Origin of the sequence: Kitasatospora sp. NPDC085464 (assembly GCF_044541955.1) — a bacterium.
Classification (GTDB): domain Bacteria; phylum Actinomycetota; class Actinomycetes; order Streptomycetales; family Streptomycetaceae; genus Kitasatospora.
On the sequence record NZ_JBITTM010000044.1, the window covers coordinates 1 to 82,888 of the forward strand.

At 74.5% G+C, this 82,888-nt stretch carries 52 protein-coding genes; 11 read left to right on the forward strand and 41 right to left on the reverse strand.

The genetic code is table 11. The features are described from left to right. From ACIGG8_RS32445 to ACIGG8_RS32465, 5 genes are all read right to left on the reverse strand, one after another. Nucleotides 1-1,643: condensation domain-containing protein (locus ACIGG8_RS32445; protein ID WP_396552256.1), on the reverse strand; the 1,643-nt coding region annotated here is incomplete at its 3' end. 94 nt (nt 1,644-1,737) lie between these two features. Next, complete coding sequence (locus tag ACIGG8_RS32450; RefSeq protein WP_350526564.1) at nt 1,738-2,010, reverse strand: acyl carrier protein; 273 nt, start codon at nt 2,008-2,010, stop codon at nt 1,738-1,740. Between the two features lie 77 nt (nt 2,011-2,087). After that, nucleotides 2,088-2,969 (reverse strand): hypothetical protein, encoded by an 882-nt coding sequence (locus ACIGG8_RS32455; protein ID WP_396552257.1) that lies wholly within the window; start codon nt 2,967-2,969, stop codon nt 2,088-2,090. Then, nucleotides 2,966-4,876 carry an acyl-CoA dehydrogenase family protein gene (locus ACIGG8_RS32460; protein WP_396552258.1) on the reverse strand — a complete coding sequence of 637 codons (1,911 nt, stop codon included), beginning with the start codon at nt 4,874-4,876 and terminating at the stop codon, nt 2,966-2,968. The genes ACIGG8_RS32455 and ACIGG8_RS32460 overlap by 4 nt, the downstream gene beginning before the upstream one ends. Next, nucleotides 4,873-6,672 carry a fatty acyl-AMP ligase gene (locus ACIGG8_RS32465; protein ID WP_396552259.1) on the reverse strand — a complete coding sequence of 600 codons (1,800 nt, stop codon included), beginning with the start codon at nt 6,670-6,672 and terminating at the stop codon, nt 4,873-4,875. The genes ACIGG8_RS32460 and ACIGG8_RS32465 overlap by 4 nt, the downstream gene beginning before the upstream one ends. Nucleotides 6,673-7,107: 435 nt before the next feature. Here ACIGG8_RS32465 and ACIGG8_RS32470 point away from each other — a divergent pair, with 435 nt between their 5' ends. The 4 genes from ACIGG8_RS32470 (at nt 7,108) to ACIGG8_RS32485 (ending at nt 10,615) form a co-directional block, all read left to right on the forward strand. Further along, nucleotides 7,108-7,512 carry a cobalamin-dependent protein gene (locus tag ACIGG8_RS32470; RefSeq protein ID WP_350526560.1) on the forward strand — a complete coding sequence of 135 codons (405 nt, stop codon included), beginning with the start codon at nt 7,108-7,110 and terminating at the stop codon, nt 7,510-7,512. After that, nucleotides 7,509-8,765 (forward strand): methylaspartate mutase, encoded by a 1,257-nt coding sequence (locus ACIGG8_RS32475; RefSeq protein ID WP_396552260.1) that lies wholly within the window; start codon nt 7,509-7,511, stop codon nt 8,763-8,765. Before ACIGG8_RS32470 ends, ACIGG8_RS32475 begins: the two co-directional genes overlap by 4 nt. Then, nucleotides 8,762-9,589 carry an ABC transporter permease gene (locus tag ACIGG8_RS32480; protein WP_396552261.1) on the forward strand — a complete coding sequence of 276 codons (828 nt, stop codon included), beginning with the start codon at nt 8,762-8,764 and terminating at the stop codon, nt 9,587-9,589. Before ACIGG8_RS32475 ends, ACIGG8_RS32480 begins: the two co-directional genes overlap by 4 nt. A gap of 78 nt (nt 9,590-9,667) precedes the next feature. Beyond that, a complete protein-coding gene (locus ACIGG8_RS32485) occupies nt 9,668-10,615 on the forward strand; it encodes a TauD/TfdA family dioxygenase (protein ID WP_396552262.1) in 948 nt (315 codons plus the stop codon). Nucleotides 10,616-10,700: 85 nt separating this feature from the next. On the opposite strand, the gene ACIGG8_RS32490 is transcribed toward ACIGG8_RS32485, so the two are convergent. From ACIGG8_RS32490 to ACIGG8_RS32520, 7 genes are all read right to left on the reverse strand, one after another. Next, a complete protein-coding gene (locus ACIGG8_RS32490) occupies nt 10,701-11,678 on the reverse strand; it encodes a kinase (protein WP_396552263.1) in 978 nt (325 codons plus the stop codon). Further along, the gene (locus ACIGG8_RS32495; RefSeq protein ID WP_396552264.1) at nt 11,675-15,010 is read right to left on the reverse strand and encodes an amino acid adenylation domain-containing protein; all 3,336 of its coding nucleotides are present in this window, start codon (nt 15,008-15,010) and stop codon (nt 11,675-11,677) included. The genes ACIGG8_RS32490 and ACIGG8_RS32495 overlap by 4 nt, the downstream gene beginning before the upstream one ends. Then, a complete protein-coding gene (gene argH / locus ACIGG8_RS32500) occupies nt 15,007-17,865 on the reverse strand; it encodes an argininosuccinate lyase (protein WP_396552265.1) in 2,859 nt (952 codons plus the stop codon). Before argH ends, ACIGG8_RS32495 begins: the two co-directional genes overlap by 4 nt. Continuing rightward, nucleotides 17,862-18,932, reverse strand: a complete 1,071-nt coding sequence (locus ACIGG8_RS32505) for a cysteine synthase family protein (protein ID WP_396552266.1) — start codon at nt 18,930-18,932, stop codon at nt 17,862-17,864. The genes argH and ACIGG8_RS32505 overlap by 4 nt, the downstream gene beginning before the upstream one ends. 158 nt (nt 18,933-19,090) lie before the next feature. Beyond that, complete coding sequence (locus ACIGG8_RS32510; RefSeq protein ID WP_350526551.1) at nt 19,091-20,074, reverse strand: ATP-binding cassette domain-containing protein; 984 nt, start codon at nt 20,072-20,074, stop codon at nt 19,091-19,093. A gap of 106 nt (nt 20,075-20,180) precedes the next feature. Continuing rightward, a complete protein-coding gene (locus ACIGG8_RS32515) occupies nt 20,181-20,915 on the reverse strand; it encodes a LuxR family transcriptional regulator (protein ID WP_350526550.1) in 735 nt (244 codons plus the stop codon). 429 nt (nt 20,916-21,344) lie between these two features. Further along, nucleotides 21,345-22,058: a sugar phosphate nucleotidyltransferase gene (locus ACIGG8_RS32520; RefSeq protein ID WP_350526549.1), complete on the reverse strand. Its 714-nt coding sequence runs from the start codon at nt 22,056-22,058 to the stop codon at nt 21,345-21,347. 112 nt (nt 22,059-22,170) lie between these two features. Here ACIGG8_RS32520 and ACIGG8_RS32525 point away from each other — a divergent pair, with 112 nt between their 5' ends. Further along, nucleotides 22,171-23,145, forward strand: coding sequence for a hypothetical protein (locus ACIGG8_RS32525; RefSeq protein WP_396552299.1), 975 nt, complete (start codon nt 22,171-22,173; stop codon nt 23,143-23,145). 58 nt (nt 23,146-23,203) lie between these two features. Here the strand turns inward: ACIGG8_RS32525 and ACIGG8_RS32530 are convergent, their stop codons facing one another. Beyond that, nucleotides 23,204-23,605, reverse strand: coding sequence for a Rieske 2Fe-2S domain-containing protein (locus ACIGG8_RS32530; RefSeq protein WP_396552267.1), 402 nt, complete (start codon nt 23,603-23,605; stop codon nt 23,204-23,206). Continuing rightward, entirely contained in the window at nt 23,602-24,462 is an 861-nt protein-coding gene (locus ACIGG8_RS32535; RefSeq protein ID WP_396552268.1) for an iron-containing redox enzyme family protein, read from the reverse strand. Before ACIGG8_RS32535 ends, ACIGG8_RS32530 begins: the two co-directional genes overlap by 4 nt. A 140-nt stretch (nt 24,463-24,602) precedes the next feature. On the opposite strand from ACIGG8_RS32535, the gene ACIGG8_RS32540 reads away from it, so the two are divergent. Beyond that, nucleotides 24,603-25,388: a thioesterase II family protein gene (locus ACIGG8_RS32540; RefSeq protein WP_396552269.1), complete on the forward strand. Its 786-nt coding sequence runs from the start codon at nt 24,603-24,605 to the stop codon at nt 25,386-25,388. 17 nt (nt 25,389-25,405) lie between these two features. On the opposite strand, the gene ACIGG8_RS32545 is transcribed toward ACIGG8_RS32540, so the two are convergent. From ACIGG8_RS32545 to ACIGG8_RS32670, 26 genes are all read right to left on the reverse strand, one after another. Then, nucleotides 25,406-28,570, reverse strand: a complete 3,165-nt coding sequence (locus tag ACIGG8_RS32545) for an amino acid adenylation domain-containing protein (protein ID WP_396552270.1) — start codon at nt 28,568-28,570, stop codon at nt 25,406-25,408. Continuing rightward, entirely contained in the window at nt 28,567-29,610 is a 1,044-nt protein-coding gene (locus ACIGG8_RS32550; protein WP_396552271.1) for an alcohol dehydrogenase family protein, read from the reverse strand. The genes ACIGG8_RS32545 and ACIGG8_RS32550 overlap by 4 nt, the downstream gene beginning before the upstream one ends. Further along, nucleotides 29,607-30,485, reverse strand: a complete 879-nt coding sequence (locus tag ACIGG8_RS32555; protein ID WP_396552272.1) for an amidohydrolase family protein — start codon at nt 30,483-30,485, stop codon at nt 29,607-29,609. Before ACIGG8_RS32555 ends, ACIGG8_RS32550 begins: the two co-directional genes overlap by 4 nt. Beyond that, a complete protein-coding gene (locus ACIGG8_RS32560) occupies nt 30,482-32,368 on the reverse strand; it encodes a beta-galactosidase trimerization domain-containing protein (protein WP_396552273.1) in 1,887 nt (628 codons plus the stop codon). The genes ACIGG8_RS32555 and ACIGG8_RS32560 overlap by 4 nt, the downstream gene beginning before the upstream one ends. Beyond that, nucleotides 32,365-33,528, reverse strand: coding sequence for a DegT/DnrJ/EryC1/StrS family aminotransferase (locus ACIGG8_RS32565; protein ID WP_396552274.1), 1,164 nt, complete (start codon nt 33,526-33,528; stop codon nt 32,365-32,367). Before ACIGG8_RS32565 ends, ACIGG8_RS32560 begins: the two co-directional genes overlap by 4 nt. A gap of 167 nt (nt 33,529-33,695) precedes the next feature. After that, a complete protein-coding gene (locus tag ACIGG8_RS32570) occupies nt 33,696-34,775 on the reverse strand; it encodes a glycosyltransferase family 4 protein (protein ID WP_396552275.1) in 1,080 nt (359 codons plus the stop codon). Continuing rightward, on the reverse strand, nt 34,772-35,752 hold the full coding sequence (locus tag ACIGG8_RS32575; RefSeq protein WP_350523427.1) for an NAD-dependent epimerase/dehydratase family protein: 981 nt from the start codon (nt 35,750-35,752) through the stop codon (nt 34,772-34,774). The genes ACIGG8_RS32570 and ACIGG8_RS32575 overlap by 4 nt, the downstream gene beginning before the upstream one ends. Next, nucleotides 35,745-37,034 (reverse strand): nucleotide sugar dehydrogenase, encoded by a 1,290-nt coding sequence (locus tag ACIGG8_RS32580; RefSeq protein ID WP_396552276.1) that lies wholly within the window; start codon nt 37,032-37,034, stop codon nt 35,745-35,747. Before ACIGG8_RS32580 ends, ACIGG8_RS32575 begins: the two co-directional genes overlap by 8 nt. A 42-nt stretch (nt 37,035-37,076) precedes the next feature. Next, nucleotides 37,077-38,237 carry a hypothetical protein gene (locus ACIGG8_RS32585; RefSeq protein WP_350523429.1) on the reverse strand — a complete coding sequence of 387 codons (1,161 nt, stop codon included), beginning with the start codon at nt 38,235-38,237 and terminating at the stop codon, nt 37,077-37,079. A 140-nt stretch (nt 38,238-38,377) separates the two neighbouring features. Beyond that, nucleotides 38,378-39,919, reverse strand: a complete 1,542-nt coding sequence (locus tag ACIGG8_RS32590; RefSeq protein WP_396552277.1) for an amino acid adenylation domain-containing protein — start codon at nt 39,917-39,919, stop codon at nt 38,378-38,380. Beyond that, entirely contained in the window at nt 39,900-42,698 is a 2,799-nt protein-coding gene (gene uvrA, locus ACIGG8_RS32595) for an excinuclease ABC subunit UvrA (protein WP_396552278.1), read from the reverse strand. Before uvrA ends, ACIGG8_RS32590 begins: the two co-directional genes overlap by 20 nt. A 28-nt stretch (nt 42,699-42,726) precedes the next feature. Then, the gene (locus ACIGG8_RS32600) at nt 42,727-45,306 is read right to left on the reverse strand and encodes a condensation domain-containing protein (RefSeq protein ID WP_396552279.1); all 2,580 of its coding nucleotides are present in this window, start codon (nt 45,304-45,306) and stop codon (nt 42,727-42,729) included. A gap of 4 nt (nt 45,307-45,310) precedes the next feature. Further along, complete coding sequence (locus tag ACIGG8_RS32605; RefSeq protein WP_396552280.1) at nt 45,311-48,778, reverse strand: amino acid adenylation domain-containing protein; 3,468 nt, start codon at nt 48,776-48,778, stop codon at nt 45,311-45,313. 15 nt (nt 48,779-48,793) lie between these two features. Continuing rightward, nucleotides 48,794-51,295 (reverse strand): lantibiotic dehydratase, encoded by a 2,502-nt coding sequence (locus ACIGG8_RS32610; RefSeq protein ID WP_396552281.1) that lies wholly within the window; start codon nt 51,293-51,295, stop codon nt 48,794-48,796. Next, entirely contained in the window at nt 51,292-55,044 is a 3,753-nt protein-coding gene (locus ACIGG8_RS32615) for a condensation domain-containing protein (protein ID WP_396552282.1), read from the reverse strand. Before ACIGG8_RS32615 ends, ACIGG8_RS32610 begins: the two co-directional genes overlap by 4 nt. After that, entirely contained in the window at nt 55,041-56,597 is a 1,557-nt protein-coding gene (locus ACIGG8_RS32620) for a class I adenylate-forming enzyme family protein (RefSeq protein WP_396552283.1), read from the reverse strand. The genes ACIGG8_RS32615 and ACIGG8_RS32620 overlap by 4 nt, the downstream gene beginning before the upstream one ends. Beyond that, the gene (locus tag ACIGG8_RS32625) at nt 56,581-58,404 is read right to left on the reverse strand and encodes an ABC transporter ATP-binding protein (RefSeq protein ID WP_396552284.1); all 1,824 of its coding nucleotides are present in this window, start codon (nt 58,402-58,404) and stop codon (nt 56,581-56,583) included. The genes ACIGG8_RS32620 and ACIGG8_RS32625 overlap by 17 nt, the downstream gene beginning before the upstream one ends. Next, the gene (locus ACIGG8_RS32630; protein ID WP_396552285.1) at nt 58,404-60,206 is read right to left on the reverse strand and encodes an ABC transporter ATP-binding protein; all 1,803 of its coding nucleotides are present in this window, start codon (nt 60,204-60,206) and stop codon (nt 58,404-58,406) included. Before ACIGG8_RS32630 ends, ACIGG8_RS32625 begins: the two co-directional genes overlap by 1 nt. After that, entirely contained in the window at nt 60,203-64,732 is a 4,530-nt protein-coding gene (locus ACIGG8_RS32635; RefSeq protein ID WP_396552286.1) for an amino acid adenylation domain-containing protein, read from the reverse strand. Before ACIGG8_RS32635 ends, ACIGG8_RS32630 begins: the two co-directional genes overlap by 4 nt. Continuing rightward, on the reverse strand, nt 64,729-67,266 hold the full coding sequence (locus ACIGG8_RS32640) for a condensation domain-containing protein (protein ID WP_396552287.1): 2,538 nt from the start codon (nt 67,264-67,266) through the stop codon (nt 64,729-64,731). Before ACIGG8_RS32640 ends, ACIGG8_RS32635 begins: the two co-directional genes overlap by 4 nt. A 1-nt stretch (nt 67,267) precedes the next feature. Next, a complete protein-coding gene (locus tag ACIGG8_RS32645) occupies nt 67,268-69,157 on the reverse strand; it encodes an amino acid adenylation domain-containing protein (protein WP_350523441.1) in 1,890 nt (629 codons plus the stop codon). A 43-nt stretch (nt 69,158-69,200) separates the two neighbouring features. After that, on the reverse strand, nt 69,201-71,060 hold the full coding sequence (gene asnB / locus ACIGG8_RS32650) for an asparagine synthase (glutamine-hydrolyzing) (RefSeq protein WP_396552288.1): 1,860 nt from the start codon (nt 71,058-71,060) through the stop codon (nt 69,201-69,203). A 1-nt stretch (nt 71,061) separates the two neighbouring features. Next, entirely contained in the window at nt 71,062-72,546 is a 1,485-nt protein-coding gene (locus ACIGG8_RS32655; RefSeq protein WP_396552289.1) for a condensation domain-containing protein, read from the reverse strand. Continuing rightward, entirely contained in the window at nt 72,536-73,957 is a 1,422-nt protein-coding gene (locus tag ACIGG8_RS32660) for a condensation domain-containing protein (RefSeq protein WP_396552290.1), read from the reverse strand. The genes ACIGG8_RS32655 and ACIGG8_RS32660 overlap by 11 nt, the downstream gene beginning before the upstream one ends. Next, complete coding sequence (locus tag ACIGG8_RS32665) at nt 73,957-74,910, reverse strand: fatty acid desaturase family protein (RefSeq protein ID WP_396552291.1); 954 nt, start codon at nt 74,908-74,910, stop codon at nt 73,957-73,959. The genes ACIGG8_RS32660 and ACIGG8_RS32665 overlap by 1 nt, the downstream gene beginning before the upstream one ends. A gap of 279 nt (nt 74,911-75,189) precedes the next feature. Further along, nucleotides 75,190-75,510 carry a phosphopantetheine-binding protein gene (locus tag ACIGG8_RS32670; protein WP_396552292.1) on the reverse strand — a complete coding sequence of 107 codons (321 nt, stop codon included), beginning with the start codon at nt 75,508-75,510 and terminating at the stop codon, nt 75,190-75,192. Nucleotides 75,511-76,076: 566 nt separating this feature from the next. Between ACIGG8_RS32670 and ACIGG8_RS32675 the strand changes: the two genes are divergently transcribed. Continuing rightward, complete coding sequence (locus ACIGG8_RS32675) at nt 76,077-76,769, forward strand: aspartate/glutamate racemase family protein (RefSeq protein WP_396552293.1); 693 nt, start codon at nt 76,077-76,079, stop codon at nt 76,767-76,769. Nucleotides 76,770-76,798: 29 nt separating this feature from the next. On the opposite strand, the gene ACIGG8_RS32680 is transcribed toward ACIGG8_RS32675, so the two are convergent. After that, the gene (locus tag ACIGG8_RS32680; protein ID WP_396552294.1) at nt 76,799-77,680 is read right to left on the reverse strand and encodes a polysaccharide deacetylase; all 882 of its coding nucleotides are present in this window, start codon (nt 77,678-77,680) and stop codon (nt 76,799-76,801) included. 95 nt (nt 77,681-77,775) lie between these two features. Here ACIGG8_RS32680 and ACIGG8_RS32685 point away from each other — a divergent pair, with 95 nt between their 5' ends. From ACIGG8_RS32685 to ACIGG8_RS32700, 4 genes are read left to right on the forward strand one after another with little or no spacing between them, the layout of a single operon-like run. Further along, on the forward strand, nt 77,776-78,021 hold the full coding sequence (locus ACIGG8_RS32685) for an MbtH family protein (protein ID WP_396552295.1): 246 nt from the start codon (nt 77,776-77,778) through the stop codon (nt 78,019-78,021). After that, nucleotides 78,018-79,421, forward strand: a complete 1,404-nt coding sequence (locus ACIGG8_RS32690) for an aldehyde dehydrogenase family protein (RefSeq protein ID WP_396552296.1) — start codon at nt 78,018-78,020, stop codon at nt 79,419-79,421. Before ACIGG8_RS32685 ends, ACIGG8_RS32690 begins: the two co-directional genes overlap by 4 nt. Nucleotides 79,422-79,449: 28 nt before the next feature. Continuing rightward, nucleotides 79,450-82,152, forward strand: coding sequence for a penicillin acylase family protein (locus tag ACIGG8_RS32695; protein WP_396552297.1), 2,703 nt, complete (start codon nt 79,450-79,452; stop codon nt 82,150-82,152). 5 nt (nt 82,153-82,157) lie between these two features. Next, on the forward strand, nt 82,158-82,751 hold the full coding sequence (locus ACIGG8_RS32700) for a hypothetical protein (protein ID WP_396552298.1): 594 nt from the start codon (nt 82,158-82,160) through the stop codon (nt 82,749-82,751). Nucleotides 82,752-82,888 lie beyond the last annotated feature (137 nt).

An 82,888-nucleotide genomic window follows, 5' to 3' on the forward strand; every position in this document is an offset into this window, starting at 1 on the left:
GGCACATACGCACCACCCGCCTTCACCACACCCAACAGCGCCACCACCAACTCCACCGACCGCGGCAGCACCACCCCCACGAACGACTCCGCACCGACCCCCCGCCCGATCAACCATCGAGCCACCCGGTTCGACCACGCATCCAACTCCCGATACGTCAACGACCGCCCACCCGCGACCACCGCCACCGCATCCGGCGTCCGCTCCACCTGCTCACCGAACAACACCGGCAACGACACATCACGGACAACCCGCGACTCACCGTTCCACCCCACCAACACCCGCTCACGCTCACCCGCCACGAACACATCCACCCGGTCCACGAGGACCGACGGGTCCGCGACGACCTGCTCCAGTACCCGGACCAGCCGGTCCTGGTGGGCGGTCAGTTCGTCCTCCCGGTAGAGGGCCGGGTCCGCGTCGAACTCCAGGCGGATCCCGCCGCGCGACGTCGCGCTGCCGTAGAAGTTGACCTTCAGGTCGTTCACCGGCCCGGTGGACAGCGGGTGGACCGTGGCGGGGCTGTCTCCGAAGACCGGCTCGCCGGCGAAGGCCATCACGTTGACCGTCGGGCCGAGCCGGGCCTGGCGGCCGCCGGACAGGCCCAGTTCCCGGACGAGGTCCTCACCGCGGAACCGCTGGTGGCGGATCACGTCCGCCAGCGAGCGGGCGACGTCGGCGGTCAGGTCGGCGAAGGTGCGGTCCGGCGCGGGGGTCAGCCGGATGGGCAGGACGTTGACCATCGCGCTCGGCGTGGTCAGCCCGGTGCGGCCGGTGCGGCCCGCGAGGGGGAGCGCGAAGGTGAAGTCCGTCCGGCCCGTCATCCGCTGGTAGAGGACCGCGGTGGCGGCGATCGCCAGGGCGGGCCACGGCACGCCCGACCGCTCGGCGAGGGCGGCGAGCCGGGCCACCAGGTCCGGGTCCAGGGTCCGGACGCGGCGCAGGCTGCTGTGGGTGCTGCCGGCCGAACGGTCGGCGAGGGTGATCGGGTCCGGCACCTCCGTGAAGCGGTCCAGCCAGTACGCGCGGTCCTGCCGCCGCCGGCGCGAGTCCGGGTAGGAGGCCTCGTCGGCGACCACCCGGTCCAGCGTCGCGAAGGGGGACGCCGGGGGCTCCTGCCCGGCCAGCAGGGCGGTGTAGAGGGCCGCGACGCGGTCCGTGTAGACCGACTGGCCGAAGCCGTCGAGCACCGCGTGGTGGTAGCGGTGCACGTAGAACGAGCGGTCGTCGGCGAGCCTGAGCAGGGTCTGGACGCTGAGCGGGCCGCGGCCGAGGTCGAACGGCCGGGCCATCTCCCCCGCCATCCAGCGGTGCGCCTCGGCCTCCGGGTCCGGGGTGTCCCGCAGGTCGACCACGCGCAGCGGCCGCTCCTCGGCGTGCGTGACCAGCTGGTGGAGCCGCGGTTCGCCGTCCGGCTCGTGGTCCGGGCCGGTGTCCTCGACGAAGTGGGAGCGCAGGGCCTCCGTCTCCTCGACGCCCCGGCGCACGGCCTGCGCGAGCACGTCGACGTCGACCGGACCGTCGATCTCGTAGTAGCCGCCGCAGTTGTAGAGGGGGCTGTCCGGCTGCAGTTGCTGGGCGACCCAGATGCCCAGCTGGGCGGCGGTGACGGGTCGACGGAGCGTACGGGCGTCGTCGGACATGGACGAGCGGTCCTCTCGGATCTGCGGGGTGGCGGACTGCGGGCGTGGCGGGGACGCGTGGGGCGGGACGGGAGCCGGCGTGGGCGTCGGAGGGTCAGGCCTCCCGGGCCAGTTCCTCGATGAGGGCCGCGCTGAGGGCGTCGATGGTGGGGTTGTCCCACATGACGGTCGGGTCGAGGGAGATGTCGAGGTGGTCCTCCAGCTCGGCGGCGACCGAGAGGACGTACAGCGAGTCGAGGCCGTAGTCGGAGAGCCTCGCGGCGGGGTCGACGGTGTCCGCGGGCCGCTCCAGGTGGGCGGCCACGCAGTCGACCAGCCAGGTGCGCAGGCTCTCGACGGTGTGGGTGTCGGTACCGGTGTCGGTCATCGGGCTCTCCTCGGTGGCAGTGGTCGGGGGACGGTGGGGACGATGGGTCGGGTCCCGTCAGGGCCGGTCAGGGCGGGTCAGGGCCGGTCGGGAAGGGCGCGCCGGGCCAGGTCGAAGGACCGGCCGCCCTCGTAGCGGTCCACGAGCTCCGCGTACAGCTGCTCGTGCACCGGGCCGGTCGGCTGCGCGGCCCGTCGGACCCGGCCGGTCAGCCCGCGCCCCGGGGCCGCGGCGAGCAGCTGCGGGTCGCAGAGGGCGGCGACCGCGGGGTCGGCGAGCAGCTCGGTGAGCGGGACCGGGGCCGCGTCGGCCTCCGGCGTCCGTCGGCCCGCCTCGAACAGCGCGCGCTGGGTCTCGGACAGCAGCAGCTGGAACGCGGCGTGCTCGCCCACGCGGATGTAGAAGCGCGACCCCATCACCACCGAGAGGCGGTCCAGCGCGCCCTGGAGGATGCGCGGTCCGAGCACCGCCAGGGCGTGCGCGGGGGTGCCGTGCTGCGCGGGCCCGGCCGCCGCCTCGCGCACGGCGAGCGTGGCCAGCACGTCGCAGAGCAGGAGGTCGGCGAAGGCGCCGGAGAGCAGCGAGCGCAGGGACGGCAGGTCGATCGCCGCGGCCCCGTAGAGCCGGCGGGCCCGCAGGTGCCGCAGGGTGATCCGCAGGGCGGAGTCGAGGGCTCCGACGCCGGCACCGACGGCGAGGGCCTCGGTGAGGCCCCCGGCCCCGGCGACCGTCGCGGGCGGCAGCGCGGCCACGGCGGGCGACCGGCGGTGGACGGCCCGCAGCGCGTGCAGCACCGGCTCGGGGTCGCCGTCCGGGACCTCCCAGGCGTCCCCGTCCGGGCGCCGGCCGGCCTCCGCGGCAGCGACGACGGCCTGGAAGCCGTACGGGTTCGCCGGGTCGAAGGGGTCGCCGAGGCGCTGTTCCAGGGCGTCCGCGAGGGCTGCGGTGGTGGTGTTCACGAGGCCTCCGCCTTCCGGGGTCCGACGGGCGCGCGGTGCTCCGGGGCGTCCGGGTGGCCCGGGGTGTCCGGGTGGCCCGGGCCGTTCAGGGCGTCGGGCTGTTCCAGCAGGGAGAGGAAGGTGCCGGGCGGGCAGGCGAGCAGGTCGTCGGCGAGGTGGTCCAGCACCTCGGCCTCGGCGTCCTCGACGGGTTCGCCGAGGTCGGTCAGCGCCGTGACGAGGCAGCCGCGCAGCCAGGTGTCCGGCACCGCTCCGACGCCGCTCCCGGTCCCGCGCAGCCAGAGGTGCAGGGCGCTCGCCGCCGCGAAGCACAGCTCGTAGCGCTCGGCGAGGTCGAAGGCCTCGGCCGGGACGGCCCGGGGGGCGAACCGGACCGCCGCCATCGCCTCGTGGAGGCGGTCGGTGGCGTCGAGGAGGCGCTCGGCGAGCGCGAGCACCGAGCGCAGCCCGTCGGACGTGCCGGACGCCGACGACGTGTCGGACGTGCCGGTCGTCGCACCCGCCGGCTCCGCCGCGACCCGCTCGCGCAGTTCCGCGACGGCCCCCGGCAGTCCGGCCACGACGGAGCAGCCGCCGGTGGACAGCAGGCTGAGCGAGGCCGGCCGGAAGGGCCTCGGCGGGGTGTGCGGGTCGGTGGCCTCGGCGAGGCCGTCCGCGTCCACGCGGCCCTTGCGGTAGCCGCGGGCGATGCGCACGAACTGCTCGATCAGCGCGTTGCGGTTGACGAGGCTGCTGCCGTCGAAGATCCCGATGATGCGGTGGTCCCGCTCCGCCTTGGCGAACAGGGCGTGCGGGTCTCCGGCGCCGAGCAGCCCGTGCGGGCCGAGGAGGTGCAGCAGCCGGGCGATCACCGCGTCGGTCCGGGCCGGGACGTGGGCCTTGGCGACGGCGGAGATCACGCTCATCTCGCCGGTGAGGGAGTGCAGGGAGCGCACCGCGACCAGGCCGGTGGCTTCGGCGAGGAGCAGACCGGCGGCGGCCTCGCCCAGTTCGCGCCGGACGTGCGGCTGCCGCGCGAGCGCCGCGCCCTGCTCCCCGGGGGCGAGCGGGGCGCCGCCGGGCCGGTGCGCGGCGGCGAAGTCCGCGGCCAGGCGCAGGGCGTGGTCCCCCGCGCCGAGCGACATGGCGGCGCAGCAGGTCCGGGTGATGTGCAGGGCCTTGACGATGATCTCGACGCCCTGGCCGGGCGCGCCGATCAGCGCGTCCGCGGGCAGCAGGGCCCGGTGGAAGGCGATTCCGCTGATGTCGGCGCCGCGGATGCCGTAGGTGGGCACCTTGGGCAGGGCGGTGTGCGCGCCGGGTGCCAGCCGGGCCTTGTCGACCAGGAAGAGGCTGAAGCCGCGCGGCCCGCCCGCCTCGTCGGTGCGGGCGAGCACGGTCACCAGGCCGGCCCGGGTGACGTTGTTGATCAGCCATTTCTCGCCGTCCAGCAACCAGCCGCCGTCGGGCGCGGGACGCGCGACGACCTCGCCGGCGAGCAGGTCGCTGCCGTGGTGGCGTTCGGTCAGCGCGCAGGAGACCACCTCGGCGGCGGTGATCCGCCGGCCGAGCCGCCGGGCGGGTCCGGCGTCGCCGGCGATCCAGGTGGGCACGGCGCCGAGGTAGGTCTTGCCGTGGGCGGCGGCGACGGTGAGGTCGATCCGTGAGACGGCGCGCAGCAGCCGCATCACGACGCCGAAGTCGTCGAGGGCGCCGCCGTGTTCGGCGGGCACGTAGTAGCGGGGCAGGCCGGCCTCGTCGAGGGCCCGGCAGGCGTCGGCGGGGAAGGCGTCGGCCTCGTCCAGGGCGGCCAGCCCGGCCGGGTCGAAGGGCTGTCCGGGGCCGGTGAGTTCGTGCAGCAGCCGGGTGAGCCGCGCCACCGGGTCGGTGGCGGCGGGGCTCCGGGCGGGGGGCGCCGCGGCGGTCATGCGCCGGCCTTCCCGGCGGCGACGGCGGGCGCGGGGGCGCCGGTGACCGGGCGGAGGAGGTTCTCCTGGTAGTCCGCGTAGGTGGGTTCGAGGGCGCCGGCCCGGAACAGCTCGCGCATCGCCGAGCGCTGGACCTTGCCGCTGGTGGTGCGGCGCACCCCGCCGGGGCGCAGCAGCAGGACGGCCCCGACGGGCGCGCCGAACTCGCGGGCGACGGTCAGCCGCATCTCGGCGGCGAGCCGGCGCAGCAGCTCCTCCTCCTTGATGCCGCGCACCTCGTGGGTGACGACGAGGACGTCCTCGCGCTGCGGGCCGTCGCCGGGAACGGCGAAGCAGGCGCCGACGAGGCTGCCCAGTTCGGGCTGCTGGACGCGGAGTTCCTGCTCGATGTCCTGCGGGTAGAGGTTGCGGCCGCGCAGGTTGAGCACGTCCTTGAGCCGGCCGGTGACGTACAGCTCGCCGTCGTACAGGGTGCCGAGGTCGCCGGTGCGCAGGTAGCCGGTGTCGCCGTCGTCGGTGGTCGCGCGGAACTCGGCGGCGTTGGTGGCCTCGCGGTTCCAGTAGCCGTGGCCGATGACGGGGCCGCGGAGCCAGATCTCGCCGACGCCGCCCTCGGGCAGGACGCGGTGGGTGCCGGGGTCGACGATCCGGATCTCGGCGCCGGTGACGGGCCCGCAGCCGGCCACGGCGCGGCCGGGCGCGCCGTCGGCCACCGGGCGGAACTCGTGGTTCTCCAGCAGGTCCGGGTCGATGTGGCGCACGACGGGGCGGCCGTCGAGCGCGCCGGAGACGAAGAGGGTGGCTTCGGCCATGCCGTAGCAGGGGCTCAGGGTGGTGGGCTGCAGCCCGTACGGGGCGAAGCGCTGCTGGAAGGCGTCCAGGACGGCGGGGCGGACCGGCTCGGAGCCGTCGACGGCGTACTTCCAGCGGGACAGGTCCAGGCCCTCGGCCTGGGCGTCGGTGATCCGCCGGACGCACAGCTCGTACGCGAAGTCGGGTGCGGCGCTGGTGTGGATCCCGAAGCGGTCGATCATGTGCAGCCAGAGGTGGGGCCGCTTGAGGAAGGTGGACGGGCTCATCAGGACGGTCCCGGCGCCGCGCAGCAGCGACGGCAGGATGATGCCCATCAGCCCCATGTCGTGGAAGTGCGGGATCCAGCCGCCGAACGGGGTGTGCTCGTCGAGCCCGAACCGGTCGATGATGGTGGAGCTGTTCTGCAGCAGGTTGCCGTGGGTGATGACGACGCCCTTGGGGTCGCCGGTGGAGCCGGAGGTGTACTGCAGCACGGCGACGGTGTCGTGCGTGGCGGGCGGCATCGTCCAGCCGTCCGGGCCCGGTCCGGCGCCGTCGTCGGTGACCAGCAGGGCGAGGTCGTCGATCCCCTCCTCGGTGATCCAGTCCTCGACGTCGCCGCTGGTGGCGGTGTCGGTCAGGACCGCCACGGCCCCGGCGTCGGCGGCGATCCGCACGACGCGGTGGCGCTCGTGGCGGTAGCGGCCGGGCAGCGAGGCGGGGACGGCGACGGCGCCGGCGTAGAGGCAGCCGAGGAAGGCGGTCAGGAAGGCCGGCCCGGCGGGGTAGAGCAGCACGGCCCGCTCGCCCGGGACGATGCCGGCGGCGCGCAGCCGCACGGCGATCTCGCGGGCCTGCCGGTCCAGTTCCGCGTACGTCAGCCGGATCGCCCCGTCCTCCCGGAGCGGATCGCTCACGAATGTCAGCGCGTCCTTCTCCGGAATGTTCTCCGCATGCCCGACGAGCACTGCGGTGACACTGGGGGCGGTGACGATTTCCGCCATGTGGATGCCTGCCCTTCGCCTTCGCTCCTGGAATTCCTGCCGCGCCGGTCCGGCACCGCAGCTTCTTTCTAGCGACGCCCCGGCGGGCCGCGGAAGGCGGCTGACAGCAAACTGCAGGACGGGATGGGCAGGCGCCCGGCGACGGGGGCCTTTCCTGCACCGCGGGCCCCGTCGGGGGCCTCCGGCCCTCCGGTACCGGCCAGTCGGGACCCGGTCCGGGGGCCCTGACGGGCAGTAGAGTCGAGGCACCGTCAGCGCGCGGCCGTCAGCGCGAGGCCGCCTTTCCCGACCGCTGGCATCGGACTCCCCCCTTTCCGCCGAGTGATCGGCGTACCGGTCCTGGCGCCGGAACACGCCGGTTCTCCCGAGACCGGAACTCCCATGAATTCGACACCTGGACCCATGAATTCCTCACCTGGTACCGAATCCCCTTCCGTGCTGCTGACCGGCACCTCATCCGACGCCCACACCTGGAATCTCGTCTACCTCCAGCTCGTCCTGGAGGAAATCGGCCACACCGTGGCGAACCTGGGCCCGTGCCCGCCGGACGACCTGGTGGTGCGCTCCTGCCTGGAGCTGCAGCCGGGGCTCGTGGTGGTCAGCAGCGTCAACGGCCACGGCTTCAACGACGGCCTGCGGCTGATCCGGGCGCTGCGGGCGCAGCCCGAACTGGCCTCGACCACCGTCGTCATCGGCGGCAAGCTCGTCACCGACGGCCTGCGCAACGTCGGCATGATCCGCCGGCTCACGGCGGCCGGCTACGACCGGGTCTTCGACGACGGGGAACTGCCCGCGTTCCGCGCCCTGGCCGCCCGGACGCCGTACCGAGCCGTGTCGTGACCCCGCCGTCGTTCGGCGGCTTCGTGGCCCGCGCGCACGCGCGCGGCGAGCTCGTGGTGCAGCCGCGGATGGGCTTCAGCGATCCGCGGCTGATGCGCGAGGGGCTGGAGCGGACCAGGGCGGCCGAGGCCGTCACGGTCGGCACCCTGACCCTGGACAGCTACACCCGGGTCAACGACCTGGCGGCGGCCCGGCTGGCCGTCGCCGAGGGCGTCCCGCTCAACGGCTACCCGATCTGCACCCACGCCCCCGCCGTGTCGCACACGGTGCTGGACGGCGTCCACGGCACCGGGTTCCCGGTGCAGGTGCGGCACGGCTCGGCGCGGCCGCAGCACATCGTGGCCGCCCTGCTCGCCCTGGGGCTCGACGCCACCGAGGGCGGCCCGGTCTCGTACTGCCTGCCGTACAGCCGCACCCCGCTGAGCGAGGCGGTGGCCGCCTGGCGGACCGTCTGCGGCATGCTCGCCCGGGCGGGGACCGACGACCGGGTGCCGCACCTGGAGAGCTTCGGCGGCTGCATGCTCGGGCAGTTGTGCCCGCCGTCGGTGCTGGTGGCGCTGAGCGTCCTGGAGGGCGTGTTCTTCGCCCGGCACGGCCTGCGCAGCGTCTCCCTGAGCTACGCCCAGCAGACCAGTCCGGAGCAGGACCGGGAGGCGGTGGCTGCCCTGGACGCGCTGGCCGGCGAGCTGCTGCCGGGCGTCGACCGGCACCTGGTCGTCTACGCCTACATGGGGGTGTACCCGGCCTCCCGGACCGGCGCGCTGCGGCTGCTGGAGGCCGCGGCGCGGCTGGCGGTCGAGTCGGGTGCGGCCCGGCTCATCGTCAAGACCGCCGCCGAGGCGCACCGCATCCCCACCATCGCCGACAACGTGGAGGCGCTGGAGACCGCCGCTCGGGCGGCGCGCACCGCCGTCCGGCCGGCGGCCGGGGCCGGGCCCGGCGTGGACTCCGAGGTGTACGCGGAGGCCCGCGCGCTGGTCCACACCGTGCTGGCGCTGCACGACGACGTCGGCGAGGCGCTGCTGCTGGCCTTCCGGCGCGGCCTGCTCGACATCCCGTTCTGCCTGCACCCCGACAACGCGGGGCGGACCAGGAGCTTCATCGACACCGACGGGCGGCTGCGCTGGTCGGACACCGGGCGGCTGCCGCTGGCCCGTACGGCCGTGGCCGGTGCCCGGAAGCTGACCTCCGCCGACCTGCTGACCGCGCTGACCCGGGTCCAGCGCACCTACGACCCAGGAGGCACCCGATGACCGCCACCACCCCGCTGCCGGAACGCCCCGCCGCGACGCTCTGGCAGGGCAGCAGCGTGCCCGCGCAGCTGCTGATCCTCACCGGCCGTTCGATCCGGGCGCACCTGGCGCACCGCCGGGCGGTGGTCCTGAGCATGCTCCAGCCGGTGTTCATGCTGCTGCTGCTCAGTCAGGTCTTCGGCAGCATCGTCGACCGCGGCCACCTGCCGGCGCGGGTCGGCTACCTGGACTACCTGCTGCCGGCGCTCCTGGTGACCACCGGGATCGGTCCCGCGGTGGCCTCGGGCATCGGACTGGTCCGGGACATGGACAACGGCGCGGTGGCCCGGCTGCGGACACTGCCGATCCACGCGCCGCTGCTGCTGATCGCCCGCAGCCTCGCCGATCTGCTGCGCACCGCCGTGCAGTTGGTGATCCTGCTGGTGGTCGCCGTCGTGGTGCTGGACGCCGATCCGGCCGGCGGTCCGCTCGGGCTGCTGGCCGCCCTGCTGCTGACCTGTGCGGTGGTGTGGGCGATGACCTGGATCTTCCTCGCCCTGGCCGCGTGGCTGCGCAACGCGGAGGCCATGCAGAGCGCGGGCTACCTGGTGACGTTCCCGCTGATGTTCGCGTCCAGCGCGTTCGTGCCGGCGGACCGGCTGCCGGGCTGGCTCCAGCTGCTGGCGAGGCTCAACCCGCTGTCGTACGCGATGGACGCGAGCCGGGCGCTCGCCCTCGACCTGCCGCTGGGCACCCGGGTGTGGGCCGCCCTGGGCACCAGCGTGCTCGTCGCGGCGGTCGGGTCGGCCGCCGCCGTCCGGGCGTTCCGCCGCCCGGTGGCCTGACCCCGCGACGACTCCTCCCCTCGGACCGGACGTCCTCCCGTAACGGACGTCCCCGGACCTCCACGAAACGGAGCAACCATGACCGAACTGCGATCACGGCCGCTGGTCCGCCTGGACGCGGCGCCCGACCCGGGCACCGACGCCGAGGCCTGGACGGCGCGCCACCGCGCGGAGATCCGCGGGCTGGCGGCCGAGCACGGCGCCGTCCTGGTCCGCGGACTGGACCTGGCGGGCCGGGACCGGGCCGCCGCCGTCGTGGCCGGGGTCCTCGGCGAGGGCCTGGTCGAACGCGAGGGGTTCGCCCCGCGCGACCCGTACCCGGCCCCCGGCGTGTACTCCTCCTCGCACTGGCCGGCCGACCAGCCCATGTGCATGCACCACGAGATGAGCTACGCGGCCCGGGCCCCGCGCCTGCTGGCCTTCGCCTGCGTCACCCCGCCGACGAGCGGCGGGGTGACGGCGCTCGCGGACGCCCGGCTGGTCCTGGAGGACCTGCCGGCCGGCCTGGTCGAGCGGTTCGAACGGCACGGCTGGCGGCTGACCCGGCACTACAACCCGTTCGTCGGCATCGGCTGGCAGGACGCGTTCGGCAGCACGGACCGCGCCGAGGTGGACCGCTACTGCGCGGCCGACGGCATCGAGACGCACTGGGACTCCGACGGGGCCCTGCGCACCGTGCAGACCCGGCCCGCGGTGCTCGCCCACCCCGACACCGGCGAGCGCTGCTGGTTCAACCAGATCGCCTTCCTCAACGAGTGGACGATGGCCCCCGAGGTGCGGGAGTTCCTGGTCGCCGAGTTCGGCCCCGAGGGGCTGCCGTTCAACACCTTCCACGGCGACGGGACACCGCTGGACGCCGCCACGGTGGACTCGATCAACGAGGTCTACGAGCGCCACACGGTGCGCGAGCCCTGGCAGCGGGGCGACCTGCTGGTGGTCGACAACGTCCGTACGGCGCACAGCCGCGAGCCGTACCGGGGCGAGCGGGAGATCGTCGTCGGGCTGGGCGAGCCGTTCCGTCCCTGAGCCGCCACCGCCGGCCCGCACGAAAGGAGCGGGGCCGCACCCGGGTGTTCCGGGTGCGGCCCCGCTCCGTCGTGCGGGCCGGCGGTCAGTCGAAGCTCAGCGTGCGGTACACGGTGACGTTGCCGACCAGGTCCTGGCAGGCCTGGGCGGCCGCGGCGAGCTGCGCCGGGCAGTCCGGCGAGGCCGTGTCGAGCAGGATGCCGAGGGTGGTGCCGCTGTGGCCGACCACCACGCCCAGGCCCCCCACCTCGCGGCAGATGCCGATCATCCCCTCCAGCGACCACTTGTGGCGCAGCACCTGGTTCATCCGGGCGCTGGCGGTCGCGACCCGCCCGACCTCGGCGAGGTCCCGGCGGGCGACGGCCCCGGTGATCCGGTCCAGCAGCCGCACGTACTCCCGTTTGTCGGCCGCGGTGAACGGCTTGGGGATGGCATTGAAGGAGACCGTGTCCACCGCGCCGCCCTCGTCGCCGCTGACCACCGCCATCGACGGCAGCGACCCCAGCCGGGCGCGCAGCCGCACGGTGCGGTGGTGGAAGGCCACGATCGAGGGGTAGAGCACGCCGTCGGTCGGTTCGATCCGGGCGAGGTAGGACTCGATGCGGCGCGGCGGCATGGCCTCGTCCAGGGCGTTGGCCACGGCGCGGGCGGTGGCCACCAGGTCCGCCGAGGAGCTGGCCAGGCCCTTGCCCTCGGGCAGGGTGCTGTGGATCTTCAGCAGCCCGCCGGCCGGCCGCCCGGCGTCCTCCATGATCATCGCGGTGAGGCGCAGGGCCTTCTTCTTGTGCGGCGGCCAGACCCGGAGCACGTCGGAGTCCGGGTCCGGCTCGAACCTGGCCATCGCCCAGCGGGCGACCGGCAGGGTGACCAGGAAGTCCCCGTCCTCCTCGGGCAGGACGCCCTGGAGCAGCTCGCCGAAGGTGCCGAAGGCGGTGCTCACCCCGGTGCTCACCCCGGTGCTCACCCCGGTTCCGGTCCCGCTGCCCGCCCCGGTGCCGATCCCGGCGCCCGGCCGGACGGTGGCCGCCCGACCGGGCGCCGGGGTGATGATCTCGGCCGTCACCTGGCCTCCTCCTCGTCCCACTGCCCGGTCCGCCGGCCGGCCCGCCGCACCACGTCGGCGGTCTCCCCCGGTCGGGTGCTGATGAAGTAGTGCCCGCCCCTGGCGAGTTCGCGCAGCTCGACCCGGTCGGAGACCGCCTTCCAGTCGCCGTGGGCGGCCTCGAAGCCGGCCGTGGAGGCGTCGTCCCGGGCGACCACGACGTCCACCGGCGCGTCCAGCCGGTAGCGCGCGCCGTCCTCCCGCAGCCGGATCAGCTGGCGGTTGGCGGTCAGGACGTCGTGCCGGTAGGCCCGGCCCACCACGTCGGCCCGCTCCGGCTTGAGCGCGTCCAGCTCCACGTAGGCGTTGTCGGCGCGCAGTTGGGCCAGCAGGGCCTGGTTGTCGGCGGCGGACACCTCGGCCATCTCGGCGCGCAGCTCCTCCGTCCCGGCCAGCAGGAGGGCGCCGACGAAGACCCGCTCGACCGGCCGGCCGGCCTCCTCCAGGAGGCGGGCCGTCTCCAGCGCCGCCGCGGCGCCCGCGCAGTGCCCCCAGATCAGGACCGGCGTGGTGATCCGCTCGATGATCTCGTCCCGGACCCGCCGGGCGAGCTCCGGGACGTCCGGCAGCTCCCCGTCCGTGCCCTCGCCGGCCGCGTCGGGGCCGCCGGGGAAGTCGTGCCCGGGGAGCTCCACCGCCTCGACGGCGAAGCCGTCCCGCTCCAGCTCCGCGGCCAGCGAACGGAAGTTGACGGCGTTGCCGCCCGCGTACGGGAAGCAGACCAGGGTGTGGTGCGGGGCGCGGGCGGCCGACAGCGGCTGCAGCAGGCCGGTGACCGCCGGGGCGGTGTCGCCGCGGCCCCGGGCGTCCAGGGCGGCGGCCAGGTCGGCGAGGACGGGACGCCCGACGAGGTCCTTCAGGGACAGCGCGCGGTCCAGGTGGACCAGCAGCCGCACCGCGGCCAGCGACGTGCCGCCGAGGTCGAAGAAGCTGTCGGCCCGTCCGATCCGCTCCAGCGGTACGCCGAGCACCTCGGCCCACAGCATGGCCAGGCGCTGCTCGGAGGGGGTGCTGGGGGCCGCGTAGGGGGCGCCGCCGTGGCCCAGGGTCCCGGCGATCCGGACCAGGCCCTTCTTGTCGATCTTGCCGTTCTCGGTCAGCGGCAGCCGCTCCACCTGGTGGAAGTAGGTGGGCACCATGTAGTCGGGCAGCAGGGTGGCCAGGAAGTCGCGGACGCGCTCGGCCGGCAGGTCCTCCTCGCCCGCGAAGAACGCGACGAGGTTGCGCAGGTCGCCGGCGCCCCCGTCGATGACGACGGCGGCCTCCCGCACGCCGGGCATCGCCAGCAGCTTGTTCTCGATCTCGCCGATCTCGATCCGGAAGCCGCGGATCTTGACCTGCTCGTCCCGTCGGCCCAGGTACTCGATCCGCCCCTCGGGCAGCCAGCGGCCGAAGTCACCGGTCCGGTACATCCGGGTGTTGGGGCGGAACGGGTCGGGGACGAACGCCTGCCGGGTGCGCTCCTCGTCGTTGATGTAGCCGCGCCCGACGCACACGCCGGAGAAGGCGATCTCGCCGGGCGAGCCGAGCGGCACCAGGGCCAGGTTCTCGTCGAGCACGTACGTGTTGACGTTGCGCAGCGAGCGGCCGACCGTCACGAAGTCCCGGTCGGGCAGCCCCCGCAGCACCTCGTGCATGGTGTCGTCGGAGACCTCGGTGGCGCCGTAGGCGTTGACCAGGCTGATCCCCGGGTAGGCGGCGAACCAGCGCTGGACGAGCTCGTACTTGAGCGCCTCCCCGGTGACCGAGACGGTGCGCAGCCGGCCGAGCGGGCGCGGGTGCTGGGCCAGGTGGGTCAGCAGCACCTCCAGGTAGGACGGCACGATCTGGATCACCGTGACGCGCCCGTCGGCGATCTCGTCGAGGAAGCCCGCGACGTCGAGCTGGGTGTCGGTGTCCACGATCCGCACGGTGCCGCCGACCATCAGCGGGGCGGCGAACTGCCACAGGGAGATGTCGAAGCACTGCGAGGCGGTCTGGGTGACGACCTCGTCGGCACCGCCGGCCAGCCCCATGTCCTCGATCTTCATGAAGAGGTGGTTCAGCATGCCCGCGTGCTCGCACACCGCGCCCTTGGGGGCGCCCGTCGAGCCGGAGGTGAAGTAGATGTACGCCGCCTGCCCGGGCGTCACCGTGACCCCGGTCGGGGCCTCGGAGAGGTCGGGGCGGGTGCGGATCTCCGGCACCGACAGGGCCACCGGCGGCTGTGCGACGGCCGCGGACGCCTCCCGGGCCAGGGTCTCGCTGCCCGGCCCGGTCAGCACGAACCGGCACTCACTGCGCTCGAACTGGGTCGCCACCCGGTCCACCGGGAAGTCGGGGCGGACGGGCAGGTAGACGCCGCCGGCCTTGAACACGCCGAGGGCGGCGGCGAGCCAGTCCAGGGTGCGGTCCATGACGACGGCGACCACGTCCTCGGCGGCGGCGCCGGCCCCGACCAGGGCGTGCGCGACCCGGTTGGCCCGCTCGTCCAGCTCCCGGTAGGTCCAGCGCTCCCCCGCGTGCTCGGCCGCGACGGCGTCGGGCACGGCCCGCACCCGCTCCTCGAAGAGGTCCACGAAGGTGCGGTCGGGCAGCTCGGCGCGCGGCCCGGCCAGGCCGTAGAGCTGCTTCTCGACCTCGCGGTCCGAGAGCAGGCTCTGCCGGTCGTGCCGCTCGCCGGGGCCGGCCGCCAGGTTGGCCAGCGCCACCAGGTGGTAGCCGGCCAGGCGCTGGGCGTGGCCCGCGTCGAGCGCGGCACGGTCGTACCGCAGGCGCAGCGTGAGGCCGGTCCCGTCGCGGTGCCAGGCCACGCCCAGCACGGCGCCGTCGGCGAGCGCGGCGGCCGGGGTGTCGGCCTGCCCGGGTGCGGTGCCGTCGGCGGCGGCCGGGGCGGGCGCGGTGCCGTCGGCCGCGAGGCCCGACAGGTCCAGGACCACCTCCGGGCGGCCCCCGGGCTCGGCCCCCGCGTCGGTCGCGGGCCCGGCCGGGGCGGCGGCCGTCCGCGCCACCAGCTCCGCCCAGGTGGAGTTCTCGACGGCCAGGCGCAGCGGCCGGACCGTTCCCGCGCCGCCCGGCGGCAGGTGACCGACGAGCAGCGCGCGCTCGGCCGCCACGGTCGCGAGCACCCGGGCGTGGGCGGCGGTCAGCAGGGCGGGCAGATCGGCCCCCAGCTCGGCGGCCCGGAGTTCCAGGGTGCGGGTGAGGTCCTCGGCGATCCGGGTGTCGTGGACCGCGCCGCCCTCCTCCCGGGCGGTCGGCGCGGTCCACCGGGGAACCCTGGTGAACGCCTGGTTGTCCGCGTGCTCCGTCATCGGCCCCCGACTCCTCGTCCAAGCGTCGCCGGCTCCGCCAGCTCGATCCTGATCAGCCGCGCGGCGGTCACCGCGCGCTGTGCTGCCTCGTCCGCGTCCGTTCCGGTGGCGACCACGCAGGCCAGCCGGTCCTGGAACGAGTGCGTGATCCGTACCGTCCGGCCCTCGGCGGTGCCGGACGTCACCGCCACCACGCCGGGCGCCGCCACGGCGTCCGGGAGTCCGCCGACCCGGGCGACCACGCCCTCGCGGTCGGCGGGCAGGAAGCGGATCGCCGCGTGTCCGGCGCCGCCGGCGGAGGGGCCGGCGGGCAGCCCGGCCACCCGGGCGATCACCGCGTCCACCAGGTCGGTGCCGAGCGCGGCCCGCACGGCGACCGGGATCATCCCGCCGGCCAGCCGCGGGTTGACCTCGATCACCACCGGTCCGGCGTCGGTCAGCCGCAGTTCGGTGTGGGCCGCGCCCCAGCCGAGGCCGAGCGCGGCGAGGGCCCGCCGCGCGGTGTCGCCGAGGGCGGCGGCGGTCGCGTCGGGCACCGGTGCGGGCACGTCGTGCCCGGTCTCCACGAAGTACGGCTCGGCGCCGGTGTGCTTGGCGACGACGGTCACCACGGTGTCGTCGAAGGTCTCGACGGAGAACTCCGGCCCATGCACGGCCGCCTCGACCAGGATCCGGGCCGCGACCGGCGCGCCGCGCTCGTCGGTGGCCCGGGCCAGCAGTTCCGCGGCCCAGGCCCGGACCTCGGCGCCGTCCCGGCAGAGCCGGACGCCGACCGAACCGGAGCCGCTGACCGGCTTGAGGACGACGGGGTGGCCGATCGCGTCGGCCGCCCGTACCGCCTCGGACACCTCGGTCACGGCGGCGAAGGCGGGCACCGCCACGCCGGCGGCCGCGAGCGCGGTCCGCTGGTGCTCCTTGTCGCGGCAGCGGGCGATGGCGTCGCCGTCGGCCGCGGGCAGCCCGAGCTTGCGCGCGGTGCGCGCGGCGGGCGCGACGAAGTACTCGGAGCTGGACGCGATGCCCGCCAACCCGGCGGCGCCCTCGGCGAGTTCGGCGCAGCAGGCGAGGACGGCGTCCGGGTCCCCGGTGTCCAGCACCCGGGTGGGGATGCGGTCCTCGGCCGCGTAGGGGTACCGGTCCGGGTCCCGGGTCAGCAGGACCGGGCGCAGTCCCCTGGCTCGGGCCGCCGCGCAGAACTCGCGTCCGGTCCCTGTGGTGTTGCTCTCCAGGAGCGCGAACCACGGCCCGTCGGGCCGCCGTTCGTCCGCGCCGTCGTGCTGTCCTGCCGTCGCGCTCACGGCGCACTCTCCGTTCCGTCTCTCCGTTCCGTCTCCGTCAGCGTTTGCGTCTGCGTCCGCGTCTGCGCCTGCGTCCGTGTCCGCTGCTGCTGCGCGGGTCGCGGGGGCCGGCGGGCCGGTCAGTGCCGCCACCGCCTCCGCCAGCCGCAGCTCGCCCTGCGCGGTCCGGGCCCGCTGGGCGGCGAGCCGGTCGCAGTGCCCGGACAGCCGCTCCCGCAGCACCCGCACCGTCCGGTCGCACTCGCCCGGGCCGCCGCCGCGGTCGTGGTCGTCCACCACCTCGCGCAGCGTGGGGAGTTCGGCCGAGTCGGCGCCCGTACCGTCGGGCAGGCGGATCGCGGCCAGTTCGGTCGCCCCGGCCTCGACGGCCTCCCGCACCGCCTCGCCGACGACGTGGTGCGCGGTGCGGAAGGGCACGCCCCGGGCCACCAGCCGGTTGGCGATCACGGTCGCGGTGACGAAGCCCTCCCGGGCCCGCTCCGCCATCCGCGCCGGGACGGGCCGGGCGCCGCCCACCAGGGCCTGGCCGAGCAGCACCGAGTCCAGGACGGCGGCGAGCGCCGGCCACCCCGCGGCGACCGCCTCGGTGCCCACCTCGATGGAGTTGGTGAAGGGCGTCGACTTCATCGCGGAGGCCGCCGCCGTCCACGCGCCGACCGCCAGCCCGGCCTTGGCCTTGACGTGCTCCAGCAGGAAGGCGTTGCGCTTCTGCGGCATCGCGGAGCTGCCGCCGACCAGCCGCTCCGGGAACTCGACGAAGCCGAACTCCTGGGTGCTCCACAGCTGGAGGTCGGTGGCCAGCCGGCTGAGCGTCAGCGCGGCCGAGGCGGCCGCCGCGACCGCGCGCAGCATGGTGTCGCGGGCGGCCACGGCGTCGGTGGCGTGCAGCGGGCCGTCCGCGAAGCCCAGCAGCTCGGCGGTGCGGGCCGGGTCGATGGGCAGGTCGGTGCCGGCCACCGCCCCGGCGCCCAGCGGGCACCGGTCCAGCTGGTCGAGGACCTGCTGCAGGGACTCGACGTCCCGGTCGAGCGCGGTCGCGATCCCCGCCAGGTAGTAGCCGTAGCTGACCGGCATCGCGGGCTGGAAGTGGGTGTAGACCGGCATGACCACGCCGCGGTGGGCGCGGGCCCGGGCCAGCAGGACCGCCTGGAGCCGCAGCAACTCGCCGATCAGCGCGGTCAGTTCGGCGCGCAGCCGCAGGGCGGTGATGGTGGCCTTGATGTCGTTGCGGGAGCGGCCGGTGTGCAGCTTCCCGCCCACCTCCGAGCCGAGTTCGGCCACCAGGTGGCCCTCGTACATCAGGTAGAGGCCGCGCGGGGCCGGCAGGTCGTACAGCTCGCGGAAGCCGTCGGCGCGCAGCGCGGTGATCCGGCGCAGCAGGGCGGCCGCCGCGTCGCGCGGCAGCAGTCCGCTCTCGGTGAGCATCACGACGTGCGCCAGGTCCACGGTGCTGGTGGCGCCCAGTTCCTGGCGGATGTCCGCCGGCCCCGACTCGCCGTACACCACGCGCCTGGTCCGCGCGCCGAGGGTCCGGGTGAGGCGTCCGGTGACGGTCACGACAGGGCCCGCTCGGGCAGCGGGCGGTCGGTGCGGGCGACGGTCCCGGGCACCTCGTCGTAGGCGCGGCGGGCCCAGTCGAAGCGGCTCCAGCCCGGCCCGGCCTCGGCGGGGGACTCGACGGTGACCGGCTCGACCGGCGGGGCGTCCAGGAGCAGGCCGTTGTCGGCGAGCCAGCTGTCGTCGTACACGGTCGCCTGGTAGCGGTACCCCTCGTCGGGCAGCATCACCACGCACAGCCGGTCCGGGTGGCGCTCGGCCCACCACCGGGCGACGAGGTGGGCGGCGCCGCTCGTCGGGCCCTGGAAGAGCGCGTGCCGGGCGTGCAGGGCCCGGGTCTGCGCGTACGCCTCGGCCGCGTCGCACCAGTGGATCTCGTCGAAGACGCCGTGGTCGAGGTTGGCCGGCCACAGGCTGTTGCCCAGTCCGCGCAGGCCGCGCGGCCCGTCGGGCTGGCCGAAGAGCACGCTGCGGTGGCTGTCGACGCCGATCGCCAGGGTCTGCGGGGTGTGCTCGCGCAGGCCGCGGACGGTGCCGCACATCGAACCGCCGGAGCCGACCGGCCCGACGACGCAGTCGACGTCCCCGAGGGTGCGGTGCAGCATCTCGGCGACCACCCCGTACGAGCGGGGGTTGTCGGGGTTGCTGTACTGCTCGGGGCAGAAGGACTCGGGCAGTTCGGCGCGGATCTCGGCCAGGCGGCGCAGCCGGGCCTCCTGGTAGCCGCCGACGGGTGCGGGGTCCCGGCAGATCTCGACCCGGGCGCCGAGGTCGGTCAGCCTGCGGTACAGGTTGGGGTCGATCGCCGGGTCGCTGACCAGGATCAGCTCACGCTCCATCAGGGCGCACTGCATCGCCAGGGCGAGGCCGAAGGTGCCCGAGGTGGTCTCGACGACGGGACCGTCGCCGAGTTCACCGCGCTGTTCGGCCCGCTGGAGGATGTAGTGGGCCGGCAGCAGCTTCATCAGGGTGAAGACGGCGCCGTACAGGTTGGGACCGAGCCGGACGAGGCGCGGGATCATCTGTGCTTCGGTGATCGAGTGGTACGGCGCGGTGGTCACCGTCATGGGAGCTCCCAGGGGATTCGGTGGGGACCGGCGTGCCCGGTCCGGCATCCCGGGGCGGGCCGACGAGGACAGGGGTTGGGTGTGCGAGCCGGTAGAGGATCCACAGGTTCACGGGTTCGGCCTCCCGGTCGGCGCGGCCCGCGGCCGGGAGCCGGCCATCAGGAGGGGACCGGGACGCCGGTCCGGGGGTCGGCCCGGTCGGGCAGCGGCGCGGCGCCTTCGGCCAGGGCCAGGTAGACGTCGTCGAGGGTCGGCTCGGTCAGCGAGATCCCGGTGATGCCCAGGTCGGCCTCGTCCAGGGCGCGGACGACCACGGCCAGTGCGGTGGACTCGCCGACGGGCACGACGACCGCGCCGTCCGCCTCGCCCGCGCGGGCCTCCAGGCCGGCCCGGCGCAGCGCGTCGAGCGCGGCGGCCGCCCGGGCCGGTTCGGCGAGCTGCGCCCGGACGGTGCTGCCGCCCAGCCGGCCCTTGAGTTCGGCGACGGTGCCGTCGGCGATGGTCCGGCCCTGGCCGAGCACGATGACCCGGTCGGCCAGCTGCTCGGCCTCTTCGAGGTACTGGGTGGTCAGCAGCACGGTGGTGCCCTCGGCGACGCAGGCGCGCACCAGGTCCCACAGGCCGCCGCGGCTGACCGGGTCGAGCCCGGTGGTGGGCTCGTCGAGGAAGAGCACCTGCGGGTGGCCGACGAAGCTGCTGGCGAGGTCGAGGCGGCGGCGCATCCCGCCCGAGTACGTCCCCGCCGTCCGGTCCGCCGCGCCGGTGAGGCTGAAGGTGTCCAGCAGTTCGTCCGCCCGGGCCCGGGCCTCGGCCCGGCTCGCGCCGAGCAGCCGGGCGACGAGCACCAGGTTCTCCCGGCCGGACAGGCTCTCGTCCACGGCGGCGAACTGACCGGTCAGCCCGATCCGGCGGCGGACCTCACGGGCCTCCCGCACCACGTCGTACCCGGCGACCCTGGCCGTGCCCGAACTGGGGGGCAGGGCCGTGGACAGAATGCTGACGAGCGTGCTCTTGCCGGCTCCGTTGTGCCCGAGCAGGCAGAGCACCTGCCCTTTCGCTATCCCGAAACTGACTCCGCCGAGCGCCTGCGTGCTGCCGAAGGACCGGCTCACGTCTATCGCTTCGATCATCACGCTGTTCACCGGATGTCATTCCTCGCAGAGAGCGGGCGGGTACGGATCGGGGGGCACCAGAATTCGTACATTCCTCGGCCTTTCCGCGGCAAGGAGCGCTACAGCAAGCTGCCATTCATCCGGCGGCCCGGGTGGGGTGGTGTTCGGCGGTCGCCGGCGGCAGCAGGCCGAGTTCCATCGCGCGGGCGCCGGCCTGGAATCGCGAGTTCGCGCCGAGTTCGCGGGTGATCTCGGCGACGTTCCTCCGGTAGGTGCGCACGGACATGCCGAGTTCCCGGGCGGCGACCTCGTCGGTGCGTCCGGAGCTGAGTGCGAGCAGGATCCGCCGGGCCATGGCGCTGCGGGTGCGGTCGCTCAGCCGCCGGTGGTCGGCGAGCGGGGCGCTGCCGTTCCAGGAGGTCATGAACAGGGTGCGCAGGTTGCGCAGGACGGCCGGGGCCCGCATCAGGACCGCCTCCCGGGACGGCCCGGCGGCGCGCGACCAGACCACGCTCACCAGGCCGTCGGCGAGCACCATGTCCTGCAACGCCGCGCCCACCAGGCGGACTTCGACGCCCGCGGCATACTTGTCCAGCCGTTCGAGGAGCAGCCGGTTCTCCAGCAGGCCGACCCCGGCGAGCAGCCGGACGTCCACCCCGCGCGCCGCGGCGCGGCCCAGGCAGGAGACGAGCCGGGTGATCTCCTCGTCGTGGTGCCCCGAGAGCACCACGGCGAGGGAGCGGGTGGCCGAAGCGACCAGGTGCTCCGCGGTCTCCGTGCCCTCCTCCGGCCCCAGCGCGGTCAGCAGCCGTCCTTCGCTGCGGTGCCGGTCGACCGCGAACTCGACGAGCCGGCGGGCCTCCAGCAGCATGCTCTCGATTTCCCCGCTGGACGGTTTTCTCGCCGCCTGCTCGGACGGCGGAATCGGCCCGGCGGGCACGGTGATGACGGCGGACGGATCATTGACAGGCGTACTCGTCACATTTCCCCCTGATGCTTGACTCGCAACGTCCGTTCAGGAGGGCATGAGGCCCGGCCGGTCATGGCAAACGCAACGCGGCCGCCTTCGAGGCACGGCAACCGCCGAGAGCCCCCGTTCTCTCCATGGACTTCACCCTAGGAGCCGCTGTTCGAGCCGGTCAAACAGTTGCACGCCAAAGCAAATGCACCACCTCGCGGGCGCTTTCGGCGAATTCCGCGCACCCGGCCGGCGCGAACGGGAACGCCGCGCCGCCCGTGGATCCGTCGGGCGGCGCGGCGTGCGGTTCGGGGAGGATTGCGGTCCGGGGGACGGGCGGGGTCAGCGGCTGCCGAGCAGCAGGTCGCGGTGGGTGGTGAACTCGGTGTTCGCCCGGTCGTAGTCCTCGGGGCGGCCGATGTCCATCCAGTAGCCGTCGAACTCGTAGGTGGCCGGGCGGGTGTCGCGCTCCAGCAGGTCCAGGACGAGCTCGTCGAAGCCGAGCGGCAGACCGGGCGTGTAGCCCTCCAGCGTCGCGCGGCTCAGGCCGTACACGCCCATGGACACCTGGTAGGCCAGGCTCGGCTTCTCCCGGAAGCCGGTGATCCGGCCGTCGTCCGTGGTGAGCACGCCGAAGTCGATGTTCACCTGGCGGTTGTGGGTGGCGACGGTCAGCGGGGCGCCGGACGTCCGGTGCCGCTCCAGGACCGCCGCGTAGTCCAGCGAGGTGAGGATGTCGCCGTTCATCACCAGGAAGTGCTCGGGGAGCCGGTCCCGCATCATGACCAGCGGACCGAGGGTGCCCAGCGGGCTGTCCTCCACCGCGTACTCGACCTCCAGGCCCCACTGGGTGCCGTCGCCGACGTAGGCGCGGATGATGTGGCCGAGGTGTCCGATCGCGAGGGTGACCCGGGTGAAGCCGGCCGCCGAGAGCTGGCGCATCACGATCTCCAGGATCGCGTGCTGGTCGCCGATCGGGACCAGGGGCTTCGGCAGCGCGGTGGTGTAGGGCCGCAGCCGGACGCCCTTGCCGCCGGCCATGATGAAAGCGTGCATGATCGAGTCCCTTCCGCTGGGGTGGTGTGCTTCGTGCCGAGTGGTGGAGGTCAGCCGCGGGTGCCTAAGGTGAGCGGGAACGTGCTGTCAAGTTCCATGTGATGAGGTCGTGTTGTTCCCCTACATCGGCTCCGGCCCGTACTGCTTCTCCAACTCGCTCGCCATGGCGCTGGGTCCGGGCGCGCCCGGCACGCCGGTGCTGGAGGTGCTGACCGGGTCACCGTTCGGCTTCCAGCTGATCGACGGGGTGCTGCCCTTCTTCGATCCCTTCGGCTGGGACCCGGAGCAGGGCCTGGACGCGGCGATCGGCCTGCTCGGCTGGGAGTGCCGGCGCAGTGACGGCGACGACCCCGAGGAGGCCGAGGCGCGGCTGCGCGCGGCCGTCGCCGAGGGCCCGGCGCTGGCCGGTCCGCTGGACATGGGCCTGCTGCTCCAGCAGCCCGGCTCCGGTGAGGCGATCGGCGCCGACCACTACGTGCTGGTGGTGGCGGTCGACGGGGACACCGTGGTCTTCCACGACCCGCACGGCCACCCCTGGGCGACCCTGCCGGTGCCGGCCTTCCTGGCCGCCTGGCAGGCGGAGAAGATCGACTACGTGGAGCGGCCGTTCGTGCTGCGCACCGGCTTCACCCGGGTCCGGGAGACCACCGTGGCCGAGGCCCTGCGGGCCTCGCTGCCGCACGCCGTGGAGCTGCTGCGGGGCCGCAGCACCGGCGCCGCCGACATGCCGCCGGGTTCGCTCGGCACCGCGGCCGGCCTGGAGCGGCTGGCCGAGCAGGTGGCCGAGGGCCTGGACCCGGACATCCGCCAGGTGATGGAGAAGTTCTCGGTCCGGGCCGGTGCCCGTCGGCTGTCGGACGCCTCCACCGCCCTGGCGGGGATCGGCTTCCGCATCGCGGCCGAGGTGCTGGGCCGGCAGGCCCGGATCCTCGGCGGGCTCCAGTACCCGCTGGTCGTCCAGGACGACGCCGCCGTGATCGCGGGCCTGCGCGCGCTGGCGCCGACCTACGAGGAGCTGCGGGCCGCCCTGGTCGCCGAACTGGCCGAGCACGACGGCCGCCCCGCCGCCGCGGTCGCCGCGGGCTGAGCCGGCCGCCCGGCCCGGCGGACCGGCCACCGGCCGGTCCGCCGCCGCGCGGCCGGGGTCAGTCCGCCGCATCGAGCCGGCCCTCCAGGCGGCGTAGCTCGGACTCCGGGGGCACCGGTGCGCCCTCGGGCAGTTCCGCGAGGATCCGCAGCGCGGCGCAGGCCGGGCCGGCGACCCGGCGCCCGCCGTCCCGGAGGTCGAAGGCGGAGTGGTGGAGCGGGCAGCGGATCAGCATCCGGTCGGCGTCCAGGTGGCCGTAGCGCATCAGGCCCTTGCGGTGCGGGCAGGCGGCGTCGGTGATCAGCCGCCGGCCGCCCGCCTCGACGAGGATCAGCCGCTCGCTGACCTGCTGGACCCGGGGGTCCTGCGCGGCCTCCCGGTCCGGCCGGTCCGCCACCGCGTCCGCGGTGATCGGCGTGTCCGGGGTGTCCGGGGTGTCGTCGGTGACGGTCACGGTCATGCGCGTCCCGCCTCCCGGGCCAGGGCGATCGCCGTCTCGGTCGCGTCGCCGACGATGGCGCTGGTCAGCTCGACGCCGGCCCACACCTTGGCGAGGTCCAGGCCCTGCGCCGTCTGCGTCTCCCGGATCGCCACCCGCATCTGCTTGCTGTGGTAGGTGTCGATGTAGAGGTGCTCGGTGTAGTACTTCCCCGACTTCAGGCCGAGCCGCCGGGCGGCCTGCGCGAAGCTGCGGAAGCCGTACAGCACGCTGGCCTCGAAGTAGGCGTAGCCGCCGAGGAAGTACTCCGGGGTGTCCGCCCGCGAGGCCAGCCAGTGGAACATGTTGACGTAGGCGTGGCTCTGCGGGCTGGAGCCGGCCCGGTACGCCTCCACCTCGGTGGGCAGGTCGAGTTCGCGCAGCAGCTCGCGGTACAGCTCCGAGTGCGCCTGGTCGTCGTTGCCGCAGCCGAGTTCGTCCACCATCACGCGGAAGACGGCCATGCCGGCCTTGTAGGGCAGCCGCGGGACCACCGGCAGCAGGTTGAGCGACTCGGTGAGCCCGTCCATCGCGAACTCCGAGACCACCACCCGGAACTGGTCGATCGTCGCCTCCTCGGCGAGGAAGCGGTGGCTGTCGGAGGCCACCGCGCCCTCCCGGGCCAGGAAGCCGGACAGCTCCCGCAGGAGTTCGGTGTGCGAGGCGAACCCGGGGGCGGTACGGCGGTGGCCCTCGGCGATCGCCCCGATCCAGCGCTCCTCCATCCCGACCATCTCCTGGTACTCGGCCGCCGTCGGGACGCTCGTGTAGAGGTCGTACAGGCGCTTCTGGTCGATCACCGTGCAGGGTGTCGGGTTGTCGGTCAGGGCCGTGGTCATGCGGTGCTCCAGGTCGGCTCGGGGCGAAGGTCACCGGTCGGCGGGACGTCGCCGGTTGGTAGGGTGACGCCGTTGATCAAGTGGCCGGCCGTCCTCCCGCCCACCGGGGGCTGCGGGACGCGGGCCGGAACGGGGCGGTCATGGTCGTGGCACGGCGTCCGAAGGTGGACAACTCCGATCCCTGGCTGCGGCGCTATCCGGTCGACGGCGCCCGGGTGCGGCTGGTGTGCTTCCCGCACGCGGGCGGCTCCGCGACCAGCTACCTGGACTGGCCGCGGCAACTGCCGGACGGCGTCGAGGTGCTGGCCGTGCAGTACCCGGGACGGCAGAACCGGATAGCCGAGCCCTGCTTCGAGTCGCTGCCGGAGCTGGCCGACGCCGCGACGCGGGCCCTCAAGGCCCACACCGGCCTGCCGCTGGTGCTGTTCGGGCACAGCATGGGCTCGGCGGTCGCCTACGAGACCGCCCGCAACCTGCAGCGGGACGGCGGGCAGCGGGTGGCGCGGCTGCTGGTGTCGGGCCGCGGCGCACCGCACGTGGGCTACGGCGGCCGGCGCCGGCCCGGCCTGGACGACGCCTCGCTGATCGCCGTGGTCCGGGCGCTGTCCGGCAGCGACGCCGACGTCTACGAGCACCCGGACATGCGGGACCTGCTGATGCCGTCGCTGCGCGCCGACTACACGATGCTGGACCGCTACCAGCCGGCCGCGCCCACCGAGCTGCTGGACGTGCCGGTCACCGTGTTCGGCGGGCAGCAGGACCCGGCCTGCCCGGTGGCCGAGCTGGACAGCTGGGCCGAGGTCACGAACGCCGGGCACGAGGTGCTGACGTACCCCGGCGGCCACTTCTACCTGCGCGAGCACGAGCGGGCGCTGCTGGCCGAGGTGGCCCGCCGGCTGCCCGGCGCGGACGGCCCGCAGGCCTGACGGCGGCGCGGTGCGGCTCATCCGGCACCCACCCGGTGGCCGGGGTCGGCCACGACCCGCTCCAGCAGGGCGAGGTAGCCGTCCGCGAAGTCCCGGGCGGCGTCCGGGCCGAGCCGGTGGAGGTCGTGCTCCAGCCGGCCGGTGAGGCCGCCCGCGCCGTCCTCGTCCAGCGCGAGGCTGAGGTCGAACTTCGCGGTGCCGGTGTCGCAGGGCACCACCGTGGTGACCGTCCCCGGCAGTTCGGGCCCCCGGGCGGGGGTGCTGCCGAAGGTGAACATCAGCTGGAAGAACAGGCTGTGCCCGCGGCCGCGGGCGGGCCGCAGCTCCTCCACGACCCGCTCGAAGGGCACGTCCTGGTGGGCCAGCGCCTCGCCCACGGTCCGGCGCACCCGGGCGAGCAGGTCGCGGAAGGAGCGCTGCGGCTCCAGCTCGGTCCGCAGGCACAGGGTGTTGACGAACATCCCGACGACGCCGTCCAGTTCGGGCCGGTCCCGGCCCGAGGTGAGGGTGCCGACGACCAGGTCGCGGGCGCCCGAGGCGCGGTGGACCTGCTCCTGGAAGGCACTCAGCAGGACCATGAACAGGGTGGCCCGCTCGGCGCCGGCGAGCTCCCGCAGCCGGGCGGTGAGCGGTGCGGGCACCGCGAAGGTGTGCACCGCGCCGCGGCCGGGGGCGGGCGCCGAAGCGTCCGCGGCCACCGGCAGCCGGGTGGTCTCCGGGGCGCCGGCGAGCTGCTTGCGCCAGTACGCCAGCTGCGCGTCCCAGCCCTGCTCGGCGGCCTGCCGGCGCTGCTCGCGGGCCCAGTCCCGGTACTCCGGGGCGGGGGCCGGCAGGTCGGCGTCGGTGCCGGCCGCCGCGGCCGCGTGCAGCGGGCCCAGCTCGTCGAACAGGACCTCCATCGAGCGGCCGTCGAAGACGATGTGGTGCAGGACCAGGACCAGCAGGTGGTCCTCGGCCGCGCGGCGGACCAGGGTGGCCCGCAGCAGCGGGCCCCGGGTCAGGTCGAACGGCTCGCGGACCAGCCCGGCCACCGCTCCGGCCACCGCCTCCTCGTCGCGGCCGGTCAGGTCCAGCAGCGGGAGGTCCGGCCGGTACGGGTCCCGCAGGACCTGCACGGGCAGGCTGTCCTCGGTGGCGAACACGGTGCGCAGGGCGCCGTGCCGGGCGACCAGACCGCCGAGCGCCGTGTGCAGCGCCGCCCGGTCCAGCGGTCCGGCGATCCGCAGCACCACCGGCTCGTTGAACCGGGGTGAGCCGGGGGCGAGCTTGTGCAGCAGCCACATCTGCTGCTGGGCGTAGGAGGTCGGGGCGGGCCCGGCAGGTTCCGCGCCGGCCGCACCGGGTGCGGCGGCCGTCCCGGCCGGCGGGACGGCGCGTTCGAGTTCCGCCGCGAGCGCGGCCACCGTGGGCGCCTGGAACAGGGTGCGCTGGCGGACGTCCGCGCCGAGCCGGGCGCGGCAGGCCGCGGCCAGCCGCACGGCGGTCAGCGAGTCGCCGCCGAGTTCGAAGAAGTCGTCGTCCACGGCGATCGGTGCCGTGCCGAGGACCTCCTCCCAGACCTCGGTGAGCTCGGCCTCCAGCGGGGTCCGCGGCGCGGTCGCGCCGGCGTCCGACCGGCCGGAGGCGAGGTCGAGCTGCAGGATGCGCAGCGCGCGCCGGTCCACCTTGCCGTTGGCGTTCAGCGGCAGTCCGTCCAGGGCGGCGAACCGGGCCGGCACCAGGGCCGGCGGCAGCACCTCGCGCAGCCGGGCGCGCAGGGCCCGGACCTGCGGGGCCCCCGTCCACACCACGCAGGCGACGAGCTGCTCGGCGCCGGTGTCGTCGGGCCGGGCGAGCACGGCGCTCTCCAGGACGCCGGGGAACTGGCCGATGGCGTTCTCGACCTCGCCGGGCTCGATCCGGATGCCGCGGATGTTGAGCTGGTAGTCGATCCGGCCGAGGAACTCCAGGGCGCCGCCGGGCAGTCGGCGGGCCAGGTCGCGGGTGCGGTACATCCGGCCGCCGGGCCGGTCGGTGAAGGGGTCGGGCAGGAACCGGTCGGCGGTCAGGGCGGGCAGGCCGAGGTAGCCGCGCGACACCCCGGGGCCGCCGAGGTACAGCTCCCCCGGGTCGCCGTCGGGCACCGGCCGCATCCGCTCGTCGAGGACGTGGGCGTGGACCCCGGGCAGCGGGGTGCCGATGGGCAGCCGGTCCCAGCCGCGGATCTCCTGCGGCCCGGCCGCGGTCTCGTGCAGCAGCTGGGAGACGGTGGCCTCGGTGGCGCCGTACTCCTGGACCAGGCGGACCCCGGTGGCGCACCAGTCGGCCACCCGGTCGACGGCGACGGGTTCGCTGCCGACGACGAGCAGCCGCAGCGAGGGCGGGGCGACCGGCCCCTGCCCGCGGTCGAGCTCGCGCAGCCACTCGTACCAGTAGGACGGGGTCAGCTGGAGCACCGAGACGCGTTCGCGCTCGATCAGGGCGAGCAGCCGGGCGCTGTCGGCGAGTTCCTCGGCCGGGTCCATGACCAGGCAGGCGCCGGCGGCCCAGGTGGACAGGACCTCCTCGGCCGCCACCGAGAAGCCGATGGAGGCGAACTGCAGGACCCGGTCGGCCGGGGTCAGCTCCAGCCGGTCGGCGATGCCGAGGGCCAGCGCGGCCAGCGCGGCCTGGCCCAGCGGGACGCCCTTGGGGCGGCCGGTGGAGCCGGAGGTGTACGCGATCCAGCCCAGGTGCTCGGGGTGGAGTCCGGGCTCGGCCGGGCCCTGGCCGGCCTCCTCGGCCGGGTCCTCGGCGGGCCCGTCGACCAGCAGGACGCGGGCGGTGTGCCCGGGGAGCCGGTCGGCGAGGCCCGCGGTGGTGAGCAGGACCGGGGCGCCGACGTCGCCGAGGACGAAGGCGAGCCGCTCGGCCGGGTACCCCGGGTCCAGCGGCACGCAGGCGCCGCCGGCCTTCAGGACGGCGAGCAGGGCGACGGCGAGCTCCACCGAGCGGTGCAGGTGGATGCCGACCGGGACGTCCGGGCCGACGCCCGCGCCGCGCAGCCGGCGGGCCAGCAGCCCGGCCCGCCGGTCCAGTTCGCGGTAGCCGAGCCGGGCGCCGCCGCAGTCGAGGGCGGGGGCGTCGGGCGTGCGGCGGACCCGTTCCGCCAGCAGGGCGGGGAGGGTGGCCGGCCCGTCCGCGGGGAGGTGGAGGGGGTTCACGGGACGAGGACCACCTTCGTGGCGCGGCCGGCGTCGAACAGCTCGAAGCCCTCCACGGCCTCGGCGAGCGGGAGCCGGTGGGAGATCAGGAACGTCGGGTCGATGCGTCCGGTGCGGATCAGCCGCATCAGCCCGTCGCGGGAGCTGATCGGGTCCCCGACGGCGAACCGGAGGGTGAGTTCCTTGCCGAAGGCGAGGCCGGTGGGCATCGGCATGGCCTCCGAGGCGTGCGCGCCCACGGCGCACACGGTGCCCAGCGGCCGGACGATCTCCAGCGCGCTGCGCAGGGAGGCGTCCACGCCGACGGCCTCCAGGGCGACGTCGGCTCCGCGCCCGTCGGTCAGCGCGCGGACCCGCTCGGCGAGGTCGTCGCCGGTGTCCAGCGGCACCGCGCCCTGGGCCGCGGCGGCCGCCCGCCGGCTCTCGGCCGGGTCGATCGCCAGGACCTGTGCCGCGCCCATCAGTTGGGCGGCCTTGAGGGCCATCAGGCCGACCGGGCCGCAGCCGACCACGGCGACCACGTCGCCGGGCCGGATCCCGGCGCGGTCGGCGGCGGCGTAGCCGGTGGCGAGGATGTCCCCGACGAACAGGGCCTGTTCGTCGGAGACCTCGTCGGGGATCGCGGACAGCACGGTGTCGGCGAACGGGACCCGGACGTACTCGGCGTGGCCGCCGGCCACCGCGGTGCTGCCGACCACGGTGTCGTAGCCGAACAGGCCGACCTCGGCGCACTGGTAGTGCCAGCCGCGCAGGCAGTACCAGCAGCCGCCGCAGGCGATCACGTCGGAGGCCACCACGCGGTCGCCCGGGCGGAAGCCGCGCACCGCGGGGCCGGTCTCCTCGACCACGCCGGTGAACTCGTGGCCGGTGACGGTGCCGGGGGTGAAGCCGGGGATCTCACCGCGGTAGGGGTGCAGGTCGGTGCCGCAGACGGCGGACCGGACCACCCGGACGAGGGCGTCGCCCGGGGCGGTCAGGGTGGGGACGGGGGCGTCGACGACCCGTACGTCGTAGGGGGCGTGCCATTGCAGGGTCTTCACAGGAGCCCCCTCTTGGTCTCGGCGAGGAGCCCGGCCGCCGCGCCGCCCATCAGGGAGGCGTGTTCGGCCGGGGTGAGTGCGGTGCCGTCGGGCCACAGCGAGTCGTCGGTGGCGAGTTCGCGCATCCGGGACACCGAGTCGGTCATGGTGCAGAAGGGGTGGTCGGTCCCCCACAGCAGGCGGTCCAGGACGCCGAGGGCGCGGGCCCTGGCCAGGGCGGCGGCGACCGTGGCGGCGGGCCGGTACCAGCTGAAGATGGACAGGTCCGCGTACACCCGGGGGTGGCGGGACATCAGGTCCAGCGCGGTGTCGGTCCAGGGGGTGCCGAGGTGGGCGAGGATCAGCCGCAGGCCCGGGAAGTCGCCGGCGACCCGGTCGAGCAGCCGCGGGGAGAAGTACCGCGGGTCGGCCTTCTTCGCCGGGGTGTAGCCGGTGTGCACGAGGACCGGGACGTCCAGTTCCTGGGCGACCTCGTAGACGTCGTTCCAGAGCGGGTCCGCGGGTGACATCCGCAGGTAGCAGGGGGCGGTCTTGAGCCCGGACAGCCCCAGCTCGGTGACGGCGTGCCGGAGTTCGGCCGCGGCGCCGGGCGTGCCGGCGTCGACCGAGGCGAAGCCGGTGAACCGGTCGGGGTGGCGGGCGCAGATGTCGGCGACGAACTCGTTGGGGACCTTGAACCCCTCGATCCGACGGACGTCGAAGGCGAGGAGGAAGGCCCGGTCCACACCGGCCTCGTCCATGTGGGCGAGCAGCGCGGTCTCGGGCGCGGTCAGGGCCTCCGGCGGCATGCCGGTGGTGGCCATCATCTCCTCGGCGAAGGAGGCGGTGTAGTGCCGGTAGTACTCGCCGGCGTGGACATGGGCGTCGATGATCACGCGCCGGCCCTCCGTCCTTCCGTCCAGGTGGCCAGGTGCACGGCCTTGGGTCCGAGGTCCAGCAGTTCGGCCCGGCCGTCGTGGTGCAGGGTGGTGCGGACCGGGCGGGGGGCATGGTTGATCACCAGCGCGCACCGCTCGTCCCCGCGGCCCAGGACGCCGACCTCGACCTCGGGGCTGTCGACGGTGGGCCCGGTGACGAGCTCGTCGGTGAGGCCCTCGGCTGCGGCGACGTCGGCGTAGAGCCGGTGCCAGGACGCCTCGTCCAGCCGGTGCGGGGCGTTGAGCTGCTGCTCGAACGGGGCGTTGAGGTGGTACGCGACGCCCCGGCCGTAGCGGTGGCGGGTGAGCGCGGGCGAGCCGTCGGGGAAGGCGGCGAGCACGGTGGCGGTCGTCGCGGCGAGCACCGGGAGCTGGCCGGCCTCCCGCACCAGCGGGTAGCGGGTGCCCTGCCAGGTGAAGGAGTCGGCGTCCTCGACCCGCAGGGTGAAGTCGGTGATGCGGATGCCGAACAGCTCCTCCCCGCCGAAGCCGTGCAGCAGGTCGCCGCCGGTGTACAGCAGGACGCCGCCCGCCTCGACGTAGTCGGCCAGCGCCCGCTGGCCGTCGAGGGTGATGTGGCGGACGGAAGGGCAGATCAGCAGCCGGTGGCCACCGGGGGTGCCGGGCGCGACCGGCGGGCCTGCGGTGAACTCGTAGGGCAGGTGGGCTCGTTGCAGCAGCTGGGCGGCGTAGAAGCCGGCCGCCGCGTCGGAGCCGCCGGAGGCGAGGTAGCCGGCGTCGCCCTCCTCCCGGTGCTCGGGCAGGTGGACGCCGACGGGCGCCGGCAGCGGCCGGAACCCGGCCAGTTCGCCGGTCGCCCGGCCGGCGAACTCCCGGAAGGCCGCCATGGCCGGCTTGGGCGTGCCGTCGGCGCGCAGCAGGCCGACGAACCGCTCGTTGGGGCGCAGCGCGTACGGCTTGGCCTCGGTGGTGAAGTCCTGCCAGCACCAGACGATGACCCCGCAGGCCCCGGCGGCGAGCGCGGCGTGGGCGGCGACCCGCAGGTAGTCCCGGGCGGTCTCCTCGTCGCAGCCGTAGCTGCCGAGTTCGTCGACCAGCACCGGCCGGTGCTCCCGGCCGCGGCGGACCAGGTAGGGCACCAGGGCGCCGGCCTTGGGGGCGGCGACGGACTCCACGTGGAACGGGCTCCACACCGGGAACCCGTGCAGGCCCACCAGGTCGAGCGGCTCGGCGTGTTCCGGCCGGAAGGCGTGCGTGCCGGTGACCGCGGACGCCTCGTTGGCCTGCAGCACCAGCGCCCCGGGGTGGGCCTCGCGGACGGCGTCGGCGAGCAGGCCCCACCAGCGGCGGACCCCCTCGGGGCCGAGCGCGCCGGAGGCGGCCTGGTCGACGTGGATGACCTCGTCGCCGAGGTCGTACGCGAGGACGTCGGCGGACCCGCCCAGGGCCGTGACGACGTGCCGGACGAAGCCGAGCTGGCGCTCGGTCATCCCGGGGTCGTGCCAGAGGTCCCGGCCGGCCCGCCAGGGCGGGTCGAAGCGCTGCCCGTTCATCCAGATGGTGAGCAGCGAGGGCAGGCACTGCAGGCCGTGCCGGGCGGCAAGGGAGCCGAAGGTGCGCAGCCGCTCGGTGGCCACCGGGTCGTAGACGCCGGGCTCCGGTTCGAAGTCGGCCCAGAACACGAAGAAGCGGACGGTGTTGAAGCCGAGTTCGGCCATCCGGGCGAAGTCGGCGTCGAGGCGCTCCGGGTCCCAGTCCCGCCAGTAGTCGCAACCGGCGGGCGAGGGGTGGTAGTTGAAGCCGACGCTGAAGTACGGCGCGCCGTCCCGCCGGAACCCCCCGTCGACGAGGGTGTAGCGGTGGGCGGGGTTCGGGGTCACGCGCCGGCCCCGGGGGCGTCGGCGAGGGCGTCCCGGAGGGCCTGGACCACCAGGTCGGTGTCGTCGTCGGTCATGTCGACGTGCAGCGGCAGCGACAGTTGACGGTCCATCACCTCCTCGGTGACCGGGAGGTCGCCCTCGCGGTGGCCGAAGCGCTCCCGGTAGGCGGTGAAGAGGTGGGTGGGCGGGTAGTGCACCCCGCTCTGGACGCCGGCCCCGCGCAGCGCGTCCTGGATCGCGCCGCGGGCGTCGCCGTCCGGCAGCAGCACCGCGAAGAGGTGGTGCGCGGCCAGCTCGGCGGGCCGGTCGTGGAAGGGCAGGCCGAGGCCCTCGGTGCCGGCGAGGCCCTTGAGGTAGCGGGTGACGATCTCCTGGCGGCGGACCTGGCGCTGCGGCAGGTCGGCCAGCTGGACGAGTCCGATCGCGCTGCCGAGCTCGGTGGGGCGGTAGTTGAGGCCGAAGGAGTCGACGTCGTACAGCGAGGGGCCGCCGCGGTGGCGGTCCTGGGCGCTGACGGTGAGCGCGTGCGAGCGCAGCCGGCGGATCCGTTCGCGCACCTCGGGGTCGCGGGCGACCACCATGCCGCCCTCGCCGGTGGCGAGGTTCTTGGTGGCGAAGAAGCTGTAGCAGCCGATGTCGCCGACGGTGCCCAGCACGCCGTGCGCGGAGCGGGTCGCGGGGGCGTGCGCGGAGTCCTCGACGAGGGCCACGCCGTGCTTGCGGGCCAGGGCGGCGAGCGCGGGCAGGTCGGCCGCGTGTCCGCCGTAGTGCATGGCGACGATCGCCTTGGTCCGGGGGGTGATGCGGGCGGCGACGTCGGCGGGGTCGACGCACAGGTCGTCCGGGCCGGTGATGTCGGCGAAGACCGGGGTGGCACCGCACAGGGTGACCACGGCGGCCGCGGAGACGAAGCTCAGCGACGGGAGGACGACCTCGTCGCCGGGGCCCAGGTCCAGGGCGAGGAAGGCCAGGTGCAGGGCGGCCGTGCCGTTGCTGACCGCGACCGCGTCCTCGATGCCCGCCGTCCGGGCGAAGGCCTCCTCGAACTCACGGGTCACGGGCCCGTTGGACAGCCAGCCGGAGCGCATCACCGCGGCCACGGCGTCGGACTCGGCGTCGCCGAGCCGGGGCCGGTACAGGTTTACCTTCCAGTCGGACATCTCTATCCACCATCCCCCCGCGCGCCGGTGGTGCGCGGTGTTCGTTCGGGTGCCGCGTGCGTGTGCATCGGGCACGGTGCGGTGGTGCCGGCGGTGGGCCGCTCGGCAGCACGCGCGGGTCGTCCCCCGGGGCCCCCGCCGTTCGGGCGGGATCCGGAGGGGACGGCCTAAGGGGTGCCGGCCGGGCCGGCGGTGCGTGCGGTGAGCCGGTCGTAGACGGCCTGGTACCGGTCGGTCACCGCGTCCCAGCTGAGTTCGCGCTCGGTGCGGGTCCGGCCGGCCGCCCCGAGGGCCGCCGCCTCGGCGGGGTCGGCGAGCAGTCGGACCACGGCCGCCGCGACGGCGTCCGGGTCGGGCTCGCACAGCAGTCCGTCCACGCCGTGCCGGACGACCTCCTCGCCGCCGTCGAAGGTGACGGAGACGACCGGCTTCCCGTTGACCCAGGCCTCGACGAAGACCAGCGGGAAGACGTCCACGGTGGACGGCAGGCAGAACACGTCGCAGGCGGCGAGGGCGTCGGCCTTCTCGTCCTCCTCGACCATGCCGAGGTCGAGGATCCGCGGGTCGCGGTGGGCGGCGAAGACCTCCGCGCAGTCCTCGTCCCAGTCGGGGCCGGCGAACACGAACCGGGCCCCGGGGTGGTCCGCCCACACCTTGCGGGCGGCCTGGAGCAGCAGGTGGTAGCCCTTGCTGCGCATCTTGCGGCCGAGGAAGAGGACCATCGGCCCGTCGATGCCGTGGCGGGCCCGGAAGGCCGCGCCGTCGGGCTCGGCGGCGCTCAACTGCGGACCCTGGCCGTTGAGGTGCAGGGCCGTCGGGTCGACGCCGGCCTCGACGAACAGCCGGCGCTCCGCCTCGGTGAGCACGAAGACGGCGTCCGCCTGCCGGGCGACGTCCAGGACGGCCTCCCGGTCCTGCCACACGCCGGCGGCCGAGGCCGGGGTGAACACGAACGGGACGTCCCAGTCGCGGGCGAGGCGCAGCGCGGCCTGCGGGTAGTCCGGCCAGACGCTGTCGAAGGCGTGCACCACGTCGGGCCGCTCGGCGGGCGGGGCCGAGGCCGGCAGCACACCGACCTCGACTCCGGCGCCGGTCATCCACCGGGCCGACTCCTCGTCCATGCTGCTGCAGTACAGCCCGACCCGGTGGCCGCGCCGGGCCAGCGACTCGGCGAGGTTCTGGGCCATCGCCTCGGCGCCGGCGCGGGCCGGGAAGTAGCCGCGGTGGACGATGCGCACGTGGGTCATGACTGCTGCTTCCGAGCGGCCCGGTCGCGGGCGTACCACTCGTAGGTGCGGCGGACGCCCTCGCGCAGGTCGGTCTTCGGCTCGTAGCCGGTGAGCGAGCGCAGCAGCGAGATGTCCGGGACGCGGCGCTCCGGCGAGAGCGGCGGGGCGGGGTGGACGTCGAGGGCCGGGTGCCGGTCGACGACGTCGAAGACCACCTTGGCGAGGTCGTCGATGCGGATCTCCTCGCGGTCGTTGCCGACGTTGACCAGGAGGGTGTCCCCGGTGGGCAGGGCGGTCAGCGCGGCGATGGCCTCGACGGCGTCCTCGACGTAGCAGAACGCCCGGAACTGGTCGGCGCCGTAGATCTCGAACGGGTCGGCGCCGCCGAGCAGCCGCTCGATGAACTGCGGGATGACGTGCTCGTACCCCATGCGCGGCCCGTACACGTTGTGGAAGCGCACCATGCGCAGCGGGAAGCCGTACGCCTGGGCGTAGTTGCGGCACAGCAGCTCGCCGGCGATCTTGCTGAAGCCGTACGAGGAGCGGGCCACCGTCGGGTCCGAGACGACGAGCTGCACGTCCTCGGGGGTCGGCACCGGTGCCACGCCGGCGGTGACGCTGCCCGCGTACGCCTCGCTGGAGGAGGCGAAGCAGAGGGTGGCACCGTCCAGCTCCTTGAACCAGTCCAGCACGTGGATGGTGGAGAGCAGGTTGGTGCGCAGCACGCGCTGCGGCTCCTGGTTGGAGTAGACGACGCCGACGACGGCGGCGAGGTGGTACACCTCGTCGAAGTCGCGGGGCAGGTCCGCGGGCAGCGGGAGGGTCAGGTCGTGGGTGAACACCGTGACCTTGGAGCGGAGTTCGTCGAGCTCGTCGTCCTGGCGGCCGCGGCTGAAGTCGTCGACGACGGTGACGTCGTGCTCGTCGGCCAGCCGGCGGGCCAGGTGCATGCCGATGAATCCGGCACCGCCCGTGATCAGGATCTTCTTACGCATGGCCGAGCCTCATAACGTTGGACGTGGCGGGGAGGATGCGCCAGGTGTCGTAGACCACCGCGGGCGGCGCCATGGTGGCCACCAGCGCGTCGATGTCCTGGTCGCGGTAGGAGAGGTGGTTGTTCAGGATGACGACGGCGTGGGTGCCCTCGAAGCCCTCGGCGAGGTCCACCGGGCGCACGCCGAGTGCGGCGATGCGCTCGTCCGGGACGGCGAAGTCGTGGCCGACGATCTCGCCGACGCGGCCGCGCAGCACGTCGAGCAGGCCCTCGTAGGCGGAGCCGCGCAGGTCGTCGGTCTCGGGCTGGCCCTTGTAGGCGAAGCCGGAGACCAGCACCCGGGCGGTGGCCGGGTCGCAGCCCTGCTCCCACAGGGCGGCCAGCACGCGCTCGCCGATCCGGCGCGGCAGGGACTCGTTGAGCTGCCGGGCCGCGGCGATCATGCCGGGGGTGTGGCCGTGCGGCTTGAGCGCGTGCATCAGCAGGTACGGGTCCTTGGTGAGGCAGCTGCCGCCGACGAAGCCGGGCAGGCTCAGGTCGGGCCGCGGGTAACCGAAGTTGGCGCTCTTGATCAGCTCCACCGCGTCGAGGCCGAGCTTCTCGGCCATCAGCGCCACCTCGTTGCCGTACCCGTAGATCAGGTCGGTGTGGCAGTTGCAGATCAGCTTGATCATCTCGGCGGCCTCGACCGAGGAGACCGGCACCACGGTGGGCGTCTGCGAGGCGAACAGCTCGGTGGCGCGGCGCACGGCCTCGTCGTTGATGCCGCCGACGATCTGCGGCAGCGACAGCAGCTCGTCCAACGCCTTGCCCTGGATGGTCCGTTCGGGGCAGAAGGCGACCAGCGGCTGCGCCACCTTGCGCTGCAGCACGGGCAGCACCAGGTTGCGGGTGGTGCCGACCGGCACGGTGCTGCGGACGATCACCAGGGTGTTCTCGTCGATCCCGTCGGCGATGGTCTCCACCGCCGCCTGCAGGTGGCGCAGGTTGGGCTCGGTGCCGTCGACCTCGATCGGGGTGCCCACGCAGATGATGACCACCGGCGGGAGGGCGCCGGCCCCCAGCTCGGAGGTGACCTTCAGCCGGGTGCCGACGGCGTCCCGGAAGACCTCCTCGACGCCGGGCTCCGCGAGCTGGAGCACGCCCGCGTCGAGGTCCTCGGCGACCTTCTTGTTGTACTCGTAGCCCAGGACGCTCTTGCCGGTCTTCAGCAGGGCCGCGGTGAGCGTGACACCGACGTATCCCAGACCGACGACGCAGACGTCGTAGTCGGCGTTGGACATGGTTGACTCCATCACTTCCCCTTCGAGTTGGAACGGGTCACATCACGCGGCCGACGGGTCGCCGGCGGCGGCCCCGACGACCCAGAAGGTCTTCTCCGGCTTTCCGCCCAGCTGGCGCTTCTGGTCGTCGAGGCCCTTGACCTCGGAACCGCCGGCGTCCACCTCGCGGATGCCCTGCGCCCACATGAGCCGGAACACGGTCAGCCAGACGTACTGGGGAATGGCGGTGAATCCGGTACTGTCCTTGAAGAGCCCGGTCAGCCGCTCCCGGAAACGCATGGTCATGGTGCAGTAGAGGGCGGCCCGCTGCTCGCCGATCCGCTCCCCCGCGAAGAACATGGCGGGGAATTTCTCGCCGTCCTCGGTGACGATGTTGCCGAGGTACGAGAAGTAGTCCCGCTCGTTGTCGCCGCCCGGCTTCACGCGGACGATGGCGAGGTAGTCCTCGGGGGTGGAACCGACGACGGTGCCCTGTTCGCGGCGCGCCTGGAAATAGCTCTCGACGACGCCGCGGGCGCTCTCCTTCTCGGGCCCGGAGTAGTGGTAGGGCTCGATCTGGAAGGAGAGGTGCGGGTTGCGCTCCAGGAAGTTCTCGAAGCGCCGGTAGGCCATCTTGTTCTTGTTCTTGTACTTCCGCCGCTCCTCGCCGGCCAGCTTGGCGACCTGGAGCGTCCCGTCCTCGGCCTGGTCGAAGACCTCGTCCAGGTAGTAGACCCGGTTCGGGTAGGTCTCGTCCTCCTCCGGGGCACCGAGGTGCCAGGGGTCGGTGTCGATCCCGGTGAACCCGGCGCCCAGGAAGGCGTCGCGGTCCTCGGCCGACAGGTGCCGGACGTACACCGACTCCCGGGCCAGGCCGGCCGCGCGGACGGTGGCGATGAACTCCCGGACCGCCTCGATCCGGGTCGGGCCCTTCGGGGCGACGATGTGGAGGTGCTTGGCGACGTGCCCCTCCTTGCTGAAGTACCCGACCCCGAAGATGTTGGTCCCGTCGTGGTAGACGAGCCCGTTCGGGTACTTACTGCTGGCGCCGCGGAGATTGTATCCGTTCGCGTAGAGCATGAGGCCGATGTGGCCCATGGCGAACGATCCGTCCTTGTACTTCTGGATGATGTCGAAGGATTCCTCGACCGGGGTGATCCGCGGCCCGAAAATCTCCCTCAGACGGTCCTCGAATTGGTCCCGTTCGATCGCGAGAAGGCGCACAGGTATTCAACCTCCAACAGGCTCTGGAATGAATTCCCAGAAGCCCTGGTCAGTATGCGGCGAGCTTATCGTGTCCGGCTCGTGCAAGAAAGATGGGAATTGGAATTCCGGATGTTCCGCGGAATTTCTGCTCCGCGCGGTCACCGGCCGGGCAGCACCTCGGCCCGGGAGCGGCGCAGGGCCGGCGCGGGAAGCGCCTTGCGGTCGAGCTTGCCGATGGGGGTGAGCGGCAGTGCGTCCAGGGTGACGAACTGACCGGGCACCATGTGCTCCGGCAGGCTGTGCCTGAGGTGGTCCCGCAGCTGCTCCCCGGTCGGCGCGGAGGCGTCCGCCGGGGCCGTGTACGCCACCAGGCGGGGGCCGCCGGGAAGATCGTCACGGAGTACTACCGCAGCCTGTACGACACCGGGGCACGATGTCAACGCCTCTTCGATCTCACCGAGTTCGACCCGGAAGCCACGCACCTTGACCTGCGCGTCGAGCCGCCCGAAGTAGTCCAGCAGGCCGCTCTCCGGACGCCGGCGCACGCTGTCCCCGGTCCGGTACATCCGGGCGCCCGGCTCGCCGGAGAACGGGTCCGGAAGGAACCGTTCGGCCGTCAGCCCGGGACGGCCCTGGTAGCCGCGGGTGACCTGGGCGCCGCCGACGAACAGCTCGCCGGAGGTCCCGTCGGGCACCGGCCGCAGGTCCTCGTCCAGCACGTAGGCGTGCACGGCGGGCAACGGCGTGCCGATGGAGACCAGTTCGTCGTCCCAGTCCAGCAGGGTGGCGGCGGCCGACACGGTGGCCTCGGTCGGCCCGTAGATGTTGAACACCCGGGTCACCCCGCGCGCCCGCAGCTCGGCGAGCAGGGCCCTGGGCATCGCCTCGCCGCCGGTGAGGACGGCCTTGACGCGCGGTGGCGGGCCGCCCAGGGCGACCATCTGGGCCAGCGCGGACGGCACCGCGCACACCGCGTCCCCGGTCACCCAGCCGTCCGGCTCGACCAGCGAGAACACGTCCTGGGCCAGCATCACGTGGCCGCCCGCGTGGAGCGGGGCGAAGATGTCGCACACCGAGAAGTCGAAGGACGTGGGGCAGGTCGCCACCATGGTGACCTCGGCGACCGGCCCCAGCAGGGCCACCGCGGCGGCGACGAACTCGCTCATCGCCGCCCGGGGCACCAGCACGCCCTTGGGGCGGCCGGTGGAGCCCGAGGTGTAGATCACGTAGGCGAGTTGGTCGCCGATCAGCGGCGGGGCGTCGGCCGGCGGGGTCTCCGGCCCGTCGGGGCCGCCCCGCACCAGCTCCTCCAGGACGAGTTCGGGGCCGCCGTACGCCAGCGTGCCGGCGTGCCGCCGCTCGGCCAGCACCGCCGCGGCGCCCGAGTCGTCGAGCATGTAGCCGATCCGGTCCTGCGGGTAGGCCGGGTCCAGCGGGACGTAGGCGGCGCCCGCCTTGAGCACGCCCACCAGGCCGGCGAGCATCTCGGGCGTGCGGCCGGCGAGCACGGCGACCCGGCTCTCCGCCCCGATGCCGAGGGCCCGCAGGTGCCCGGCGACCCGGTCGGCCGCGGCCCCCAGTTCGCCGTACGTCCAGGTCCGCCCCTCGCCGGTGACGGCGGGCCGCCCCGGCTCGCGGACCACCCACCGCTCGAACGCGGCGACGACGTCGATGACCGGTTCAGCGCTCGGTGCCGGCACTGTGTCCTCCTCTGCTCGACATGACGTGAAGCTGGCGGGCCAGATAGGGCGCCAGCGCGCTCTTCGGGTGGGCGGCCACCTGCTCCGGCGGCCCGGCGGCGACCAGTTCGCCGCCGTTCTCGCCGCCGCCCGGGCCCAGGTCGACGATCCAGTCGCAGGCCGCCGCGAACTCGACGCTGTGCTCGATGACCACCGCGGTGTTGCCCAGGTCCACCAGGTCGTGGACGACCCCGAGCAGCACCTCCACGTCGGAGAAGTGCAGTCCGGTGGTCGGCTCGTCGATCAGGTAGAGCGTCCGGCCGTCGTCGCGGCGCATCAACTCGCGCGACAGCTTCAGGCGTTGGGCCTCGCCGCCGCTGAGGGTGGTGGTGTCCTGGCCGAGCCTGAGGTAGCCGAGCCCCACCTGGCAGAGCATCCGCAGCGGGTGGGCGACGGCCGGGATGTCCCCGAACGCCTCCAGCGCCTCGGCGACCTCCAGGTCCAGGGTCTGGGCGATGTCCCGCCCCCGGTAGGCGACTTCGAGCACCCGCGGGTGGTAGCGGCGCCCGTCGCAGGAGGGGCAGCGCACCGAGAAGTCCGCCAGGAAGAGCATCTCGATCCGGATGGTGCCCTTGCCCGCGCAGCGGTCGCAGCGCCCGCCCTTCTCGGTGTTGAAGCTGAACATCGCCGTGGACCAGCGGCGGCGGACCGCCTCCTCGGTCTTCGCGAAGAGCTTGCGGATCTCGTCGAAGATGCCCACGTAGGTGGCCGGCGTGGACCGGGAGGAGGCGCCGATGGACTCCTGGGTGACGGTGACCACCCGGCTGAACCGCTCCCAGCCGGCCAGCTCGGTGAACGGCCCGGTGGGGGCCCGCCGGTGGGTCAGGGCCTGTTCCAGGGCGGGCTGCAGGGTCCGGGTGATCAGCGAGCTCTTGCCGCTGCCGCTCACCCCGGTCACGCAGGTCAGCAGGCCCACCGGGATGGCGGCGTCCACCCCGCGCAGGTTGTGCAGCCGGGCGCCGCGGACGGTCAGCCAGTCGTCCCCGGGGCGGCGCCGGCCGGCCCGGGGCGAACCGACGACCAGCTCGCCGCGCAGGTAGGCGGCGGTCCGCGAGTCCGGGTGGGCGACGACCTCCGCCGTGGGGCCGGCCGCGATCACCAGGCCGCCCCGGGTGCCCGCGCCCGGGCCCAGGTCGACCAGGTGATCGGCGGTCTCCATGGTCTCCTGGTCGTGCTCGACGACCAGCACGGTGTTGCCCGCGTCGGCCAGCTGCCGCAGCAGCGCGATCAGCCGGGAGTTGTCCTTGGCGTGCAGGCCGATGGACGGCTCGTCGAGCACGTAGGTGACGCCGACCAGCCCGCAGCCGAGCTGCCGGGCCAGCCGGAGCCGCTGCCCCTCCCCTGCCGACAGGGTGGGCGCGGAGCGGTCCAGCGAGAGGTAGCCCAGGCCGACGTCGAGCATGAACGTCAGCCGGGTGCCGATCTGGACCAGCAGCTCCTCGGCGAGCTCGGCGAGGAAGGTCGTGGCGAGCTCGGCGCGGACGGCCTCCAGCCACTCGGCCAGCCGGGCCACCGGCAGCGCGTTCACCTCGGCGATGTTGAGGTCGGCCAGGCGCACCGCGAGCGCCTCGGCGTGGTGGCGGGTGCCGCCGCAGTCGGTGCAGCCGCGGGCCGCCATGAACACCTGGTAGAAGGACTTGCGCTCGGGCGAGTCCGCCTCGCGGAACAGCCGCTCCAGGTGCTGGGCCAGCCCGTCGAAGGGCTTGCGCTCCAGCTCCCGGGCGAGCGGCTCCGGCAGCGGCCGCGCGGTGGCGCCGGTGAGGACCAGCTCCCGCACGCCCTCGGGGAGCAGGCGCCAGGGCGTGTCCAGTCCGGCACCGGCGAGTTCGAGCACCGCGGGCAGTTCGCGCAGCGGCCACCAGGTCTTCTTGCTGCGGGTGCGGTCCCCGAAGAAGGTCAGTGCGCCGGAGCGGACGGAGGCCTCCGGGTCGCCGACGAGCAGCGCCGGGTCCACCTGGTAGGTGAAGCCGAGGCCCTGGCACTCCTCGCACATCCCGGCCGGGGAGTTGGGCGTGAACCAGTGCGAGGAGGTGGCGCGGGCCTCGGTGCCGCAGTCGGGGCAGATCCAGCCGGCCGTCAGGTGGCGGACGGTGCTGCCGTCGCGGCGGGCGACCAGCGGGCTGCCGTCGCGGTGCGCCGCCTCGACGGCCTGCCGGGCCCGGGCCAGGTCGTCCTCGCCCGGGGCGGCGGGCAGCAGCAGGACGCGCCCGCCGGGCTCGTCCTCGACGGCGGGCCGGTAGAGCTCCAGCGGCCCGGTGGCGGCGGCCTGCGCGAGCGCCCCGAGGTGCTCGCCGACGTCGCGCGGGTGGATGTGCTGCCCGCAGCCGCGGCACTCGTGCCGGCCGGCCCGCGCGAACAGCAGCCGCAGGCGGTCCGAGATCTCGGTGATGGTGCCGACGTTGGAGCGGGGGTTGCGGCTGATGGTCCGCTGCTCGATGGCGACGGTGGGGCTGAGGCCGCTGATCCACTCCACCGCCGGCTTGGGGACCTTGGGCAGCTTGCGGCGGACGTAGGCGGACAGGCTGTCCAGGTACTGCCGGTAGCCCTCGGCGTAGATCGTGTCGAAGGCCAGCGAGGACTTGCCGCTGCCCGAGACGCCGGTGAAAACCGTCACCCCGTGCCGCGGCACCGCCAGCTCCTCGATCCGCAGATTGTGCTCCCGGACTCCCCGGAGCACGATCCAGTCGCGCGGATCGGGTGCGGCGGGGGTCGTCCCGCCGCTGTGGTCGGCCTTGCTCAATGCGTTCTCCGGTTCTTCCTTGACTCGTTCAGTGGTGCGGGTGCGGCCCGCCGGCCGGCGGGTCGACGACCAGCCGGGCGGGGCGCAGGTATCCGGGCAGGAGGGTGCGCAGGCGCTTGGTGAGCGCCGCCGCGTCGGGGGCCGGGCCGGGGCCGCCCGCCGGCCGCAGGGCGATCCGGGCGGTCAGCACGCCGTCGGCGTCGAACTCGACGAGGGCGTCGGCGACTTCGGGCAGCGAGGTGAGCGCCCAGGCGCTCTCGGCGGGCCGGACGGTGTAGCCGGTCGGGTCGACCCGCTGGTCGGCGGCGGCGCCGAGGAGTTCCAGGCCGCCGTCCGCGGCCTCGCGGGCCAGCAGTCCGGTGGCGAGCTCACCGCCGGGCACCGCCGGTCCGCCGAGCCGCAGTTCGCCGACGGCACCGGGCAGCACCCGGCGCCCGGCGGTGTCCGCGGGCCACCGGTGCAGCGGGTCCGCCGTGTCGGCGGCCGGGGCGGCCAGGGCGGGTCCGCGGCCGCGGTCGGCTCCGGCCGGGACCGGCCACAGTTCCAGGCCCGCCGGGCCGACCGCGCGCAGCACCGCCGGCCCCGCGGCGCCGGCCGGGGCCTCCGGGAGCCGGCCGTGCCGGCCGGTGAGGACCAGGGTGCGCAGCCCGGCCGCGGCCCCGGGGGCCACCCGGTGCAGGGCTTCGGCCGGCAGGACGGCGATGTCCACGCCGCCCTGCGCCGGGAGGCCGTCCGGGGTGTCCGAGGGGACCACCGTCGCCCCGGCGCAGAGCGGCACCAGCAGCTCCAGCAGGGCGGTCGCGGTGCCCGCGGGGGCGGCGGCCAGCCAGCGGGCGCCCGGCCCGGCCTGGCACCGGTCGGCCCACAGCCGGGCCAGCGCGGCCAGCACGGCGGGCTCCAGCAGCACGCCGGCGCCGGTGTCGACGCCCCGGCCGTCGCGGAGCGCGGCGAGCAGCCGGGCGGCGGAGTCCGGGGTGGGCGCGACGTCGGCGAGCGGCAGTGGGCCGTCCGCCGGGGAGCCCTGGGGCACCTCGGCGACGAGCTGCCACAGCTCCCGGTAGCCGACCGGGCCGCCGGGGGTCTCCAGCGCCGGGTCCTGCGGCCGCAGTCCGGCGGTGCGGCGGACCGCCTCGGCCACGCCCTCGGCCGCGCCGGCGTCGGCGGCCGGGGCCGCGGGGAGGACGGGCGCGGGCGCGGCCGGCGCGTCGGTCGCGGCCTGCGGGTCGTCCAGGACGGCGGCGAGCAGGTCCTCGTACTGGGCCACCAGCCGGGCGGCGCCGGCCGCGGTGAACAGGTCCTCGGCGAGCACGAACTGCACGGTGAGGGTGTCCGGCTTCTCCACCAGCCGGACCTCGACGTCGAAGGCGCTGGACGCGGTGGGCTCGCCGATCCGGGCGAAGCCCACCCGGAGGTCCCCGAGGTCCGCGCCGGCGACGGAGTTCATCGCGTGCACGCTCAGGAACATCGCCTGGGTGAGGGGGTTGTGGCTGTCCTCGCGCCGGGGCCGCAGCCGGCCGGTGATCCGGTGCGCGGGCATGTCCGCGTGCTCCTGGGCCTCCAGGACCGCGCCGCGGGTGGCCGCCAGCAGGTCGGCGAAGGTGGTGCCCGGCCCGTCCGGTGCGGCGACGACGGCGATCATGTTGCCGAAGTCGCCGATCACGTGCTCCACCTCCGGACGGGTCCGGTAGGCGGTGAGCGTGCTGGTGGCGAACGCGGACTGCCCGGTGGCCCGGCGCAGCAGCAGGTGGAAGACGGCGGTGAGGGCCATGTACGTGGTCGCGCCGGCCGCGCGGCACAGCGCGCGCAGCCGTTCGGTGACGGCCTCGTCCAGGGGGAGGTCCAGGACCCGCCCGCGGAAGGACCGGACGGCGGGCCGGGGCAGGTCGGCCGGGAGGTCCAGCAGGGCGGGCAGGCCGCCCAGCCGGGACTCCCAGTAGCCGAACTCGGCCTCCATCCGGGCCTCGTCCATCCACTGCCGCTGCCACAGCGAGAAGTCGGAGTACTGCACCGGCAGCGGCGCGAGCGGGGAGGGCTTCTCGTCCCGGAAGGCCGCGTACAGCTCCCCCACCTCGCGCACCAGGACGCCGATCGACCAGTCGTCGAAAGCGATCTGATGGGTCGTCAGGGCGAGCAGCGCGGTGTCGTCGGAGGTGCGCAGCAGCAGCGCCCGCAGCAGCCGGCCCTCGGCGAGGACGAACGGCCGGGCCCGCTCCTGCCCGACCAGCGCGAGGGTCTCGGCCTCCCGCCGCTCCTGCGGCACCCCGCGCAGGTCGTGCTCGGTGATCAGCGGGCCGGCCGGGGGCTCCTCGGCGGCCTGGACGGCGGTGCGGCCGAGGACGTGGAAGCCGGTGCGCAGGATCTCGTGCCGGGTGACGATCTCGCGCAGCACCCGGTCCAGCAGGGCGCTGTCGAGCGGGCCGTCGAGCCGGAGCGTGGCGGCGACGTTGTACATCGGCGAGGCGGGCTGCAGCCGGCTGTTCCACCACACCCATTCCTGGGTGTAGGAGAGCGGGAAGAGGTTCATGACGCTCCCCTCCTGCTCCACCAGCCGGCCCAGCCGGTTGCGGTCCGCCGGGGCGAGGGCGGCGAGCTTCTCGGTCCAGCGCATCCGGTCAGCCCTCCCCGTCCGTCAGGGCGCCCAGCCGGGCCAGCAGGTCGTCCAGGCCGGCGTCGGTGCGGGCCACCGACCGGATGGGGCCGGGCGCCCCGGCGCTCTCCGCGTCGCCCTGCTGCTCGACGAGCTTGGCCAGCCCGGCGACGGTGCGGTCCTCGAACAGGGCCCGGACGGCGATCTCCGCGCCGAGCGCCTCGCGCACCCGGTGGGTGACCACGGTGGCCAGCAGCGAGTGGCCGCCGAGCGCGAAGAAGTCGTCGTTCAGGCCGACCCGCTCCACCCCGAGGACGTCCTCCCAGATGGCGGCGAGGGCCTTCTCCACCTCGGTGACGGGGGCGGCGTACGGCTCGTCCGCGTCCCGCTCGGCGGCGGGCGCCGCGGGCAGCGCCGACACGTCGACCTTGCCGGTGGGCAGCAGCGGGAGGGCGTCGAGCCGCACGAAGGCGGCGGGCACCAGGTGGTCGGGCAGGACGGCGCCCATGTGCTCGCGCAGTTCCCGGACGGTCGGCGCCGAGGCGCCGGCCGGCGTCCAGTGGGCGACCAGGCGCGGGTCCGCGCCGTCGGCGTCCTCCGCCCGCGGCACGCCGACCACGCAGTCCGCGACGCCGGGGTGCTCGCGCAGCCGGGCCTCCACCTCGGCGGGCTCCACCCGGAAGCCGCGGATCTGGATCTGGCGGTCGGCGCGGCCGCAGAACCGGACGGTGCCGTCGGGCAGGTAGCGGCCGAGGTCGCCGGTGCGGAACCAGCGGTCCGCCGGGTCGCCGGTGACCGGGCTGGTGAGGAACCGGGCCGCGGTCAGCTCCGGGTCCGCCGGGTAGCCCGCGGACAGGTGGGGCGAGCGGACGTGGATCTCGGCGAGCTCGCCCACGCCGGCCGGGACGCCGGCCGCGTTGAGCAGGACCAGCTGGGAGCCGGGGGTGCCGGGGCCGAGCGGGATCTCGGCCGCGGGCTCGCCGGCCGGCACCCGGTGGGCGCTCATCGCCTGCGGCGTCTCGGTCGCGCCGTAGAAGTTGACGCACACCACGTCCGGGTTGAGGGACCGGGCCAGGGTGACGTGGTGTCCGCGCAGCCGGTCGCCGCCGAAGAACAGGTGGCGCAGGGCCGGGGCGGTGCGCTCGGCGGCCCGGCCGCCGAGCAGGTACTCCAGGGTCGCCGGGGTCAGGTTGGCCACGGTGATCCGCTGCGCGTCGGCCCAGTCGGCGAACCGGCCGGGCAGCGCGGCGTGGTCGGGGACGCAGACGGTGGCGCCGAGCGCGAGCGGGACGAGGACGTCCCGCAGCATCGGGTCGTGGCCGGGGGCCGACAGCAGGGCGAAGCGGTCCTCGGCGGTGAGCGCGTACTCGTCCCGGTACCAGGCGGTGAAGTGCGCCAGCGGCCCGTGGGTGCCGAGCACCGCCTTGGGGCGGCCGGTGGAGCCGGAGGTGAAGGCCAGGTAGGCGGGCGAGCCGGGGCCGAGGTCGAGCGCCGGCGGGTCGGCGGGCAGCTCGGCGAGCTCGTCCCAGCAGGGCAGCACCGGCGTGGAGACGGCGGTCTCCCGGGCCCGGTCGAGGAGTTCGGCCGGGGCCTCGGCGCCGTCCGTGCGCACGAAGCCGCGCGGGGCGGCGAGGGCCGTCTGCTCGGCGAGCCGGGCGGCGGGCTCGGCGGTGTCCAGGACCAGGAAGGCGGCCCCGGCGGCGAGGGTGCCGAGCATGGCGCAGGCCAGTGCGGCTCCGCGCGGCCCGTACAGGGCGACGACGTCGCCGGGGGCGACCCCGTCGGCGCGCAGCCGGTGGGCCAGCCGGTGGGCGCGCTCGGCCAGCTGTCCGTACGTCCAGGTTCCGGCCGGCTCCTCGACGGCGACCCGGTCCGGCGCGGTGCGCGCCTGCTCGGCGAACGCCTCGGCGATGCCGCCCGACCAGCCGGCCGCGAGCGGCCGGGCCGGGTCCGGCAGCACCTCGCGGGACCGGTCGGTGACCAGGCTGTACGACGGGACGGGACGGTCCGGGTCGGCCGCGATCTGCTCGACGAGGGCGACGTACTGGTCCAGCAGCTGCCCGGCCCGCTCCTCGGTGAAGAGGTCGGCGTTGTGGACGAGCGTGAGGTCGCGGCCGTCGAGGCCCGCGTACAGCGTCAGGTCGAACTTGGCGCCGGCGTCCGGGACGTGCAGGAAGCTCGCGCTCAGGCCGGGCAGCTCCAGGCGCTGCTCGGCGAACGGGACCATGTTGAAGAAGACCTGGAAGACCGGGGTGCGGTCGAGCCGCCGCTTGGGCTGCAGGTCGATCAGGATCCGCTCGAACGGCAGGTCGCGGTCGGCGTAGGCGTCGTAGGCGGTGTCCCGCACCTGGGCGAGCAGGTCGCGGAAGGTGGGGGCGCCGGAGAGGTCGGTGCGCAGCGCCAGGGTGTTGACGAAGAAGCCGACCAGGGGCTCGATCTCGGACCGGGTGCGGCCGGCCTCGGGGATGCCCACGATCAGGTCGTCCTGGCCGCTGAGGCGGTGCAGCAGCACCTTGAAGGCGGCCAGCATGACGGTGAAGCGGGTGGCCCCGGACTGCTGGGCGACGCGGTTCAGCGCGTCGGCCGTCGCGGCCGGGACGGTGCGCTCGGCGCGGCCGGCCCGGAAGGTCCGCACGGCGGGCCGGGGCACGTCCAACGGCAGGTTGAGGTCGGGCAGTTCGCCGCCGAGGCGGGTGCGCCAGCGGTCCAGCTGGGCCGCGCAGGCGTCGCTCTCCAGCCACTCGGCGTGCCAGGCGGCGTAGTCGCCGTACTGGACCGGCAGGGCCGGCAGGTCCGCGGGGTGGCCCTCGGTCAGCGCCCGGTAGTGGGCGGCGAGTTCGTCGGCGAGGACGGACACCGACCAGCCGTCGGCGACGATGTGGTGCAGGGTGAGCAGCAGGACGTGCTCGTCGTCGCCGGTCCGCAGCAGGGTGGTGCGCATCAGCGGGTCCGCGGCGAGGTCGAACGGGGCGGCCGCCTCGGCCTCCGAGCGGCGGGCGACCTCGGCGGTGCGCTCCGGCTCGGGCAGGTCGCGCAGGTCGTGCCGGACCAGCGGGACGTGCCGCTCGGCGTCGACGCGCTGGCGGGGACGGCCGCCGTGGTCCTCGAAGGAGGTGCGCAGCACCTCGTGCCGGGCCACGATCCGGTTGACGGCCTGCTCCAGCAGCCCGGCGTCGAGCGTGCCGGTCAGCCGGACCGCCGCCGGCATGTGGTACGAGGGGTTGCCGGGCTCCATCCGGTCGAGCAGCCACAGCCGCTCCTGGACCGGCGAGGCCGGGTGGGTGCCGTCGGCGCGGCGCGGCACCGGCCGCGGCCCGTCGGTGGCGGTTCCCGCGGCCAGGAAGGCGATCAGCTCACCCTTGTGCGCGGTGATCTCGGCGCGCAGCCCGTCGGGGAGTCCCCCGGCGGGGGCGCTGTACCGCAGTTTTCCGTCCTCCACCCGCAGGTGGATGTCCTGCTCGCGCAGGCGGGCCAGCAGATCGATCAGCGACATGGTGCGTCGCACTCCTTACTTGTCCACCGCGATGACGCGGAACTCGCTGGTGTAGCTGCTTCCCTGACGATCCTTCAGCCACGTCTGCTCGCTGGTCGGGAGCATCTCGCCGACCGAGATGGTCAGCCGGCCGTCCGGCTGCTCGGGGGCGCCGCGGACGACGTGCGCGAAGGCGTTGACGAACAGCGGGCTGTCCAGGTCGACGTAGAACGGCTTGCTCTCGTGGGCGGCCTTGACGAAGAAGAACCGGGGGATGCCGTGCTCGCGGGCCCAGGCGCGGGCGGCGGTGAACCGGGCCGCCTCGTCCTTCTCGCGGGCGAAGGCGAGTTCGGCGGGGTTGAAGCGCCAGGACTCGCGGCTGACCACCAGCCGGTCGACGGTCACCCGGGGGGTGTGCCGGCGGGCGGGCATCGGCTGGAACCGGCTGGTCACCTTGAACCCGATGGCCTCGGCGAGGAGTTCGACCAGGTCGAGCTCCGTGCCGTCCGCGCCGGTCCGGGCCACCACCCGGCCGTCGCGCAGTCCGATCCGGACCTCGGAGGCGTTCAGCGCGCGCGGGTGGCCGGTCAGCCAGGAGCCCTCGTCGCCCAGCAGCAGGCGGTAGTCCCGGTCGGTGAACAGGCGGGTGGTGGTGCGGGTGGAGTAGAACCACTCCTTGGGCAGGACCGGCTGGACCCTGGGCACCGTCATGTCGGCGAGGGTGGCCCGTTCCAGCGCCTCCGGGTCGGGGTGCTGGTCGACGAAGAGCAGGTTGCGCAGGGTGTTCACGCCGACGTGCAGCTCGCCCATGACCAGAAGGTAGTCGCCGGCGGCGACCGCCTCCGGGCCGGTGGCCGCGATCATCACGTCGGGCGCCTGGTAGCGGGCGCCCGGCCAGCCGGGGGCCTCGGCCGCGAAGGCCCGGTCCACGCGCGGGCGCAGCTGCTCCGTGGTGAACTCGACGCGGCGCCCCTCCAGCGGGCCGAGCACGTCGTTCCAGCGTTCCTGGAGCTCGGTGACGGCCTGGTCGATGATCCGCTGGTCCGGCCCCAGGAGGGCGGTCTGGACGCGGGTCCAGATGTCGGTCAGCCGGGGTTCGGCGTCCGGGCGCTCGGCGACCAGCCGGTCGTAGGACCGCCGGAACTCCTCCCGGTAGGACTGTGCCACCCGGGTGGTCAGCCAGCGGGCGGAGTCCAGCATCAGGGAGAGCGGGCCGCCCAGTTCGGCGAGCAGTTCGGGGCCGACCTCGACCCGGCCGTCGCGCCGGCAGTCCTCGTAGACGAGGGTGCGGGCGCCGTACGTCTCCCCGTGCGCCCGGGTGGCGGCGGTGCCGGTCAGCTCGGTGAAGACGGTCTCCAGGTCGGCCAGGGCCCGGTCGAGCTCGTCGGGCTTGCCGGCCGCGGCCGCCACCCGGTCGCGGGCCGCGGTGAGCCGGCCGAGCCGGTCCAGGGCGTCCGCGCGCAGCACGGGGTCGCCGATCCGCTCCAGCTGCTCGCGCAGCACCAGCTCCGGGCGCGGCTGCACCGGGAGTTCGAGGTCCCAGGCGATGAGCCCGGTGGCGCGCAGCGACTCCAGCAGGGCGAGGCCCTCCGCCTCGCCGAGGCCCAGGGCGGCGGCCACCTCGACGCCGGTGCGGGCGCCGTCGCACAGTGCGAGGACGGAGCGCAGCACGGCGGCCTTGCCCTGCGGCAGGTCGACGGTGCGGCCGGGCAGCCGCAGGGTGGCGCCCTCCAGGGCGGCGGAGGGCAGCCGGCGGGGCGGGAACCAGCGGCGCAGCTCGGGGCCGGTGCCCAGGGACCGCACCAGGGCGTCCAGGCACCACTGCTCGAAGTACACCTCGCGGCGGGCGACCAGGCCCTCTCCGGGGGTGACGGCCAGCGCCGGCCCGGCGGGGACGGCCTCGGCCCAGCCGACCGGGCCGAAGAACCCGATGGAGTCGTTCTTGACGGTGTAGCGCTGGAGGTAGCCCGCGACCAGTGCCTCGTGCTCGCGGCGGCGGGAGTTGCGCCGGCCGTCGCCGCCGACCTTGCGCACGCCGTCGGCGTAGGCCTTGCGGTTCTGCCAGATCACGGCCTCGCGGAAGCGCGGGTCGGCGGCGGTCCGGTCGAGGACGGCGGAGAGCTGGGCGAGGTCCTCGGCGAAGACCTTGTCCAGGTCGCGCTCCGCGCCGGCGACCAGTTCCTCGGCCTCGACGAGCGCGGACACCTCGGGCAGTGCGGCGAACTCGGGCCCCGGCAGGCCGCCCTTGTTGAGGCGGCTGATCGCCTTCAGCAGCGGGCGGCGCAGGGCGGTGTCGTCCCACTGGCCGGCGGCGCGCAGGTCGTCGAGCGCGGCGCGGAGCGCGTCGAGCGCCCCGGCCCGGGCGTCCGCGGCCCGGTCGCGGACCTGCAGCAGCCGGTCGGCGGCGTCCGCCGCGCCGGGCGCGGCCAGGTCGAGCACCTGGCCGGCCGGGAAGCCGGTGCCGCGCAGGCCCATGGTCCGCCACACCCGCCAGTCGCCGGACGGCAGGGGCAGCAGGTGGCCGCCGGGGTCGGTCACAGCTCGCCGTCCTCTCGGGAACCGTCGGCGGAGGCGCCCTCCTTGGCCCACAGCAGCGCGTCGATGATCGCCGCGCCCTGCGCGACGGTGCGGGTCTGCATGACGCTGCGCACCGGGACGTCGACGCCGAGGGCGTCCCGGACGCCGGAGATGAGCTGGACCGCGAGCAGCGAGTGCCCGCCCAGGTCGTAGAAGTCGTCCTCCACGCCGATGGGTTCGACCCCGAGCACGTCGGACCAGATCTTCGCCAGGGCGCGCTCGGTGTCGGTGCGGGGTGCCACGTAGCCGGTCAGGGCTTCCTCCTCGGTTGCGGCGTCGCGGGCCGCGCGCCGGGTCAGCAGGTCGGCCGGGCAGAGCTCGGCGACGGGGGTGTCGGGGCGGTCCAGGAGGTCGTCCAGGACGGTCCGGTAGTGCGCCGCCAGCTGCTCCGCGGTGGCTGCGGTGAAGATGTCGGTGCTGTACTCCAGGGCCGCGTGCAGCTCCTGACCGGCGTCCACGACGGTGAGCATCAGCTCGTACTGGGCCGTGCGGTGCGGCAGCGGGTACGGGGTGAGGCGCAGCTGCCCCCAGGTGGCGGCGGCCCCGTCGGCGGTGCCGAGGACGAACCCGGCGGTCTCGGCGTGGGCGTGCGGCCGCTGCAGGACGAAGACCGCCTGGAAGAGCGGGTTGCGGCCGGGCTCGCGGCGCGGCTGCACCGTCTCCAGGACGAGGGACATCGGGTACGCCTGGTGGTCCAGGGCGGACAGCACCGTGCGGTGCAGCCGCTCGGTGAAGGCCCGGGGCGTCACGCCGTCCTCGAACCTGCCGCGGACGGCGACCATGTTGGTGAAGTAGCCGACGACGTCCTCGGCGTCCCGGGCGCCCCGGTTCGCGGCGGCGGTGCCGATCACCAGCTCCGGCCGGCCGCTCGCGTGGTGCAGGGCGATCTGGAAGGCGGACAGCAGCACCGTGTAGAGCGTGGTGCCGGTCTGCTGGGCGAGCGCGCGGACGCGGGCGGTGCGGTCCGCGTCGAGCCGGAACGGGATCCGGGCGCCGCGGTAGCTGGGCGCCGCCGGGTGCGGTGCGTCCAGCGGGAGGTCGAGCAGCGGCAGCGGTCCGGCGAGCTCCTCGCGCCAGTACGCCTTGAGGGCCTCGCCCGCGGGCCCGGCCAGCAGCCGGCGCTCGCGGCGGACCTGGTCGGCGTAGCGGCCGGCCGGGGCGGTCTGCTCCGGCGCGGTGCCGGCGGCCAGGGCCGTGTAGCGGCGGCCGAGTTCGGCGGTCAGGTTCACCATCGACCACAGGTCGGCGGCGATGTGGTGGACGGTCAGCAGCAGGACGTGGGAGTCCTCGGCGCGGACCAGCAGGTCGGCCCGGAGCACCGGGTCGTGTGCCAGGTCGAACGGTCGGTGGGCGAGGGCGGAGAGCCGCTCGGCGAGCCGGTCCGGGTCGTCCCCGGCGGCGTCCGTCACCCGCAGCTCGATCTCGTTCCCGGTCGGGACGGGGACGGTCTCGCCGCCGGTCACCCGGTAGCGGGTGCGCAGCATCTCGTGCCGGTCGGCGACCTGCCGCAGGGCGGTGCGCAGCGCGTCGGTGTCCAGCGGGCCGGCCAGGTCGAGGGCGACCGGGATGTTGTAGGCGGTGGAGCCCGGATCCTGCTGCTGCACGTGCCAGATCGAGCGCTGGCCGAGGGTCATGCCGGGCTCGTCGGCCCGGGTGCCGCCGGCGGCCGGTGCGTCGGCGGCGGGGCCGTCCTGCGGGTCGGCGACGAGGGTGGCGGCCGCGGCGAGGGCGTCGAGGTCGGCGCCGCCGAGCATCAGGCTGAGCGGCAGCTCGACGCCGAGGTCCTCGCGGATCCGGTTGGCGAGCAGGACGGCGGCCAGCGAGTCGATGCCCAGGCTGGTCAGCGGCACGCCGGTGGTGGCGACCTGGTCGGCGGCGCCGCCCAGCGCGTCGGCGATCCGCTGCCGCAGCACCCGGTGGACCAGCGCCGTGCGCTCGGCCGGGGCCAGGGCGGCCACCTCGGCCGCGCCGGGCACGGTCTCCGCGGCCACCTCGGCCGGGCCGTCGCCGAGCGCCTCGAACTCCCCGGCGGCGTACCGCAGGCGGCTCAGCGAGCGCTGGATCTTGCCGCTGGTGGTCTTGGGCACGGTGCCGGGCTTGAGCAGCAGCACCTCGTGGACGGCGACGTCGCACCGGTCCATCACCGCCGCGCGCACGGCCGCGGTGGCCTCGGCGACGTCGATCGTGGCCAGCGCGCGGCCCTCGACCTCCTGGAGGACGACGAGCACCTGCTCGCCGTCGTGCTCGGCGGCGACGGCGGCGCCGCAGCCGGAGCGGAAGGCGGGGTGGGCGCCCTCGGCGGCGAGTTCGACGTCGGTGGGGTAGAAGTTGCGGCCGCGGACGATGATCAGGTCCTTGTGGCGGCCCGTCACGTACAGCTCGCCGTCGGCGAGGAAGCCGAGGTCGCCGGTGCGCAGCCAGGTGCGCGGGTCCGCGTCGTCCTGGCCGGCGGGGCGGGCGGCGAAGACCTCGGCGGTGGTGTCCGGGTTGTCCCAGTAGCCCCGGGCGACGCTCGGCCCGTGCACCCAGATCTCGCCGACCCGGCGCTCGGGCAGCGGTTCCCGGGAGGCGGGGTCGACGACGAGCAGCTGCTGGTCGGCGGCGGGCCGGCCGGTGCCGACCAGGGCGCGGGCCGGGCCGTCCGGGCCGGGCGCGTCGGCCCGGCCGGCCTCCAGGCCGGCGGCGTCCACCTCCAGCACGGTCGGCTCGGCGGCCGCCGCGGTTCCGGTGACGAACAGGGTCGCCTCGGCCATGCCGTAGCAGGGCAGGAAGGCGCTGCGGCGGAAGCCGCAGTCCCCGAAGGCCGCCTCGAAGGCGTCCAGGGTGGAGGCGCGGATCGGCTCGGCGCCGTTGAAGGCGACCCGCCAGTTGCTGAGGTCGAGCTCGGCGCGGTCCGCGTCGGTGGCCAGCCGGGCGCACATCTCGTACGCGAAGTTGGGGCCGCCGCTGAGTTCGGCGCCCTCGGCGGAGATGGCCCGCAGCCACTGCATCGGGCGGCGCAGGAAGCTCATGGGGGACATCAGGGTGACCGGGAAGCCGGCGTACAGCGGGGTGAGGATGCCGCCGATCAGGCCCATGTCGTGGTACGGCGGGAGCCAGACGACGGCGCTGGTGTCCTGGTGGCAGTCGAACGCCTCGCTGATCATGCCGAGGTTGTGCAGCAGGTTGCCGTGGCTGAGCATCACGCCCTTGGGCGCCGCCGTCGATCCCGAGGTGTACTGCAGGAAGGCGGGGCTGTCGGCGTCGGGGAGGTGCCCGCTCCACTGCCCGGCGAGGGCGGTGTCGAGCGCGTCGGTGGCCGCCGTGCGCAGTCCGTCCAGGCCGAGCCCGGCGCCGTCCCGGCCGAGCAGGTCGAGCACCGGGGAGACGGTGAGGGCGAAGCCGGCCCGGGCGTCGGCGGCGATGGAGCCGAGCCGGGAGGCGTTGCGCAGGGAGCGCGGCGGGTAGACGGGGACGGGCACGACCCCGGCGTAGAGGGCGCCGAAGAAGGCCCTGATGTAGTCCAGGCCGGGCGGGTAGAGCAGCAGGGCGCGGTCGGTGGCGGCGGCGCCCTGCTCGCGCAGGAGGCCGGCCACCGTGCGGGCGTCCCGGTCCAGTTCGGCGTAGCTGATGGTCTCGGCGGCGTCGCCGTCGCCGAGGAAGCGGTAGGCGGTGCGCTCCGGGGCCGCTTCGGCCCGGCCGCGCAGCAGCCCGACGAGGGTCGAGGTCATGAGCGGGTTCCCCCCTGGTCGGTGGTCCGGCCCGGGGCGCCGGCGGCCGCGGCCACCTCGGCGCGCCGGATCTTGCCGGACGAGGTCTTCGGGAGCGCGGCGGCGAACTCGACGCCGCCGGGCACCTGGTGCGGCTGGAGCCGTTCCCGGCACCAGGCGCTGAGCTCGGCCGCGGTGAGCGGTCCGGTCGCCACGACGGTGGCGCGGACCCGCTGGCCGCCGTCCGCCAGGGTCTCGCCCCACACTGCGGCTTCGGCGAGCAGCGGGTGGCCGAGCAGGACCCGTTCGACCTCGACCGGGTTGACCTTCTTGCCGCCCACGTTGACGAAGGTGTCCTTGCGGCCGATCAGGTGCAGTCGACCGGCGGCGTCGAGCCGGGCCAGGTCGCCGGTGCGGTACCAGCCGTCCCGCAGGACCTCGGCGGTGGTCTCCGGCCGGTCCAGGTAGCCCAGGAACATGGCGGGGGTGCGGACCAGCAGCAGTCCTTCCGCGCCGGGGGCGACGTCCCGGTCGGCGTCGTCGACCAGCCGCAGTTCCACGCCGGGAACCGGCCGGCCGACCCCGTCGGCGCCGGCCGGCGCCGCGTCCGGGCCGGGCACCGCGTCGGGCTCGGGCCGCCGGCAGGCGATGATCCCGGCCTCCGTGCAGCCGTAGACCTCGCTGACCCGGACGCCGAACCGCTCGGCGAAGCGGTCCGCGGTGTCCGGGTGCAGGGCCGCCCCGGAGGACAGGCACAGCCGCAGCGGCAGCGGGCCGCCGGGGGCGCTCGCGCCGGCCGAGCGGGCCAGCAGGTCGCAGGCCAGCGGGGTGGCGACGAGCACGGTGGCGCCGGTGCGCTGCAGTTCGCCGAGGAGCCGGCCGGGGGTGAACCGGCCGAGCAGCACCAGCCGGGCGCCGGTCAGCAGCGAGGTGACCAGGCCGGCGACCATCCCGAAGGAGTGCAGCAGCGGTACGGCCGTCAGCACGGTGTCCTCGGGGCCGTAGCCGAAGGAGGCCCGGTAGATCAGGCCGCCCTGGACCAGGTTGTGCTGGGTGTGCACGGCCGCCTTGGGCTCGCCGGTGGAGCCGGAGCTGAACTGGTGCAGGAACGGGGCGTCCCCGTCCGGCTCGGCCGGGGCCGGCCGGTCCGTCGCGTCGGCGTGCGGCAGCCCGTCGGTCTCCACGACCGGGCCCGCCCAGCCGTCGGCGGCGGCCACCGCGGCGAGCCGCTCGGCCCGGCCGATCAGCAGCGCGTCGGCGGCGCCGGACGCCAGGGCGGCGAGCTGGGCCGGCGCGGCGCCGGGCTCGGCGGGCACCAGCCGGACGCCGGTGCGCGCGGCGGCCAGGAACGCGATCACGCAGTCCGGGGTGTTGTCGAACAGCAGGACGGCGGTGCGGCCGGGGCCCGCCCCGGCCGCGGCGAGCCGGGCGGCGGCCCGCTCCGTCTGCCGGTGCAGGGTGGCGAAGTCGAGCGCGGTGCCCTGCAGTTCGACGGCGGTGCGGCCGGGCCACCGGTCCGCGGCGGCGGCCAGCAGGCCGCCCAGGGTGCGCGGGGTGTCAGCGGCGGACAGCATCGGCGTCCTCCTCGGCGGCCTGGAAGTCGAGTGCCTGGTGGCGGAAGTAGTGGTCGTACAGCTCCGCGTACCGGCCGCCGGCCGCCAGCAGGGCGTCGTGGGTGCCCTGTTCGACGATCCGGCCGCCGTCGACGACGAGGATGCGGTCGGCCTTGCGGACGGTGGGCAGGCGGTGCGCGACCACGACGGTGGTCCGGCCCGCGGAGACCGCGTCCAGCCCCTCCTGCACCTGGGCCTCGGTCAGCGGGTCCACGCTCGCCGTGGCCTCGTCGAGGATCAGCATCGACGGGTTGCCGAGCATCACCCGGGCCAGCACGATCAGTTGCCGCTGGCCCGCGGACAGGGTGCCGCCGCCTTCGTTGACCGGGGTGTCGATGCCCTCGGGGAGGACGTCGAGCCAGTCGCCGCCGGCCACCGAGCGGGCGGCGGCCAGGATCTCCTCCGGGGTCGCGCCGGCCCGGCCGAAGCCGATGTTCTCCCCGACGGTGCCGGTGAAGAGGAACGGCGCCTGCGGGACGATGCCCAGGTGGCCCTTGTAGGCGTCCAGGTCCAGGGTGCGGATGTCCTGGCCGTCGACCAGGAGTTCACCGCCGCCGAACTCGTAGGCCCGGGTGATCAGCCGGATGATGCTGGACTTGCCGGCGCCGGTGTGCCCGACCAGGGCGACCGTCTCACCGCTGTCGATCTTCAGGTCGAGCCCGGTCAGGACCGGCTTGTCGGCGCGGTAGCCGAAGTCGACCCCGCGGAACTCGACGGTGCCGTCCAGCCGGGGCACCGGGCGCGCGTCGCTCTGCTGCACGACGGGCTCCAGGTCCACCAGGGCGAAGATCCGCTCGGAGGCGGCCAGGCCCTGCTGGAACTGGTTCCAGAAGGAGGCGATGCTGGTCAGCGGGAACCAGAACAGCATCAGGGCTTCCAGGAACAGCGACCACTCGCCCGCCGTGACGGAGCCGTCGGTCAGCAGGTTCCCGCCGAGCACCACCACGCCGACGGTGCCGAGGCCGGTGAGCGTCAGCAGCAGCGGGAAGATCCCGCTGAACAGCCGGTTCAGCTTGACGGTGGCCCGGAACCAGCGCTGGTTGACCTCGACCAGCCCGGCGTGGGTGGACTCCTCCCGCTGGAAGTTGCGGGCCACCGCGATGCCGCGCAGGGTCTCCTGCACGTAGGCGTTGATCTGCGCCAGGGAGCGCTGCTGCTGCTGGGACGCGCGCCGCGACACCCACCGGAAGCCCAGGCTGACCAGCACGATCAGGGCGGCGGTCACCGCGGTGACCAGGGCCAGCGGGACGTTGATGACGAACATGGCGACCAGCAGCAGCCCGATCATCAGGACCTGGCCGACCAGCCCGAGGGTGAGCGTGGCGAGGGTCGCGAACGCCTGCGTGTCGGCGGTGATCCGGCTGGCCACCGACCCGGACGCCTGGTCGTCGTGGAAGGCCATGTCCTGGCGGAGCACCGCCTCGAACGCGCGGCGGCGCATCTCCAGGACGACGTCGCCGACCAGCACGCCGACGGCCCGCTGCTGGAAGAAGGTCAGCAGCCAGGCGACCAGACCGGTGCCGAGCGCGGCCCCGGTCAGCGGCAGCACCGCGTCGCCGACGCTCTCGCGGGCGGCGTTGTCCACGATGTCGGCCACCAGCAGGGGGAACGCGGCCCCGGCCACCGCCGCGCCGACCACGGCCAGCGCGATCAGCACCACCGTGGCGCCCTTGGCGGCGAACAGCGGCCGGATCCGGCGCAGCAGTTCGCGGTCGCCGTAGGACCGGTCGTAGCTGTCGGCGGTGATCCCGTCGAGAATGTCTGCCATCAGTGGACTCCCTCTCCGGACCGGCCGGCCGTCTCCTGCAGGTGCGGCGCGAAGATCCGGTGGTACAGCTCGCAGCTCTCCAGCAGTTCCTCGTGGCGTCCGCGGCCGACGATGCGGCCCTTGTCCAGCACCAGGACCAGGTCGGCGCTGCGGATCCGGGACAGCCGGGGGGTGACCATGAACGTGGTGCGGCCCGCCGCGGCCCGTCGGACGGCCTGCTGGATCCGCTCCTCGGTGGCGCTGTCCACCGCGCTGGTGGAGTCGTCCAGGACCAGGATCCGCGGGTCGGCCAGCAGGGCGCGGGCGATGGCGATGCGCTGGCGCTGGCCGCCGGACAGGGTGGCCCCGCGCTCGCCGACCATCGTGTCGTAGCCGTGCTCGGTGTCCGCGATGAACTCGTGGGCGTGCGCGGCCCGCGCGGCCTCCTCCAGTTCGGCCCGGGTGAGCTCCCGGTCCGCGCCGAAGGCCAGGTTGTCCGCGATGGAGCGGGAGAACAGCACCACGTCCTGCTCGATCACCGAGATCTGCGAGCGCAGCGTCTGGGCGTGCCAGCCGGTGGTGGCCACGCCGTCGACCAGCACCTCGCCGGAGTCCGGCGCGTACGTCCGGTTCAGCAGCTGCAGCAGCGTGGACTTGCCGCTGCCGGTCGGCCCGACCAGGGCCACCGTCATGCCCGGCTCCACCGTGAAGGAGACGTCCTCCAGGACCGGCTTGTCGCCGTGCCCGAAGGAGACCTTGTCGAAGACCACCGTGCCCTCGATCTGCCCGCGGTGGCCGGCGTCGGTGTCCTCGGAGCCGGCGCGGTCGGTGATGACCTCCAGGATCCGCCGGGCGCCGGCGATCCCGAGGAAGATCAGGCCGATGCTGAACGAGGCCAGCTGGGTGGGCGCCCGCAGGGAGCCCATCAGCCCGAGGAAACCGACGAACTGACCGACCGTCAGCGAACCGTCGGAGACCAGGTGGGCGCCGTGCAGCAGGCCGGCCGCCAGCGCGGCCACCAGCAGCAGGGTGGGCAGGTACAGGGCCTGCTCCTTGGCCTGGCGCACCGAGGCGTCCCGGTAGGCCGTCGCCTTCTCCATGAACCGGTGCTGCTCGGCGGCCCGGCGGCCGGTGGCGTCGACGGTCTCGATCCCGGCGATGGTCTGCGAGACCAGGGCGCTGAGCTCGCCGAAGCGGGCCCGGGTGGCCCCGGCCGCCGGGTCGAGCCGGCGGCCGTACTCGGCCAGCGCCACGGCGAACAGCACCAGGAACACCAGCGGCACCAGCAGCAGCCGGGCGTCGATCACGCCGATGAACACGATCGGCACGATCAGGCCGAGCAGCATGTCCAGGGTGAGGTCCAGGCCGGGCGACAGCATCAGGTTGACGGTCTGCGCGTCACCGGTGACCCGGGCCGAGAGGTCGCCCACCCGGCGCCGGTTGAAGAACTGCTGGCCCTTCTGGAGCAGCGCGGAGAACAGCGTGGACCGCACGTCGCGCTCCAGGCCGCAGGCGTACGCCTCCAGCGAGTAGGTGGCGACGAAGCCGGCGACGCCGCGCACCGCGACCAGGGCCAGCAGCACCAGCACCATGGTGTCGAACCGCCCCTGGTCCGGGGTGGTGCCGAGCAGGGCGTCGAAGGCGGTGCCGATCACGACCGGGACCGCCGCGGCCAGCAGGTGCCACACCACCGAGCCGGCCAGGTGGGCCGTGATCCAGCCCTTGGACCGGGCGAGGTGGGACCGCAGGAACGGGCCGACCCGCTCGCCGGCTGCCGGGGGCGGGGCCGCGCGCCGCTGCTTCGCGGTGGTCGCGGTGGTCATGCGTTCTCCAGGGGGGTGTCGTCCGGGGCCGGGCGGGGGTCCTGCAGGTAGCCGCTGCGGACCAGCTCGGTGAGGTACGTGTGCAGCAACTGCTCGTCGATCGGCGGGCAGTCGGTGCCGGACTCCCGGTACGCCGACCGGGCGGAGCCGGGTACGGCCGCCCCCAGGCCGCCGGGGGCGGAAGCGGGGGCCGCGCCGTCGCCGGGGGCGGCGAACAGCGGCAGGAACGGGAAGAGGGCGTTGTCCCAGGAGGTCTCGGCGGACTCCCGGAGGGCGGTCAGCCAGTCGCCGTAGGAGACCTTGCGCAGCGGGTAGCCGTAGCCGGTGACCCACGCGAAGACCGTGCCGAGCCCGACGGGCTCGGGGTGGGCCAGGTCGTACGAGCCGGGCTCGGCTCCCGTGCGGGAGGCGAGCGCCAGCAGGGCCCCGGCGACCCGGTCCACCGGCACGAGCTGCACCGGGAGGTCGAGGTCGGGGTAACACCCCAGCTGAACACTGCCCTTGATGATCGCCCAGATCAAGTCCTTGGGGTTGCCGATTCCGGTGGCGCTGTGCCCGCCGATGTAGTCGGGACGGTGCACGTCGACCGGGACGCCCCGCTCGCGGGCGGCCACCGCCAGGTGCTCGGCGGCCCACTTGCTCTGGTTGTAGCCGCCGGTGACGGGCGCCGCGGCGGTGCCCGGCTCGGGCACCGAGGCCGTGGAGACGTGGTGCACGGGGATGCCGCCGCCGCGCGCGGCCAGTCGCAGCACCTCCTGGGTGCCGTCGACGTTGGCGGCCCGCAGCGTGGCGTACGGCAGGGTGAAGCTCACCCAGGCCCCGCTGTGGTGCACGGCGTCGACGGTCCGGGCGAGTTCGTCGAAGCGTTCGGCGGTGAGGCCCAGCAGCGGCTGCGCCAGGTCACCGGGCTCCACCACGACCCGGCCCGGCGCGGGCTCGGGAAGTCCCAGGTCGGCGAGGGCCTTCACCAGCCGCCGCATGCCGTCCTCGGGGTCGTCGGCCCGCAGCAGGCAGTGGACGGTGGCCCGGGTGCCGCGCAGCAGCCCGTCCAGCAGGTGGGCGCCGAGGAAGCCGGTGGCGCCGGTCAGCAGGACGGCCGCGGGCTCCCCGGTGCGGGGGCGGTGCGCACCGGGCGCCACCCTGATCTCCGGGTCCAGCACCGGCGGTGCGCTCGGCCCCGCCGCCGGGTCGTCCGCCCCGGCGCAGGTGTCCGGCGCCGTGCGGGCGGCGTCCACCCGCTGGGCCAGCTCGGGCACCGTGGTCGCCTCGAACAGGGCGATCAGCGGCAGGTCCACCGCGCAGGCGCGGCGCAGTTCGAACTGCACCCGGGGCACCAGCAGGCTGTGCCCGCCGAGTTGGAAGAAGTCGTCCTCGGCGGTGACGTCCCGCTGCCCGAGGACCTTCTCCCAGACCCCGGCGACCAGTTCCTCGGTGGCCGTGGCGAACACCGCCGCGGGCCGCTCGACCGGCTCCTCGGCGGGCGCCGGCAGGGCCTTGCGGTCGTGCTTGCCGTTGGCGTTCAGCGGCATCCGGTCGAGCAGCGTGATGGTGGACGGGACCATGTAGTACGGCAGTTGGGTGCGCAGGTGGTCCTGGAGGTCCACCGGCTCGGGCGTGCGGCCCGCGCGGGGCTCCACGTACCCGGCGAGCCGACGGTCGCCCTTGGCGTCCACGTGGACGACGACCGCCGCGGCCTGCACGTCGGGGTGCTTGCCGAGGACCGACTCGACCTCCTCCAGCTCGATCCGGAAGCCGCGGATCTTCACCTGGCGGTCCACCCGGCCCAGGACCTCCACGTCGCCGGTGGGCAGCAGCCGGGCGAGGTCGCCGGTGTTGTAGAGGCGGTCGCCGGGCCGCTCGCTGTACGGGTGCGGCAGGAACCGCTCGGCGGTCAGCGCGGGGCGGCCGACGTAGCCGCGGGCCAGCGCCAGGCCGCCGATGTACAGCGTCCCGTTGACCCCGACCGGCACCGGCCGGAGCCGGTCGTCGAGGACGTAGAACTGGGTGTTGGGCAGCGGCCGGCCGATCGGGACCGGCTCCTCCTCGGAGCGCTCCGGCATCGGGGTCTCGAACAGGCCGCTGTCCACGGTGGACTCGGTGATGCCGTACGAGTTGACCAGCCGGGTGCCGGGCGGGCAGAGCTTCTTGAGGTTCCAGTAGTCGCTCATGAACCAGATGTCCGCGCCGACCGCCAGCACCTTGAAGTTGTCCAGCAGCCTGCCCTGTTCGGTGACGTGGGCGCTGAGCAGCCGGATCACCACGGGGACGAGGTCGGCGAAGTCGACGCGCTCGCGCTGGAGCAGGTCGTACAGCTTGGCCGGGTCCAGCAGCGTCTCGCGGTGGCAGAGCACCAGGGTGCCGCCGGAGCACAGGGCGCGGACCATGTCGCCGGTGAACACGTCGAAGGCGATGTTGGCGGCCTGGAGGTGGCGCTGCACCACGGTGCCCAGCTCGTAGACCCGCTCCCAGGAGCGGTAGGCGCTCATCAGCGCACCGTGGGTGAGCATCGCGCCCTTGGCGCGGCCGGTGGAGCCGGAGGTGTACACCAGGAAGGCCAGGTTGCCGGAGACCGGCTGCGGGGCGTCCGCGGGCTCGGCCCCGGGCTCGGCGGCGTCGGGTCCGGCCGCCTCGGCCAGCCAGTCGTCGAACCAGCCGACGGTCATCCCGTCGGTGAGGCCGGGCACCGTGCCGGCGATGTCGTGCCGGGTGAGCAGCAGCCGGACCGAGGCGTCCGTCAGGATGAAGCGCAGGCGGTCCACCGGGTTGGCCGGGTCGAGCGGCACGTACGCGCCGCCGGCCTTCAGGACGCCGAGCACCGCGGCCACCGAGTCGGCGCAGCGCGGCGCGCACAGGCCGACCCGGACCTCCGGGCCGACGCCGAGGGCGCGCAGCCGGGCGGCCACGATGCCGGCCCGGCGGTCGAGTTCGCGGTAGCTGACCCGGTCCTCGCCGTCCACCACGGCGACGGCGTCGGGGGTGGCGCGGACGTGCTCCTCGAACAGCCGGTGGACGCACTCGTCGGGGCCGACCTCGACGGAGATCCGGTTGTCCCGGGTCAGCACCTCGGTGCGCTCGTCCTGCGACAGCAGCGGCAGCTCGGACAGGCGCAGCCCCGGATCGGCCACCGCTGCCCGGAGCAGTCGCTCGAAGTGGCCGGCCATCCGCTCGATCGTCGCGTCGGCGTACAGGTCGGTGTTGTACTCCCAGTCGCAGCGCAGCCGTTCGCCCTCGTCGACGACGTCGAGGCTGAGGTCGTACATGGCGGTGCGCCGGCCCTCCCCGGTGAACGGGGAGATGCGCAGGTCGGCCAGGTCGAGGGCGGCGCGCGGCACGTTGTGCAGCGAGAGCATGGTCTGGAACAGCGGGGCGCGGCTGAGGTCGCGGTCCGGCTGGATCTCCTCGACGACCTGCTCGAACGGCACGTCGTGGTGGGCGAAGTCGGCCAGGCAGGCCTGCTTGGTGCGGGCCAGCAGCTCGCCGAAGGCCGGGTCGCCGGACAGGTCGCCGCGCAGCGCCAGGGTGTTCACCAGGAACCCGATGAGCGGCTCGGTCTCGGGCCGGTTGCGGCCCGCCACCGAGGTGCCGACCACGATGTCGTCCTGCCCGGAGTAGCGGTGGAGCAGGGCCGTGTAGCCGGCCAGCAGGGTCATGAACAGCGTGGCGCCGGTCCCGGCGGCGACGGCGCGCAGGCCGGCGGTCGCCTCGGCGGACAGGTGGAACGAGCGGGTGCGGCCGGCGTAGGTCTGCACCGGCGGGCGGGCCCGGTCGGTCGGCACCGCGAGGCTGGGCAGTTCGCCGCGGAAGCGCTCGCGCCAGTGGGCCAGGCCCTCGGCCCGGCTCTCCGCGCTGCGGCCGCGCTGCCAGTGGGCGTAGTCGGCGTACTGGACGTCCAGCGGCGGCAGCGGGTCCGTGCCGCCGTCCCGCAGGGCCGCGTAGACGGTGGCGAACTCCCGGGTGAGCACGCCCATCGACCAGTCGTCGGTGATGATGTGGTGCAGGTTGATCAGGGCGACGGTCTCGTCGTCGGTGACCCGGACGAGGGTCACCCGGAACAGCGGGCCGCGGCTCAGGTCGAACGGGGCGGCCGCGTGCGCGGCGGCGAGCCGCCGCACCTCGTCCTCGGCGTCGGCGGTGCCGCGCAGGTCGACGGTCGCGGGCTGCCAGTCGACGGCCTCGGCCGGGGTGACGAGCTGCACCGGTTCGCCGTCGACCGAGCCGAAGGCGGTGCGCAGGGTCTCGTGCCGGCGCACCAGGGCCCGGAAGGCGGCGGTGGCGACGTCGAGGTCCACCGGGCCCTGCAGGCGCAGCGCGTACGGCATGTTGTACGCGGTGTCGCCCGGGTTGAGCTGGGCGAGGAACCACAGCCGCTGCTGGGCGTAGGAGAGCGGTGCCCCGCCGTCCGAGGGACGGCGGGTGATCCCGGTGGGGGCCGCGGCGGCGCGTTCGCGCAGGCGGCTCATCAGGAGGGCGTACTTGGCGGGCGACTGCATCTTGAGCCGCTGCAGCTTCTCCGAGGTGTCGGTCATGCCGTGCCCTTCCCGGCCGTCTCGGCGAGCTGGACGAGGGCCGCGGCGGCGGCGTCGGCCGCGGCGGCGGGGGCCGCGGTGCCGGTCCAGGTGAGGTGGAGCCGGCCGTCGCGCAGGTGGCCGACGACGTACGGCGTCCGGGCGCGCGGGCCGAACGGGGCGACCAGGTCGTGGTCGGCGGAGCCGGCGTGCCGCAGCGGGCCGCCGGCCGCGGGCAGCGCGTCGAGGTCGCCGAGGTGGGCGATGCCGACCGGGACGGCTCCGGCGGGGGCGGCGACGGGCGTGGCGAGGGCCGTGCGGACCCGCTCCAGGGTCTGCTCGGGCCCGGTGCCGGGCTCGGCGGCCGCAGCGGTCACCGCGAACAGGCCGGCCGGGTGCGGGAGCGCGCCGGTCTGGTCGTCGACGGCGAGCAGCAGGCCGCTCGCCCCGCAGGCCTCGGTGAGCCCGTGGGTCACGGCGGCCGCCACCAGGGCGGCGAGCGGGGTGCCGGCGGCGGTGAGCGCGGCGGTGGCCGCGGCGTCGAGCACGGTGCGGCGGACCGGGTCCGGTGCGCCGTCGGCCGGCGTCGCGGGCGGGGTCCAGAGGTCACCGGTGACCGGGGCCGGGGCGGCGGGCTCCGGCACGGCCCGCGGGGCGGGCGCGGCGGGCAGTCCGGCCGGCTCGCCGGCCGCGATCCGGCCGAGCGCGGCGCCGAGGTCGTCGAGCATCCGGCGCCAGCCGTCGACGTCCGCGGCCAGCTCGTGGGCGATCAGCAGCAACTGGGGTGCGCGGTCGCGCTGTTCGGCCAGCGCGGCGGTGAACAGCGGTCCCTGCTCCGGGTTCAGCCGGGCGCGCAGCCGCTGGGCCGCCACCCGCAGGGCGGCGGGGACGCGGCCGGGGTCCTTCCCGGTGAGGTCGAGGACGGCCACCGGCACGCCGCCGGCGAGCCCGGCCACCTGGCGCCGCCAGCCGCCGTCCTGCTGCCGGAACCGGGCGCGCAGGCCGTCGTGGCGCTGGACCAGGGCGAGCACGGCCTTGCGGACGGTGTCCGCGGTGGTGCCCTCCGGCAGGTCGAGCAGCAGGGCGCGGGCCCGGCCGGCGAGGCCGTCGCCGGCCTGCTCCAGCAGCAGCTGCTGGGCGGGGGTGGGCCGGTCGTCGGCCGTCCGCGCGTCCTCGGCGTCCGGGGCGAGCCGCTTGCCGGTGTCGGGGGCCGGGTCGGGCAGGGCCCGCCGGTCGACGGCGCCGTCGGCCTGCCGCGGGATCTCGGCCAGCTCCACCCAGTGCTCGGGCAGCAGGATCTCGGGCAGCCGGGCGCCGACGGCGGCCCGGGCGGCGTCCGGGGTCAGCCCGGTGCGGGGCACGTAGTACGCGGCCATCCGCCGGCCGAGCCGGCTGCGGTCGCCCGGGTCGGTGTAGCCGATGGTGGCGAGCATGGAGCGGACGCGTCCGGTGTTGACCGGGGTGCGCAGCTCGGCGTCGGCCTCGTCCCGGGCGAGGTGGCCGAGCCGGACCTCCCAGCGGGTCGGCGACTCGTAGTTGTGGTAGCCGCGCTCCAGCCGGTGCACGTACACGCCGACGTCGTTGATCATGCAGTTGGAGCTGCAGAAGCCGGTGTCCTTCGGCGCCGCCCAGAGCGTCTCGGCGCTCGCCAGGAAGGCCCGGATGTCGTCCTTGGTGACGTCGGAGTAGCGGTAGTAGTCGACCACCTCGACGCGGTCCAGCACCCCGTCGGAGAGGTCGGAGCCGACCTGGTGGTAGACCTTGCGGCCGACCTCCAGCTGCTGCTCGATGCGGGCCGGGTCGAACTCGCCGTTGCGGTAGAACCACAGCAGCCGCTCGTCGATGATCTGGCCCCGGGACAGTCCGGTGACGATGCTCGGGATGCCGCGCTCGTGGGCCAGCTGGTGGCTGAGGTCGAGCAGCGACCGGAAGCAGCCGTTGCAGACGCTCTTGTGCTGCTCCAGGCTGCGCAGGAAGATCCGGTTCTGGTCGGCCCGGGTCATCGTGAGGTGCTCGATGCCCAGCGCCTTGGTGATCGTCTCGACGTTCTCCAGCGCCGTCCGGGAGATGAAGCCGTTGTCGAAGGTGAAGGTCATCACCCGCAGGCCCATCCGGACGAGCTGGTGCAGCACGTAGGTGCTGTCCTTGCCGCCGCTGAACAGCAGCAGGGCGTCGTACTCGGAGCCGGCCGCCTCCGCGCGCTCGCGCAGGATCCGGGTGAACTCGTCGATCTCGCCGAAGTAGGAGAGGATCTCGGACCCGTGCTCGGTGTGCATCAGGCACAGGTCGCAGACGCCGTCCCGGTCCAGCCGGGTGCCGGGGTAGGCGGCGTCCATGCCGCAGCGAACGCAGTGCTCGGCCGGGACGGAGTCGACGGACACGCCCTGGAAGACGACGGCGCAGTCGGCGATCCGGTCGTCGGCGAGCAGGGCGTCCTCGATCTGCCGCTCCAGGACGCGGATGCCCGCGCGGTCCAGGGAGTCCGCCGGCTCGGGGGCGGCCGTGGTGTCGGTGGCCGTGGTGTCGGGGGCGGTGGTGTCGGGGGTGGTGGTCACGTCAGTTACCGCCGTTCTGGGCCAGCAGGCGCTCGGCCTCGTCCTCGTCCAGGTCGTCGAGGTCCGCGAGCAGGTCGTCCAGGTCGGAGCCGGACGTCAGCAGGGTCTGCTCGATCTCGGCCGCCAGGCCCTCGATGGTCGGGGCGGCCAGGAACTTCTGGAGGTGGACGTCCACGCCGAACTCGGCGCTGATCGCGGCGATCAGCCGCATGACGAGCAGCGAGTGGCCGCCGATGCGGAAGAAGTCGTGCTGCACGCCCGGCCGGTCCACCGGCAGCAGCTTCGCCCAGATCCCGGCGAGGGTCTCCTCGGTGGCGGTGCGCGGCGCCACGTAGTCCTGCTCCACCTGCTGCTGCGGCGGCAGCGGCACGGGCAGCGCCCGGCGGTCCACCTTGCCGCTGATGGTGCGCGGCAGCTGCTCCAGCGGGACGAACACCCGGGGCAGGTGGGAGTCGGGCACCCGGGGCGCCAGGTGGTCGCGCAGGACGGCCGCCTCGACGGGCTGGACCGGCTCCACGAAGGCACACAGGTAGGCGGGGTTGCCCTCGTCGTCGGGGACGACGGTGACGGCGGCGTCCTTCACCGCGTGGTGGGCGCGGAGCAGGTGCTCGATCTCGCCGAGCTCGACGCGGACGCCGCCCAGCTTGATCTGCTGGTCGCGCCGGCCGACGTACTCCAGACTGCCGTCCGGCAGGGCGCGGGCGAAGTCGCCGGTCCGGTAGACGAAGTCCTCCGGGTCGGTGCCGAGCGGGTTGGGCACGAAGGCGGCGCGGGTGGCGTCCGGCTGGTGGAAGTAGCCCAGCGACATGTACGGCGTGCGGATGTGGATCTCGCCGACGGCGCCCTCGGCGCACGGCTTGTTCCGGCCGTCGAGCAGCACCACCCGGGCGCCGGGCATGGCCTTGCCGATCGGGATGCTCGACCGCTCGGTGTCCGCCGGGGTGACGAAGTGGAACGTCTTGGTCATGGTGGTCTCGCTCGGCCCGTACAGGTTGAGCAGGCTGATCCGCTCGCCGAACCGGGCGAACCACTGGGCGGCGTCGCTCGGCGCCACCGGCTCGCCGGCCAGCGCCACGCAGCGCAGCGCGGACAGCTCGGGGCCGCCGTTGGCGAGGGACGGCAGCATGCCGCGCCAGACGGTGGGGACGGTGTGGACCAGCTCGATCCGCTCCTCGTCGATCCAGCGGGCCAGCGCCGGCCCGTCCAGGGCGAGGCCGGCCGGCGGGACGCACACGGTGCCGCCGGTGGTCAGCGGCACGAACAGGTCGCGCAGGATCGCGTCGAAGGCGGGCGAGGCCAGCTGGCTGACCCTGGTGCCCGGCTGCACGCCCAGCAGTTCGGTCTCCCAGCGGACGAAGTGGTCGATGCCCTGCATCCGGCCGACGATCGCCTTGGGCTGCCCGGTCGAGCCGGAGGTGAAGAAGATGTACGCCGCGTCGTCCGGGTCCGGCACGTGCAGCCGCTCCGGGGCCGCGCCGGTGGGCTCGGCGGCGAGGTCCAGCGGGACGCGCCGGGCCAGCGGCAGGGACGGCTCCAGAATCTCGTCCGCGCGGTCGGCGGCCGAGGCGCCGACGATCACCCACTCGGGGGCGGTGGCGGTCAGCATGGTGCGCAGCCGCAGCGGCGGGGCCGCCAGGTCCACCGGCACGAAGACGCCGCCCGCCTTCAGCACCGCCAGGATCGCGACGACCAGCTCGCGCCGGTCCTCGGCCAGGATCGGCACCACGCAGCCGGCACCCGCGCCGGACTCGCGGATGGCGACGGCGAGTTCGTCCGAACGGGATGCCAGCTCGGCGTAGCTGAGCCGGCCTTGCGGGCACTCGACCGCGGTGTGGTCGGCGAAGCGCTGGGCGGCCTGCTGTACGAGACCGTGGACTGCGTGGAAGGCCATCGAGCTTCCTCCAGGGACGGGGGGCCTGTGGCCACCCAAGTGATCAGGCGTCAGGAAGGGAAAAGGTGTCGAGCAGCACGCCGAAGGTGAGGACCACCAGCAGCAGGTCGTCGCCGAGGTGCGGATGGACCTCGTAACCCGGCTGCCGGTACTGCTCCTTGAGGTGCTCGACCACGTCGGGGTCGAAGTAGCCCTGCCGCTTGATCCGGTCGTAGGAGAGCAGGTCCTCGACCCACTCGATCCGCTCGCGCAGCAGGGCGGGGCTGCCCTGGGCCCGGAACCCGAACTTCTCCCGGTGGATGATCTCGTCGGGCACCAGGCCGCGGGCGGCCTCCTTGAGCACGTACTTCTCGGTGCTCGCGGTCACCTTCAGGCGGGGCGGGACGGTCGTGGCGAACCGCACCAGGTCGGGGTCGAGGAACGGGTACCGGGCCTCCACCGAGTTGGCCAGCGCCATCCGGTCCCCGTGGTCGGAGAGCAGGTGGTCGGAGAGCCGGAGCTTGAAGTCGAGGTAGGAGCGCTGGTGCACCGGGTGGCGCCCGCGCAGCATCCCGGGGTCGACGACGGGCCCGGCCAGGCAGTCGAACTCGGCGTGGGCGTCCCGCAGGGCGGGGGCGTACAGGTCGAGCTTGGACTCCCGCCAGGCGTGGTAGTCGCGCTCGTAGAAGACGTGCGGGTCGCCCCAGATGGTGCGGCGCAGCTCCTCCTCGAAGGGGTCGCCGCCGGCCGTCCGCCGCCCGCCCAGGTCGAAGCGGTAGCCGAGGTAGCCGGCGAACAGCTCGTCGGCGCCCTCACCGGTGAGGATCACCCGGGTGCCGGTCTCCCGGACGGCGGCCGACAGCGCCATGGAGCAGGTGTTGTACGTCTCCTTCACCGGGCACTCGGCGTGCCCGATCATCCGGCGCAGTCCGGCCGCGATGTCGCCCGGGTGGAACTCCGTCTCGGTGTGCTCGGAGCCGAGGTGGCGGGCCATCAGCCGCTGGTGGCGGGACTCGTCGATGCCCCGGTCGGGGAAGGTGATGGAGAACGACCGCGGCACCGTCCCGCTGGTGTTGCGGTGCACGAGCGCGCCGATCAGGGAGGAGTCGAGGCCGCCGCTGAGGTAGTAGCCGACCGGGACGTCGGCCTGGAGCCGGCGGCGCACCGACTGCTCCAGCAGCTCGCGGACGGTGTCCACGTAGTACCGGTCGGGGTGCTCGGCCGGCTCCCCCGGCACGTCCACCGGGTAGTCCAGGTCCCAGTACTTCTCGACCCGGACGGCCCCGTCCTCGACCAGCAGGAAGTGGCCGTTCTCCAGGCTGCTGACCCCCTCGAACAGGGTGCGCGAGCCGACCGTCCCGGGGAAGGTGAGCACCTGGTCGAGGCCGGTCAGGTCGGCCCGGCGGGGCACCGACGGGTGCGCCAGGACGGCCTTGATCTCCGACCCGAAGACGAGCCGGCCGCCCGCCACCGCGTAGTACATCGGCAGGATGCCCATGTGGTCGCGGGCCAGGAAGAGCCGGCCGCGCCGGGTGTCGTGGACGGCGAAGGCGAACTGGCCGTTCAGCCGCTCCAGCAGCCCGGTGCCGTACTCCTCGTAGAGGTGGACGATCACCTCGACGTCGGTGCGGGTGCGGAACCGGTGCCCCTTGGCCTCCAGTTCGGCGCGCAGCTCCCGGTGGTTGAAGATCTCGCCGTTGCAGACCATGGCGACCGAGCCGTCCTCGTTGAGGATCGGCTGGTCGCCGTCCTCCAGGCCGACGATGCTCAGCCGGCGGAAGCCCAGGGCCACTCCCCCGCGCACCAGCCGGCCCCCGGAGTCGGGGCCGCGGTGCAGCAGGGTGGCGGTCATCCGGTCGAGCACGTCCTCGCCCTCGGCGAGGCCGGTGCCGGCCAGGTCCGCGTATCCGGTGACGCCGCACATGTCAGAACCCCCCGAGGTCGTCGTTGAAGCCCGCGGCGGCGTCCGCGCCGGACCGGTCCGCGTCGGTGGCGCCCAGGTCGAGCGCGGAGACCGGGCGGTCCGGGTCGGCGCACGCGTCGGCGAGCAGCGCCAGGTACTGCCGGGCCGTCCGCTCGATCGTGGAGTGGTCGAACAGCCGCGTGCTGTACTCCAGTTGGCCGCGCATCTCGTCCTCGAACTCGAACAGGTCGAACCGCAGGTCGAAGATCGAGGTGGTGCGGACGTCGTCCAGCCGGGTCATCACCACGCCCGGCAGCTCGGCCCGGCGGCGGCGCGGCGGGATGTTCTGCAGGATGAACATCACCTGGAACAGCGGATTGCGGCCCACCTCGCGCTCCGGCTGCACCGCCTCGACCAGGGAGCGGAACGGCAGGTCGCGGTGGACGAAGCCCTGCAGGGCGGCCGTCCGGGTGCGGCCGAGCAGCTCGCGGAAGGTCGGGTCGCCGGCGAGGTCGCCGCGCATCACCAGGGTGTCGGCGAAGTAGCCGACCAGCGGCCCCCACTGGGGCTTGTCCCGGTTGCCGACCGGCGTGCCCACCAGCAGGTCCTCCTGGCCGGTGAGCCGGTGCAGCAGGGCCGTGAAGGCCGCCAGGGTGACCATGAACGTGCTGGCCCGGGAGGCGCGGGCGAGCCCGCCGAGGGCGGTGCGCAGCTCGGCGGGCACCTGGAAGACGTACCGGTCGCCGCTGAAGTCGGCGTGACCGGCCCGGGGCCGGTCGGTGGGCAGGTCCAGGGTGACCGGGGCGCCGGCCAGCTGCCGGGTCCAGTAGTCCACCAGCTTGTCGCCGCGCGGTCCGGCGAGCCGTTCGCGCTGCTCCCGGGCGTAGTCGGTGAACTGGACGGGCAGTTCGGGCAGCGGCACCTCGGTACCGGTGACCTCGCCCGCGTACAGGTCCGCGACCTCCTGGATCAGGACCTGCACGGACCAGCCGTCGGAGACGATGTGGTGGATGACCAGCGCCATCACGTGCCGCTCGGCGCCGGTGCGGACCAGCTCCACCCGGAACAGCGGGGGTCGGCCCAGGTCGAAGGGGCGGTGGGCCGCGTCGGCAACGGTCCGCTCGGCGGCCGCCGGGCGCTCCGCCTCGGGCAGGGCGGTCAGGTCGGTGACGGTGAGCGGCACCGGGACGTCCTCGGCCACCCGCTGGTACGGGACGCCGTCGACGGCGACGACGGCCGCCCGCAGCATCTGCTGCCGGCGGACGACGGCGGCCAGGGCCCGGCGCAGCGCCTCGGTGTCCAGCGGCCCGTCCAACTGCCAGAGCACGGTGGAGTTGTAGGCGGCGTTGCCCGGGTCGAGGCGGTCGAGCAGCCACAGCTGCTCCTGGGTGACGGACAGCGGGGCGAGGCCCTCCGGGGCGACGGCGGCGGTGCCGGCGGTGGCGCCCGGGGCGGTGTCCGCCGTGGTGTCCGCGGCCGGCTGCGCGGGTGTGGAGCTATTCGGCACGGTGCACCCCTGTGGTCGCCATGAGTGTGTCCAGCGGGATCGCCGGGTCCTGCGCGACCTCGGCGAGGACCCGGGTGAGCTCCGCGAGCAGCGCCACCGCGTCCTGGTCGGAGCAGTGGGCCCGGCGGTGGCTGAGCAGGGCGCGCAGGTCGCCGTCCTCCTCGTAGAAGACCAGGTCGAGGTCGTAGAGGGTGCCGGGGTCGTGGTTGACCAGCCGGGCGGTCAGCCCGGGGAAGGCCGGCGGCACCTCGGGGGTGCTCTGGTGCGAGAAGAGCACGTTCACCGGGGAGCGGAAGCCTCCGCCGCGGCGCGGCCGCAGCCCCTCGACGACCCGCTCGAACGGCAACTCCCGGTGCGCGTAGGCCCCGAGGGCCGCGCGCCGGACGTCCCGGAGCAGGTCACGGAAGGTCGCACCGGGGTCCACCTCGGTGCGGATGACCAGGAGGTTGACGAAGAACCCGACCGCGGACTCGAACTCCGGGCGGCTGCGGACGGCCGCGCGGGTGCCCACCGCGATGTCGGTGGCCCCGCTGCCGCGGTGCAGCACCACGGCGAAGGCGGCCAGCAGCAGCATGAACGGGGTGACCCGCTCGTCCCGGTACACGGTCCGCAGGGAGTCGTGGACGGCGCCGGGCACGGTGGTCCACTGGGTCGCGACGGCGGCGCCCCCGTCCGGTGCGGCAGCGGTGGCCCGTGCGGCAGCGGCGGACGGCACGGCGGTGACGGTCCCGGCCGGCGCGTCGGCCGGGCGGACCGGCGGCACCGGGGCGAGGCCGGTCAGCCGCTCCGTCCAGTACGCCAGCTGGCGCTGGTGGCCGGCGCCCTCGCTCCACTCGCGCTGCCAGCGCACGAAGTCCGGGAACTGGGCCCCCGGGGTTTCCAACTCGGCTTCCGTGCCGTCGAGTTCGGCGCCATAGAGGGCGGCGAGCTCCGGCAGCAGGACGTTCCACCAGGACCACGCGTCCGAGACCAGGTGGTGCAGCGCGAGCCGCAGCACGTACTCGTCGGGGCCGAGCACGACCACGAGGGCGCGCAGCACGGGCCCGCGGGCGAGGTCGAAGGGGGTGGCCTGGTCGGCCGCCAGCACCGCGGTCAGCTCGGACTCGCGCTCGGCCTCGGGCAGTCGGGAGAGGTCCAGGACGGGCAGCTCGATGCCGCACTCGCCGGAGACCTGCTGCACCGGACTGCCGTCGACCAGCGGGAACGTGGTGCGCAGCGCCGCGTGCCGGCCGCGCAGCAGCTCCAGCGCGCGCCGCAGCGCGGCGGTGTCGAGCGGGCCGGTCAGCCGGAAGGTCATCGGGTCGACGTAGACCGCCGAGCCCGACATGCGCTCCAGGAACCACATGCCCAACTGCCCAGGCGTGAGCGGGAACCGGTCGACCGCCGGGAAGGCCGGGGCGGGGGCGGTCATCACGCCGTCCCCCCGGCGCGGCCGGCCCGCGCGTTGCGCCGGGCCTCGGCCACGATGGCCTTGAAGAACTGCGGGTAGCTGGGCGAGGTGTGCGTCCCGTGCGCCAGCACGACGTCGTGGCGCTCGCGCAGCTGGTTGATCGGCACCACCATGGCGGCGTGGTGCTCGATGTGCAGGTTGTTCCCGTTGGTGTACCAGGTGCTGAACCAACTCCCGGTGATGGAGCGGGTGTTGCGCAGCACGTCGGTGGAGGAGTTGTCGCACATGATGTGCTCGGGCAGCTCGACCAGGAAGTGCAGCGGCACCGCGACCAGCAGCGGCAGCAGCCAGATCCACAGCACCGGCTCGCCGTACCCGAGCAGGGTCAGCACCACGGCGCCCACGATCGGCAGGGCGAACATCCGGTACTCGGAGACGACTTCGCGCTCACGCTGCTCGGAGATCTGGCCCATGTCGTAGGACCACCGGCCGCCCCAGCAGCGGACGATGTCGGCCACCGCACTGCCCAGTCGGCCGAAGGCCAGCGCCTCGCGGACCAGGGCCGACCAGGTGACCGACTGCCGCGAGTCGAAGCCGAAGAACTCCGAGTCCTGGTCCGTGCCGAGGTAGCGGTGGTGCTGGAGGTGGCGCACCCGGTAGTGGCTGTACGACACCAGCATGGGAACGCCCAGCGGCACGCCGACGATCCGGTGCCAGCGGGAGCGGCGGAACGCCGAGTGGTGCAGGCACTGGTGCTGGAGCTCCAGCCAGTGGGAGTACATGGCGCCCATCAGGACGACACCGAGCACTCGGGGCAGCCACGCGTCCGGGGCGAGCGCGAGAACCGCGCCTGCGGCCCAAATGCCGTACGCGACAAGGAGCTTGACAATGAAGACGCGTTCGTCGGCGGCGGTGACCTTGGCTCGCCGGAACAGGTCCTTCGGCGACGCGGGGGTCACGTCGGGCGTCGTCATGAACGGAAACCTTCCTTGCGTCAGCCTCCTGAGGGAACGCCGCAGCAGCCTGTCGGCACGGTGGCCGGACAGGAATCGGCGTCGACCCGACGAGGCACGGAGATCGAAGAGCACGGCCCCTCGGCCCGGGCAGGGCAGGGCGATTGGGCACACTGGGACACGCCGGCGGCAGCGTCGGGGAACCGCGGGCGTTGACCGGGCCGGTGAACGACCGGCCGGCAGGTGGTGATCAGCAAGAAAGCACAGCGACGAGGACTCCCGGACGCGCCGGGAGGCCTGTCACTGGGGGAAGTTGGCGACGAAACAGGCCGCCTGCGCGGCTGCGGTCGGCTGCTCGAAGAGCTCGTTGAGGAGCAGGCCCTCAAGCTCCAGGGCCGCGTCCTGCTCGATGCCGTGGGTCGCCAGCAGGCGTCCGATGGCCTGAAGCGCGAGCAGAGAGTAACCACCGAGCTCGAAGAAATCCGAGGTCTCGGCGTCGATCGTGTCGGGCGTCACTTCGAGCACGTCCGACCAGATGTCGATGACGGCAAGGGTCACCGTCGACAATGCGGGCACCTCCCCAGTGGAGGCGCCAATGGTGCTGCTGTCGTCCTGAATCACTACGGTTCCCCCCAAGGAGCCATATAGGTCCAGCGTCAACTTGCTTCATTGATCGGCGGGTTAGCGAGGTCCGCAGACCCCGGTCCGGCGCCGAGTCGAGCTCATGGTCCGTCGAGCAGTTGTTTGCATCCAAGCATGTCCATGATTGCCTCCGCAAGAGATCAACTTCCGGCGGCCGTCAGGCCCCTGGCGTGCACCGATTCCCGAACCGGAACCCCCCGTTCGGCGGGGGTGCCCTCCTGATCACCTGTGGTACCGTACGCCGCAGCGACGGGTCCACCCGGCTTTCCTGCCGGGCATTTTCTCCACCTTCTCGGGCGTGTCCCGCAGCGGCTCCCAATGGCGACCGCACGGCTATCGCGGACCGCCCCGTCACTTCCGGACCGGGGAGCGCCACCGGCTTTCTCCCCCGGCTAATCCATTCCGTCGGACACCGCGATTCCCGCGCCCATGCCGGGATCCGCAGGGATCCGCAGGGGGGCAGAACCGTGATACCAGTCGACGACCGAACGGCCGCCGGAACGACAACCGGAGCGCCCGCGCGGACACTTGGAGTACTCGGCGGCATGGGGCCGGCGGCCACCGCGGAGTTCCTCCGGCTGCTCTCGCTCGCCGTGCCCGCGCAGTCGGACCAGGAGCACCCCCGCATCGTCATGCTGTCCGAACCCGGCATTCCGGAGCGCACCGGGGCGATCCTCGCCGGTTCGGACGAACCGCTGCTGCCGATCCGCAACGCCCTGGAGCAACTCGTCGCCTGGGGTGCCGATCTGCTCGTCGTGCCCTGCAACACCGCGCACGCCTTCATCGACCGGCTGCAGGGCCTCCTGCCGGTGCCCCTCGTGCACATCGCCGACGCCACGCTCCGGGCCGCCATGCGCACCAGCCCGGCGGGCGGCTGGCTGGCCGCGACCACCGGCACCGTGCACAGCGGCATCTACCAGCGGCGCGCGGCCGAACTCGGCTACCGGCTGCTGATCCCCGAGGAGCCGCTGCGGTCCGAGATCCACCGCGCCGGGGTCCTGGTGAAGGCCAACCGGCTGGCCGAGGGCGGCACCGTGCTCGCCTCCGCGGTGCACGGCCTGTGGCAGCAGCACGACCTCCCCGTGCTCACCGCCTGCACCGAACTCCCGCTCGCGTACGAGGCCGCCGGCCTGCCCGAGGAGCGTTCGGTCTCCAGCCTGGCCGCCCTCGTCACGGCCTGCGTGACCGAACTCCGCACCCCGCAGGCCGTCACGAGCGCTGCGGGGTGGCGGAGTTGATCGGCCGGCGGCGGCCGGTACGGCTGCGGCTACGGCTGCGGCTCCGACTGCCCGGCGAGCACCAGCTCGGCCACCTCGTCCGCACGGGCGAAGCGCACGTCACCCCGGGAGAGCACGAACCGGATGAACTGCTCCAGGGCGGCCAACCGCGAGGGGCGTCCGGTGAGGAACGGGTGCACGGTCAGCATGCACAGCGAGCCGAAGCCGCGCATCGCCTCCAGCTCGGCGGTCCACAGGTCCACCACCTTCGACGGCGCCTCGATCAGCTGGCCGATGTTCGGCTCGGGCAGGAAGGCGTACTGCTCCCAGTCGTCGAGCAGCCACTGCACCGGCAGCTCGGCGATCGTGTGCTCCCCGCTGCGCACCGCGTACGGCCGGTCGTCGTCCATCAGCGAGGAGTCGTAGCGCAGCCCGTACTCACCGAGCAGGTCGAGCGTGTGGCGGGTCATCTCCCAGTTCGGCGCGCGGTACCCGGTCGGCTGCACGCCGAATTTGGAGAACGTCTTCAGGCTGCGCTCGATCTCCTCCCGCTGCTCGCTTTCGGAAAGGTGCACCGGGTGCCGGTGGGTAAATCCGTGGAGCGCTATCTCGTGCCCCTTTTCGGCCACCGAATCCATCACCGAAGGCCACCGCTCGGCGGAAACTCCTGGTACGAAGAACGTGGCCGGAAGGTCGTAGCGGTCCAGCAGGTCGAGGATCCGCGGCACCCCGACGCGGGGGCCGTACGCCTGGTGGGACATCGTCGTCAGGTGGTCGATGTAGTGCTCCCCGCGGGCCAGCACGGGCGACTCGGCGTCCACGTCGACACCCAGGACCACCACGGCGGACGAGCCCTGCAGCCAGTCCCCGGCCGGCACCCGCTCGGGCCAGCGGACGGTGGGAATCTCGATCTGATCCTTCTGCGTCGTCACTGAATTACCTTTTCGAGAAGTTATCGGAGAAGCCGCCGGTGCGGCCTCCGGCGACACTCTAGCAATTCCGTCAGGAAAAGAAAGAGGGAATCCAAGTGGGTAGTCGAACGAATGACATTCCGGCGGACGCCGAGCTGTTCCGGGTCGTGGTGAACCACGAGGAGCAGTATTCGGTGTGGCCGCTCGACCGGGAGGTGCCGAACGGCTGGCGGGACGCGGGGATGCAGGGCGACAAGGAGGCCTGCCTCGCCCACGTCGAGGAGGTCTGGACCGACATGCGCCCGCTGAGCCTGCGCGACCGGCTCGCCGGCGGCGCCGCGGAAGCGGAGGCCTCGGCGTGACACCCGCCCTGACCATCGACGGCGCGGCGGTGCCCGGCGCCTCCGTCCTGCCCGTGGAGGACCCGGCCACCGGGGAGCCCTTCGCGCACGCGCCCGCGTGCTCCCCCGAGCAGCTCGATGCCGCCGTCACCGCCGCCGCCGCGGCCGCGGTCGGCTGGGCGGCGGTGCCGGTCGCCGAGCGCCGCGCCGCCCTGCGCGCCTGCGGCGACGCCCTCGGGGCGCACCTGGAGGAGGTGGCCGGGCTGCTCAGCCGGGAGCAGGGCAAGCCGCTGGCCGCCGCCCGCGGCGAAGTGCGGCTGTCCGCCGACTGGTTCGGGCACACCGCCGAACTGAAGCTGGACGCCGAGGAGTTGCCGGCCGAGGACGGCGCCCGGATCACGCTGGAGCGGGTCCCGCACGGCGTGGTCGCGGCCATCGCCCCGTCCAACTTCCCGATCATCCTGTCGGTCTGCAAGTTCGCCCCGGCCCTGCTGGCCGGCAACACCGTGGTCGTCAAGCCCTCCCCGGAGACGCCGCTGTCGACGCTCCGGATGGGCGAACTGCTCCGCGACTGCCTGCCGCCGGGCGTGCTCAACGTCGTCTCCGGCGACCACTCGCTGGGCCGGTCGCTCACCGAGCACCCCGCGGTGGACATGATCTCCTTCACCGGCTCGGTGGAGACCGGCAAGGCGATCGCACGCCAGGCGGCGGACCGGCTGCTGCCGGTGGTCCTCGAACTCGGCGGCAACGACGCGGCGATCGTGCTCCCGGGCGCCGACCTCACCACCGTGGCACCCGCGCTGTTCCACGCCGCCCTCGCCAACAGCGGCCAGTTCTGCGCCGCCGTCAAGCGGGTCTACGCACCGCGCGAGCTGGCCGGCGACCTCGCCTCGGCGCTGGCCGCCCTGGCCGGGTCCGCGGTCGTCGGCCCCGGCAGCGAGCCGGAGTCCGGGTTCGGCCCGCTGGTCAGCCGGGCCCAGCGGGACCGGGTCCACGCCCTGGTCGAGGACGCCGTCGCAGGGGGCGCCCGGATCGTGGCCGGCGGTGCCCCGCTGCCCGGCCCGGGCCACTTCTACCCCCCGACCGTGGTGACCGACCTGCCGGAGGGCTGCGAGCTGGAGGTGGAGGAGCAGTTCGGCCCGGTCATCCCGGTGATCGCGTACGACGACCCGGCCGACGCCGTCCGCCGGGCCAACGCCACCCGCTACGGCCTCGGCGCCTCGCTCTGGGGGCCGCAGGAGGCGGCCGAGGAGCTCGCCCCGCTCCTCGACAGCGGCACCGTGTGGATCAACACCCACGGGGACCTGCGCCCGAACGTGCCGTTCGGCGGCGTCCGCTCCTCCGGGCTGGGCGTCGAGTACGGCTACTGGGGACTGCTCGAATACACGCGGATCAAGGTCCGCAACAGTGCACGGCGCTGACCGGCCGGCCATGGGTGACAGGAGAGTGATGAAAGCCAGGATCCGCCGCACGGCGGGAGTACTGGGCGCCGTGTGCACCGCCGGCGTGACGATGTTCGTGTTCGGCGTCGGCTTCGGGCCCGTACCGGCGCTCGGCCGGGCCCTGATGCCCGGCGGGGGCGTCTGGCCGTCGGCCGAGGACGCCCGTCCGGCGAAGAACGAGCAGATCCGCATACCCGGGCTCGACCACCCGGTGGACGTCTCGTTCACCGCGGACGGCGTGGCCTCGGTCCACGCCACCTCGGACGAGGACCTGTTCACCGCCCAGGGCTATCTCGCCGCCCGGTACCGCCTGTTCCAGATGGACGCCCAACGGCGCCTGGGCGAGGGCCGGCTCGCCGAACTGAACGGCCCCTCCGGCATCGACTCGGACGTCTTCGAGCTGACCCTCGGCATCCACCGCACCGCGGAGGCCACCTGGGCGGCGACCCCGCACGACAGCAAGGCCGCCAAGGCGCTCACCGCCTACGCGGCCGGGGTCAACGCGCGGCTGGACGAGCTGGACGAGAACGGCCAGTGGCCCACCGTCTACGGGCTGACCGGCGTCCGGCCGGAACGCTGGACCCCGGTGGACAGCCTGGTCGTCCAGGGCGTGCTCACCCAGACGCTGAGCTTCGACACCCGGCCGCTGACCTACGCGCTGCTGAGCAACTCGCTCGGCGCGGAGCGGGCGTCGGAGTGGTTCCCGGTCGTGCCCGCCAACGAGCAGCACCCGTACGCCCCGGGCCCGTACCAGAACCTCGGCCTCGCGCCCCTGCACAGCGCGAACGCCAACGCGGCCTCGGCGGCCGGCCACACCGGCGTCACCGGCGACGGCACCGCGGCGCCGGCCGCCGCGGACCCGGCCGCCCCCGCGACTCCGGCCGCCCCCGCGACCCCGGACTCCGCTCAGCCGACGGCCACCGCCACCGCCACCGCGACGGCCACGGCCACGACAACGGCGACCGCCGCAGCGCCGTCCACGGCCACGACGGCCGTCGACACCAGCGGGTCCACCGCCGAAGCCGCCACCGCCGTCCTGCGCGGCATGGCCAAGCTCCCGGAGACCACCCGCCACCTCTACCCCAACAGCAACGCCTGGCTGGCGAACGGCCCGGCGACCGGTGGCGGCGCGATCCTCGCCGGTGACCCCCACCTCAAGCTGTCGCTCCCCTCGTACTGGTACGAGATCTCGCTCAAGTCCCCCGGGTACGACGTCACCGGCGCCAGCCTGCCCGGCATGCCGGCCGTGCTCATCGGGCGCAACGCCGACGTCTCCTGGTCGCTGACGGCGGTCCAGAACCAGTCCACCTTCTTCTACCGCGAGAAGACCGACCCGCAGCACCCGGACGCCTACTTCTGGAAGGGCGCCTGGTACCCCGTGGAGAAGGTGAAGTACACGGTGCCGGTCCGCGGCGGCGCCCCCGTCCCGGTCGAGGTCGGGCTGACCGTGCACGGCCCGCTGCTGACCGAGAAGGGCGAGACCACGTCGGTCGAGTGGATGGGCAACCGCCCGTCGCAGAACCTCGCCGCGCTGCTCGACCTCAACGCCGCCACCGACTGGAACAGCTTCCGCACCGCGCTGCACAGTTGGCAGGCCCCGGCGCAGAACTTCGCCTACGCCGACAAGAAGGGCAACATCGGGGTGATCGCCCCGGGCTCGTACCCGCAGATCGCCTCGGGCGACGCCCGCGGACCGCTGCCGGGCACCGGCGAGTCGGACGTGGTCGGCGCCATCCCCTTCGACGCCGTGCCCCAGGTCTACAACCCGCCGTCCGGACTCCTGGTCACCGCCAACCAGCGGCCGGTCGGCCCGGACTACCCGTACTACATCGGCCCCGCCGCGAACTTCGACACCGGCTACCGCACCAACCGCATCTTCGCCGAACTGTCCAAGCCCGGCCGGCAGCTCACCGCGGACTCGTTCGCGGCCCTGCAGAACGACGTCACCGACGAGCTCGCCCAGCGCATGGTGCCCAAGCTGCTCCAGGCCTTGGAAGGCGCGCAGCTGACGCCGCAGCAGGAGGCGGCCCGCAAGCTGCTCTCCGAGTGGAACTGCTCCATGGACGCCGACTCCCCGGCCGCCGCGATCTGGTTCGCCTTCTACGGCGGGTACGTCGAGCAGGTCTTCAAGCCCTGGTGGGACTCGGCCAAGGTGCCGGTGGACGTGGACCCGGCCGGTCTCGACCTGCTGCGGACCCCGGTCGGGCTGATGCAGGACCTGGAGAAGTGGACCTTCACCGACCCGGAGAACCCCGCCTTCACCGCCCCCGGAGGCCCCCGGCGCACCGCGCCCGACGCGATGCGCGCGTCCTTCACCGAAGCGGTCGACTACCTGAACGGCCGGCTCGGCGGGCAGCCCGGCGAGTGGAAGTGGGGGCGCATCCACGAGCGGGTGGTGCCCTCGCTGACCGGAGCCCCCGCGCTCGGCGACGGGCCGCGCCCGGCGGGCGGCAGCCCGTGGACCGTCAACGTGGCCGAGAACGGCCTGAGTTCGAACTACGGCCCCAGCCTGCGGATGGTCGTCGGCTGGAGCCCCGCCGGCACCGCGGACGCCCGCGCGATCTACCCCGGCGGCCAGAGCGACAACCCGGCCTCCCCCTGGTACAAGAACCTGGCCCCGGACTGGTGGAGCGGCTCGCTCCGTCCCCTGCGCACCGCCGACGAACAGGGCGCGGGCGACATCCGCTGGACCTTGCGAGGCGAAGGATGACCGACATGACGAAGCCGACCGGAACCACCACGACGCCCCCGGACCCGGCCGGGGAACCGGCGGCCACGGAAGCGCCCGCGGAACCGACCACGGACCCGACCGCGGAGCCGACCGCGGTCGCCCCCGCGCCGGCCCCGTCCGAGGGCACCGCCCCCGGGCCGCGCCGTGCGACGGCCGCGATCGTCACGCTCGTCGGCGGAACGGCGGCCACCGCCCTCGGCACCCTGGTCGGGCTCTGGTTCGTGCCCTTCCTGGTCGGCGCCGCCGCCGGCGCCACCAGCCGGTTCGCCCGCACGCCCCGCCCCTCCCGCGGCTACCTCACCGCTCCGCTGGCGGCCGCCCTCGGCTGGGCGATCCCGCTGGGTGTGCAGGCCCTGGGCGGTGCGCCGGTGGGCGAGGTCGCACGGACCACCGCCGCGCTGGCCGGCCTCCCCCCGCTCGCCACCGCCATCGTGGCCGTCGCCCTCCTGATCGCGATGGTCCAGGCGCTGCTCGGGGCCTGGGTCGGCCGGACCCTCGCACCTCGGGGACGCACCGCCGCGCACCGCCCGGCACCCGCGGCACCCGCGGCAGCCGTGGAGGCCGCAGAGGCTGCCTGACCGCAGCCGCCCGCGCGACCCGGCCGGGGGGCCGGCCCCCCCCCCCCGGCCCCCCCCCCCCCCCCCAACCCCGCCCGCCCCCCCCCCCCCCCCACCCCCCCCCCCCCCGCCGCCCCCAACGGGACCACCACACGAAG

Coding starts and splice junctions, on each gene's coding strand:
- ACIGG8_RS32450 (WP_350526564.1), bottom strand. CDS start 2,010: ATGACCGACACCGGTACCGACACCCACACCGTCGAGAGCCTGCGCACC.
- ACIGG8_RS32460 (WP_396552258.1), bottom strand. CDS start 4,876: ATGACCGCCGCGGCGCCCCCCGCCCGGAGCCCCGCCGCCACCGACCCG.
- ACIGG8_RS32465 (WP_396552259.1), bottom strand. CDS start 6,672: ATGGCGGAAATCGTCACCGCCCCCAGTGTCACCGCAGTGCTCGTCGGG.
- ACIGG8_RS32480 (WP_396552261.1), top strand. CDS start 8,762: ATGACCGCCACCACCCCGCTGCCGGAACGCCCCGCCGCGACGCTCTGG.
- ACIGG8_RS32485 (WP_396552262.1), top strand. CDS start 9,668: ATGACCGAACTGCGATCACGGCCGCTGGTCCGCCTGGACGCGGCGCCC.
- ACIGG8_RS32495 (WP_396552264.1), bottom strand. CDS start 15,010: ATGACGGAGCACGCGGACAACCAGGCGTTCACCAGGGTTCCCCGGTGG.
- ACIGG8_RS32505 (WP_396552266.1), bottom strand. CDS start 18,932: ATGACGGTGACCACCGCGCCGTACCACTCGATCACCGAAGCACAGATG.
- ACIGG8_RS32515 (WP_350526550.1), bottom strand. CDS start 20,915: ATGCTGCTGGAGGCCCGCCGGCTCGTCGAGTTCGCGGTCGACCGGCAC.
- ACIGG8_RS32520 (WP_350526549.1), bottom strand. CDS start 22,058: ATGCACGCTTTCATCATGGCCGGCGGCAAGGGCGTCCGGCTGCGGCCC.
- ACIGG8_RS32530 (WP_396552267.1), bottom strand. CDS start 23,605: ATGACCGTGACCGTCACCGACGACACCCCGGACACCCCGGACACGCCG.
- ACIGG8_RS32535 (WP_396552268.1), bottom strand. CDS start 24,462: ATGACCACGGCCCTGACCGACAACCCGACACCCTGCACGGTGATCGAC.
- ACIGG8_RS32540 (WP_396552269.1), top strand. CDS start 24,603: ATGGTCGTGGCACGGCGTCCGAAGGTGGACAACTCCGATCCCTGGCTG.
- ACIGG8_RS32565 (WP_396552274.1), bottom strand. CDS start 33,528: ATGTCCGACTGGAAGGTAAACCTGTACCGGCCCCGGCTCGGCGACGCC.
- ACIGG8_RS32570 (WP_396552275.1), bottom strand. CDS start 34,775: ATGACCCACGTGCGCATCGTCCACCGCGGCTACTTCCCGGCCCGCGCC.
- ACIGG8_RS32575 (WP_350523427.1), bottom strand. CDS start 35,752: ATGCGTAAGAAGATCCTGATCACGGGCGGTGCCGGATTCATCGGCATG.
- ACIGG8_RS32580 (WP_396552276.1), bottom strand. CDS start 37,034: ATGTCCAACGCCGACTACGACGTCTGCGTCGTCGGTCTGGGATACGTC.
- ACIGG8_RS32600 (WP_396552279.1), bottom strand. CDS start 45,306: ATGCGCTGGACCGAGAAGCTCGCCGCCCTCGCCCCGGCGGACCGCAAC.
- ACIGG8_RS32605 (WP_396552280.1), bottom strand. CDS start 48,778: ATGTCGCTGATCGATCTGCTGGCCCGCCTGCGCGAGCAGGACATCCAC.
- ACIGG8_RS32615 (WP_396552282.1), bottom strand. CDS start 55,044: ATGACCTCGACCCTCGTCGGGCTGCTGCGCGGCCGGGCCGAAGCGGCC.
- ACIGG8_RS32620 (WP_396552283.1), bottom strand. CDS start 56,597: ATGCTGTCCGCCGCTGACACCCCGCGCACCCTGGGCGGCCTGCTGGCC.
- ACIGG8_RS32625 (WP_396552284.1), bottom strand. CDS start 58,404: ATGGCAGACATTCTCGACGGGATCACCGCCGACAGCTACGACCGGTCC.
- ACIGG8_RS32630 (WP_396552285.1), bottom strand. CDS start 60,206: ATGACCACCGCGACCACCGCGAAGCAGCGGCGCGCGGCCCCGCCCCCG.
- ACIGG8_RS32635 (WP_396552286.1), bottom strand. CDS start 64,732: ATGACCGACACCTCGGAGAAGCTGCAGCGGCTCAAGATGCAGTCGCCC.
- ACIGG8_RS32645 (WP_350523441.1), bottom strand. CDS start 69,157: ATGGCCTTCCACGCAGTCCACGGTCTCGTACAGCAGGCCGCCCAGCGC.
- asnB (WP_396552288.1), bottom strand. CDS start 71,060: ATGTGCGGCGTCACCGGATACGCGGACCTGGCCGGCACCGGCCTCGCC.
- ACIGG8_RS32660 (WP_396552290.1), bottom strand. CDS start 73,957: ATGACCGCCCCCGCCCCGGCCTTCCCGGCGGTCGACCGGTTCCCGCTC.
- ACIGG8_RS32665 (WP_396552291.1), bottom strand. CDS start 74,910: ATGACGACGCCCGACGTGACCCCCGCGTCGCCGAAGGACCTGTTCCGG.
- ACIGG8_RS32675 (WP_396552293.1), top strand. CDS start 76,077: ATGGGGCCGGCGGCCACCGCGGAGTTCCTCCGGCTGCTCTCGCTCGCC.
- ACIGG8_RS32695 (WP_396552297.1), top strand. CDS start 79,450: ATGAAAGCCAGGATCCGCCGCACGGCGGGAGTACTGGGCGCCGTGTGC.
- ACIGG8_RS32700 (WP_396552298.1), top strand. CDS start 82,158: ATGACGAAGCCGACCGGAACCACCACGACGCCCCCGGACCCGGCCGGG.